Annotated in this window: 99 protein-coding genes and 1 pseudogene (2 of these 100 cut by a window edge); 44 read left to right on the forward strand and 56 right to left on the reverse strand. The window is 63.3% G+C overall.

Annotated features, from left to right (window positions below):
- The 7 genes from BUQ73_RS13930 to BUQ73_RS13960 form a co-directional block, all read left to right on the forward strand.
- Positions 1–566, forward strand: the 3' portion of a protein-coding gene (locus tag BUQ73_RS13930) for a PDR/VanB family oxidoreductase (RefSeq protein ID WP_079228450.1). It extends 403 nt beyond the left edge of the window; only the last 566 of its 969 coding nucleotides appear in the window; its start codon lies off the left edge, out of view; it ends in the stop codon at positions 564–566.
- Between the two features lie 17 nt (positions 567–583).
- Complete coding sequence (locus BUQ73_RS13935; RefSeq protein WP_027918846.1) at positions 584–1630, forward strand: heme-dependent oxidative N-demethylase family protein; 1047 nt, start codon at positions 584–586, stop codon at positions 1628–1630.
- A 73-nt stretch (positions 1631–1703) separates the two neighbouring features.
- A complete protein-coding gene (locus tag BUQ73_RS13940; protein WP_079228451.1) occupies positions 1704–2909 on the forward strand; it encodes an MFS transporter in 1206 nt (401 codons plus the stop codon).
- Between the two features lie 176 nt (positions 2910–3085).
- On the forward strand, positions 3086–3763 hold the full coding sequence (locus BUQ73_RS13945; RefSeq protein ID WP_079228452.1) for a histidine phosphatase family protein: 678 nt from the start codon (positions 3086–3088) through the stop codon (positions 3761–3763).
- Positions 3764–3765: 2 nt separating this feature from the next.
- Complete coding sequence (locus BUQ73_RS13950; protein WP_079228453.1) at positions 3766–4587, forward strand: phosphatase PAP2 family protein; 822 nt, start codon at positions 3766–3768, stop codon at positions 4585–4587.
- Positions 4588–4613: 26 nt separating this feature from the next.
- The gene (locus tag BUQ73_RS13955) at positions 4614–5276 is read left to right on the forward strand and encodes a class I SAM-dependent methyltransferase (protein ID WP_079228454.1); all 663 of its coding nucleotides are present in this window, start codon (positions 4614–4616) and stop codon (positions 5274–5276) included.
- Positions 5277–5456: 180 nt separating this feature from the next.
- On the forward strand, positions 5457–6341 hold the full coding sequence (locus BUQ73_RS13960) for a DMT family transporter (protein ID WP_079228455.1): 885 nt from the start codon (positions 5457–5459) through the stop codon (positions 6339–6341).
- Here BUQ73_RS13960 and BUQ73_RS13965 read toward each other — a convergent pair.
- Positions 6338–7216 (reverse strand): hypothetical protein, encoded by an 879-nt coding sequence (locus BUQ73_RS13965; protein WP_079228456.1) that lies wholly within the window; start codon positions 7214–7216, stop codon positions 6338–6340. The genes BUQ73_RS13960 and BUQ73_RS13965 overlap by 4 nt on opposite strands.
- 192 nt (positions 7217–7408) lie before the next feature.
- Between BUQ73_RS13965 and BUQ73_RS13970 the strand changes: the two genes are divergently transcribed.
- The 5 genes and pseudogenes from BUQ73_RS13970 to BUQ73_RS28990 all read left to right on the forward strand — a co-directional run.
- Positions 7409–8380, forward strand: coding sequence for an aliphatic sulfonate ABC transporter substrate-binding protein (locus tag BUQ73_RS13970; RefSeq protein ID WP_079228457.1), 972 nt, complete (start codon positions 7409–7411; stop codon positions 8378–8380).
- A gap of 16 nt (positions 8381–8396) precedes the next feature.
- Positions 8397–9761 (forward strand): LLM class flavin-dependent oxidoreductase, encoded by a 1365-nt coding sequence (locus tag BUQ73_RS13975; protein WP_079228458.1) that lies wholly within the window; start codon positions 8397–8399, stop codon positions 9759–9761.
- Positions 9762–9893: 132 nt separating this feature from the next.
- A complete protein-coding gene (locus BUQ73_RS13980) occupies positions 9894–10730 on the forward strand; it encodes a bifunctional allantoicase/(S)-ureidoglycine aminohydrolase (protein WP_027918838.1) in 837 nt (278 codons plus the stop codon).
- A gap of 91 nt (positions 10731–10821) precedes the next feature.
- Positions 10822–11421, forward strand: coding sequence for an START domain-containing protein (locus BUQ73_RS13985; RefSeq protein WP_079228459.1), 600 nt, complete (start codon positions 10822–10824; stop codon positions 11419–11421).
- 10 nt (positions 11422–11431) lie between these two features.
- A pseudogene (locus tag BUQ73_RS28990) lies at positions 11432–11518 on the forward strand (LysR family transcriptional regulator); the annotation flags it as partial.
- A gap of 35 nt (positions 11519–11553) precedes the next feature.
- On the opposite strand, the gene sodC reads toward BUQ73_RS28990, so the two are convergent.
- Positions 11554–12069 (reverse strand): superoxide dismutase family protein, encoded by a 516-nt coding sequence (sodC, locus tag BUQ73_RS13995; RefSeq protein WP_079228461.1) that lies wholly within the window; start codon positions 12067–12069, stop codon positions 11554–11556.
- Positions 12070–12196: 127 nt separating this feature from the next.
- Here sodC and BUQ73_RS14000 point away from each other — a divergent pair, with 127 nt between their 5' ends.
- The 4 genes from BUQ73_RS14000 (at position 12197) to BUQ73_RS14015 (ending at position 15754) form a co-directional block, all read left to right on the forward strand.
- Entirely contained in the window at positions 12197–13060 is an 864-nt protein-coding gene (locus tag BUQ73_RS14000; RefSeq protein WP_079228462.1) for a LysR substrate-binding domain-containing protein, read from the forward strand.
- Positions 13061–13159: 99 nt separating this feature from the next.
- Positions 13160–14077: an AEC family transporter gene (locus tag BUQ73_RS14005; RefSeq protein WP_079228463.1), complete on the forward strand. Its 918-nt coding sequence runs from the start codon at positions 13160–13162 to the stop codon at positions 14075–14077.
- A 48-nt stretch (positions 14078–14125) separates the two neighbouring features.
- Positions 14126–14737, forward strand: coding sequence for a cell wall hydrolase (locus BUQ73_RS14010; protein ID WP_079228464.1), 612 nt, complete (start codon positions 14126–14128; stop codon positions 14735–14737).
- A 165-nt stretch (positions 14738–14902) separates the two neighbouring features.
- Positions 14903–15754 carry a CAP domain-containing protein gene (locus tag BUQ73_RS14015; protein WP_079228465.1) on the forward strand — a complete coding sequence of 284 codons (852 nt, stop codon included), beginning with the start codon at positions 14903–14905 and terminating at the stop codon, positions 15752–15754.
- Positions 15755–15869: 115 nt separating this feature from the next.
- On the opposite strand, the gene BUQ73_RS14020 is transcribed toward BUQ73_RS14015, so the two are convergent.
- Positions 15870–16847 (reverse strand): GlxA family transcriptional regulator, encoded by a 978-nt coding sequence (locus BUQ73_RS14020; protein WP_079228466.1) that lies wholly within the window; start codon positions 16845–16847, stop codon positions 15870–15872.
- Between the two features lie 102 nt (positions 16848–16949).
- Between BUQ73_RS14020 and BUQ73_RS14025 the strand changes: the two genes are divergently transcribed.
- Positions 16950–17561 carry a LysE family translocator gene (locus tag BUQ73_RS14025; protein WP_079228467.1) on the forward strand — a complete coding sequence of 204 codons (612 nt, stop codon included), beginning with the start codon at positions 16950–16952 and terminating at the stop codon, positions 17559–17561.
- Positions 17562–17650: 89 nt separating this feature from the next.
- Here BUQ73_RS14025 and BUQ73_RS14030 read toward each other — a convergent pair whose 3' ends face one another.
- Positions 17651–18850 carry an MFS transporter gene (locus tag BUQ73_RS14030; RefSeq protein WP_079228468.1) on the reverse strand — a complete coding sequence of 400 codons (1200 nt, stop codon included), beginning with the start codon at positions 18848–18850 and terminating at the stop codon, positions 17651–17653.
- A 113-nt stretch (positions 18851–18963) separates the two neighbouring features.
- Positions 18964–19863, reverse strand: a complete 900-nt coding sequence (locus BUQ73_RS14035; RefSeq protein ID WP_079228469.1) for a LysR family transcriptional regulator — start codon at positions 19861–19863, stop codon at positions 18964–18966.
- A gap of 118 nt (positions 19864–19981) precedes the next feature.
- Here BUQ73_RS14035 and BUQ73_RS14040 point away from each other — a divergent pair, with 118 nt between their 5' ends.
- From BUQ73_RS14040 to BUQ73_RS14050, 3 genes are all read left to right on the forward strand, one after another.
- Complete coding sequence (locus tag BUQ73_RS14040) at positions 19982–20335, forward strand: cupin (RefSeq protein WP_079228470.1); 354 nt, start codon at positions 19982–19984, stop codon at positions 20333–20335.
- A gap of 217 nt (positions 20336–20552) precedes the next feature.
- Entirely contained in the window at positions 20553–22970 is a 2418-nt protein-coding gene (locus BUQ73_RS14045) for a glucose/quinate/shikimate family membrane-bound PQQ-dependent dehydrogenase (protein ID WP_060484456.1), read from the forward strand.
- 111 nt (positions 22971–23081) lie between these two features.
- Positions 23082–24350 carry a carbohydrate porin gene (locus tag BUQ73_RS14050; RefSeq protein WP_079228471.1) on the forward strand — a complete coding sequence of 423 codons (1269 nt, stop codon included), beginning with the start codon at positions 23082–23084 and terminating at the stop codon, positions 24348–24350.
- Between the two features lie 119 nt (positions 24351–24469).
- On the opposite strand, the gene argE is transcribed toward BUQ73_RS14050, so the two are convergent.
- Both argE and BUQ73_RS14060 read right to left on the reverse strand, forming a co-directional pair.
- Positions 24470–25630 carry an acetylornithine deacetylase gene (gene argE / locus BUQ73_RS14055; RefSeq protein ID WP_079228472.1) on the reverse strand — a complete coding sequence of 387 codons (1161 nt, stop codon included), beginning with the start codon at positions 25628–25630 and terminating at the stop codon, positions 24470–24472.
- The gene (locus tag BUQ73_RS14060; RefSeq protein WP_079228473.1) at positions 25623–26300 is read right to left on the reverse strand and encodes a DUF1028 domain-containing protein; all 678 of its coding nucleotides are present in this window, start codon (positions 26298–26300) and stop codon (positions 25623–25625) included. The genes argE and BUQ73_RS14060 overlap by 8 nt, the downstream gene beginning before the upstream one ends.
- A gap of 293 nt (positions 26301–26593) precedes the next feature.
- On the opposite strand from BUQ73_RS14060, the gene BUQ73_RS14065 reads away from it, so the two are divergent.
- Positions 26594–27913 (forward strand): flavin-containing monooxygenase, encoded by a 1320-nt coding sequence (locus BUQ73_RS14065; RefSeq protein WP_079228474.1) that lies wholly within the window; start codon positions 26594–26596, stop codon positions 27911–27913.
- On the forward strand, positions 27913–28329 hold the full coding sequence (locus BUQ73_RS14070) for a RidA family protein (protein ID WP_014590706.1): 417 nt from the start codon (positions 27913–27915) through the stop codon (positions 28327–28329). The genes BUQ73_RS14065 and BUQ73_RS14070 overlap by 1 nt, the downstream gene beginning before the upstream one ends.
- 139 nt (positions 28330–28468) lie before the next feature.
- On the opposite strand, the gene BUQ73_RS14075 is transcribed toward BUQ73_RS14070, so the two are convergent.
- From BUQ73_RS14075 to phnD, 5 genes are all read right to left on the reverse strand, one after another.
- Positions 28469–29374: a LysR family transcriptional regulator gene (locus BUQ73_RS14075; protein ID WP_079230557.1), complete on the reverse strand. Its 906-nt coding sequence runs from the start codon at positions 29372–29374 to the stop codon at positions 28469–28471.
- Between the two features lie 143 nt (positions 29375–29517).
- The gene (psrA, locus tag BUQ73_RS14080) at positions 29518–30600 is read right to left on the reverse strand and encodes an iron-containing alcohol dehydrogenase PsrA (protein WP_079228475.1); all 1083 of its coding nucleotides are present in this window, start codon (positions 30598–30600) and stop codon (positions 29518–29520) included.
- A gap of 22 nt (positions 30601–30622) precedes the next feature.
- Positions 30623–31441, reverse strand: coding sequence for a phosphonate ABC transporter, permease protein PhnE (phnE, locus tag BUQ73_RS14085; protein WP_079228476.1), 819 nt, complete (start codon positions 31439–31441; stop codon positions 30623–30625).
- A gap of 3 nt (positions 31442–31444) precedes the next feature.
- On the reverse strand, positions 31445–32239 hold the full coding sequence (gene phnC, locus BUQ73_RS14090) for a phosphonate ABC transporter ATP-binding protein (RefSeq protein WP_079228477.1): 795 nt from the start codon (positions 32237–32239) through the stop codon (positions 31445–31447).
- On the reverse strand, positions 32236–33102 hold the full coding sequence (phnD, locus tag BUQ73_RS14095) for a phosphonate ABC transporter substrate-binding protein (protein WP_079228478.1): 867 nt from the start codon (positions 33100–33102) through the stop codon (positions 32236–32238). The genes phnC and phnD overlap by 4 nt, the downstream gene beginning before the upstream one ends.
- Positions 33103–33213: 111 nt before the next feature.
- On the opposite strand from phnD, the gene BUQ73_RS14100 reads away from it, so the two are divergent.
- Positions 33214–34077: a LysR substrate-binding domain-containing protein gene (locus BUQ73_RS14100; RefSeq protein WP_079228479.1), complete on the forward strand. Its 864-nt coding sequence runs from the start codon at positions 33214–33216 to the stop codon at positions 34075–34077.
- Here BUQ73_RS14100 and BUQ73_RS14105 read toward each other — a convergent pair.
- The gene (locus BUQ73_RS14105; RefSeq protein ID WP_079228480.1) at positions 34071–34991 is read right to left on the reverse strand and encodes a LysR substrate-binding domain-containing protein; all 921 of its coding nucleotides are present in this window, start codon (positions 34989–34991) and stop codon (positions 34071–34073) included. The genes BUQ73_RS14100 and BUQ73_RS14105 overlap by 7 nt on opposite strands.
- A gap of 150 nt (positions 34992–35141) precedes the next feature.
- Here BUQ73_RS14105 and BUQ73_RS14110 point away from each other — a divergent pair, with 150 nt between their 5' ends.
- From BUQ73_RS14110 to BUQ73_RS14135, 6 genes are all read left to right on the forward strand, one after another.
- Positions 35142–35891, forward strand: coding sequence for an SDR family NAD(P)-dependent oxidoreductase (locus BUQ73_RS14110; protein ID WP_079228481.1), 750 nt, complete (start codon positions 35142–35144; stop codon positions 35889–35891).
- 76 nt (positions 35892–35967) lie between these two features.
- Entirely contained in the window at positions 35968–37266 is a 1299-nt protein-coding gene (locus BUQ73_RS14115) for an MFS transporter (protein WP_079228482.1), read from the forward strand.
- 20 nt (positions 37267–37286) lie between these two features.
- Complete coding sequence (locus BUQ73_RS14120; RefSeq protein WP_079228483.1) at positions 37287–38135, forward strand: transketolase; 849 nt, start codon at positions 37287–37289, stop codon at positions 38133–38135.
- A complete protein-coding gene (locus BUQ73_RS14125; protein WP_079228484.1) occupies positions 38132–39130 on the forward strand; it encodes a transketolase family protein in 999 nt (332 codons plus the stop codon). Before BUQ73_RS14120 ends, BUQ73_RS14125 begins: the two co-directional genes overlap by 4 nt.
- Before the next feature lie 131 nt (positions 39131–39261).
- Positions 39262–39648 (forward strand): VOC family protein, encoded by a 387-nt coding sequence (locus BUQ73_RS14130; RefSeq protein WP_027918732.1) that lies wholly within the window; start codon positions 39262–39264, stop codon positions 39646–39648.
- Positions 39649–39722: 74 nt separating this feature from the next.
- On the forward strand, positions 39723–40292 hold the full coding sequence (locus tag BUQ73_RS14135; protein ID WP_079228485.1) for a hypothetical protein: 570 nt from the start codon (positions 39723–39725) through the stop codon (positions 40290–40292).
- Between the two features lie 97 nt (positions 40293–40389).
- On the opposite strand, the gene BUQ73_RS14140 is transcribed toward BUQ73_RS14135, so the two are convergent.
- From BUQ73_RS14140 to BUQ73_RS14155, 4 genes are all read right to left on the reverse strand, one after another.
- Positions 40390–42063 (reverse strand): MFS transporter, encoded by a 1674-nt coding sequence (locus BUQ73_RS14140; protein ID WP_079228486.1) that lies wholly within the window; start codon positions 42061–42063, stop codon positions 40390–40392.
- 189 nt (positions 42064–42252) lie between these two features.
- On the reverse strand, positions 42253–43032 hold the full coding sequence (locus BUQ73_RS14145; protein ID WP_079228487.1) for an alpha/beta fold hydrolase: 780 nt from the start codon (positions 43030–43032) through the stop codon (positions 42253–42255).
- Positions 43029–43439 (reverse strand): VOC family protein, encoded by a 411-nt coding sequence (locus tag BUQ73_RS14150; protein WP_079228488.1) that lies wholly within the window; start codon positions 43437–43439, stop codon positions 43029–43031. Before BUQ73_RS14150 ends, BUQ73_RS14145 begins: the two co-directional genes overlap by 4 nt.
- A 75-nt stretch (positions 43440–43514) precedes the next feature.
- Positions 43515–44441 (reverse strand): alpha/beta fold hydrolase, encoded by a 927-nt coding sequence (locus BUQ73_RS14155; protein ID WP_079228489.1) that lies wholly within the window; start codon positions 44439–44441, stop codon positions 43515–43517.
- Between the two features lie 201 nt (positions 44442–44642).
- Here BUQ73_RS14155 and BUQ73_RS14160 point away from each other — a divergent pair, with 201 nt between their 5' ends.
- A complete protein-coding gene (locus BUQ73_RS14160) occupies positions 44643–49376 on the forward strand; it encodes a leucine-rich repeat domain-containing protein (protein ID WP_079228490.1) in 4734 nt (1577 codons plus the stop codon).
- On the opposite strand, the gene BUQ73_RS14165 is transcribed toward BUQ73_RS14160, so the two are convergent.
- Positions 49345–51831, reverse strand: coding sequence for a UvrD-helicase domain-containing protein (locus BUQ73_RS14165; RefSeq protein WP_079228491.1), 2487 nt, complete (start codon positions 51829–51831; stop codon positions 49345–49347). The genes BUQ73_RS14160 and BUQ73_RS14165 overlap by 32 nt on opposite strands.
- A 186-nt stretch (positions 51832–52017) precedes the next feature.
- Here BUQ73_RS14165 and BUQ73_RS14170 point away from each other — a divergent pair, with 186 nt between their 5' ends.
- Positions 52018–52716, forward strand: a complete 699-nt coding sequence (locus tag BUQ73_RS14170) for a pirin family protein (RefSeq protein ID WP_027918739.1) — start codon at positions 52018–52020, stop codon at positions 52714–52716.
- 138 nt (positions 52717–52854) lie between these two features.
- On the opposite strand, the gene pgm is transcribed toward BUQ73_RS14170, so the two are convergent.
- The 6 genes from pgm to BUQ73_RS14200 all read right to left on the reverse strand — a co-directional run bounded on the left by pgm (position 52855) and on the right by BUQ73_RS14200 (position 62734).
- Positions 52855–54492 (reverse strand): phosphoglucomutase (alpha-D-glucose-1,6-bisphosphate-dependent), encoded by a 1638-nt coding sequence (gene pgm / locus BUQ73_RS14175; RefSeq protein ID WP_079228492.1) that lies wholly within the window; start codon positions 54490–54492, stop codon positions 52855–52857.
- A gap of 86 nt (positions 54493–54578) precedes the next feature.
- The gene (locus tag BUQ73_RS14180) at positions 54579–56840 is read right to left on the reverse strand and encodes an ATP-dependent DNA helicase (RefSeq protein WP_079228493.1); all 2262 of its coding nucleotides are present in this window, start codon (positions 56838–56840) and stop codon (positions 54579–54581) included.
- Positions 56837–58486, reverse strand: a complete 1650-nt coding sequence (locus BUQ73_RS14185) for a VRR-NUC domain-containing protein (RefSeq protein WP_079228494.1) — start codon at positions 58484–58486, stop codon at positions 56837–56839. Before BUQ73_RS14185 ends, BUQ73_RS14180 begins: the two co-directional genes overlap by 4 nt.
- Positions 58487–58571: 85 nt before the next feature.
- On the reverse strand, positions 58572–59885 hold the full coding sequence (locus BUQ73_RS14190) for a PLP-dependent aminotransferase family protein (protein WP_079228495.1): 1314 nt from the start codon (positions 59883–59885) through the stop codon (positions 58572–58574).
- Entirely contained in the window at positions 59885–61249 is a 1365-nt protein-coding gene (locus BUQ73_RS14195; RefSeq protein ID WP_079228496.1) for a hypothetical protein, read from the reverse strand. Before BUQ73_RS14195 ends, BUQ73_RS14190 begins: the two co-directional genes overlap by 1 nt.
- A gap of 462 nt (positions 61250–61711) precedes the next feature.
- On the reverse strand, positions 61712–62734 hold the full coding sequence (locus BUQ73_RS14200; protein ID WP_079228497.1) for a zinc-dependent alcohol dehydrogenase family protein: 1023 nt from the start codon (positions 62732–62734) through the stop codon (positions 61712–61714).
- Positions 62735–62940: 206 nt separating this feature from the next.
- Between BUQ73_RS14200 and BUQ73_RS14205 the strand changes: the two genes are divergently transcribed.
- Complete coding sequence (locus BUQ73_RS14205; protein WP_060484950.1) at positions 62941–63855, forward strand: LysR family transcriptional regulator; 915 nt, start codon at positions 62941–62943, stop codon at positions 63853–63855.
- Between the two features lie 68 nt (positions 63856–63923).
- Here the strand turns inward: BUQ73_RS14205 and BUQ73_RS14210 are convergent, their stop codons facing one another.
- The 6 genes from BUQ73_RS14210 to BUQ73_RS14235 form a co-directional block, all read right to left on the reverse strand.
- Positions 63924–64697 (reverse strand): ABC transporter ATP-binding protein, encoded by a 774-nt coding sequence (locus BUQ73_RS14210; protein ID WP_079228498.1) that lies wholly within the window; start codon positions 64695–64697, stop codon positions 63924–63926.
- Between the two features lie 263 nt (positions 64698–64960).
- Positions 64961–66211, reverse strand: a complete 1251-nt coding sequence (locus BUQ73_RS14215) for an MFS transporter (RefSeq protein ID WP_079228499.1) — start codon at positions 66209–66211, stop codon at positions 64961–64963.
- Positions 66212–66241: 30 nt separating this feature from the next.
- Entirely contained in the window at positions 66242–67594 is a 1353-nt protein-coding gene (locus tag BUQ73_RS14220) for an outer membrane beta-barrel protein (RefSeq protein ID WP_079228500.1), read from the reverse strand.
- A 65-nt stretch (positions 67595–67659) separates the two neighbouring features.
- Entirely contained in the window at positions 67660–69288 is a 1629-nt protein-coding gene (locus BUQ73_RS14225; protein WP_079228501.1) for a bifunctional 3-(3-hydroxy-phenyl)propionate/3-hydroxycinnamic acid hydroxylase, read from the reverse strand.
- Between the two features lie 100 nt (positions 69289–69388).
- Positions 69389–70309 (reverse strand): VOC family protein, encoded by a 921-nt coding sequence (locus BUQ73_RS14230; RefSeq protein ID WP_079228502.1) that lies wholly within the window; start codon positions 70307–70309, stop codon positions 69389–69391.
- Between the two features lie 78 nt (positions 70310–70387).
- The gene (locus BUQ73_RS14235) at positions 70388–71221 is read right to left on the reverse strand and encodes a fumarylacetoacetate hydrolase family protein (protein WP_079228503.1); all 834 of its coding nucleotides are present in this window, start codon (positions 71219–71221) and stop codon (positions 70388–70390) included.
- A 171-nt stretch (positions 71222–71392) separates the two neighbouring features.
- Between BUQ73_RS14235 and BUQ73_RS14240 the strand changes: the two genes are divergently transcribed.
- On the forward strand, positions 71393–72097 hold the full coding sequence (locus BUQ73_RS14240; RefSeq protein WP_237772702.1) for a GntR family transcriptional regulator: 705 nt from the start codon (positions 71393–71395) through the stop codon (positions 72095–72097).
- A gap of 16 nt (positions 72098–72113) precedes the next feature.
- Here the strand turns inward: BUQ73_RS14240 and BUQ73_RS14245 are convergent, their stop codons facing one another.
- From BUQ73_RS14245 to BUQ73_RS14260, 4 genes are read right to left on the reverse strand one after another with little or no spacing between them, the layout of a single operon-like run.
- On the reverse strand, positions 72114–72755 hold the full coding sequence (locus tag BUQ73_RS14245) for a TetR family transcriptional regulator (RefSeq protein ID WP_079228504.1): 642 nt from the start codon (positions 72753–72755) through the stop codon (positions 72114–72116).
- 40 nt (positions 72756–72795) lie between these two features.
- The gene (locus tag BUQ73_RS14250) at positions 72796–74184 is read right to left on the reverse strand and encodes an efflux transporter outer membrane subunit (protein ID WP_079228505.1); all 1389 of its coding nucleotides are present in this window, start codon (positions 74182–74184) and stop codon (positions 72796–72798) included.
- Positions 74181–77321, reverse strand: coding sequence for an efflux RND transporter permease subunit (locus BUQ73_RS14255; RefSeq protein WP_079228506.1), 3141 nt, complete (start codon positions 77319–77321; stop codon positions 74181–74183). The genes BUQ73_RS14250 and BUQ73_RS14255 overlap by 4 nt, the downstream gene beginning before the upstream one ends.
- A gap of 39 nt (positions 77322–77360) precedes the next feature.
- Positions 77361–78488, reverse strand: a complete 1128-nt coding sequence (locus tag BUQ73_RS14260) for an efflux RND transporter periplasmic adaptor subunit (RefSeq protein WP_079228507.1) — start codon at positions 78486–78488, stop codon at positions 77361–77363.
- Between the two features lie 222 nt (positions 78489–78710).
- On the opposite strand from BUQ73_RS14260, the gene BUQ73_RS14265 reads away from it, so the two are divergent.
- Positions 78711–79475, forward strand: coding sequence for an IclR family transcriptional regulator (locus BUQ73_RS14265; RefSeq protein WP_079228508.1), 765 nt, complete (start codon positions 78711–78713; stop codon positions 79473–79475).
- On the opposite strand, the gene BUQ73_RS14270 is transcribed toward BUQ73_RS14265, so the two are convergent.
- On the reverse strand, positions 79472–80356 hold the full coding sequence (locus BUQ73_RS14270) for a LysR substrate-binding domain-containing protein (RefSeq protein ID WP_079228509.1): 885 nt from the start codon (positions 80354–80356) through the stop codon (positions 79472–79474). The two genes, BUQ73_RS14265 and BUQ73_RS14270, sit on opposite strands and share 4 nt — an antisense overlap.
- A 110-nt stretch (positions 80357–80466) precedes the next feature.
- Here BUQ73_RS14270 and BUQ73_RS14275 point away from each other — a divergent pair, with 110 nt between their 5' ends.
- Together BUQ73_RS14275 and BUQ73_RS14280 are read left to right on the forward strand one after the other, a co-directional pair.
- Positions 80467–81042, forward strand: coding sequence for a nuclear transport factor 2 family protein (locus BUQ73_RS14275; protein ID WP_079228510.1), 576 nt, complete (start codon positions 80467–80469; stop codon positions 81040–81042).
- Positions 81043–81090: 48 nt separating this feature from the next.
- Positions 81091–81969 (forward strand): alpha/beta hydrolase, encoded by an 879-nt coding sequence (locus BUQ73_RS14280; protein ID WP_079228511.1) that lies wholly within the window; start codon positions 81091–81093, stop codon positions 81967–81969.
- Positions 81970–82026: 57 nt separating this feature from the next.
- Here BUQ73_RS14280 and BUQ73_RS14285 read toward each other — a convergent pair whose 3' ends face one another.
- The 8 genes from BUQ73_RS14285 to BUQ73_RS14320 all read right to left on the reverse strand — a co-directional run bounded on the left by BUQ73_RS14285 (position 82027) and on the right by BUQ73_RS14320 (position 91119).
- Positions 82027–83388, reverse strand: a complete 1362-nt coding sequence (locus BUQ73_RS14285; protein WP_079228512.1) for an outer membrane beta-barrel protein — start codon at positions 83386–83388, stop codon at positions 82027–82029.
- A 93-nt stretch (positions 83389–83481) separates the two neighbouring features.
- A complete protein-coding gene (locus BUQ73_RS14290) occupies positions 83482–83859 on the reverse strand; it encodes a nuclear transport factor 2 family protein (RefSeq protein ID WP_079230559.1) in 378 nt (125 codons plus the stop codon).
- Complete coding sequence (locus BUQ73_RS14295; RefSeq protein WP_079228513.1) at positions 83849–84733, reverse strand: fumarylacetoacetate hydrolase family protein; 885 nt, start codon at positions 84731–84733, stop codon at positions 83849–83851. Before BUQ73_RS14295 ends, BUQ73_RS14290 begins: the two co-directional genes overlap by 11 nt.
- A 10-nt stretch (positions 84734–84743) precedes the next feature.
- Entirely contained in the window at positions 84744–85337 is a 594-nt protein-coding gene (locus BUQ73_RS14300; RefSeq protein WP_079228514.1) for a VOC family protein, read from the reverse strand.
- A 23-nt stretch (positions 85338–85360) separates the two neighbouring features.
- Entirely contained in the window at positions 85361–86596 is a 1236-nt protein-coding gene (locus BUQ73_RS14305; protein WP_079228515.1) for a 2-oxo acid dehydrogenase subunit E2, read from the reverse strand.
- A gap of 12 nt (positions 86597–86608) precedes the next feature.
- Positions 86609–89269, reverse strand: coding sequence for an alpha-ketoglutarate dehydrogenase (gene mdeB, locus BUQ73_RS14310; RefSeq protein ID WP_079230560.1), 2661 nt, complete (start codon positions 89267–89269; stop codon positions 86609–86611).
- Between the two features lie 102 nt (positions 89270–89371).
- Positions 89372–89878: a flavin reductase family protein gene (locus BUQ73_RS14315; RefSeq protein WP_079228516.1), complete on the reverse strand. Its 507-nt coding sequence runs from the start codon at positions 89876–89878 to the stop codon at positions 89372–89374.
- A 14-nt stretch (positions 89879–89892) separates the two neighbouring features.
- Positions 89893–91119 carry an acyl-CoA dehydrogenase family protein gene (locus BUQ73_RS14320; RefSeq protein ID WP_079228517.1) on the reverse strand — a complete coding sequence of 409 codons (1227 nt, stop codon included), beginning with the start codon at positions 91117–91119 and terminating at the stop codon, positions 89893–89895.
- 395 nt (positions 91120–91514) lie between these two features.
- Between BUQ73_RS14320 and BUQ73_RS14325 the strand changes: the two genes are divergently transcribed.
- Entirely contained in the window at positions 91515–92276 is a 762-nt protein-coding gene (locus tag BUQ73_RS14325; RefSeq protein WP_079228518.1) for a TetR/AcrR family transcriptional regulator, read from the forward strand.
- Between the two features lie 21 nt (positions 92277–92297).
- Here BUQ73_RS14325 and BUQ73_RS14330 read toward each other — a convergent pair whose 3' ends face one another.
- The 7 genes from BUQ73_RS14330 to BUQ73_RS14360 form a co-directional block, all read right to left on the reverse strand.
- Positions 92298–92960: a TetR/AcrR family transcriptional regulator gene (locus BUQ73_RS14330; RefSeq protein WP_079228519.1), complete on the reverse strand. Its 663-nt coding sequence runs from the start codon at positions 92958–92960 to the stop codon at positions 92298–92300.
- 79 nt (positions 92961–93039) lie between these two features.
- Entirely contained in the window at positions 93040–94206 is a 1167-nt protein-coding gene (locus tag BUQ73_RS14335; protein WP_079228520.1) for an OmpP1/FadL family transporter, read from the reverse strand.
- Positions 94207–94342: 136 nt separating this feature from the next.
- Positions 94343–95278: a 3-keto-5-aminohexanoate cleavage protein gene (locus BUQ73_RS14340; protein WP_079228521.1), complete on the reverse strand. Its 936-nt coding sequence runs from the start codon at positions 95276–95278 to the stop codon at positions 94343–94345.
- Positions 95279–95329: 51 nt separating this feature from the next.
- Positions 95330–96199 carry a fumarylacetoacetate hydrolase family protein gene (locus BUQ73_RS14345; protein WP_079228522.1) on the reverse strand — a complete coding sequence of 290 codons (870 nt, stop codon included), beginning with the start codon at positions 96197–96199 and terminating at the stop codon, positions 95330–95332.
- Positions 96200–96233: 34 nt separating this feature from the next.
- A complete protein-coding gene (locus BUQ73_RS14350; RefSeq protein ID WP_079228523.1) occupies positions 96234–97163 on the reverse strand; it encodes a VOC family protein in 930 nt (309 codons plus the stop codon).
- A 46-nt stretch (positions 97164–97209) separates the two neighbouring features.
- Complete coding sequence (locus BUQ73_RS14355; RefSeq protein ID WP_079228524.1) at positions 97210–97719, reverse strand: flavin reductase family protein; 510 nt, start codon at positions 97717–97719, stop codon at positions 97210–97212.
- Positions 97720–97759: 40 nt separating this feature from the next.
- Positions 97760–98980: an acyl-CoA dehydrogenase family protein gene (locus tag BUQ73_RS14360; protein WP_079228525.1), complete on the reverse strand. Its 1221-nt coding sequence runs from the start codon at positions 98978–98980 to the stop codon at positions 97760–97762.
- Positions 98981–99642: 662 nt separating this feature from the next.
- On the opposite strand from BUQ73_RS14360, the gene BUQ73_RS14370 reads away from it, so the two are divergent.
- From BUQ73_RS14370 to BUQ73_RS14380, 3 genes are all read left to right on the forward strand, one after another.
- On the forward strand, positions 99643–100167 hold the full coding sequence (locus BUQ73_RS14370) for an RNA polymerase sigma factor (RefSeq protein WP_079228526.1): 525 nt from the start codon (positions 99643–99645) through the stop codon (positions 100165–100167).
- Positions 100164–101009 (forward strand): FecR family protein, encoded by an 846-nt coding sequence (locus tag BUQ73_RS14375; protein WP_079228527.1) that lies wholly within the window; start codon positions 100164–100166, stop codon positions 101007–101009. Before BUQ73_RS14370 ends, BUQ73_RS14375 begins: the two co-directional genes overlap by 4 nt.
- A gap of 77 nt (positions 101010–101086) precedes the next feature.
- Positions 101087–103537 carry a TonB-dependent siderophore receptor gene (locus BUQ73_RS14380; protein WP_079228528.1) on the forward strand — a complete coding sequence of 817 codons (2451 nt, stop codon included), beginning with the start codon at positions 101087–101089 and terminating at the stop codon, positions 103535–103537.
- Positions 103538–103669: 132 nt separating this feature from the next.
- Here BUQ73_RS14380 and BUQ73_RS14385 read toward each other — a convergent pair whose 3' ends face one another.
- From BUQ73_RS14385 to BUQ73_RS14395, 3 genes are all read right to left on the reverse strand, one after another.
- Positions 103670–106105 (reverse strand): TonB-dependent receptor, encoded by a 2436-nt coding sequence (locus BUQ73_RS14385; protein WP_079228529.1) that lies wholly within the window; start codon positions 106103–106105, stop codon positions 103670–103672.
- Between the two features lie 86 nt (positions 106106–106191).
- A complete protein-coding gene (locus tag BUQ73_RS14390) occupies positions 106192–107154 on the reverse strand; it encodes a FecR domain-containing protein (protein ID WP_079228530.1) in 963 nt (320 codons plus the stop codon).
- Positions 107154–107660: a sigma-70 family RNA polymerase sigma factor gene (locus BUQ73_RS14395; RefSeq protein ID WP_079230561.1), complete on the reverse strand. Its 507-nt coding sequence runs from the start codon at positions 107658–107660 to the stop codon at positions 107154–107156. The genes BUQ73_RS14390 and BUQ73_RS14395 overlap by 1 nt, the downstream gene beginning before the upstream one ends.
- A gap of 259 nt (positions 107661–107919) precedes the next feature.
- Here BUQ73_RS14395 and BUQ73_RS14400 point away from each other — a divergent pair, with 259 nt between their 5' ends.
- The gene (locus BUQ73_RS14400) at positions 107920–108948 is read left to right on the forward strand and encodes an AraC family transcriptional regulator (RefSeq protein ID WP_079228531.1); all 1029 of its coding nucleotides are present in this window, start codon (positions 107920–107922) and stop codon (positions 108946–108948) included.
- Here BUQ73_RS14400 and BUQ73_RS14405 read toward each other — a convergent pair.
- The 3 genes from BUQ73_RS14405 to BUQ73_RS14415 are packed head-to-tail and all read right to left on the reverse strand — an operon-like array spanning position 108939 to position 111666.
- On the reverse strand, positions 108939–110018 hold the full coding sequence (locus tag BUQ73_RS14405) for a zinc-binding dehydrogenase (protein WP_079228532.1): 1080 nt from the start codon (positions 110016–110018) through the stop codon (positions 108939–108941). The genes BUQ73_RS14400 and BUQ73_RS14405 overlap by 10 nt on opposite strands.
- Before the next feature lie 52 nt (positions 110019–110070).
- Positions 110071–111093 carry an NAD-dependent epimerase/dehydratase family protein gene (locus BUQ73_RS14410; RefSeq protein ID WP_202818626.1) on the reverse strand — a complete coding sequence of 341 codons (1023 nt, stop codon included), beginning with the start codon at positions 111091–111093 and terminating at the stop codon, positions 110071–110073.
- 54 nt (positions 111094–111147) lie between these two features.
- Entirely contained in the window at positions 111148–111666 is a 519-nt protein-coding gene (locus BUQ73_RS14415) for a 2,4'-dihydroxyacetophenone dioxygenase family protein (protein ID WP_079228533.1), read from the reverse strand.
- A gap of 377 nt (positions 111667–112043) precedes the next feature.
- Between BUQ73_RS14415 and BUQ73_RS14420 the strand changes: the two genes are divergently transcribed.
- The 3 genes from BUQ73_RS14420 to BUQ73_RS14430 all read left to right on the forward strand — a co-directional run.
- Positions 112044–112856 carry a hypothetical protein gene (locus BUQ73_RS14420; RefSeq protein WP_079228534.1) on the forward strand — a complete coding sequence of 271 codons (813 nt, stop codon included), beginning with the start codon at positions 112044–112046 and terminating at the stop codon, positions 112854–112856.
- 73 nt (positions 112857–112929) lie between these two features.
- Positions 112930–114612: an aspartate-alanine antiporter gene (gene aspT, locus BUQ73_RS14425; protein ID WP_079228535.1), complete on the forward strand. Its 1683-nt coding sequence runs from the start codon at positions 112930–112932 to the stop codon at positions 114610–114612.
- Positions 114613–114822: 210 nt separating this feature from the next.
- Positions 114823–115343 carry the start of an OmpP1/FadL family transporter gene (locus BUQ73_RS14430; protein WP_079228536.1) on the forward strand. The gene runs 772 nt beyond the window's last position, so the window shows 521 of its 1293 coding nt (coding positions 1–521); the start codon lies at positions 114823–114825; its stop codon lies off the right edge, out of view.

Consider the following 115343-nt stretch of genomic DNA (forward strand, 5'->3'; position numbering starts at 1 on the left):
TGCAGCTCAAGCAGGCCACCTTCGAGCTGCACCTGGCCGTGCGCGGCCCCGAACACACCGCCCTGGGCCTGGAGCTGCAGGCACGTTACGGCGAGCGTGTGCACCTGTACGTGCAAGGCGTCGATGCGCGCATGGACATCCGCCACATCCTCGAAGACCGCCCGCTGGGCAGCCATGTGTATGTCTGCGGCCCGGACAGCATGATCGACGACACCCTCGACAGCGCCCACGCGCTGGGCTGGACCGACAGCCACATTCACTACGAACGCTTCGTCGAACAAGGTTCCAGCGGCCAGCCATTCAGCGTCACCCTGGCGCGCCAGGGCGTCACCCTCGAAGTGCCGGCCGAACAGTCGCTGCTCGAAGCCGCCGAGCAGGCAGGCTACAAGGTGCCTTACCTGTGCCGCGGCGGTGCCTGCGGCTACTGCGAGACCGAAGTACTGGACGTCGATGGCGAGCTCGACCATCGCGATGACTGGCTCAGCGAGGAAGACAAGCTGAGCAAGCGCAAATTCATGCCCTGCGTATCCCGCGCCAACTGCAGCCGCCTGGTCGTAGACCTCTGAGACAGGAAAACAACAACATGACCGTATTCAAGCCGATCGAGACCTACGCCGACGCAGGCCAGGGCCACACCTATAGCAACAGCCGCGAAGCCGTGCTGCGCCTGCCCTTCCCTTATCCGGAAGACCAGTACATGTACTCGATGAATGTCGAGCCACACGTGCCGTTCGGTACTGGCGCGCTGCGCGGGCAGTTCGACATCGACGAACACTACATCTCCGAGTGCCACCACCGTGCGCACACCCTCGACAGCCAGCCGGGCGTGCACTACGCCGCCCTGCCGCACATGATGGAAGCCCAGTGGGACCTGCTGGAGCTGCTGATGGAGTCGTATTCGCGCGACTACCCCGAGCACTTCACCCTGGAGAAGAACGGTAGCCAGTGGCACTGGATCAACCGCCCGCTGCAGATCGACCAGACCTTCACCTTCGGCGACGCCAGCACCCTGCCGATGGAGCCGATGGAGTACATCACCCGCCAGGCCCAGGGCGAGTTCATTCTTCTTGAGGAGCGTGACGACACCCTGGTGATGGGCGCGGGCATGGCCACCCAGCGTGCCGACTACTCGCTGCGTTTCAACCTCGGCATGAGCTTCATGGAGTTCCACGGCCCGGTACCCAAGCTGCATGAAATGGGCATCCTGCAGCGGGCGTTGAAGTTCCTCCTGCGCCTGCGCCCTGGCCACCCGGTGCGCCGCACCAACTGGTCGATCACCGTCAACCCGCGCCTGGAAACCTCTGCCGAAACCCTGCCCGACTGGGCCCCGGAGCGCACCACCGTGACCGCCGAAAACGCCGGCGAACTGGTCAACCTGCGCATCGAGCTGCAACCCCTGCACCGCTTGCCACGCAGCAACGCCGTACTGTTCCCGGTGCGCACCTACCTGGTCAGCCTGCAGGAACTGGCCGAATTCGCCCCGCAATGGGCCAAGCGCATGCACCGGGTTATCCGCGACCTGGACCAGCAACTGGTCGACTACAAGGGCTTCACCCGTTACCGCGATGCCATGGTCAGCTGGCTGTCGCAGTACGACGACGGCACCCCGGTCGACGAAAGCCAGCAGTAATCCGTACCCTGCGCGCGCCAACCAACGGCGCGCGTCTACCCAACGCTGTGCATGCCATTCAGGGGTTACCCCAATGAAAACAATAAAACACTGCTTGCCCGAGAGCTGGAGCCTGGTGTTCTCCGCCGCCGCGTCTGCCTACGGCGTCGGCCTGCTCGGGCTGTGGGCCTTGCCGTTCCTGATCAGCGCCATCATTCACGATTTGCAGCTCAACGAAGCCCAGGCCGGGCTGCTGATGTCGGCCGAGTTCGGCTTCACCATGCTCGCCTCGCTGCTGGTCGCCCCATTCATGGGCCGCGCACCACGGCGCACCCTGGCGCTGGCCGGCACCGTGCTGGCGGTTGCCGCCAACCTGCTCAGCGCCAATATCGACAGCATCTATGCACTGGCGGCGGTACGTTGCGTTGCCGGTATTGGCGCCGGCCTGGCGCTGGCCTGTGGCAATGCCGCCGTGTCCAGCGCCAGGCACCCCGACCGGGTCGCCGGGCATATGAACGTGCTGTCGGTGCTGCTGATGATCGTGGTGATGCTGGGTTACGCCAAGGTCATGGCCAGCCATGGCCTGCACGGTTTGTACTACGCGATGGCAGCGACCATGGCGGTGATGCTGCTGGCCATCCCGGCGATGGCGCAACGCGCGCCGCTTGCCGAGCCTTCATTGCAGGCGCCTGCCGGCAAACATGAGTCGGGCAATATCCTTCTGAGCCTGCCGGCCCTGTGCATGATGCTGGCGATGTTCGTGTTCCAGGCCCGCGACACCATGGGCTGGGCCTTCGTCGAACGGATCGGCACCATGGTCGGCTACAGCGGTGATGAACTGGGCGTGCTGTTGTCGTTCCAGTCGTTCGTCGGCCTGATCGGGCCGTTGATCGCAGCCATGGTCGGCAAGCGCTTCGGCATGAGCACGCCGGTGATCCTGGCGATCCTGCTGACCGGTGCAACCAGCCTCAGCTATGTGCTGGGCGAGCATTCCAAGACCTTGTACACCGCCGGGGTGATGACCATCTGCATCACCTATTTCTACGCGCTCAGCTACCTGACCGGCCTGGCCGCAGCGCTGGACCGCGAAGGCCGTGTGGTAGCGGCAGCCGGCAGCTTCCTCAGCCTCGGGCTGGCGGTGGGCCCGGCGATTTCCGGTGGGTTGATTTCGCTGGGTGGTTTCAGCCTGGCGGCCTGGGGCATTGGGGTAACGGTGGTGCTGACCTTGCTGCTGGTGGCGGTGCCGCTGGCCAGCATTCGGCGCGAGCAAGCACCCTTGCCGGTTGCCGCGACCGCCTGATCACGGTGGCAGCGAGCTTGTCGGGTCACCGCACCGCCGCCGAGTGTCCGACAGGGCACACCCTGTCGGACACTCGGCGGCGGCAGGCAGGGATAAGACAATTTTCACATCCGCTTCACTATCGGGCCACAAACCCGAGGATAAGGTGCTGCCAGCCTTGTCCCCGGAGTGGCCACATGCTGGAAAATGTAATTGCGACACACTCGCGCCTCCCGCGCCCGAAACGCCGGAAACTGCCTGCAGTCTGGCTGCTGGCCGTATTGCTGGCGGTGGCGGCACTCGGCCTCTGGCACGTGTTCAGTACGCATGTCACCAACCTGGGCAGCTCCCAATTGATGAGCGAGAATGGTGTCTACAGCGCATGGAACAGCGGCAATGTGATTGTCCTGGTCCGCCACGCCGAACGCTGCGACCGCTCCAACCATGCCTGCCTTGGCGACCCTGCCGGCATCACCGTGGACGGCAGCCAGGCCGCAGCCGCCGTCGGCGACGGCCTCCGTGGCCTGGGCCTGGCCAATGCCGATATCCTCAGCAGCCCGGAAGTCCGTACCCAGCAGACCGCTTCATTCGTCTTCGGCAAGGCCATCGAAACCCAGGAGTGGCTGGCGCGCTGTGACAGCACCTTTGCCAACGCTGCCCTGGCGCACAAGCGCGATGGTCACAACCTCGTGCTAGTCACCCACAGTGGCTGCATCGACCACCTCGAACGGCAACTGCGCGTAGCAGGCGGCGAACGCGTTGCCGGCTATGCCAGCGCACTGTTCATCAGCAAAGACAGCAACGGCAAGGCACACTTGCTCGGGCAACTCAACGCCAACCAATGGCAGACACTCAACAGCAGCACAGGGAAGTAAGCATGCCCGTTTCTTCACGCACCTCGTTCTACGTCAACAACCTGCTAGTGCCACTGTTGTTGGCAGCGATCGTGTTCCTGCTGTTCGACCTTACCGAACTGGACCGCTGGATCAGCAACCTGCTGCTCGACCCGGTCAGTGGGCAGTTCCCGCTGCTGCATGACCAGCTGTTCGAGAAAGTGACCCACAAATGGCCGCGCATCCTGCCGAACTGGACCGGCGAGGCGGCGATCATTGGCTCGCTGCTGTCGTTCATCTGGCCACGCCTGGCGAACCACCCCGACGCGCTGATCACCCGCGGCCTTAATGCCGCCAGAATCAGCCCTGTACTGCGTTTTACCAGCCGTCATCGCCGTGACTTCCTGTTCGTGGTGGTCGCATTTGCCCTGTGCACCACGGTCATTCACTACCTGAAAAGCCACACCAGTGTGTATTGCCCGGTGGAAACCACCCTCTATGGCGGCCCCGAAGCGCACGTGGAGTGGTACGAGAACTTCCGCTGGTTCAGCAAGGCGGGCGAAGGCCGTTGCTGGCCAGGTGGCCACGCCTCCAGCGGCTTCACCCTGATGGCGTTGTACTTCGTGGCGCTGCGCTACCGCTGGCAGCATGCGCGCAAACTGCTGGTGGCCGTCCTGCTGATCGGTTTCATCTACGGCACCACCCGTGTGCTGCAAGGTTGGCACTACATGTCGCATACCTTCTGGGCCGGGATCTTCGTGTGGCTGACCACCTGGGCTACCGCCCTGGGCTTCTACGGGCGCCAGGCGCTTCAGGCACCGGCACGTGTAAGCGCAGACAAGGCAGCGGTGAATGCCTATGCTTGAGCAGTCCCACTGCTCGGAACAGCAACATGGCCAACCCCGAAGACGCCCTGCTGCACAGCTGGCAGCACAACGCCCAGGCCTGGATAGACGCGGTGCGTGGCGGCGCCATCGAGAGCCGCCAGCAGGTCACCAACCAGGCAGTCCTGCTGGCGGTCCTGGGTCGCCAGCCTGAGCGGGTGCTGGACCTTGGCTGCGGCGAGGGCTGGTTGCTGCGGGCGCTGAGCGACCGCGGCATCGAGGTGACCGGCGTCGATGGCGACGCTGCGCTGGTCGAAGCTGCGCGAGCGGCAGGCTCACCTCAGGTGCACCTGGCCAGCTATGTGCAGCTGGCGGAAGGTAAGGTGAATATCGGCAGCGGCTATGACCTGATCTGCGCCAATTTCGCCCTGCTGCAACAAGACATCATCCCGTTGCTGGTGGCCATGAAGCGGCTGCTGCTACCTGGTGGCGCACTGCTGATCCAGACCTTGCACCCCTGGAGCGTGGCGGGTGGTGACTATCAGGACGGCTGGCGCGAAGAATCGTTTGCCGGGTTTGCCGGCAACTGGCGGCCGATGCCGTGGTACTTCCGGACCTTGGCCAGCTGGCTGAATGCCCTGGACATGGCAGGGTTCAGGTTGCTGAGCCTGCAGGAGCCGCAGCACCCACAGAGCCCGGTGCCGCAGTCGCTGCTGTTGATTGCTGGTTAGCCTGTTCCGGACTCTTCGCGGGTAAACCCGCTCCCACAGATCTTGCAGATCTCAAGTACAGCGAGCACCTGTGGGAGCAGGCTTGCCCGCGAAGAGGCCGGAACGCTAAACATCAATCTTGAAGTCCTTGGCAGCAACCCGCTAGCCTGCGCGTTCCCCTTACTGGATGGACCCTGCCCCATGCAGCCCCGCGATATCGCCGCCTACCTGTTCCTGGCCATCGCCTGGGGCTTTTCTTTCCTGGTGGTACTCAAGGTGGTGCACGCCTTCGGCTGGGTCGGTGCGGTCAGCTTGCGTGCCTTCATCGCCGGCGGCACCCTGGCAATTCTCGCCGCCCTGCTGGGCCGTGCCTTGCGCCTGCGTGCGCTGCTCAAGCCGCTGACGGTCGTCGGCGCCACCACTGTCGCCGGGCAACTGATTGGTCTGTCCTATGCCACCCCGCGCATCGGTACGGCGATGTCGGCCATTCTGATCGCCACCATTCCGCTGTTGTCGATGATCATCGGCCGCCTTTGGGGGCTGGAAAAGATCACCCGGCAGGGGCTGCTTGGGCTACTGCTGGGGGTGGCGGGCATCGTCCTGCTGATAGGCTTCCCGGCGCAGCCGGTCACCGACGAGTTCATCCACGGCTGCCTTGCCTCGGTGTTCGGCTGCCTGTGCGCGGCCTTCGGCAGCAACTACGCCAGCCTGCACCTGCGCGGGCAAGACCCTTGGACCGTCACCGGTGGTGCCTTCCTGGCCGGCGGCCTGCTGACCTTGCCTTTGCTGCTGGTGGTGCCGGTGCCGGCCCTGCCCCAGGCCAGCGACTGGCTGTACCTGTTGATCAGCGGCAGTGTGATGAGCGCTACCACCTACGTGCTGTACTTCGGCCTGGTGGCACGCATTGGCGCGACGCGCGCCATCAGCGTCGAGTTCGTCGTCACCCTGGTTGCCGTGCTGGTCGGCGCGCTGTTTCTCGGTGAAGCCCTGAGCCTGCTGCAGGCCGCGGGCGGCCTGGTGATCCTGCTCGGCTGCCTGTTGGTGCTGGGCCTGCTGCCGGGGCGCAAGCGCCGCCTGCCCAGTTAGCGCTGGGCGGTGGCCTCGTCGGCAGGCGGGGTCAGCTGCAGCACGCGATTGCGCCCGCCCTCGGCGAGCAGGTAGCCGCCTTTGCCATCCGCCACGATCGACTGCGGCGCCTTGAGGAAAGTCAGCACGGTGTGCTGATTACCCTCGGCGTCCACCCGCAGCAGGCGGGCGCGGTGGGTGTTGTCTTCGCTGATCCACAGGCCGCGCTGGTCGCACATCAGGAAGGTGGGATGGCGCAGGCCCTGAACCACCACCGGGTCTTTACCGTCGTCGGACAACGCACGCACGATGCCGGTGCCCTTCTCGGTGTACAGCAGGCGGCCGTCGGCGCAGCGGGTCAGGCCCTCGGTTTCGGTCAGCCCGGAGCGCAGCACGTCGAGCTGGCCGCTGGCCCAGTCATAGCGCATCAGGCGCCCATTGCCCTTGCGGTCTTCGATGGCATACAGATGATCGCCATCGTTCCACAGCCCCTGCACGCTGTCACCGTCGAACAGGTGGGTGAGCTGGCCATCGCGCGCGAGGCTCACCGGCGCGCGGCCGCCTTCCTGGCTGAACACCCAGCCACCTTGTGCCGCGACCATGCCGTCGGGCTTTGACAGGTTGTCGATCAGCACCACACGGTCGCCGCTGGCGGTAATCTTGAGAATGCTGCCTTTGCCGTCGTCCAGCTCGCGGCTGACCAGCAGGCTGCCGTCGGCCTGGGGCAGCAACGAGGCGGCCTTGGCCACGTCGCGGTACAGCACCTCGACACGCCAGCCGCTGGCAGCCTGCACCGGAAAGAACGACTGCCAGGCGAAAAAACCCAGGGTCGCGACCACCAGGCCGGTGGTGGCAGTCAGGGCGATACGGGTGCTGCGCCGGCGCAGGATGGGCATGTACGGGGCTCCTCGAGGTTGGGCCGAATCCTAGCAAGAGGATGTGAAAAATTCGTCAACAGGCGGCTTAAACACAAAAGGATATAAAAAGAACAAAACAATCTAACAAAATGGAATTAAAAAATTGAAAGCCAAACGCCACCTCCTTAGGCTGGGGACACCGTTTCCCACCCCGTTCAAGGAGCGACGCCCATGCCCTTCTCTTCCCTGCGCCGCCTGCTGGTAGGTGGCCTCCTGGCGACTGTCGCCAGCAGCCTGCTACCCTGGTCCAGTGCCTTTGCCGAAGACGCCAAGACCCTGCGCATCGGCTATCAGAAGTTCAACAGCATCAACATCCTCAAAGGCAGCGGCGAGCTGGAAAAAGCCCTGGCTCCTCAAGGCGTGAAAGTCAGCTGGCACGAATTTGCCGCCGGCCCGCAACTGCTCGAAGCGCTGAGTACCGGCGCCATCGACCTGGGCCACGCTGCCGACGCACCATCGGTTTTCGCCCAGGCCGCCGGCAAGCCGGTGGTGTACCTGGCCGCCGAACAACCCTACCCACGCGGCATCGGCCTGGTGGTGCGCGAACAAGACCACCTGACTTCAGTGCAAGACCTCAAAGGCAAGCGCGTGGCCACCGGCCGCGGCTGGAACGCCCAATACCTGCTGGCGGTGGCCCTGGAGCAAGCCGGCCTGAGCTATCAGGACATCACCCCGGCCTATGTCAACAACGCCGCCGATGCCGTCGCCGCCCTGCAATCAGGCAGCGTGCAGGCCGTGACCCTGTGGGACCCGTTCCTCGCTGCGGCCGAAAGCCAGCCGGGCCTGAAGAACCTGCGCGATGGCAGCGGCCTGTCCAACAACCGCACCTTCTACCTGTCCACTGCCGCCTTCGCCGACCAGCACCGCGACCTGCTCAAGACCTTCTTCGGTGAACTGGGCAAGGTCAGCCAGTGGGCCAACGCCAAGCCCGCGGAAGTCGCCGCGCTGCTGGCACCGCAACTGGGCATCAACGCCAACGTGCTGGAAGTGGCCAGCGAGCGGCGCAACTACAACGCCGTGGCCATCACCCCGCAGATTGTCGCCGAGCAGCAGAAACTGGCAGATACCTTCCAGGGCCTGGGCCTGATCCCGCACAAGGTGCAGGTGGCCGATGCGATCTACCCGGCTTCTGTATTGCCGTGACCATGGAGTGAAGGCAATGCCCCGCCACATCCGTTTCAACGCATTCAGCATGAACGCCGCCAGCCACCAGTCCCCGGGGCTGTGGCGCCACCCGCGCAACACCAGCGTGGCGTTCAACCGCCTGGACTACTGGACCGACCTCGCCCGCCTGCTGGAACGCGGGCTGTTCGATGCGCTGTTCATCGCCGACGTGCTGGGTATCTACGACGTCTACCAGGGTGGCCCGCAAGCCGCCCTGCGCGGCGGCGTGCAGGTACCGGTAAACGACCCCCTGCTGCTGGTGCCGGCGATGGCCGGGGTCACCGAGCACCTGGGGTTCGGCGTGACCTTTTCGCTGACCTACGAACACCCTTATCCATTCGCCCGGCGCATGTCCACGCTCGACCACCTGAGCAATGGCCGGGTCGGCTGGAACATCGTCACCGGCTACCTCGACAGCGCCGCGCGCAACCTGGGCCTGGCCCGCCAGCTGGGCCATGACCAGCGCTACGACCTGGCCGAGGAATACCTGGAAGTGCTGTACAAGCTCTGGGAACAGAGTTGGGAAGATGATGCCGTGCAGCTGGAGCGCGAAACCGGCCGTTACATCGAGCCGTCGAAAGTACACGCCATCCGCCATGCCGGCGAACACTTCCAGGTGCCTGGCATGCACCTGTGCCAGCCTTCGCCCCAGCGCACCCCGGTACTGTTCCAGGCCGGCGCCTCGGCGCGTGGCCAGCAGTTCGCCGCCCGGCATGCCGAATGCGTGTTCATCAGTGGCCCGACGCCCACGGTGCTACGCCGCTACGCCGACGGCATCCGCCAGGCCAGCGAGGTGGCCGGGCGAGGCCGTGACGAGGTGCTGATCTATGCCCAGGCGCTACTGATCGTCGCGCCGACCACGCAAGCGGCCCAGGCGCGCTTTGCCGAATACCGCCGCTACGTCGACCTGGACGCCGCCCTCGCCCTGCTTTCGGGCTGGACCGGCATCGACTTCGCCGGCCTCGACCCGGATGCACCCATCGAGTATGTCGAGAACGATGCTGGCCGTGCCGCCCTGGCCGCGTTCACCGCCGCCGACCCAAACCGCCGCTGGACCGTGCGCGAAGCCGCCGAGTTCGTCGGCCTGGGCGGGCGTGGCCCGGTGCTGGTCGGCTCGCCCAGTGAGGTTGCCGACCAGCTTGAACACTGGCTCGACCAGACCGGCATCGATGGTTTCAACCTCACCTACGCCGTGCAACCAGACGACCTGGCCAACGTCGTGGAGCTGCTGGTACCGGAACTGCAGCGCCGCGGCCGCTACCCACTGGCCTACACCGACGGCACCTTGCGGCACAAGCTGTTCGGCCAGGGCGACCGGCTGCCCGAGGCCCATGCAGGGCGCCAGGTTCGCATTCAGTAACTGAATGTCGAGTATTTCAACATTTAATTTGTGGATGAAGCGGGCTGCCCCATATGCTGTCCGCACATCCCCTGCACGCACCGGCCGGTGTGGTCCAAGGCACGGGGAGAGAACAACAAGTCGAGACCGCTCATGTCGAACCACTCCTACTTCGCCCCCCACGGTGGGCACCCAGCTCAGACCGAGCTGCTGACTGACCGTGCCATGTTCACCGAAGCCTATGCCGTCATCCCTAAAGGCGTTATGCGTGACATCGTCACCAGCCACCTGCCGTTCTGGGACAAGATGCGTATGTGGGTCATCGCCCGCCCGCTGACCGGTTTCGCCGAAACCTTCTCGCAGTACATCGTCGAAGTGGCCCCGGAAGGCGGCAGCGAGCGCCCTGAGCTGGACCCGAACGCCGAAGCCGTGGTGTTCATCGTCGAAGGCGAACTGGACATCACCGTCGAAGGCAAGCACCACACCCTGACCCCAGGCGGCTATGCCTTCCTGGCCCCGGGTGCCGAGTGGAGCCTGCGCAACAACAGCAAGGCCAACGTCACCTTCCACTGGCTGCGCAAGCACTACCAGAAAGTCGAAGGCCTGGCCGTACCTGAGTCGTTCGTCACCCACCGCGACAACGCCACCGTCATCGAGATGCCAGGCACCGAAGGCCGCTGGGTCACCACCCGCTTCGTCGACATGGCCGACATGCGTCACGACATGCACGTCAACATCGTCACCTTCCAGCCGGGCGGCGTGATTCCGTTCGCTGAAACCCACGTCATGGAACACGGCCTGTATGTGCTGGAAGGCAAGGCGGTGTACCGCCTGAACCAGGACTGGGTCGAAGTGGAAGCCGGCGACTTCATGTGGCTGCGCGCCTTCTGCCCGCAGGCCTGCTACGCCGGTGGCCCAGGCAAGTTCAGCTACCTGCTGTACAAGGACGTCAACCGTCACGTTCACCTGACCCTCAACCCACAGCGTTGAGTTCAGGCTGATGCCCGAAAGCCCGCCACCTGGCGGGCTTTCTGTTTGCCGCTCATACTGAACAGCCCTGCCCCGTCGCGCGGTACTCACCATGAACCGCTGCCTGATACTTGCCGTAATGCTTGTCTGCACCGCCAGCCTGGCTGCCGACGACTGGAAGATCGCCTACGATCGCGAAGGTATCCGTGTCTACCTGGCCGCGGCAGCTGGTTCGCCCTACCAGCAGTTCCGTGGCGTCAGCACCATGAAAGCCAGCGTGCGTACCCTCACCGACCTGCAGGAGAACCTGCGGGTCGCGTGCAAATGGCTGTACGCCTGCGAGCAGATGCGCTTGCTGGACGTGGATGGCGACAGCACCTGGGTTTACCTGACCACCAACCTGCCGTGGCCGACCCTGCCGCGCGACGTCATTCTCAAGGTCCGCACCGAGCGCCTGGATGACGGCACCCTGGTGCGGCACCTGAGCGCCGAGCCGGGCCGCTTGCCCGAAGAACCAGGGTTGATCCGTGTGCAGCACCTGTCGGGCGAATGGATCATGAAGCCGCTCGGCGAGCGGGAAACCGAGGTGACCTACCAGTTGCAGGCAGACCCTGCCGGGGACGTGCCGGGCTGGCTGGCCAACCGCTTCGTCGTCGACGCCCCGGTGGTGACGCTGCGTACATTGCGTGCGGTAGCCGAGCGCCAGCCCTGAGCAGCCCTACAGCAGTGTCACCCTGGCAGCCCTCGAGCTGGGCGTGACCCAGGCGGCGGTAAGCACGCAGATCAGGCAACTCGAGGGCAACCTCGGGGGGCCAGCTGCTCCACTGCCTGGCCCTGTCGCGCTTTACTGAACCACTCCGCAGGCCACACGGGCGCCGCCACCACCGAGCTTCTCGGGGTGGTCGCTGTGATTGTCGCCACCGGCATGCACCATCAGTGCATGGCCTTTGAAGTCCGTAGCCTTCAGGCGGGGAGCCAATACCGGGTAAGTGGCCTTGCCATCGGCACCGACATACAGTGCCGGCAAATCGCCGCGGTGGCCGCTGTCGTCGTAGGGGCCTTTGTGTGCGTTGGTGGAATCCGGGTCCCAGTGCCCACCCGCCGCGCCCGCCGGTACCGGCTTGCCGTTTTCCTCTGCCGCTGCACAAGAACCCTTCTGGTGAAGGTGGAAACCATGCACGCCCGGCGGCAGGTCCTTGAGGTCTGGGGTAAGCACGGTGCCGTATTTGTTCTGTTCGATGCTGATGGTACCGATCGACTTGCCCGGGCCATCCGCCCCGGCCAGCTTCAGTTCCACCGTCTGCGCGGCCTGGGCGAGACCGGCCGAGGCCAGCAAAGCGGTGAAGACTACTGCTTTCATGTCGTTTCTCCATGGCTTGGGATAGGCGGGTTTCGTACCCACGTGACTTTTGAGACTGCGCAGCTTGCCAGGCATTCCATCCAGCCACAGACTGAAACACTTAACTTGCCGCCCGGAGCCCGTTCGCGTGTCCCTCAAAGCCCTGCGCACCCTGGTGACCATCGCCCGTCACGGCACGTTCGCCCGTGCCGCCGACCTACTCAGCCTTACCCCTTCAGCCGTGAGCCTGCACATCAAGACCCTTGAAGACGAACTGAAGGTCGCGCTGTTCGACCGCAGCCGCCGTCAGGTGGCGCTGACCGAGGCCGGGCAACTGGCAGTGGCGCGGGCCGAGCACATCCTGGCCGCCTACGACGAACTGGCCGATGCCATGGCCAGCGGCCCGAGCCTGCGTGGCCGCTTGCGCCTGGGGGCGATTCACACCGTGCTGGCCCGACGCCTGCCCAAGGCCCTGGTATGGATCAAGGCGCATCACCCGGAACTGCACATCAGCGTCAACTCTGGGATGTCTGCCGAGCTTGCACGGCGCGTCGAAGATGGCGAGCTGGATGCGGCGATCACCACGGAACCGGTCAGCCCCTACCCACAGAGCCTGGGCTTCACGCCCCTGTTCGAAGACCGCTTCTGGGCCATCGCCAGCCCCGACCTGGCAGGCCAGAGCCTGCCGCAGCTGCTGGCCAGCCAGCCATTCCTGCGCTTCGACAAGCGTGCCTGGGCCGGGCGGCAGATCGAGCAGGAACTACGCCGCCAGCATCTGCAGGTCAGCGAACAGATGGAGCTGGACAGCCAGGAGGCGCTGGCACGCATGGCGGTGATGGGCTTGGGGGTGGCGGTCATTCCCATGGCCGATGACGACCTGCAGCGCCTGCCAGCGGCGACCTGCCTGCCATTTGGCGAGCCGCAACTGGTGCGGCGGGTGGTGTTGCTGGAACATGAAAAGAGCCAGCGGCGGCACCTGACTGCTGTCTTGAAGACCGCCATGGAGGCCTGAACGTACAGTTTTTCTCAACAGTCACTGCAGAAATCAACGTTTTTCCCAACCAGTCAGCCACGCTAACCTGTGCCCGTACCCGACCACGGAATCACACCCATGCTCCACCTGTTGCTGACCACCCTGGTACCCATCATCCTGCTGATCGCCCTGGGCACCTTCCTGCGCATCCGTGGTTTTCTCGCCGAGTCGTTCTGGCCTGGTGCCGAACGCCTGAGTTACTACGTGCTGCTGCCCTCGTTGTTCCTGCATGGCCTGGCCACGGCCAACCTCGATGGCGTGCCGGTACTGGGCATGGTCGGCGTATTGATGCTTTCGACCTTGCTGGGTGCCGTACTGCTGGTGCTCTACCAGGGTGCGGTGAACCACGAGGGCGCCGACTTCACCTCGGTGTTCCAGGGCGGCGTGCGCTTCAACAACTACATCGGCGCCACCCTCGCCGCCGGCATCTACGGCAGCGCCGGGATTGCCCTGGCAGCCGTGGCCAACGCCGCCATCGTGCCCTTGGTCAATCTGCTTTGCGTGCTGGTGTTCGCCCGCTTCAGTGCTCGCCACAGCTCGCCGGCGACCGTGTTGCGGGCCATCTTTGCCAACCCGCTGATTGTCGGCTGCGCCGGTGGCCTGTTGCTGCGGGTCACTGGCCTGGGGCTGCCGGCGGGCCTGGAGCCAACGGTCAAAGCGTTGGGCCAGGCCGCCCTGCCCCTGGGCCTGCTGTGCGTGGGTGCCGCCCTCGGCGGCGCCAGGCTCGGCCAGCAAGTGCGGCCACTGCTGGCGGCATCGGCCTTCAAGTTCCTGGTCATGCCACTGACCACCTGGGGCCTGTGTCGCCTGCTTGGGCTGGGAGGCCAGGCGGCGGTAGTGGCAGTGCTGTTCCAGGCCCTGCCGACCGCTTCGTCGTCTTACGTGATGGCGCGGCAGATGGGCGGCAACGCGCCGCTGATGGCCACCATCATCGCCCTGCAGACCGTGTTGGCCGCCGTGACCTTGCCTTTGGTGCTAATGCTTGCGCTGAAGTGAAGCCGCTTGGCTAGACTGTGATTCAGCCCACACTTCGGAAACTCGACCATGCGCCTCTCGTGGATGGTGATCGCCTTGACCTCGACCCTGCTTGCAGGCCCGTTGCATGCCGCCGACAGCGCAAAGGCCGCAGTGGCCGAAGACAAGGCAGAAAAGCTGGAGAAAAAGGTGGTGGAAGATGCCCCACCGCCGAAAAAAACCGAAACCATCACCTCAGGCGAGGTGCAGGCGGTGGACCCGGCAGGCCAGGCGCCGATGGACGACAGCATCACCTGCCTGGCTCGTACCATCTATTGGGAAGCCAAGGGCGCCGATGCCCAGGACATGACCGCGGTGGCCAGCGTGGTGCTCAACCGGCTAGGCCACGATGGCTTCCCCGACACCATTTGCGGCGTGGTCAAGCAGGGTGTGGAGACCAAGGCCTGCCAGTTCTCCTGGTGGTGTGACGGGCGCTCCGACCAGGTCGAGGAAGCGCAGCGCTACGACGTGGCCAAGGAAATCGCGCGCAAGGCATTGAACCAGCAGCTCAAGGACCCGACCGGGGGCGCGCTGTATTTCCATGACCGCAACGTGCACCCGGACTGGGCCAAGGCGTATCGCAAGACGGCCGAAACCCGGCACTTTCTGTTCTACAAGCCGAACCAGGCACTGGCGCGTTGACACGCCACCGCACTTTTCTGGCATTCACCGGTCTACTCCCTCTTTTGCCGCCAGCAAGTCATTGCTGGCATTTCCTTTGCTTTGCACGAGACTGGGCCAAAAGCCTTGCGCTTGTGTAGGATGAGCAGCGCATACCAAGACGCTGCCAGTCACAGGGAGATCCACATGCGCGTCGTGTCAACCGTTGCCGCCTTGTCGCTGGGCCTGGTCATGTCAACCGGAGCCCTGGCCGTCACCGGCGAAGAGGCGCAGCTGATCGATTCGATCAATACCTACCGCAGCCAGGCCCAGCGCTGCGGCGACGAGGTGTCGGTGGAACTGCCGCCGCTCAACAGCGATACGCGCCTGGCACTGTCGCCGGAAGGTACACGCGACCTGCAGCAGGCCATGAGCCGTGCGGCCTACCCGATGGTCAACGTCCAGGCCATCAGTTTGTCTGGCCCGCGTGATGCTAACGCGGCCATGAATGCCATCAAAGAAAGCTTCTGCCAGGTGGTGCTCGACCCGCAGTTCGTCGATATCGGCGTCAGCCAGGAAGGCCGCGACTGGCGCATCGTGCTTGCCCGGCCCCTGCTCAGCGGGCGCCTGGGCGACTGGCAGGCCGAAGGGCAGAAGCTGCTGCAGGCCATCAACAGTGCGCGCAAGGCCCCCCACCAGTGCGGTGGCCAACCATTCCCCGCGGCGCCGGCGTTGAGCTGGAGCACCGCACTGGCGGGCGTGGCGGCGAATCATACGCGGGCGATGGCCAACCAGAACTTCTTCGACCATATCGACAAGGACGGGCGCACGCCGGGCGACCGGGCAGAGCTGGCTGGTTATCTGTATCGGCAGATTGGCGAAAACATCGCCGCCGGCCGTGACACGGCACAGAAGGTGGTGGATGGCTGGCTGGACAGCCCCGGGCACTGCGCCACCCTGATGAACGCAGATTTCCGCGAGATGGGCGCGGCCTATGCGGTGGACCCGAAGAGCGATGCGGGCATCTACTGGACCGGCCTGTTCGGCACGCCACAATGACCCTGTAGGAGCGGCCTTGCGTCGCGAAAGGGCCGCGTAGCGGCCCCAGCGCTATCAGTTGTGACGCTGAAGCCCTGGGGCCGCTACGCGCCCCTTTCGCGACACAAGGCCGCTCCTACAGAGTGTGCGAAGTACTTTTGCGCAACGCCAGCGCCGTGCAGCCAAACCGCCGGCGTACACACTTGCCCAGGTAACTGGCATCCCCCAACCCAACCTCATCGGCGATCTGCGCCAGGCTGTGGCTGGAGTTGAGCAATCGCCAGCGCGCCTGCTGCAGGCGCATTTCCAGCCACCAGGCCTTGGCGCTCATGCCGTGGCTGGCCTGAAACTGACGATCCAGCTGACGCCGGCTGATGCCCAGCTCCGCAGCCAGCTGTTCGATCGACCACTGTGCCCCCAGGTGATGGCGCATCAGCGCCAGCGCACGCTGCACCTGGCGCCCCTGCCCCGCAACAGTTTCCAGCGAACGCAGGGCATGGCGACTGTCACGCGATTCGTCCACCAGCATGTCGGCCAGGCCCTTGAGCGCCCTGGCGCGCCCGCAGGTGCGCGCCAGCAGTTCCACCGCCAGGTCAATGGCTGCCGTGCCGCCGGCGCAGGTGATGCGTGCGCCATCAATGCAGTACAACTGCTCGTGCAGCACTTGCAGGTGCGGGAAGGATGCCCGGAACTCTGCCTCATGGCGCCAGTGCACCACGACCTTGTGGCCGTCCAGCAGCCCGCAGGCGGCCAGCAGGAAGGCGGCGTTGTCGATGGCGACCAGTTTCACCCCCGCCTTGGCCGCACGCTTGAGCATGCGCTTGTAATGGGGCGCCAATGCAGCGGTGGCTTCGGCATTGCGGCTGCCGAACAGCACCAGGTAGTCGTAGTCACCCCATTGCAGCTGTTCGGTAATGGCCTGCACCTGCATCACCGCGCCACTGCTCGACGGTACCGGCTCGCCGCTGAGGCTGGCCAGGGTCCAGCTGCAGTAGCGCTGCTGGCTGTAGTCCTCGTCGTCGGCGCTGAAGCGCAGCTTGTCGAGAAACGCGCCGAACGGCAGCAAGGCGAAATCCGGCAACGGCAGGATCAGCAGGCGGATATCAGGGGTCATTCGAAACAAGTCCAGAAAACACCATTGAATGTCCAGATCATACCCTTCACTTGCAACGTCGTCGCATAGACTGGCCGCTCGTGAATACCGAAGGCACACATCATGGCTCTGGATACCTGGTTCATCTACCTGCTGGCGAGCATCGGCCTGTCGTTGACCCCGGGCCCAAACAGCCTGCTCGCGCTGACCCACGGCGCACTGTATGGCGCGCGCCGCACGCTGTTCACCATCGTCGGCGGGGTGTTCGGCTTCAGTGCCCTGATTGCCCTGGCGATGTTTGGGCTGACGGCGCTGCTGCAAACGTCAGCCTCGGTGCTGACCGTGCTGAAGTGGGTGGGCGGAGCATACCTGGTGTGGCTGGGCATTCAGCTCTGGCGCAGCCCTGCCCTGCATCTGGAAGTGACCGAGCGCGCTGCCCGCCTGAGCAACCTGGGGATGTTCCGCCAGGGCCTGCTGTCTGCCTTCGCCAACCCCAAGGTACTGCTGTTCTACGGTGCCTTCCTGCCGCAGTTCATCGATCCTCAGCGTGGGCTTTTGCTGCAGTTCGTGATCATGGCTGCGACCTTTGCCAGCGTGGAATGCGTGGTCGAATATGTGCTGGCGCGCCTGGCGTTTCGTATCCGGCCATGGCTGGCCAAGGGCGGCAAAGGATTCAATCGTTGCTGCGGCAGCCTGTTCGCTTTGATTGGCGTGGCCTTGCCCTTGGGCCGGTGATGCTTGCAGGCCCCATCGCTGGCAAGCCAGCTGCCGCTTTCCTGTGGGAGCCGGCTTGCCGGCGAAAGGGGCGCGAAGCGCCCCCCCTCTCAGGCGCGCCGCGACACCAACAGGAAGACCACCAGCGCCATGCCCGGCAATGCTGCCCCCACTAGCGCCACCCCCTGCCAGCCCAGCTGGGCAAATACCGCACTGGCCACCGCCGACCCCGCTGCCCCGCCCAGGAAGATGCTGGTCATGTACAGCGCATTCAGCCGCCCGCGGCTGGCCGGGTCCAGTGCATACACTTCTCGCTGGCCGATGACCATATTCATCTGCACCGCAAAGTCCAGCAGCACGCCGGTCAGCCCCAGGCCGATCACGCTGTAGCCGGGCGTGGTCAACCCCATCAGCAGTGCCACCGGCGCCAACACCAGCGCCAGCAACGAACCGGCACGGGCATGACCGGCGTCGGCCAGGCGGCCCGCCATGGGCGCGGCGATGGCACCCACCGCGCCGACTAGGGCAAACAAGGCGATCTGGCTTTGCGACAAGCCATGCTCGGTGGCCAAGGCCAGCGGCACCGCGGTCCAGTAAAGGCTGAAAGCCGCGAACATCAATGCCTGGTACAGCGAGCGCTGACGCAGCACCGGGTACTGGCGCAGCAGCGCAACCAACGACAGCATCAGCCCGGCATAACTCGCCTTGTGCTCAGGCACCCGGCGCGGCAGCGTCAACGCCAGCAACAGGATGATTGCCAGCATCAACCCGGCCGCGCCGATGAACACCGTGCGCCAGCCAAAGTGGTCGGCGACCAGGCTCGACAACGGCCGCGCAAGCAGAATGCCCAGCAACAGGCCACCCATGATGTTGCCGACCACCCGCCCGCGCTGTTGCTCGGGCGCAAGGTGCGCGGCCAATGGAATGAGCATCTGCACGGCCACCGAGCTGAAACCGATCAGCAAGGCATAGCCCAGGAACAGTTGCCCCTGGCCGCTGCTGCTGGTCCCCGCCAGCAACAGGCTGACGCAGGCCAGCACGGCGGTGATGATCATCAAGCGGCGGTTCTCCACCAGGTCGGCCAGCGGCACCAACAGCAGCAAGCCCAGCGCGTAGCCTAGCTGGGTCAGCGACACGATCAGGCTGGCACGCTCGGTGGACAGGCCCAGGTCCGGGGCGATCAGCCCGACGATGGGCTGCGCATAATAGATATTGGCGACAATCGCGCCACAGCAGAACGCCAGCAGCGCGACCAGGGCACGGCTGAGGCCGGCATGGGCTGGCTGGGCAGCGGCAAGGGAGGAATTCATGCGAGGTACCTCGGCATCGGGTTGGTGTATGCCGGGCACCTTACCGGGCGCCTGCCGGTGAGAGAATCCGGCCCTGGCGCAACGGGGCTTTGCGCCAGGCGCAACGGCAGGGATCAGGGCTTGAGCAGGCCTTCGCAAAAACCGATGAAGGCGTTGACCCGCCGTGAGCCACGGTGGTTCGGCAAGTACAAGGCATTGATGCTGTCATTGGCAGTGCCAGGGCTGACTTGCCAGTCCGCGAACAGCCGCTGCAGCCGCCCGGCGGCGATATCTTCATGCACCAGCCAGTCGGCCAGCAAGGCAATACCGCTGCCGGCCAGCGCCGTTTCACGCAACAGGTCGGCGTTGGCGCTGCGCAGCGGCCCGCTCACTTCCAGTTCCAGCGCCTCATCTGCGCGTTGCAGGCGCCAGGCGCGCGCCTTCTGCCCGTAGCGAAAACGCAGGCAGGCATGCTGCAGCAACTGCTCGGGGTGCAGCAGCGCGTCACGCCGGGCCAGGTAATCCGGGCTTGCCACCAGCCAACGCTGGAAGCGGCCGAGTTGCCGGCACACCAGTTCGTCGTTCGGTTGCGGGTCGCCCAGGCGAATGGACAGATCATAGCGGCCATCGAGCAGGTCATCGAGCCGATCGCTCATGTCGATGTCCAGCTCCAATGAGGGGTGCCTTGCCAGGAATGCCCCCAGGTGCGGCGCGATCACACGGCGGCCGAACTCCACCGGGAGGCACAAGCGCAGCACGCCGACCGGCTCATCACCACGGTCGGCGACGCTGGCATCGGCTTCTTCCAGCGCGTCGAAGATGTCCCTTGCCCGCGCATAATAACGTGCACCCGCTTCGGTCAGGCTGACCTGGCGCGTGGAGCGATTGAGCAAGGTGCTGCCGAGTTCCGCCTCCAGTGCATCGACCAGGCGCGTCACCGACGACGTGGCCACGCCGAGCCTGCGCGCCGCCGCGGAAAAGCCCTGGGCATCGACTGTCGCGGTGAACATCTTCATCGCCAGGAGCTTGTCCATAGCTACTCCAATTTTCAGATCTCGGAACACTCCTACAATCCACAAGGCCGGTCAAGAAGCGCACAGCAGAGCGATCAGGTCCATAGTGGAAGCACCTCCACCCGCGCGAGAACTGCCCATGACCATCAGCAATCTGCTCCATGCCCTGCCCCATTGCGACCCTGCCGCTGGCGAGCGGGTCGATGAACTTCTGCAGCGCCCTGGCTTACGTGTCGAACGTATCGTTTCCTGCGGCCAGGCGAGCCCGCCCGGCTACTGGTACGACCAGGCCGAAGGCGAATGGATCATGTTGCTGACCGGCAGCGCCGGGCTCCGTCTTGAACATGAGGACTACACCCGCCTGCTGGTGCCTGGCGATTGCCTGGACATTTCGGCGCATTGCCGGCACCGCGTGGAATGGACAGCCCAGGGGCAGCCGACCATCTGGCTTGCAGTGTTTTATGGCATCGACACACCGTGGCCGAGCCATTGAACACCCTTCGTTCATGCTACAAAAGTCTAAGCCGTAACATTCACATGCTGCTTAAACACCGTGTTTACTGCATTTTTTGGCGCGTGATCTAAACTTTTAGCCACATCTTCGCAAGTTCAGCCCTGCGACAATCAGTCCCATAAAATTATGTACTAACTTGTTAATTAGCAAGCTAAGGGCTTAAACTGCGCACATTCCACCTGCTGAGATCCCTGGCATGAACGAAACACCGCGCGCCTCTGGCGCCACAAACATCATCCTGGTCGGCTTGGGCGTTATCGTCGCCCTGCTCGGCCTCCTCCTGGCTGCTGGCGGCGTCAAGCTCGCCGGCCTGGGCGGTTCCTGGTACTTCCTGATCGGCGGCCTGGCCATGGCCATCGCCGGTATTCTCATCGCCCGTCGCAAGCAGGCCGGCGCCTGGCTGTACGCGGCGTTTCTGGTCGGTACCGCGATCTGGGCACTGATCGACGCTGGCCTGGTGTTCTGGCCGCTGTTCTCGCGCCTGTTCATGTTCGCCGCGATCGGCATGGTGGTGGCGCTGGTCTACCCGATGCTGGCCCGCGCCAACGGCGCCAGCGCCGGCCGTGGTGCCTACGGCATCGCCGGCGTGCTGGCCGTGGTGCTGGTGATCGCCGCTGGCAACATGTTCGTCGCTCACCCAAGCGTTGCCCCTACCGGCAAAGGCCCAGGCATGACCCCGGTGGAAACCGGCAAGGAGCAGAAAGACTGGGCCCACTACGGCAACACCGAAGGTGGCAGCCGCTTCGCCGCGCTGGACCAGATCAACCGCGACAACGTCAACAAGCTCAAGGTGGCCTGGACCTACCACACCGGTGACGTCGCCATCAGTGACGGCAACGGTGCCGAAGACCAGCTGACCCCGCTTCAGATCGGCAACAAGGTGTTCATCTGCACCCCGCACAACAACCTGATCGCCCTCGACGCCGACACCGGCAAAGAGCTGTGGAAGAACGCGATCAACGCCCAGTCCAAGGTCTGGCAGCGTTGCCGTGGCATGGCCTACTTCGACGCCACCGCCGCGATCGCCCAACCGACCCAGCCGAACAGCTCGCCGATCACCGGCGGTAGCGTCGCGGCAGGTGCCAACTGCCAGCGTCGCCTGCTGACCAACACCATCGACGGCCGCCTGATTGCCGTCGACGCCGACAACGGCGAGTTCTGCCAGGGCTTCGGCAACAACGGCCAGGTCAACCTGATGGCAGGCCTGGGTGACGTGCCGGACTCCTACTACCAGCTGTCTTCCGCACCGTTGATGGCCGGTACCACCGTGGTGGTTGGCGGCCGCGTCGCCGACAACGTCCAGACCGACATGCCTGGCGGCGTGATCCGTGGTTTCGACGTGATCACCGGTGAAATGCGCTGGGCCTTCGACCCAGGCAACCCGGAAGACCGCAAGGCGCCAGAAGGTGACAGCACCTACGTGCGCAGCACTCCGAACAGCTGGGCACCGATGTCGTACGACCCGGCGATGAACACCGTGTTCCTGCCAATGGGCTCGTCGTCCACCGACATCTATGGCGTTGAACGCAACAAGCTGGACCACACCTACGGCGCTTCCGTACTGGCCCTGGATGCCACCACCGGCAACCAGAAGTGGGTCTTCCAGACCGTGCACAACGACCTCTGGGACTTCGACCTGCCAATGCAGCCAAGCCTGATCGACTTCACCAAGGACGACGGCAAGTCCGTGCCTGCGGTGGTGATCGGCACCAAGGCCGGGCAGATCTATGTGCTCGACCGTGCCACCGGCAAACCGCTGACCCAGGTCGACGAAGTACCAGTCAAGCCAAGCAACATCCCCAACGAGCCTTACTCCCCGACCCAGCCCAAATCGGTAGGCATGCCGCAGATCGGCGCGCAGACCCTGAGCGAATCGGACATGTGGGGTGCCACTCCGTATGACCAGCTGCTGTGCCGTATCGACTTCAAGAAGATGCGCTACGACGGCCTGTACACCGCGCCAGGTACCGACCTGTCGCTGAGCTTCCCAGGTTCGCTGGGTGGCATGAACTGGGGCAGCATCTCCACCGACCCGGTGCATGGTTTCATCTTCGTCAACGACATGCGCCTGGGCCTGTGGATCCAGATGATCCCGTCGCAGAACAAGGGTGACGCCGCATCCGGCGGTGAAGCGCTGAACACCGGCATGGGCGCCGTGCCGCTCAAGGGCACCCCGTACGCGGTGAACAAGAACCGCTTCCTGTCGGTTGCCGGCATTCCGTGCCAGGCCCCGCCATTCGGTACCCTGACCGCCATCGACATGAAGTCGCGCCAGATCGCCTGGCAGGTACCGGTCGGCACCGTGGAAGACACCGGCCCCCTGGGCATCCGCATGCACCTGCCAATCAAGATCGGCCTGCCGACCCTCGGCGGCACCCTGTCGACCCAAGGCGGCCTGGTGTTCATCGCCGGCACCCAGGACTTCTACCTGCGCGCCTACGACAGCAGCAACGGTAACGAAATCTGGAAAGCCCGCCTGCCTGTGGGCAGCCAGGGCGGCCCGATGACCTACGTTTCGCCGAAAACCGGCAAGCAATACGTAGTGATCACCGCTGGCGGTGCGCGCCAGTCGACTGATCGTGGCGACTATGTGATTTCTTACGCACTGCCGTAAGAGCGCGTCGCTGCATTCGCGGGCTAGCCCGCTCCCACAGGTTCTCTGCTGATCCTTGTGAGAGCGGGCTTGTTCGCGAATGGCCCCCCGAAAACAACACGAGACACAGCAATGCCATCCGCTATCCGCATTACTCCAACCCTGCTACTGGCCCTGGCCAGCACCTCTGCCCTGGCCGACGCCGACCTGTTGAACCGCAGCACCATGACCGGTGACTGGGGCGGGCTGCGTCACCAGCTCGAGGAAGACGGCGTCAAGATCACCGGCGACTACAGCGGCGAAACCGCCTACAACGCCCACGGCGGCTTGCACCGTTCGGCGCGCTACTCACAGAACATCAAGCTCGGCGCACAGTTCGACCTGTCGAAACTGTACGGCCTGGAAAACGGCGGCAAGGTCCAGTTGACCATCAACGACCGCCGCGGCAACAGCGCCTCGGAAGATCTGGTCGGCAACCGCCTGCCGATTCAGGAAAACTACGGCGGCCTGTACACCCGCCTGACCGAACTGAGCTACGAGCGCACCCTGTTCTCCCCGGCACTCAATGTCAAGCTCGGCTACATGGCCATGGGCAACGACCTCGGCGGCCTGGACAGCGGCATCCTGTGCAACTTCATGAACGCCGGTTTCTGCGGCCACCCGCTGAACATGTCTGGCGGCAGCGGCTGGACCAACTACCCCAACGCCCACCTCGGCGTGCGCGTGAAGTACGACCTGTCGCCTTCCTGGCAGCTGCGCGTGGCGGCGTTCAACGTCGACCCGGAAAGCAACGGCAACTCCAGCCGCGCTTGGCACCTGGGGCCCAAGCACACCACCGGTACCGTGGTGCCCGTAGAGCTGGTTTACAAGCTGCAGGGCGAACTGCCGGGTGAGTACAAGCTGGGTTACTACTACGACAGCTCCGACGTGAAGCGCGTCGACAGCAACAAGGAAGTGGCCGGTCGCGGTGGCCACTACCTGCTGGTCGACCAGGCAGTATGGAACGACGCCGGCTCGCCGGGCCGCAGCCTGCACGCCTTCGGCCAGTACTCGGCATCGAGCGAGGCCGCCTCGCCGTTCACCAAGTGGTATGGCGCTGGTGTGGTGCTGTACAAGCCGTTCGAAGGCCGCCCGCGCGATACCGTGGCCCTGGGCTATGGCCGCGCCGTGCCGAACCCGCGTAGCCGTGATGTGCTGGAAGACGCTGCATTCAATGCCGGGCAGCAGTTCCCCAACATCGACAATGCCGAGCAACTGATCGAACTGAGCTATGGCTATCAGGCCACGCCGTGGCTGAACCTGCGCCCGGATGTACAGTACATCATCGAGCCAGGTGCGTTCTCTGGGAAGAGCATCGACAACGCGCTGGTGGTTGGCCTGCAGGTCAAGGCGACCTTCTAAGCCATCAGGGCCGCGCTGCGGCCCATCGCCGGCAAGCCGGCTCCCACAGGTACAGCGCTGCCCGTACGGGTTGTGATATCACTGTGGGAGCGGGTTTACCCGCGAAAGGGCCAACCGGGTCAAACCTGCCTGAGGTAGTCCACCAACCTCAGCAACATCGCATCACAGCCCAGCAACTGCTCGACGCTGACGAATTCATCAGGCTTGTGCCCCTGGTCCATGCTGCCTGGCCCACACACCACGGTCGCAATACCAGCCTGGTCAAACAAGCCACCTTCGGTGCCAAACGCAACGGTGCCGAAGTCATCCGAGCCGCTGAGCATTGCCACCAGCCGTGCGGCCTCACTGTCGGCTGACGTGGCCAGCCCAGGGTATGCACTCAGTGGTTGCAGGCGAATGGCACTGGCAGCGTTCACCTTGCGCATGCGTGGCAGCAACTCAGCCTCGGCGTAGGTCTGCAACTGGTCGGCCACCGCCTGTGCTTCATACCCTGGCAAGGCACGCACCTCGAAATCGAACGCACACTCTTCCGGCACGATGTTCAGTGCCCTGCCCCCTTTGATCACCCCGGTCTGCACCGTGGAGAACGGCGGGTCGAACCGCGCGTCGTGATGTTCCGGCAAGGCCAGGGCATCACCAATCTCGCCCAGCTTGCCGATCAGCTTCGCTGCGTACTCGATGGCATTCACCCCGTAAGGTGCGTATGCCGAGTGGCACGCCGCACCGTGAACCTCGCAACGCATCGCCAGCTTGCCCTTGTGGCCAAGTACCGGTTTGAGTTCGGTGGGCTCACCGATCAGGCACAGGCGTGGCTTGTGCGGGCGGTTTTCCAGTGCGGCCAGCATCGAGCGCACACCCAGGCAGCCGACTTCCTCGTCATAGGAGAACGCCAGGTGCACCGGCATGCGCAGCGGTTGCGCGAGGAACGCTGGCACCGCAGCCAGCACCGATGCGATGAAACCCTTCATGTCAGCCGTGCCGCGGCCATACAGGCGCCCGTCGCGCTCGGTCAGGGCGAAGGGCGGCAGCGTCCAGGCCTGGCCTTCCACCGGCACCACATCGGTATGCCCGGACAGCACCACACCGCCGACATCCTTGGGGCCGATCGTGGCGAACAAGTTGGCCTTGGTGCCCTCAGGGTTGTGGAACAGTTCGCACTCCACACCCAGATCGGCCAGGTAGTCGCGGATGAAACCGATCAGCTCGAGGTTGGAGTCGCGGCTGACCGTAGCAAAGCCGATCAGCCGCTCCAGCAGGGCGCGGCTGCTGAATTCACTCATCGCCCGGCACCCCGTAGCTCGGCGCGGCGGTCGGGTCGAGGGCGCGGGTGACATAGTCCTGCATCTGCGGGCGGTACGCCTGCCACAGGCCATCGAGAACACCGATCGGGTCTTGCTCGGCCCAGTCCACACGCAGGTCCACCAGCGGCCAGGTCAGCTCGCCGGCGATCTTCAGCGCCGCCGAGTGCACAGGGCCCGCTTCGCCACCGGCCGCCATCGCCGCATGCATAGCCGCCAGCAGGCGGTCAGCCAGATGCCCGCCGGCCTGTTCGAAGGCCTGCACCATGGCCTCGATCACCTGCAGCGAGGACAGCAAGTTACCAGCGGCCGCGCACTGCTCACCTGCTACAGCGTTGTGTACGCCCAGCGCTTCCTTGCCGGTGAACAGCGCCACCTGGCCCTGGCTATCAATGACCGTGACCTGGCGATACTCGCTCCAGCCATTGGCGCTGAGCACCCGGTCCAGCGCGGCAGCGGGCGGCAGCTGGCCTTGCTCCAGGGCATCGAGGATCTGCGGGCCGAGCGCCGGCAAGGTGATGTTCTGGGTGGAAACCGCGCCGACGCCAGCGCGTACCCACGGGCAGCGGGCGCCCACGGCGATGCTTGACGAGCTGATGGCGATACCGACCTGGCCGGTTTCCTGGCAGCGACCGATGATGGAGAAGGTCATGGTGGAACTCCTGTTGTTCTGTGCGATGCCCAGCATTCTGGGCGGAACCTTCAGGGCCACGAAACCAACATTTTCCTGTGCCTTGAACAGGAAAAAACTAAGGCCGGCCAATACCGCCCGAAAACCGCTGCAAAGCCCAGCCAAGCCCCGGCAAATCGGGGCCTTCGCCGTTTTATCGGCAAGCCCCAGCTAAATACTATTTTCGCGATTTTCCAGGCATCCCTAGTCTGGCCCCAGGCAACGGCGGTCCACCAAACCGACCTGACAAAAACCGCCTGACAAAGGGCTCGGACATGACACTGAACAACATCGAAATCGACACCCTCGTGGTTGGCGCCGGCCAGGCCGGCGTGGCCATGAGCGAACACCTGAACAAGCTTGGCGTGCCGCACCTGGTGCTGGAGCGCAAGCGCATCGCCGAGGCCTGGCGCACTGGCCGCTGGGATTCGCTGGTGGCCAACGGCCCGGTCTGGCACGACCGCTTCCCGGGGCTGGAATTCAACCTCGACGCCGACGCCTTCGCTGGCAAGGACCAGGTCGCCGATTACTTCGAGCAATACGTACGCAAGTACAATCTGCCGGTACGTACCGGCATCGAAGTGAAGAAGGTGGTACGCAATGCCGACCGCCCCGGCTTCACCATCGAAACCAACGAAGGTGTGATCCGCGCCAACCGCGTGGTGGCTGCCACTGGCCCGTTCCAGAAACCGGTCATCCCGGCCATCGCGCCGAAAGACACCAATCTCCACCAGATCCACTCCGCCGCCTACTACAACCCCGAGCAACTGCCTGAAGGCGCCGTACTCGTTGTCGGCGCCGGCTCTTCCGGTGTGCAGATCGCCGAAGAACTGATGCGCGCCGGGCGCCAGGTGTACCTGTCGGTCGGCGCCCACGATCGCCCACCACGGGCCTACCGCAACCGCGACTTCTGCTGGTGGCTGGGCGTGCTCGGCGAGTGGGATGCGGAAATCGCCAAGCCTGGCCGCGAGCACGTGACCATCGCCGTCAGCGGTGCCCGAGGCGGCCACACCGTGGACTTCCGCGCCCTCGCCCATCAGGGCATGACCCTGGTCGGCCTGACCCAATCGTTCGACAACGGTGTGGCGCGCTTCCAGGACAACCTGGTCGAGAACATCAACCGCGGCGACGAAAACTACCTGGCCCTGCTGGATGCCGCCGATGCCTATATCGAGCGCAACGGCCTGGACCTGCCGGAAGAGCCCGAAGCGCGCAAGCGCCTGGCCGACCCGGCGTGCATGACCCACCCCCTGCAGCAACTGGACCTGGCCCAGGCCGGCGTCACCAGCATCATCTGGGCCACCGGCTACGGCGTGGACTTCAGCTGGCTGCAGGTCGACACCTTCGACGCCAACGGCAAACCCCAGCACCAGCGCGGCGTAGCCCGCGAGCCGGGCGTGTACTTCCTCGGCCTGCCTTGGCTGTCGCGCCGTGGCTCGTCGTTCATCTGGGGCGTGTGGCACGACGCCAAGCACGTCGCCGGCCACATCGCCACGCAGCGCACCTACCTGGCCTACCGCGACCGCGACCAGCGCGAAGCGGATGACCAACAAGACAACTCGATCAGCAACGTCAGCACCCTCGGAGCCCACTGATGCCTACCCATACTCGCATCCGCATGTTCAACACCAAGGAAACCTACCCCAACCAGACCCTGGACAACGACCTGTGCCAGGCCGTACGGGCCGGTAACACCATCTATGTGCGCGGCCAGGTCGGCACCGACTTCGAAGGCAAGCTGGTGGGCCTGGGTGACCCTCGGGCGCAAACCGAGCAGGCGATGAAGAACGTCAAGCAACTGCTCGAAGAGGCGGGTTCGGACCTGTCGCACATCGTCAAGACCACCACCTACATCACCGACCCGCGCTTCCGCGAGCCGGTGTACAAGGAAGTCGGCAAGTGGCTGAAGGGCGTGTTCCCGATTTCCACCGGGCTGGTGGTGGCAGGGTTGGCCCAGGCCGAGTGGCTGATGGAAATCGATGTGATTGCGGTGGTGCCGGATCAGCAGTGATCCTGTGAAACTGCTGGGGGCGCTCTGCGCCCCTTTCCGACCGGTCCGGCGCCCCGGCAAGGCCGCTCCTACAGGAAATGCGTGATCCCTGTAGGAGCGGCCTTGTGTCGCGAATGGGCCGCAAAGCGGCCCCCAGTTCTCAGAACTTGGCCAGTTCTTCGCGGCAAAACTCGACAAACAACTGCGCCGGCTTGGTCAACTGCACCCGCTTCAAATGCGCCGCTGCCAACCCCGACAATGCCACCGGCTCGGCGATATCGATCATCACCAGCTTCTGCCCGTCATAGGTGCATTCCGAGTGCGGTCGGGTCACCAGCAACGAAAACCCGAAGCCCTGCCCCACCATCCCGCGCACCATCTCGATCGACGGCGAACTGAAGACGATGTTCGGCGTCAGGCCCATTTCATTGAACAGGCTGACGAAATAGGTCCGGCTCGGCGCCACGTCCAGCAAGATCATCGGCTCCGGGCACAAGTCGCGCAGCGACACCTGCGCCTGGGCGGCAAAGCGGTGTTTCTCGGGCAGAAGCACATAAGGCTTCTGCGGCGGCATCAAGGGTTCCGCTTCGATGGTGCCGTCCAGGTCATGGTCATAGAGAAACGCCAGGTCGAAGGTGCCGGCAGTCAGCCCTTGGATCAGGTCCTGCTGCTCACCGTCGCGCAGGCGGATGTCCACCCCCGGGTAGCGTTCGCGAAAGCCGGCGATCAGCCGCGGCAGATACAGCGGCGCCACGGTTTCGAAGCAACCGATGTCGATATGCCCGGCAACGGTGTCGTTGTCGGCCAGGGCGTTCTGCTCGAACTCGTGCGCCATCTGCAGCAGCGACTTGGTCTTGGCGTAGAAGCGCTTGCCACTGGGCGTCAGCGAAACGCCCTGGGCGTGGTGGCGGATGAACAGTTGCACACCAAAGCTTTCCTCCAGGCTCTTGATCGCCGTAGAGATCGACGGCTGGGCGATGTAAAGCTGTCGCGAGGCCTCGGCGACACTGCCGGCCTCGACGGTGGTGACAAAGTATTTGAGTTGTCGCAGGGTGTAGGAAGCCACAGGCACCTCGTTGGCGCCATTCGCAGGCGCCTTGGAATTTTCCTGTCACTTTACCTTGTGGCCTGTTTCAACGGGCCGCTGGCTGATGAAGGATTTGCCTAAGGCTTGAGCATAATTTTTGTGTCGTCGCCGACAGGGCCTGCTCAGGCACCGACAAAGTTGACGCCGCGCGCGCCCTTCAGCGCCTGCGCCACCAGTAACTCGGCCTCTGCCGCCTCCACGCCGTAATCGGCAAACTCGGTCCGCACCCCCAGCCCCTGCAGGAACCCTCGCAACCGCGCCTGGGCTGCACCAAGATCCCTCCCGAACACCCGCTGCAACACCCGATCCCGCCCGGCATCCCGCCCCCAGGCCAGCCCCAGCACATGCGGCAAGGTAAACGAACAGGCAATCCCGTGCGGCACGCCATGGCGCAAGGTCATCGGATAAGAAATCGAATGTGCCAGCGCTGTGCGCGTATTGGAAAACGCCAACCCCGCTTTCAGCGCCGCCAGCGCCATCCGTTCGCGCATCTGCAGATTGCCCAGGTCGGCACACAGCGATGGCAGGCAGTCGAGCACCTCGCCAATCGCCGACTCGGCCAACGTGTCGGATATCGGGTTGGCATTGCGGTTCCAGATTGCCTCCAGTGCGTGGGACAGCGCATCAAGCCCACTGGCCAAGGTCACCCCCGCCGGCGCGCTGAGCATCAACTGCGGGTCGACGATCGCCAGCGACGGCCAGGTGCAGCCCAGGTGCAGGGAATACTTGCGCTGGCTGGCCTCGTCCCAGATCGTCGCCCAAGGCGTGACCTCGCTGCCAGTGCCCGCCGTGGTCGGTACAGCGATCAGGCGCTTGCTGCGCGCCGGGGTGAACGCCCGGCCACTGGCCAGCAGCTCGAGCAGCTCATCGAAGCGGCCACTGGCAGTGCCAACCACCAGCGCCTTGGCGGTGTCGATGGCACTGCCGCCTCCCAGTGCCAGCACCGTGTGGCAATCGCCATGCTCGCCCCAGAAGCCCTCGTGCACCGTGCGCAGCCAGGCAACGTCCGGGTTGGGCTGTACGTTGTCGATCACCTGCACCAGGCGCTCGCCCAGCAGGCTGCGGACCCGCTCGACCAGGCCAAGCGCACGGGCTTCGGGGAAGGTGACCAGCACCACTCGCTCGTCATGGGTAAGTTCGCCAAGGCGATCGAGGCTGCCGGCACCAAAGTGAATGGCCACCGGGTTGTGAAATTGTGTAGGCATGTCAAGTCCTCGGGCCTGCGCGTCAGTGCCGGCCGTTATCCTGGATGGCCTTGCGCAAACGGCCGGAGAGCAGATCGGCAGCCACCACCATGAAGGTAATGACGATGATGCAAGTGGCGGTTTCCGGGTACTTGAACAGCTTCAGGCTGCTGACCAGCTCGAAGCCCAGGCCGCCCGCACCCACCATGCCCAGCACCGTGGCCGAACGCAGGTTGACCTCGAAGCGGTACAGGATCACCGCGATCCACGCCGTGACCACCTGTGGCAACACGCCGAACACGATCACCTGCAACGGTCGTGCCCCCGTGGCACGCAGGGCTTCGAGCGGGCCTTGATCAATCTCCTCGATGCTCTCGGCAAAGAACTTGCCGAGCATGCCCACACCGTGCACAGCCAGCGCCAGTACGCCGGGGAACGGCCCCAGGCCCACCGCCGAGACGAACACCAGAGCCAGGATCAGCTCATTGATACTACGTATTACGTTTAGCAGCTGCCGGGTACCTTGATACACCCAGCGATTGCTGTGCAGGTTACGCGCAGCCAGCAGCGCCAGGGGGATAGCGAAGATAACACCAAGCAATGTGCCCCAGATGGCGATCTGTACCGTTTCCAGGGCCGGCGCCAACAGCTTGGGCAAGATGCTCAGGTCCGGCGGCAACGAACGGCTGATGAAGTCGCCAATCTGCGGCAAGCCTGCCGCCAGTTCGCCCAGGCTCAGTTGCGCACCGTTGGCGCTCCAGTGCAGCAGCACGATGATCGCCAGCAGCAGCGCGGCGCTGCCCGCCCAGCCGCGCAAGCGCTGGGGCGTGTTGACCATCCAGCGGTAATCTTGGGTTCGCATGGTTCAGGCTCCCATTCGCTTGGCCGGGCCGAGTTGTGCCAGCACCGGCGCTTCATGCGGCGACGCAGCATCAAACTGCGGGTAGATACGTTGCAGCGCCGCCTCGTCCAGGCCGCTGGCGTCGCCGTCATATACCAGGCGGCCATGGGCCAGGCCGACGATGCGGTCACCAAACTCGCGGGCAAAGTCCACCTGGTGCAGGTTACACACCACGGTGATGCCCAGCTCGCGGCTGGCATCACGCAGGTACTGCATCACCAGGCGCGCAGTCTTCGGGTCAAGGCTGGCCACCGGCTCATCGGCCAGAATCACCTGCGGCTGCTGGGCCAGCGCGCGAGCAATGCCCACCCGCTGCATCTGCCCGCCAGACAACGCATCGGTGCGCGACTCGGCCTTGTGCGCCAGCTCCACCCGGCGCAGGCACTGGCGAGCCAGTTCCACATCGGCGCGGCGGAACAGCTGCAGCAGCGAGGCCAGGGTCGACATGGCGCCGAGCCGGCCGGTCAGTACGTTCTTCAGCACCGACAAACGTGGCACCACATTGTGATGCTGGAAGATCATCGCCACCCGGCGGCGCAGTTCACGCTCACCTCGCGGCAGCATGGCGTCGATACCTGCCACCTGCAGTTCGCCACTGTCGGCGCGGGCCAGGCGGTTCATGCAGCGCAGCAGGGTCGACTTGCCGGCACCGGACTGGCCCAGCACCACGACAAATTCGCCAGCACCGATCGACAGGTCGATGCCGCGCAGCACCGGGTTGTCGCCGTAATGCTTGGTCAGTTGGCTGACGCGGATCATTTCATGCCCCCCAGGTCCAGTTCGAGCACCTGAGCGGTTTCGCGTACCACGTCATAGGCGGCATCGTTGGTGGGCTGGAAGCCGTTGAGCAGGCCCTGGTCGGTCCACTCGACGTTCTTCACCTGAGCCATGGCTGCGGCCAGTTTCTGTTTCAGTGCAGGGTCAAGGTCCTTGCGCCAGGCCATGGGCGACTCGGGGATGTCCGGGGAGCTCCAGACGATCCGCAGGTCATCCTTGCCCACCTCCCCGGCGGCGATGGCCGAAGCGAGAATGCGGTCTGCCACCGCCGCACCGTCAACCTTGCCATTGGCCACAGCCAGGATACTGGCATCGTGCGAGCCCGAGAAAATCACCCGCGAGAACAGCTGATCGGGCTTGAAACCGGCCTTTTCCACACCGGCTTTCGGGAACAGGTGGCCGGAAGCTGAGCTCGGGTCGACGAAGGCGAACGTGTGCCCCTTGAAGTCCGCCAGCGACTGAATCGGGCTGCTGTTGCGCACCACGATCACGCTGCGGTAGGCGCTTTTGCCGGTCTTCTGGGTTTCTGCCACGGCAAAGGCTTCGGCGCCTGCCACCTTGCTTGCCAACACGTAGGAAAACGGCCCGAGGTAAGCGACATCCAGCTTGCCGGCCCGCAGGGCTTCGATCACGCCGTTGTAGTCTGTGGCCACGAACGGCTCCACCGGCATGCCCAGGTGTTGCTGAAGCTGGTCGAGCACCTGCTTGCTGCCTTCGATCATGGCCTGGGAATCTTCCGATGGGATCAGGCCGATACGCACCGTTTCAACGGCCTGTGCAAAGGGGCTGGCCAGCAGGGGCAGCGCGACACCAGCAGCGCAGAGCAGTTTTGTTATCAGGTTCATGGCATTTCCAGCGAGTGGTTGGGAATGCGTCCTACCCTAGGCCGGTAATGTGAACGTCATGCCATCGATTCAATATGGGTTTTCAGGCAAAACCATTGAAAGGATCTATGGATGTCCAACAGCAAACTGCGTGCCTTCCTCGCCGTGGCCCGGCATGGCAGTTTCAGCGCCGGAGCCCGTGCACTGGGCCTCAGCCAACCGACCCTGACCACCCAGGTGCAGGCACTTGAGCGCCAGCACAACCTGGAACTGTTCCATCGCCGTGGCCGGCGTATCGAACTGACCGGTGTGGGGCGCCAGCTGTTGCCGATTGCCCAGCAACTGCTGACGCTGGAAGCCGAAGCCAGCGGGCTGTTGCGTGATTCCGGCACGCTCAGCCGGGGCCAGCTGCAACTAGGTGCCGTGGGACCATTCCATGTGATCGAGATGGTCGATGCCTATCGCCGCGCCTACCCGCAGATCGAACTGTCGATCCGCATCGGCAACTCGGCCTCGGTACTGGCAGACCTGGAAAACTACGTGATCGACGTCGGCGTGCTGGCCGGGCTGCATGAGGACCCGGCGTTTCAGGCGCAACTGTACGCACGCCACCCGGTAATCCTGTTCGCCCATGTCGAGCACCCCTTGGCTCGCCACGACTGCGTGCGCCTCGAGGCCTTGCAGGGCCAGGCCATGTTGCGCCGGGAACAGGGTTCGACCACACGGGCGGCCTTCGAACGGGTGCTGGCCAAACGCGAGGTCAGCCCGCGCATGCTGATGGAAATCGGTAGCCGTGAGGCGCTGCGTGAGGCGGTGGCACGGGGCATCGGGCTAGGTGTGGTGTCCGAAGCGGAGTTCGTGCCGGGGCCACAACTCAAGGCGATCCGCATCGAGGGCGACCCGGTTCACACTGAAACCTACCTGTACTGCCTTGCGGAGCGGCGCAGCAGCCAGGTCATCGACAGCTTCCTGGCTGTGGCGACGGGCAATCAATAGCTGAAGTCATGCCCCAGCTGCCCCTGCATCCACTCCAGAAACCGCCGCACCCTGGGCAACTCGGCATGCCCCCGCGGAAACACCATGTGATGGGCACTCACCGGGCTCGCCTGCTCGTTGCCGAACACCGGCAGCAGTTGCCCGCGCGCCACGTAGTCCTGCGCCAGCAACGAACTTTCCAGGATGAACCCGTAGCCATGGCTGGCCGCCTCCAGGCTCATGTACGAGCGGTCGAAGCTCAGCGCGAACGGTGCCTGGGGCAATGACACGCCCTGTTGGGCGAACCACTGCGGCCATTGCACCAGTGCCGACTCGGACAGGATCAGGTTCTGCCCCAGCAGATCGCCAGGCTGGTGGATCGGCTGACGCGCCAGCAGCGTCGGCGACGCCAGTACCGTGGCGCGCTCATGGCGGATGGTGCGCACTTCCAGGCTCGGCCAGTTGGGGTAGCCATGGCGGATATCGACGTCGATCTGATGACGGCCAAAGTGCAGCGCCTCGTACGAACACGACAGGTTGATCTGGATATCCGGGTGGCTGGCGCGAAACTGCTCAAGCCGTGGCAGCAGCCAGAGCAGGCCGAAGCTCGGCGAGGCGTGCAGGCGCAGGCAATCGAAACCCACCGCGCTGCCAGCGCGCTCGGTGGCCGTGGCCAGGCTTTGCAGGATGCCAGACACCTCGCGCAGGTACTGGTCCCCCGCCGCCGTCAGGGTGACTCCTTTGGCCGTGCGCAGGAACAACGGCCGGCCGATCAGCGCCTCCAGATTGGCGATCTGGTGGCTCACCGCCGAGGGCGTCAGGTTGAGCTGTTCGGCGGCGCGGGCGACGTTGCCAAAGCGTGCGGCCTGCTCGAAGGCCTGAATCGCTTTCAGCGGTGGCAGTTGCAGGGGCTTCTTGCCCGGGTCGTGATTCATCGCATTCCCTTGGTGTCACGGGCCTCGAACGTGATCACGCCCCTGCCCTGTACTGAATTTTTTTCAGCATAGGCTGAAGCGCACTGCGTTGCCCAGCCCTCGTGCGGATACCAAGCTGTGCCCACAACAACAAACATCCGGAGTACACCCATGCTGCTCGAAGGTAAATTCGCAATCGTCACCGGTGCCGCCTCTGCCCGCGGTATCGGCCGCGCCACCGCCCAGGCCTTTGCCGCCCAGGGCGCCAAGGTGGCTATCCTCGACCTCGACCTGCAAGCCGCCCGCGAAGCTGCCGCGCAACTGGGCGCAGGCCACCTGGGCCTTGCCGCCAACGTCGCCGACGAAGCCCAGGTGCGCGACGCGGTGGCCGAGGTGCTGGCGCTCTTCGGCCGCATCGACGTGCTGGTCAACAACGCCGGCATCACTCAACCGGTGAAAACCCTGGAAATCACCGGCAAGGACTATGACCGCATCCTCGACGTCAACCTGCGCGGCACGCTGTTGATGTCCCAGGCCGTGATCCCGTCCATGCGCGCGCAACGCTCGGGCAGCATCATCTGCATGTCGTCGGTGTCGGCACAGCGTGGCGGCGGCATCTTCGGAGGCCCGCACTACAGTGCCGCCAAGGCCGGCGTGCTGGGCCTGGGCAAGGCAATGGCCCGCGAGCTCGGCCCGGACAACGTACGGGTCAACGCCATCACCCCAGGCCTGATCCATACCGACATCACTGGCGGCCTGATGCAGGACGAGCGCCGCCACGCCATCATTGAAGGCATCCCCCTGGGCCGCCTGGGCGAAGCCCGCGACGTGGCCAACGCCGCACTGTTCCTGGCCAGCGACCTTTCCAGCTATCTCACCGGCATCACCCTGGACGTCAACGGCGGCATGCTGATCCACTGATGTACCCAGGCACTCTGTTTCGCATCTGAGCCCCGCCACGGCGGGGCAATCGATAACAACAAGAGATCAGATCGACATGACCACCCTAGCCCTCGACGCGGCCACGGCCGCGCGCAGCAATGCCTACCGCAAGACAGCCTGGCGGCTGATGCCCTTTCTCATGCTGTGCTACCTGTGCGCCTACCTCGACCGGGTCAACGTAGGGTTCGCCAAGCTGCAGATGATGGATGACCTGGCTCTGTCCGAAGCGGTCTACGGCCTGGGCGCCGGGATGTTCTTCATCGGCTACTTCCTCTGCGAAGTGCCGAGCAACATCATCCTGCACAAGGTCGGCGCGCGGCGCTGGATCGCCCGCATCATGATCACCTGGGGCCTGATCTCGGCCCTGTTCGCCTTCGTCGAGACGGCCTGGCAGTTCTATGTGCTGCGCTTCTTCCTCGGCGTCGCCGAGGCTGGCCTGGCACCGGGCCTGCTGCTGTACCTGACCTACTGGTTCCCGTCCTACCGGCGGGCCAAGATGACCGCGTTGTGGTTCATCGCCATCCCGCTCTCGGGCATGGTCGGCGGGCCGCTGTCGGGCTGGATCATGGAGCGTTTCGCCGGTGTGCATGGCTGGGCCGGCTGGCAGTGGATGTTCGTCCTGGAGGCCGTTCCAACCGTGCTTGTGGGTGTCCTGGTGCTGAGCTACCTCAAGGACGGTGTCGAACAGGCCCATTGGCTCAACGCTGAAGAAAAGGCGCTGCTGCGCAAGGAGCTGGCCGAAGACGAGCAACACAAGGTGCAGCATGGTTCGGTGGCTGACTTCATCCGCGACCGCCGCCTGTGGCTGTTGGCCGGTATCTACTTCTGCGTGGTCATGGGCCAGTACGCGATCACCTTCTGGCTGCCGACCCTGGTGCGCAACGCCGGCGTTGCCGACCCGCTGCACATCGGCCTGCTGACCAGCCTGCCCTACCTCTGTGCCATTGGCGCCATGCTGCTGGCCGGACGCAGTGGCGACCGCCACCGCGAGCGGCGCTGGCACCTGGCGATCCCGATGTTGGCCGGCGCCCTGGGCCTGACCCTGGCCGCCGTGTTTGCCAGCCACCTGAGCCTGTCGATCCTGAGCCTGTGCCTGGCGGCATCCGGCATCCTCTCGGCCTCTTCACTGTTCTGGATGCTGCCGACCACATTGCTCGGAGGTGTTTCGGCCGCCGCCGGCATCGCCGCAGTCAACAGCTTCGCCAACCTCGCCGGGTTTTGCTCACCGTTCCTGATCGGCTGGGTCACCAGCACCCTGGGCAACAACGCCGTCGGCATGTACCTGATCACCGCCGTGCTGATCTTCGGCGCCGGGCTGGTGTTCCGCGTACCGGCGAGCCTGGTCAACCGTTAATTCCCGCAAAGGAGTCACCCATGAACACCGTACCCGCTACTCCGGGTGCGCGGCCCTTGGCTGCGCGCGCCCACAACATCCGCCGCAACGCCCTGCGCATGGGCCAGGTCCAGGGCCAGGGCTACATCGGCCAGGCCCTGGGCGCTGCCGACCTGCTGGCCGTGGCCTACTTCCACGCCCTGCGCCTGGACCCGACCAACCCCGGATGGGAACAGCGCGACCGCTTCTACCTGTCCATCGGCCATTACGCCATCGCCCTGTACGCCGCGCTGATCGAGGCCGAGGTGATCGCTGAAGACGAACTGGAAACCTACGGTTGCGACGACAGCCGCCTGCCGATGTCCGGCATGGCCGCCTACACCCCCGGCATGGAAATCACCGGTGGCTCGCTCGGCCACGGCCTCGGCATCGCCGTTGGCGCCTGCCTGGGCCTCAAGCGCAAGGGCTCGGCCAGCTGGGTGTACAACTTGCTGTCCGACGGCGAACTGAACGAAGGCTCGACCTGGGAAGCGGCGATGTCTGCCAGCCACTGGCAGCTGGACAACCTGATCGCGATCATCGACGTCAACAACCAGCAGGCCGATGGCCACTCCAGCGAGATCCTCGCGTTCGAGCCGATCGTCGACCGTTGGCAGGCGTTTGGCTGGCATGTGCAGCGGGTTGACGGCAACGACCTCGACGCCCTGGTCCGCGCCTTCGACCAGGCCCGCGCACACACTGGCGCGCAGCCACGGGTGATCGTCTGCGACACGCGCATGGGCAAGGGCGTGCCCTTCCTAGAGAACCGCGACAAGACCCATTTCATCCGTGTCGACGAACACGAATGGGACCTCGCCCTGCAAGCACTGGACGCCGGGAGCCACGCATGAACAACCAGACCGCACCTGCCAAACGCCTGACCACCTCGGCGATGATCGCCTCGATCGCCGCCGAGGGCCAACCGACACGCCCGGCGCCCTTCGGCCATGCCCTGACCGCGCTGGCCGAGCAGCGCCAGGACATCGTCGGCCTGAGTGCCGACCTGTCCAAGTACACTGACCTGCATATATTCGCCAAAGCCCACCCACAACGGTTCTACCAGATGGGCATGGCCGAACAGTTGCTGATGAGCGCCGCAGCCGGCATGGCCCGCGAAGGCTTCACCCCGTTCGCCACCACCTATGCGGTGTTCGCTTCGCGGCGCGCTTATGACTTCATCTGCATGGCCATCGCCGAGGAAAACCTCAACGTCAAGATCGTCTGCGCCCTGCCTGGATTGACCACCGGCTACGGCCCCAGTCACCAGGCCACCGACGACCTGGCGATCATGCGCGCCATGCCTAACCTGATGATTGTCGACCCTTGCGATGCCTTGGAGATCGAGCAGGCAGTACCAGCTATCGCCGCTCACCAGGGCCCGGTGTACATGCGCCTGCTGCGCGGCAATGTGCCCTTGGTGCTGGACCGCTACGACTACCGCTTCCAGCTTGGCAACGCCCAGGTGGTACGCGGCGGCCGTGACGTGCTGGTGATTGCCAGCGGGCTGATGACCATGCGCGCGCTGGAGGCCGCCGAACAGCTGCACAAGGATGGCGTGGATGTGTCGGTGCTGCATGTGCCGACCATCAAGCCGCTGGACGAAGCGACAATCCTGGCCGAGGCACGCAAGCCAGGGCGGCTGGTAGTGACGGCAGAGAACCATTCCATCGTCGGCGGGTTGGGTGAAGCGGTGGCCGGCGTGCTGCTGCGCAATGGCGTGACCCCGACCTTCCGCCAGATTGCGCTGCCGGATGCGTTCCTCGATGCCGGCGCGTTGCCGACCTTGCATGATCGCTATGGCATCTCCACCGAGGCGGTGGCGCGGCAAATCAAAGGCTGGTTGTAACCTGAAGTGGCCCAATCGCTGCCTGGCCGGCGATTGGGCCATTTCAGGCAACACAAGGCTGTACCTTGCTGGTGAATTGGACCAGAGCGTCTTTACTGGTAGGTATCGACCCGCAGGTACGGTGTGCGCCTATGAAGATCGTTGTCACCAGCATTCTCGTCGACGACCAGGCCAAGGCTCTGGCTTTCTACCATTACGTCCTCGGCTTCGAGCCCAAGCACGACATCCCCATGGGCCAGCATCGCTGGCTGACACTGACCTCACCCAACGACCCCAATGGTGTCGAGCTGCTGCTGGAGCCCGATGCGCACCCGGCAGCGAAAATCTACAAGCAAGCGCTGAAGCAGGACGGCATTCCGGCCACTTCCTTCGGCGTGCGCGATATCCAGGCCGAGTACACTCGCCTGTGCAAGGCCGGCGTGAAATTCATCAAGGAGCCCACCGACCTGGGCCCGGTCACCGTCGCGGTGTTCGACGACACCTGCGGCAACCTGATACAGATCGCCCAGAAGCACTGAGCGGCGCCCATGGCAGCCGGTGCTGCCATTGGCTACATTGCAGCTGTACCCGTGCGCCACAATAAGGAAAACAGATGCGCCACGAATTCAGCGAAGTGCTCAATGACCTGGTCGACTACTTCCTGCTGGGCGATATCCAGCTGCTCGATCGTTTCAAACACGAAAACCACCTGTCCGACGACCTGGCCCGCGAGTTCACCAGCAACGACAGCGGTGACAAGGCCGTGGCTGAAGGTGTGGTGATACCACTGGCGGGGGTCGACAACCTGCCCTACCACATCCTGTTCACCCTCGATGGCTACACACCGGCCCTGCTCGAACCCGGCAGCCGCCTCAAGCACCGGCGCAACGGCTATGTGCTGCAGGTCGAGAACCGTGCGGTGATGCTGTACACCTGGCGTGTCCTGCAGCACTTCACCAACAAGACGCTGGGTGACCTGATGGCGCGCTATCAGGTGCCAGGGCGGCCGATCATAGAGCTGGACAATGGCTGGTATGACGTCGAGGTGCTGGCCGGGGCGCTGATCAGGGACGGCTTGTACGAACCTGCTTTCGAGTTCGTGCTGAAGAAACGCTGGAGCCGGGGTGAAGCCAAAGAGGTGGATACCGGGTATGCCTACACTCTGCGAGGGTACTTCGACTGATTTTTCCTGCACCGGCCTCTTCGCGGCTAAAGCCGCTCCTACAGAGCCTGCGCTGCGCCTGTAGGAGCGGCTTCAGCCGCGAAGGGGCCGGACCTGCCTATGTAATTTCCCGATCCTTGGTTTCCGGCAGGAAGCAGATCCCGAGCACCGCCGTCATCACCGCAATCACGATCGGGTACCACAGCCCGTAATAGATATCCCCGGTCGCCGCTACCATGGCGAACGCCACCGTCGGCAGGAAGCCGCCGAACCAGCCGTTGCCGATGTGGTACGGCAGCGACATCGAGGTGTAGCGGATGCGTGCCGGGAACAGCTCCACCAGCCAGGCGGCGATCGGCCCGTAAACCATGGTCACGTAGATCACCAGAATGGTCAGCAGCAACAGCACCATCGGGTAGTGGATTTTCGCCGGATCGGCCTTTTCCGGGTAACCCGCCTCTTTCAAGGCGCCACCCATGGTCGCGGTAAAGGCATCGCTCTGGGTCTTCAGGTCGGCGGCCGCCAGGCTGCTGCCGTCGAAGCTCGGGATCACCCGTTCCCCGATGCGAACCTGCGCCACGCTGCCGGGCTCTGCTGCCTGGTTGGTGTAGGGAATCGCACGCTTGGCCAGCAGGCTCTTGGCGATATCGCAGGAGCTGGTGAATTTGGCCTTGCCCACTGGGTCGAACTGGAACGCGCACTGGCCAGGGTCGGCGACTACCACCACCGGGTTCTGCTCCTGGGCGACGAACACGTCCGGGTTGCCGTACTCGGTCAGCGCCTTGAAGATCGGGAAGTAGGTCAGCGCAGCGATGATGCAGCCGGCCATGACGATCTTCTTGCGGCCGATGCGGTCCGACAGGCTGCCGAATATGACGAAGAACGGTGTACCGATCAGCAGGGAACCGGCGATCAGCAGGTTGGCGGTCTGCGGGTCGATCTTGAGCATCTGCAGCAGGAAGAACAGCGCATAGAACTGCCCGGTGTACCACACCACCGCCTGCCCGGCAGTGCCACCAAGCAGCGACATGATCACCACCTTGAGGTTGTCCCAGCGGGCGAACGACTCGGTCAGCGGCGCCTTGGACGCCTTGCCCTCGGCCTTCATCTTCATGAACACCGGCGACTCGTTGAGCTGCATGCGGATGTACACCGAAATCGCCAGCAGCAGGATCGACAACAGGAACGGCACCCGCCAGCCCCAGGCCTCGAACACCTCGGTGCCCATGGCGGTGCGGCAGGCCAGGATCACCAGCAGCGAGAGGAACAGGCCGAGGGTGGCGGTGGTCTGGATCCACGACGTGAAGAAGCCACGCCGGCCCTTGGGCGCATGCTCGGCCACGTAAGTGGCCGCACCACCGTATTCGCCGCCCAGCGCCAGGCCCTGGAGCAGGCGCAGGGTGATCAGGATGATCGGTGCCGCCACGCCAATCGCCGCGTAACTGGGCAACAGCCCTACCACCGCGGTTGACAGGCCCATGATGACGATGGTGATGAGGAAGGTGTGCTTGCGCCCGATCATGTCGCCCAAGCGGCCGAACACGATGGCGCCGAACGGGCGCACGGCAAAGCCGGCGGCAAAGGCCAGCAAGGCGAAGATGAACGAAGTGGTTTCATTGACGCCGGCGAAGAAGTGCTTGGCGATGATCGCTGCCAGCGAGCCGTAAAGGTAGAAGTCGTACCATTCGAACACGGTACCCAGCGAGGAAGCGAAGATGACCTTGCGCTCCTCCTTGGTAATGCCCCGTTGGGGCGCGCTACTGCCCGTGGACGCGCTGTCGAGAACCGCCATGGGATGCCTCCGTCTTGTCGTTATCGAAGGCCGGAGTACCTCACACCCATTTCACCGTCGCACCCAGGCCCAAGGGCTAGCATTGGTTGCGCGAAGCACGACGAGGTCAGCTGCCTCGGATCGCAGCAAGGTAACTGAAGCATAATCGGCTTTACGGCAATATCCACTTGCCAGCATCGCCAGTTGCCATCACCCCAGAAACCGTTGCACCTCGGCCAGCACGACTTCGGCCTGTTCCCGATGCGGAACATGCCCACAGCCCGGCAACAGGCGCATCACACTCGGCCCCTCGGTCAAGGCGGTGAAGCGCCGAGGGTGGGCCACCGAGCCGAATTCGTCCTGTTCGCCATGCAGGCTGAGCATCGGGCAGCGTACGCCTGGCAGCACTGGATCGAGGCTCCAGTCGGCGAACGCCTCGGACAACCAGGTGTCCACCCAGGCCCGCAACACCCATTGGGCCTTGTCACCGTGGTAGCGCGACAGCCGCTGCAATTGCCCAGGTACCGCGAACTGCTGGTCGGCGTCACGGATGCCCTGCAAAGTCAGGTCTTCGGCGAAGGCCTGGGCCGACTCGATGATCAGCGCCTGGCAATGCTGCGCATGGGTAGCCGCACAGGCAACCGCCATGCCGCCACCGACGCTGTGGCCAAAGACAATGAAGTCGGCGATGCCCAACTGCTGACGTAGTGCGGCAAAGCCCTGCACTGCCTCTTCCTCGACAAACCCCCGGGCCAGCTTGCCTGAGCGAGCAGACGAGCGCCCGAAACCCAGGCGATCATAGGCAATTACCCGATGCCCGGTGGCAGCCGCCAGCTGCTCGGGGAAATCGCGCCACAAGGCGACGCAACCCAGCGAGTCATGCAGCAGAATGATCGGCACGCCCTGCACGGCCTGCGGTACCCAGTCCTGGGCGAACAGCGCGCCGTGCTGCGTGTTGATCCAATGTTCGGCCACGTTGATGTCGTTCATGCGCAGGGCCCCTTGAGCTCGACCTGATTGCCATCTGGGTCGAAGCAGTACATCGACGGCCCCTCGCCTTCGGCGCCATAGCGTTGCTCCGCTGGCTCCACCGTCACCCCGGCCGCTTGCAGGTAGGCTGTCAATGCCGGCTCGTCGAACGGGTCGATGCGCAGGCAGAAGTGGTGCAGGTTGCGCCCCTCCGGACCCGGCGCCGCACCGCCCGGGCGCCCCAGCGGCCCGTCGAGGGTGACCAGATCGATCATCGTCGTGCCCGTGGCCAGGTGAACCATGCCCAGGTCTTCACGTTCGCGGCTGACCGTGCAGCCCAGCAGGTCACGGTAAAAGGCCACGCTGCGCGGCAGATCACTGACCCGCAGCACCAGGTGGTCGATGTGCTTGATGATGAACGGTCGCATGCCAGGTCTCCTTGTGGCGCGTGCGCGATGGCGTTCGCCACCATAGCCCAGGAACCTGCTGACTGACTATGCTCCTTACTCGTTCACCAACCGCTGCAGCTGGCCGCCATCGTGCCTGGCCAGAATGCGCAGCAGTGCGTCGACCAGTGCCCGGTCCGGTGCCTCAAGGTGAAAATGGTGCCCGCCTGGGTGCCAGGAAACCTTGGCCTGGCCCGGCAATGCTGCTTTGCGTTTATCGAAGCCCTGCCCGGTGAAGGCGCCTTGCCTGCCCAACATCAGGTACAAAGGACAACGGATTTCCCGGAGCAGGTCACAGGCCTCGCGCTCGGTCAGCGGCATCGGTTCAGGCAGTACCAGGCGCGGGTCGTGGCGCCAACTATAACCCTCGGCCAGTTGCAGCAGGTCTCGCTGGGCGAGCACGCGAGCGGCATCCTCCGACAACTCGCCATCCAGGCGACGGCGCCGTTGCTGCATGGCCGTTTCGAGGTCGTCGAAGCGGCTGCTGTCCTGCTCGCCAAAACCCTGCAACTGGATGCGTTGGAGCATGCGCTTGAGCCGATAGGCGCGGGCCAGGTGTTGCACCCGGCTGTCTTCACTGACAGTGAATGGTGCGCCCATGCCGTCGATGAAGATCATGCTGGCAATGCTGCTGGTCATGGCCGCCAGCAACGAAGCGATGCCACTGCCCATGCCGTGGGCCAGCACATGGAATTGCGCCAGGCCCAGGCTGTCGGTGACCGCCAGCATATCCTCGGCGTGTTCCCAAAGGTAATAACCACTGTCATGGCGACGATGGTCGGAGCGCCCGTGGCCCACCAGGTCGGGCGCAACCACGAAGCAGCCGTCGAGCAACGGTGCAAGCCGTTCGTATGAGGCGGCATTGTCCAACCAGCCGTGCAGGGCCAGCACTGGAATGCCGTCCTCCGGCCCCCAGGTGCGCACGGCAATCTCGATACCATCAAGGTCTAGCAGGCGATCTTTGGCACTGGACTGCGAACGCATGAACACTCTCCCTGGCTGGCGCCTGGCGCCTGCGCGTCAAACCTGCCGCTACCATGGCCCAGTTCACCTGCCTGCGCTGCCCCCTCAACGACAAACACATGTGCAACACCGCCCTCTCACGTCGTCGGGTACTAGATATGAACTGCACATCACGGCCGCACACTCGGTTTCATAGCGCCCTTGACCACAAGGAGCGCCCGCATGACAACCTCACTCCCATTCCATCACACACAAATAGTCAACACGCTGCCTACCTGGAGCAAAGACCTGCACCCTGCACATGCCAGCAGGATCCTGCACAGCCTGCGCAAGGAATACCTGGATGCGGATGGCAAGCCCTACGATTGGTACACCGACGCGCCCGACCTCGATCAATTGGCTCTGCGCCGGGCCATCAAGCTGCGTGATGCCAGCCGCCTGAGCCTGCACAATGCCCTGGTCGGGCTCAAAGGCATCACCGAATTCTGTAAACCATTGCTGCAGGCAAGGCTTGGCACGCACATCCCGGTCGACCAGGCACAGTACGTCTACCAGGCTACCCGGGTTTCCCTGCCCGGCTTCAACCCGGGGACACCGCCGGTTCCTGGGGAGCTGCGACCTGTGGTACCAGACGGTGCGCCGCAGCCGCGCAGCCTGCTCGAGGCTGCCCTGCACAATTTCGAGGGAGAAAACGACACTACGCGGCATAGCCACTTGCAGGTCGCAATCGATGATAGTTCATCGATTCCGGGCTTGAGCCTCGATGCCTTCATCAAGCACTGCAGGGCACTGGACCTCGGTCAGCACTATCAGAGCCACCTGGCATCAGTCTTCGAGGGCGAGCAAGCAGGCGCCATCAAGGCGCATGCAATCAAGGCAAGGCAAGACGAATTGCGCGTACAGACGCGCATAGCAAGGCTGCGCAATCAACTGTCGCCCAGCGGGATTGCCGCGTTGCATACGCTTTGCGCGAACATCGGGCATCCGAGCTATGCCGATAAGCCCTTGCATTGTTGGCGGATCAGCCTGTTCGGGATCGCGCTTCACGAATGGATGGTGATCGGCCCGGATGCACCAAACACTGTCAATCCAGTCATCCTGTATCTGCCCGGCAGCGACACCCCCCTGCAGGAATTCGAATCGGCGCAGCAGGCTTATTCCCACCTCAGCCAACGCCTGCTGGATAACGATTTCTTCAACTTGACCAGTGCGCAAGCTCCCCACGCGCTGCAGCCCTCCTTGACTATCAAGTTGCGCCGCGCCCTTTATATAACCGACGAGCAGCCCAGAGCAGCCCGGGCAAAACCACACCTGGAACTGTCCAGAACGTTGCTACCCGCACAGCCCTGGGTTGCCCTTGAAACTTTGCATGTACAAAGGCTCAAGGCCGACGCCCGTGTGCTCGTTGTACCCACCGCCGACGTCGATGCCACAGCTCGGCTTGAACGCCTCGAGCACTGGCTGGACATCGGCCTGACCGTGCTCAACGTCGCCGCCATGTTCATCCCTGGACTCAACCCCATCATGATGACCATTGGCGCGGCGCAGATCATGGGCAGCGTGTTCCACGGCATCGAGGCCTGGGAGGAAGGCGACAACGCGGAGGCCTTGGCGCAGCTGGAATCGATTCTGCTCAATGTCGGTACGGTTGCCGTGATCGGTGGTAGCGCTGTAGCTCTCAAAGCCTCCGGATTCGTCGACGAGATGCAGAGCATCATCAAGGACGGCAAAAAGTACCTCTGGAGTGCCCGGAGTGAAGGCTACGCAAGCTCACACGTGCTGCCAGAGACCATGGCGCCCGATGAGCGGGGGCTGTACACCCTGGATGAACGCCACTACGCCCGCATGGATACCAGCTTGTACGAAATGCAAGCCTCGGCGGACGGGCAATGGCGCGTGGCCCATCCGCAAGATGCATCGGCTTATCCACCACGCGCATCGAATTACGGTGAGGGTGCCTGGCGGATGGAGCATGAACAACCGCTCGATTGGGATGAAGCACAGCTAGTGCGCAGGCTTGGCCCAATCAGCGAAGGTTTGCAGGATGCTGATATGATCAACGCGATGCGTGCCACAGGCACCGAGGCAGACGTGCTGCGACGCATCCATATTGCCGAGCAACGGCCGCCATCTCTGTTCGCCGATGCGCTGGATCGACTTCACTGTGATGCCGTGGCCGAAGACATCATTCTGCGTATTCTAGACGGGCGCCCCCTCGTTGCTTACAAGAACTATGTCTTGGCGGCGCTGCCAGAGTTGCCCGGGTGGCCAGTGCACTACGCCATCAAGGCTTTCAATGGGCCGGAGCCCTGGGGGGCCTTTACGCTTTACGGCGGCAGCGGTGCGATAACCGATACCGTAATAGAGGTCACAATCACAGACCTCGAAGCCGGCAAACTGGGCGATATAGTAGCCGATGCGCTTGACGAGCAGGCGGCCGACCAGTTGTTACCAATGGGTACTTCTCCTGCACTGCGCGCGCAGGTGCTTAATGGCCGGCTGGCAGACCACTTGATGGGTAACCGCGCTTCGCTTTTCGAAAGCCTTTACCTGTCGCGGCGGTTACCACTGAGCAGCGAGGCACAAACCTTGGGGCGTCAGTTCCCAGGCTTGCCACGCCGGGCATTGGAAGCGCTCACCGAGCATGCAACCCCCAGCGAACGCCAACGTATGTCTGCGGGCCGTGTTCCCTTGCGCGTGGCCGAGGAGGCCAGGCTGCTGCAGGCGGATGTGCGCCTGGACAGGGCCTTGCTGGGCATGAACCACCCCACCCTCGTCACTGCTGACACCCAGAAACTGATAGAGGCCCTGCAGGCCGAGCACCCTGGCGCGACCAACAGCGAGCTGTTCGACATCGCCTGCGCAGACCGGCCACATGCTGCCACCCTGATCGGGCAACAACCCATCAAACCAAGCGTCCGCTCACCCGCTCGAACCAGCGACGGCCGCGTGGGCTACCCCCTGAGCGGCAGAAACCAAAGTTCCAGCTGGTGGCGCGCACGCAACCGCAACGTCGAAGATCGTCGCCTGCAGGAGCTGTATCCAAGGCTGACGATGGAACAACGCGGGGAAATGCTTGAAACCCTACGTGCCAGAAGTCGAGATGTCGGTGCTCAGATCGATTTGCTTTCAATGGAGCGGGCTGGCCTGGCCGAGCGCCTTGAAAACTGGGTATCGCAAGCCAATGACGAACAGCGAGCAGATCGCCAACGGTTCAGCCAGCAGATCAAAGAAGCCTGGCGCCAGGATGAGGGTGCCACGCTTACACTTGAAGAGATGAATATCACCACATTACCGCCACTACTGGCGCGCTTTGACCACATAACACATCTGGAAATCGACAACCTTGGTCTGCAGCAGATCCCGGCAGATTTCCTTCCATGCTTTCCCAATTTAAAAAGTTTGAGAATTGCCAGAAACCCTCAGTTGGCAGCTGACTCGCTGTTCGATGCCTTAGCCAGCTTCCCCAAACTTGAAACACTGGAATTGCCCGCCAACGGCTTTGGAGAACTGAGCGAAACAGCGCGTGCAAACCTCGGGAATCTACGAGGATTACGCACCCTGAACTTAAGGGGCAATCCTCTCGTCCGGTCACCCAACCTTGCCCAAATGAACTTCCTGAAAAGGCTCGACCTGAGTGATTGCGGATTGACTGAGTGGCCCGAGGGATTGACGGCCTTGATGTCTTGGTACGATTTCGAACTGCTTGAGGTGGACCTAAGCGCCAATCAGATAGGCGAAGTGCCAGCACTTGAGGATGTTCTCGCCACACCTTTCACCGAGAGCCTCCTGCACCGTCAGGACATGGAGTGGCTATTTGGAGGCAATCCAATTGACGAAAACGCGGCCCTGCAACTGAAGAATGCCGGCGTGGGCATTGACATCAACCGCTTGCTGATCAACACCAGCCCAGCACGCCGAGCCCTGTGGAGCAAGTTGTTTGGCGGCAGTGAAAACCTCTCCCTGAAGCAGGCCGTCGAAAGCCTGAGCGTATTGCCCGAGTCAGCAACCGAACACGTCTGGGGCGTACTCGAAGGTGCCGGTCTAGACCGTGACTTGCTGACATACCTGAATGATTTGAGTGACGGGTTCCAAGCCTTTGACCATAACGCGGCTGCCGACTGCCTCAGTACCCTGCACGTAGAGGCCGATACGTACGCACTGATGATCAGCACTGAAACAACCACAGACCAGCTCTACCTGCGCTTTCGTCAACTGTATCGCCGGGCGCTGGTCAACAGACGGGCAGAACGCATCGCGGGCCGACGCTATACCCGGCAGACCGAACTGCTCGAAAGGCAGCGGCGTAACCTCGGTAACGACAACGCGCCGCCCCTTGATGACGTGGATGACATCGATGATGACGTCCTGCTGCGCGATAACTCACATCACCACGACATGCGCCTTGCGCTGCGCACGTCCCTGCACACTGCGCTTGATTTCCCCGAGCCTGGACCGGACCTGGACTATGAACCACCTGTGTCCTTGAGCACGGAACAGAACGTGACAGAGCGGGTAAAGGCTGCTGACCTACAGGCCCAGCCACGACGGGACTGGGTGGCCGAACACACCCTCTGGAAGCATTACGTGACGAAGCGTCTCGCCACAAGCCTCAATGAGCGATGGGGGATGGTTACAGACTATCTGGACAGCGCGCTGGACGCGCAAACCGCGCCAGCGCTTCCGCAAGACCCTGACGTGTTGGAGGCCCTTGGCAGGGCAATCCGCGCAGAGCCTGCTCCACGCGTGGATGAACAGGGAAATGTCCTGCCTGCCCCGGCCTCACCCTTCACAGGCACACATTCACCTTTTGATGAGCAGGGGCAGCTGCAACCCTTTACAGTTAAAGAGTGGGGATACAACTTCGCCTATCAGAATGCCGGGACACTCTATATTGCAGACGAACTGGCCCTCAGCAAGCGCACTATTGTGGCCTGTGATCCCGACCAGCCTTGACCTGCTCGCCACGCTGTTCTCTCAAGTCTTCAAAGAACGGCTGACGGCCATCCACCTGGCTTGAAGCGCGGGGCAGCCTGGCTGCCTCCGCATTAGCCACTTCCACATGCCAGTAGCAGTGCCTGACCGCACGCGTTACCGCAACATAGGCCAGGCGCTGCACTTCTTCCTTCTGTGCCGTGTCGAACGCCTGCGCGTCGCCCGCACGGCCCAAGCCAGCTTGGCGGTACACCTGGTTCTTGTAAGGCGAGCTGGTCAGGTACTGGCAATCGCCCAGCATGAACACCGCATCCGCCTGCAAGCCTTTGGCGCTGTGGTAGGTCAGCTGACGCAGGCGACGCTGCTCGGCCGGCAGCAACTTCTCGGCCTGCAACACGCCATGGAGGTGCTCATTCATCAGGGCTTTGTCGCTGCTCTTGCGGTACAACAGCATCACCGATTCACCGCGCTGGTAGTGCTCGACCAGCGTTGCCCCCAACGCGGCTTCATCGCGCTCGAACACCTTCACCGGCGAGCCCGGCAACACGGCGGCAGGCCCGCTGGCTCGCGCTCTCTTGCCCGCAATGGCAGGCGTGCCTTTGACCAGGTGCTCGGCCGCATCGATGACCAGTTGCTGGCACCGGTAGTTGTCCACCAGCATCACCCGGGTGTTGGCCGGCGATGGGAAGGCCTTGGAGAACTCCATGAAGTACTTTGGCGAACTGCCGCGCCAGCCGTAGATCGACTGCCAGTCATCGCCCACGCACATCAGCGAGGAATGCTGGGCATTGCGCCCGGTATGCATGGCCGGGCCACGGCGGCGGATTTCCACGAGGCAGGCACGCAGCCAGCTGACGATCTGCGGCGAGACGTCCTGGAATTCGTCGATCATCAGATGCGCCAGCGGCCGCAGCAACGGGTCGGGCAGCAGCTGCAGGTTCTCCGGGTTGTTCTCACCGAACAGGGCGAACATACGGTTGTAGCTCATCACCGGCGGCGACTGGTCCAGCAGGTGCGCCTCCAGGGCTTTCCAGTACAGGGCCAACGCTTCGAAGAACAGCGCGTCGGTATCGCCTGACGGGAAGCTCATGGCCGCCACGGCCGGGTTCACCTCCAGGCCAAGGTTTTCGATGAAGTTGGCGGCGCCGACGAAGGCGTCGAGCAGCGGCGCGGGGGCCAGCTCGCCTTTGACCTTGTACTCGAAACCGGGCCCGGCCACGGCATCACCGGCCAGCGATGCGGCCAGGCGCTTGGCCATGGCGTAGTTGTCGAGCCAGATCAGCGGCTTGTCGCAGAACGCCTGCAACAAGGTGCGCTTGACCGCCCACTCGGCACGCACCGCCAGCTTGGCGCCGGGCCGTTGATACTGAGCACTTTCCGCCGGGTCGAAGCCCAGCACCACCCAGGCATCGAGGCCTTCCAGGCGCCCATGCACATGGAAGCGGCTGCCACGGATCTCGACGGTTTCGCGGCAAGGCTCGATACCCTTGATCGGCCAGGCGCCGGCGGCGAACCACAGGTCTTCGATCACATCGCACAGTTCTTCGTCACGCTGGGCGGCCAGCTGGGTGACCTGCACCCGCTTCTGCACATCCGGGTGACCCGGGTCCAGCGGCTTGAGCTGCAGGGCCTCGCGACGCAGGATGGCGACGATCTCGGCAAAGCGCGGGCTTTCACCGAGCAACTGGCCGTAGCACTGGTTGAGCTGTTGGCGCTGGGCATCGTTCAGGCGCAGGTCGAACGGGTTGCTTTCCCCTTCGGCCTCTTGGCCGGCCGGCATCTCGTTGCCCAGGGCCTCGAACGCACGCACCTGGCCGAAGCCAGGCAAGCTGCGCACCAGTGGCAAGATCCGTGAATGGAAGGTACGCACCAGCTCGCGAGCCTTGGCCGGTTGCAGGTCGAGCTGCCAGAGGGTGAACACCTGCACCAGGCGCTTGATGAAATCCTTGCGCGACTCGCGGGTGAAGGTGACCACGGTCATCGCGTCCAGCTCGTAGCCCAGGTAGTGACGCAACAGCAAAATGCGCAGCACCAGCGAGGTCGACTTGCCCGCCCCGGCGCCGGCCACCACGCAGGTGGACGGTGTGTCACTGAAGATCAGCTTCCACTGCGCAGCGCTGGGTTGGGCCTCTGTGGGCAAGCGCTGGGCAACGTCGGCCTTGAAGCGTTTTTTGAGCTCCGCGGTCAGGGGCAGGCGCCAGTCATCGAAAAGGTTGTCGTCCTGTTCGGGCACCGCGGCGGTATCCGGCCGTGAATCGCGGATCACCAGAACCTGACGACCTGCTTCATAACCCTGCGCGTGGCCAAGGCTCCAGGATTCGCGATGTTGCGCCTGCAGGCGGGTCAGGCCACGGCCCAACAGGCGTGCAGCCAGGCGGCGGAACCAAGGCAGTTGGGCTGGCGGGGTCAGTTCGGCAGGGGCCTGGGGTTGCTCGTGGGCCACGGTCACTCCGTTGAATATCAGATCAGCGGCCATGTTCGCCGCATCCACCAAAAATCGCCAGCGAATGCTTGCAGATCAGTGGATTAGGCGATGAATCGCATAATCCACATCGCCACTATAAATCGATAAAGCTGATTATAATCAGCCGATATTTACGCTTATTTTCGATCTATTTTTGGCGCATCATGGCTTCATTCCACTGATTCAAGGAGCACGACCATGCTGCAACTGCGCCCGTTCGAAGGCCTTGGCCACGCCAACCACGGCTGGCTCGACGCCCATCACCACTTCTCGTTTGCCGAATACTACGACCCGGCGCGCATGCACTGGGGCAACCTGCGGGTCTGGAACGACGACCTGATCGCTGCCGGCAGCGGCTTCCCGCCGCACCCGCACCGCGACATGGAAATCATCACCTATGTGCGTGAAGGCGCCATTACCCACCAGGACAGCCTGGGCAACAAGGGCCGTACCGAGGCTGGCGACGTGCAGGTGATGAGTGCCGGTAGCGGCATCGTGCACAGCGAGTACAACCTGGAAGAGGTCGATACCCGCATCTTCCAGATCTGGATTGTGCCGGAGAAGGTTGGCGATGCACCGTCCTGGGGGACCCGCCCGTTCCCGAAAGGCGAGCGCGGTGAAGGCTTCGTGACCCTGGCCAGCGGCCGCGCGGGTGACGAGGACAGCTTGCAGATCCGTACCGATGCACGGCTGGTGGCCGCGACGTTGCGCGCTGGCGAAACCGCCGAATACCGCTTCGATGCCGGGCGCCGGGGTTACCTGGTGCCGGCCAAGGGGCTGGTGGAAGTCAATGGGCTGCGTGCCAAGGGCCGGGATGGGGTGGCGATCGAGCAGGAGGAAGTGCTCAAGGTCACCGCTATCGAGGACAGCGAAATCGTCCTGGTCGATGTTGCATAAGTGAGGGTGGGCTGCTCTACAGCCCATTCGCGGGCAAGCCCGCTCCCACAGGTTCAGCGCAAGACTTGAGAATTGCGCAAAATCTGTGGGAGCGGGCTTGCCCGCGAATGGGCCGCTTAGCGGCCCCGATCAGACCAATCAGGCAATCGCCGCATCCACCAGCACCTGCGCCTCTTCCACCAGGCGCTTGAGGTGCGCTTCGTCGACAAAGCTCTCGGCGTAGATCTTGTAGATGTCTTCAGTGCCCGATGGTCGCGCGGCAAACCAGCCATTGGCCGTCATCACCTTCAAACCACCAATCGCCTGGCCATTGCCCGGCGCATGGCTGAGGATCTGCACGATTGGCTCACCCGCCAGTTCGGTCGACTTCACCTGCTCAGGTGCCAGCTTGCTCAACGCCGCCTTCTGCCGTGCATCGGCCTTGGCCTCGACACGGGTGGCGAACGGCTTGCCCAGCGCTGCAGTCAGGTCGTTGTACGCCTGGCTCGGGTTGCGCCCGGTACGGGCAGTCATCTCGGCCGCCAACAGCGCCGGAATCAGGCCATCCTTGTCGGTCGCCCAGACCGTGCCGTCCTTGCGCAGGAACGACGCACCAGCACTCTCTTCACCGCCAAAGCCGAGGGTTCCGTCGAACAGGCCCTGGGCAAAGAACTTGAAGCCCACCGGCACTTCGTACAGCTCACGGCCCAGGCGCTCGGTGACGCGGTCGATCAAGCCGCTGGATACCACGGTCTTGCCCACCGCGGCGTCACTGCGCCATTGCGGGCGGTTGCGATACAGGTAATCGATGGCCACCGCCAGGTAGTTGTTCGGCTGCAGCAAGCCGTCAGCGGTGACGATGCCGTGGCGGTCGTGGTCCGGGTCGCAGGCAAAGGCAACGTCAAAACGCTCGCGCAGGCCGATCAGGCCTTGCATGGCGTAAGGCGAGGATGGGTCCATGCGGATCTGGCCGTCCCAGTCCACGCACATGAAGCGGAAGGTCGGGTCGACTTCGGTGTTCACCACTTCCAGATTCAGCTGGTAGCGCTCGGCGATCGCCGACCAGTAGCGCACCCCTGCCCCGCCCAGCGGGTCGACGCCCAGGCGCAGGTTGGCGCCACGAATGACGTCGAAGTCGATGACGTTTTCCAAATCAGCCACGTAGTGCGTCACATAGTCATGACGCTGGGTGGTGGCGGCCTGCAGCGCCTGGGCATGGTCCATGCGCTTGACCCCGACAAGGCCTGCGGCCAGCAGTTCGTTGGCCTTGGCCTCGATCCACTTGGTCACGTCACTGTCGGCCGGGCCGCCGTTGGGCGGGTTGTACTTGAAGCCACCGCTCTGTGGCGGGTTGTGCGACGGGGTGATGACGATGCCATCGGCCAGGCCCTGGCTGCGGCCACGGTTGTAGCAGAGGATGGCATGCGACACCGCTGGCGTCGGGGTGTATTCATCGTCCTTGGACAGCATCACCTGCACGCCATTGGCGGCCAGCACTTCCAGCGCACTGGCCGCGGCCGGCGCGGACAGCGCGTGGGTGTCGGCGCCGATGAACAGCGGGCCGTCGATGGCCTTTTCCTGGCGGTACAGGCAGATGGCCTGGGTGATCGCCAGCACATGGTGCTCGTTGAAGCTCAGGTCGAACGAGCTGCCCCGGTGCCCCGAGGTGCCGAAGGCCACGCGCTGGGCCGCCACGGCGGCGTCAGGGCGGCCGGTGTAGTAAGCGGTGAGCAGGCGGGGGATATCGACCAGCACGCTGGCCGGAGCCGGCTTGCCTGCCAAAGGACTGAGCGTCATGCAAAAACCTCGAGTTCAACAGATGTTGGTGTTGGAACACGCAGTGTACTGGGAGTTGCAATGCCGTGCGATGGGGCCGCCCAGGATTATTTAACGGCCACCTGCCACCATGCCGGGAACATCTGCTGTACCCGCTGTTCGGCGAATCGTTCGTCGATCAGCACCAGCACACCGCGGTCCTGGTCGCCCCGGATGACCCGCCCGGCGGCCTGGATCACCTTGCGCACGCCGGGGTACAGGTAGGCATAGTCGAAACCGGCGCCAAACTGCCGGCCCAGGCGCTGCTTGAACTGTTCGTTGACCGGGTTGACCTGGGGCAGGCCAAGGGTGGCGACGAAGGCCCCGATCAGGCGGGTTCCAGGCAAGTCGACGCCTTCACCGAACGCCCCGCCGAGCACGGCAAAGCCTACCCCCTGCCCGTTTGCCACGAAGCGATCGAGAAAGGCCTGGCGCGCGGCTTCATCCATGCCCGGTGCCTGGGCCCACAGCGGGATGCCGGGGTGACGCTCGGCAAGCAGGCTGGCCACCTGCTGCAGGTACTCGAAACTGCTGAAGAACGCCAGATAGTTGCCTGGCTGGCGCTGATACTGGTCGGCAATCAGCTCGGTAATCGGCGCCAGTGAAGCCTGGCGTTCGCGATAGCGGGTCGAGACCTGGCTGGCGATACGCACTTCGAGCTGCTCGGCGCGGAACGGTGCTGCCACCTCCAGCCAGGCGGTGTCGGCCGGCATGCCGAGCAGGTCGGTATAAAAGTGCCGTGGGCTCAAGGTGGCGGAAAACAGCGTCACACTGCGCGCCGCCTGCATGCGTGGGGCGAGCAGCCGGGCCGGGGTGACGTTACGCAGGCACAGGCTGGCCAGCTGCCGCTTGCGCGGGCCTTCGCGCAGGCTGATGTCGAACAGGAAATGCTCGTCGAACAGCTCGGCCACCCGGCTGAACTGCAGCGCCTGGTAGAAGAACTGCAACATCTGGGCATCGATCTCGGCGGGTTTTTCGTTCATGCGCTCCTGGATCAGCCCGATGCACTGCTGCAGGGCCCGCAGAAAGGCCTCCGGCAATTGTTCACTGGCCTGGTACGGAGCCTGCTGCGCCTTGTACAGCGCATTCCACTGCCGATTCAGCCTGTCCAGGGCGCTGCCGAGCCCCTGCGGCTTGCTTTGACGCAAGGCGAGCAACTGGCCCTGGTCGAGGGTGGCGCTATACATGCCGCGGCCGCGCTCGACCAGGTTGTGCGCCTCGTCCACCAATACCGCGACCCGCCACTGGTTGAGCTGGGTCAGGCTGAACAGCAAGGCGTGGGCATCGAAGTAGTAGTTGTAGTCGGCCACCAGCACGTCCACCCAGCGGGCCATTTCCTGGCCGAGGTAATACGGACAAACCTGGTGCGCCAAGGCCACCTCGCGCAAGCCGGCGCGGTCGAGCATGGGCCGCATGGCCGCTGCCTCGCGTGCAGCGGGCAGGCGGTCGTAGAAGCCTTGGGCCAGCGGGCAAGACTCGCCATGGCAGGCTTTGTCCGGGTATTCGCAGGCCTTGTCCCGGGCGATCAGCTCAAGGGTGCGCAACGCTGGCTGCGGCGTGCCCGCGCTGATCTGGCCCAGCGCGTCCAGCGCCAACGCCCGGCCCGGGGTCTTGGCCGTGAGGAAAAACACCTTGTCCAGCTGCTGCGGGACCATGGCCTTGAGCAGCGGGAACAAGGTGCCGAGGGTCTTGCCGATACCCGTACTGGCCTGGGCCATCAGGCAGCGCCCGGTACTGACGGCCTTGTACAAGGTTTCCGCCAGTTGCCGCTGGCCCTGGCGGAACTGGGGGTAAGGAAAGCCCAAGGCCTGCAAACCCTGGTCGCGTTCGGCAAGACGCTGTTGCTGAGCCACGGCCCAAGCGAGAAAACGCTGGCACTGCATTTCGAAGAAGCCCTGCAACGCATCGGCGCGGTAGTGCTCGCTGATCAGCGTCTGGCTGTCGTTGTCGACATCCAGATAGACCAACGCCACCTCGATGGCCGGCAACTGCCGCGCCTGGCACAGCAGCCAGGCATAGACCTTGGCCTGAGCCCAGTGCAACTGGCGATGATTGGCCGGCTGCCGCGCCAGGTCGCCGCGGTAGGTCTTGATCTCTTCCAGTCGATTGGCGACCGGGTCGTAGCCATCGGCGCGCCCGCGTACCAGCAAGCCTTGGTACTCGCCCTCTAGGGCGACCTCCGCCTCATAGCCTGCGGCGCGCCGGGCGACCACCCGACGATGCCCTTCGATACCTTCCTGAGCCGTGGGTGATGGGGTGAAGCGCAGGTCCAGGTCACCGACCTTGGCGCTGAACTCGCACAGTGCCCGCACCGCCACGCGATAACTCACGCTGGCTCGCTCCAGCGCACGTGGCAAACCGCCACCGGCAAGCCGTGCTCGGCGCAGAACTCCAGCCAGCGCAGTTGATTGTCCTGCAAGCGATCACCGGGGCCCTTGACCTCGACCATTCGATAGCGCTGCTGCTCCGGCCAGAACTGGATCAGGTCTGGCATGCCGGCGCGGTTGTTGCGGATGTCCTGCAACAGGCGCAGGAAACACTGTTTCAAGTGCGCGGCGGGCAGGCACGTCAACGCCTGATCGAGCAACGTTTCGCTGAGCATGGGCCAGAACACGAACGGTGACTGCAGGCCTTGCTTGGTCGCGTAGGAGTCGAGGATGGCCTGGCGATGGGAACCATCATCCAGGCGGCCCAGGCACGCAGCGAACTGTACCGCGCGCCGTTGCTGGAAATCGCTGTCATGCAAGTCCTGAGGCGCCGCCTGGAACGGGTTGAAGAAAGCCCCCGGCACCGGGGCGAAGATCGCCTCCCAGCACAACAGACCGAACAGGCTGTTGAACAGTGTGTTCTCCACGTAGTGTGCCTGCCCACCGGTTTGCCCCAGGTACTGCCGCACCGCTTCCTCGACACCCAGCGCTGCCTGCTCGCGCGGTAACTCCAACTCGATCAGTTCAGGCACAGCCGGGCGCCGGCGTGGCTGTGCGGGGCCGCCGAGCTTGCGTGCCAGCCGCGGCAACATGCGTTCCAAGGCCTGCACTTCCAAGGTGTTGGCCGGTTCGGCAGCCAGCTGCCGGGCCAATGCGTGGGCCTGCTCCCAGCGCTCGCTGCGCTCGAACACACGAACCTGGCGAATACGCGCTTGCGCGTGGCTGCTACGGGCATACACCGCCAGCGCCTGGTCCCAGTCTCCGAGGCGCTCGCACTGCTGGCCCACGGCAAACAGCAGCCGGCCGTGGCGCCGCGCCAGCCACGGGTTGTCGATAGTCAGACTGGCCAGTGTCGCCAGGATCGATGCCGGCTCCTCACCCAGTTCCAGACGTTCGCCGCACTGGTGCAGCGCCATGGCCTGATCGACCTCGCTGCGCTGCTGCAGGGCGCGTGAGTCGAGGCTGAACGGTACCTGCTCGAAACGCAGCAGGCCCAGGTCGGCCAGCACGAAGTCCGACCAGTCCTGATAGAGGTTGCCGAAAAACAACAAACGCATGCGATCACACAGCGGCTGCAGGCACCACTGCACGATACTTACCGGGGCCTGGGCAAACCACTCGTGCAAGGGCCTGGGAGCCAGCGACAGTGGCCGCAACTGCTCCAACAGGTCGCCCTTTGCCGCGCTTGGGCGGGCCAACTGCCCGGCGAAGCCAAGGGCCAGTTCGTCCTTGCGCAACAGTGCGAACAGTTGCTCGAGGCTCAGGACCTCCGGCTCGCGCACCCAGCCCAGCGCCAACAGTGGCTGCAAGGCGGCCGCAGTGTCACCGATTTCGGCATAGTCCAGGCGGTCGCAGCGAAACAGCTCACCCTTGCGCATCACCATGCGCACCATCAGCGCCTGGGCCGGCTGCGCCAGCGCGGCAAACGCCTGGACAAACGCCAGTTCCTGCTCATCAAGCAGGTCGGCATAACGTGACTCGACCCAGCGCAACACTTGGCGGAAATTGTGCAGGTAATACAGCGGGTCATCGACGGAGTGGGCAATCACGAGGCGGGATCGGGCAGCAAGAGTGAGTACTGTTTATACATACAGATTGCGCACGCAAGCAAGCACCATGGTTCATTCCGCCGGGCTACCGACGAATGGCGTCAAACGCCAAGGCCCGCCCCAGGCGTTCCAGCGCCTCGACCAGCGCCTTGGGCTGCTCGCCCAGCCAGGTCAGCGCCAGGAACTGCCGATAACGCCCATCCAGACCGAACTGCTCACCCGCCAGCACCTGCAATGCCGAGTCCGCAGTCGCTGCCACGGCCTGAGCGCTTACCATCATAGGAGGCAGGCGCACCCACAAGGCATACCCGCCCTCAGGCATGTCGAAGGCCACCTGTGCGCCCAACACCGTACACAGCTGCTGGCACAGTTGCTCCATCCGCCCGTGCAGCACGACTCGCATCCGGGCCAGGTGCTCATCGATTTCGCCCGTGGTGATCATCTGCGCCAGCGCCTGCTGTCTCAGCGGGGCAAGCTGAAAGGCACGCTGGGCGAACGCTTCTGCCAAGGCATCAGGACGCCCCAGCAGGTAGGCATAAGGTGCCTCGGCCCCCACGGTCGCCTCCAGCGAACCCAATATCAACAGCCAGCGCGGGTCCACCCAGTCGCGCAACCGTGAGCGCTGTGGCATGGAAAAGCACAGTTCGCTGTCCAGATCGTTTTCCAGCAACCAGACCGGGTGCACTGCCAATAAATCAGCGATCTGCTGCTGTTCGCGCTGGGGCATCAGGCGCCCCGCCGGGATACCCAGGCACGAAGGCATGATCACCATGCGCACCGGCTCACAGCCGAGCAGCCTGGACAGGTTGCCTATATCAGGGCTGCCACCGGCATCCAGCGGGACTTCAAGGACCCGCATGTCGCAGCGTTGCAGGGCCCGCAGGATACGCCAACAGCACGGTGAGGCGACCAGCACGGTACTGCCATGCAGCGCCAGTGCCTGCAACAGCGTTTCCAGCAGCGCCTGCACATCAGGGCCCAGGTGCACATCCTCGGGCCGCCAGTATTGACGGGATGAGCGCGTATAGCGCTCGGCCAGGGCGTCACGCAGCCGTGGCCCGCCCAGCACGCGCGTGGGCCGCGCACGCAGCCGCCCCAGGCGCCGCTCATGGGCGAACAACGCGCGCTCCAGCAACGGCTGCGCGGGCAGCCCATGGCCTTCATCAGCCCTGCCGGCCTTCAGGCTGACCTGGGCGAAATAGCCAGACTTTGGTACCGACTGCACACGCCCTTCTTGCTCAAGCAGGCTGTAGGCCGCCTGCACCGTCGCCAACGAAACTCGCAAGCGCCTGGACAACGCCCTCAGCGACGGCAGGCGCGGCTGCCCGCCTCGCTCGGCCTCATCGATCAGCGCGACCAGGTAACGGTACACCGCCTGGTAGGCAAACTCGCGCCCCATCAGGATGAAGCCTTGCGCATCACGGAGCGCAAAAACCGCAGTTGCACATCACGCCGCGCCAGGTTGGTCAGCAATTGACGGACACCCGGCCCCAGCCGCCCCTTGTAGACCATGCGCAACTGCGCCAGCGGCAGGCCGCTGGTATTCACGACCCAGTCCTTGACGGCATCAGGGCAGGTTTTGCCTTGCAGGGCCCGATGCAGATACGGCAAGGCCACCAGCATGTCGGCATGGCGGGATTGCAGGAACCGCTCCAGCCCCGCACCCTGGTTGGCAAACGGCCGGTACAACAAACAGGCGAGCTGGGTCTGCTCAAGCCCATAGGCCTTGGCGAAGCGTGCCTGCTGAGGCGCCTGAAGATTGCCAGATGCATCCTGGCCGACCAGGTGCAATGCTTGCCGGGGGGCGGCAGGCGCCTTGCAGCGCCCGCTTGTCTCGTGCAACTGCGCCAGCGCCAGAGGGTCGACAAATGCCCCCAGCGGTGCGCCTTCGCCCACCGGCTCTAAGCCCCAGCCCATCATCAAGTCGAGTTCACCTTCACTGAGCAACTGGGCCAGAAGATCGTCAATCACGATGACCCGCAACGGCAATGGCCTTTGCTGGGTGCTGACCGGCGCGCCAATTACCCCGCCCGGTGAACTTGCGATGGCATGCAACTGGCCCAGCCACCTGGCCAGGCTGTCTACGCATTGATGCAACGAGCCAGCACTGGCAGCACCTGCCTGGCGCAGGGTCCGCCGGGCCCAGGCAGCAAAACGCCGCCGCTGGCTGGCAGGTATGGCGGTAACCAGCGCATCGGCGCCCGGGTGCGCGGCCAGCGCCAGGCGCATGGCATCGGCCAGTTCCAGATGCGTGCGACTGCCCAGCAGTGCTTCGGGGCGTGCATCGACGAGGTGGCCGAACATCAGCAAGGCTTGGCGTGACAGCGGCAAATGCCGGTCCGTGGTGTCAGCCTGGCGACAGAAAGGCACCAATGCGGCCCCCTCGACCATTTGCAACTGCACACGCGGATCATCGTGCATGAACAAGGTGTTGAAGGTGCGCTCATGCTGCTCCAGCAATGCGCCGCTGGTAGCCGGCACACAGGTGACCAGTACCCGCAACTTGAAGGTGACCGGTGCGCGCAAGGCGATGCTCAGCTGGGCGGCACGCAACACGGCCAATAGCCGGGCACTACGGCGGTCTCCCCCCTGAACCACAAGCAACTTGAAAGTACCGATGTATTCCGGCCCGCCAGCGGCCACCAGCAAACGCTGGATCAGCAACTGCAGCGAAGCGCGTTGCTCTTTGGACATATGTTTCAGCAGGCGCTCCAGCACCTGCTGATAGATAAAGTGCATAGCCTGGTCGTGAACAATACTCACGGCGTCACCTCACAACTTCATTCAACACAAAAGCACGCCACCTGAAAATTCAGCGCAGCGGATTTAACTTGAAGAAATTTCCTACAATTAAACAGGAAGCTTTGAAGTTGCAGTACGCTGTCGCCACACCATTGAAAGATATGAGCCCAACCAGGAGCTCTGTACCGCCTTGAACCGCGCACTGCCGTGCCTACTCGTCTTCACTGCACGCTCCTTGCGCCAACTATCAATGCGCCATTATCGAGCGTTGAATAGGGATTAAAAGATACAGATCCCAATGAAAAAACCATTCAGAAATCAGCAAGTACTGAATGTGCAACGTAGAAAAGCCGGCTAAAAACCCGTCCATAACCCCTTGGCAACATCAACTTACAAAGTTAACAACTTCAATCTCATGAAATATAGCCGCGCAAAATGCAAAAAACCGGGCATAAGCCCGGTTTTTCTTTGCCAGTTATGCCGTCAGCGCGACGTCATATCGAGCACTACCCGCCCGCCACAGGGGCATTCGTCCATGTAGCGATGGGCCTCGACCACATCAGCGAACGGATACACCTTGATGATCTGTGGCGTCAGCAACTGATCGGCGGTGAACTGGTTGATATCGCGCAAGGCCCGTTGCAATGCCACCTGGTCCTGGCTGATGCCCAGCTCCGGCTTGCCAGTGAAGTTGCCGATACAGTGCACGTAGAACTGGATATTCTTCTGGAACGCTGCACAGGCCGGGAACGGTGTCTGGTTGCCCCCCTGCAGGCCATACAACACCAGGCTGCCACGCGGCGCCAGCACATCACCAAGCAGTGACATCTGCGGCCCGCCCATGCCATCGAGGACCATGTCGACGCCGCGGCCATCGGTGTACTTGCCCACCTGCATGAGCAGGTCCTGCTCTTCGGTGACGATCACCTTGTCGGCGCCAAGGCCCAGCAGGTATTCACGCTGCTCGGGCTCCTTGGTAGCGGCGAACACCTTGAGGCCGAGCGCCTTGCCCAGTTGCACGAAAGCCGGCCCGGCACAATGGCTGGCATCGGTGACCAGCGCGGTCTGCCCGGCCTTGGCACGCGCCAGGTCGACGTAGGCGAAATAGGCGATCAGCAGCGGCGTGTAATGCACGCTGGCCTCGATCGGCGTGAGAATTTCCGGATAGCGGGTGATGGCGGTGCGTGGCAGAACGATGACATCGCCATACACCGGGTGATCGTTGGCACTGGTGGCCGGGAAACTGGCGACCCGGTCGCCCACTGCGATATCTTCGACGCCTTCGCCGACCGCCGTCACCACACCGGCCATCTCGTGGCCGATCCCCGCAGGCAGCCGCGCTTGAGATGGCGCCAGGTTCTGCCGCCAGAGCACGTCATACCAGCTTACGCCGATCGCCTCGACGCGGATCTGCACCTCGCCGACGGCAGGTGACGGTTCGGCCTGCTCCTCGCAACGGAGCACATCGGCAGCGCCGAACTTGTGGAAACGGATCATGCGGGACATCGCATACCTCGCCTGTGTGAATCTCGTATTACCACGGACTTTATCCGGGCTTTTGCCGTTAGACCATCAGTGGCTATTAATAGTCGACATGCCTGTCATCGATTGGGCACCTGACTTTCCTGTGCATTGGCCCCCGGAAAACGGTGCAGGGTAACAGCCTTTGGCCTTAAGATTCACCCCTGCCCCACTTTAGGCGAAGCGCACCGATGAATCGAAACGACCTGCGTCGCGTAGACCTCAACCTGCTGATCGTGTTCGAAACGCTCATGCATGAGCGTAGCGTGACCCGTGCCGCCGAGAAGCTGTTCCTCGGCCAGCCGGCGATCAGCGCGGCCCTGTCACGCCTGCGCAACCTGTTCGATGACCCGCTGTTCGTGCGTACCGGCCGCAGCATGGAGCCGTCTGCACGGGCTCACGAAATCTTCGCCCTGCTGTCGCCGGCGCTGGATTCGATCTCCACCGCAGTCAGCCGCGCCGCCGAGTTCGACCCGGCAACCAGCAACGCAGTGTTCCGCATCGGCCTGTCGGACGACGCCGAATTCGCTCTGCTACCGCAACTGCTCAAGCGCATTCGCGCCGAAGCCCCCGGCATTGTCCTGGTAGTGCGCCGGGTCAATTACCTGCTGATGCCGAACCTGCTGGCCTCGGGCGAGATTTCCGTTGGTGTCAGCTACACCAGCGAACTGCCGGCCAACGCCAAGCGCAAGGTGCTGCGGCGCAGCAAGCCCAAATTGCTGCGCGCCGACAGCGTGCCGGGCAGCATCACCCTCGACGACTTCTGCGCACGGCCACATGCGCTGGTGTCGTTTGCCGGTGACCTGTCAGGCTTCATCGATGAAGCGCTGGAAGAAATCGGCCGCAAGCGCCATGTGGTGCTGGCGGTGCCCCAGTTCAATGGCTTGGGAAGCTTGCTGGCAGGGACCGATATCGTCGCCACGGTGCCGGACTACACGGCCGATGCCTTGACTGCAGCCGGCGGGCTGCGCGCGGAAGATTTGCCCATGGAAGTGCGTACGTTCGAACTGCACATGGCCTGGCGCGGGGCGCAGGACAATGACCCCGCGGAACGCTGGCTGCGGTCACGAATACAGATGTTCTTCGGCGATCCCGATAGCCTCTGAGAAGGCCGCTTCGCCCACAGCTGCCTTCATAAGTTTGACTCCATTGGGTTATCAAAGGTGGGCGAACTTTACGCATGCCAGCAACGGTACCAGCCCCCCTGCTCGCTGATGCGCAATTCACGCTGGTATAGAGCGGAAAGCAAAGCACTGTCGAGCACTTCGCGTTTGGGGCCATCGGCGACGATACGGCCTCGGTCCAACAGAATCACCCGCTCGATCTCCGGGATGATCTCGTCGATATGATGGGTGGTGATGATCATCGCCCGGTCTCTGCCACAGAAAGTGCGCAGCAGGTCCAGCATCCCCAGGCTCGCACCCATGTCCAACCCGTTGGCCGGCTCGTCGAGGATCAGTGCGCCAGGCTGGTGGACCAGCGCGCGGGCCAGCAGCAGGCGGCGCTTCTGGCCGGTGGAGAGACGTTGGAACATCGTGCGCTCGTGGTCGGCCATTTCCACCACGGCGAGCAGCCTGCGTGCCTGTTCCAACTGCTTTTCGCTTGGCTGCAAGTGGTCATGGCAGCCGATGGCGCCAAAAAACCCGGATACCACCACGTCCAGCGCCTGAGTGAATGGGGTGTAGTCTTCTTGCAAGTCCTGCGAAATGAACCCGATGCGGCTGCGCAGCGCCCATAGGTTGACGGTCTCGTCGCCAAACAGCTTCAGATGGCTGCCAGCACGATCGACGGGGTAGAGCTCACGGCTGATCAGTTTGAGCAAGATACTCTTGCCGGCACCGTTGGGGCCGAGGATCGCCACCTTTTCACCCTCGGCGATACGCAGGGAGAACTCTTCCAATACAGGTGTCTGCTGCTGAAAGACAGTAATGTTGTGAAATTCGATCATGGCTCACTCTTCGGTGGAAAAATGGGTAGCGGAGTCATCGCCGGAAGGGCCGGATCGCAAACCACTTGCCAACCGCGCCAATGAAGTTCGGACGGCGTCGGCTTGTAACCGACGCCGCCGAGCTCCGCGTGGGGGAAACGGCGCCACAGGGCACGGGTAGTGCCTGCGACGGCATGCGCATCCTGCGCATGACGACAACCCAGCCCGGTGATGAGCCTGACGGGATCATGCCGGCCTCCGGCCGGCAAATACTTGCAACTACCTCAGGCGGCATCACCCGTCTGGCTGTCAGCCGCAGCGCGACGTACCGGGGCGGTTTCACCCAGCGCACTGGCGACCAGCAGGCCGAGTATCGCCCCGCCCAGCGCCAGATAAAGGGTGTACTGGATGCCATGGTGCTGGGCGATGAATCCGGCCAGGGCCGGTGCCACGCCGCCGCCGAACACCTCACCTATTCCTACGACCAGGCCGGTGGCGGTAGACACCAGTGGCAATGGTACCGACTCGCTGGTGATCGGCCCGACGGTCATGCAGATCATGCTGAAGTTGAAAAAGGTGGTCAGGAACAGCAGCACGAAAAGGGTCAACGGTTCTGCGCCAGTGCGCACCAGCAAGGCGATACACAGGCCGGTGGCGATGAAACTGCCCAACACCACGGGCTTGCGCCCAACCCTGTCGGACAGGCCAGGCAGCAGCAACTGGCCAATGAACCCGCCCAGGCCGATGGCGGACATGACGAAGCCCATCTGCTGCAAGGACAGGTGCAGGTAGTCGGTCAGGTAGTTGGGCATCATCACACTGAGCACGAACAGGCTGGTGAGCATGCAGAACATGCCCAGGATGTTCAGAGGCACGTTGCGGTAGCGCAGCGCATCCAGCCAGCGGCCCTGAGCCTGGTCTTGCAGCTGGGCAGTCGCGGCCACTGGACGGGTTTCCCGCAAGTGGCGGAACATCAACCAGGCCAGAAGGAAGCCCGGTAGCGAAACCACCACGAATACCCAGCGCCAGGAAGGCAGAATCAACAGCAGCTGGGTCGCGAGGATCGGCGCCAGCCCGAGCCCGAGTATCGGGAAGAACGCCTGCTGGATACCGATGTTCAACCCGCGCCGGGCCGGGTGCGATGATTCTGCGGTGGTGGCGATGGCGGTCGGGGTGAACGCCCCTTCGCTAACCCCCATCACCGCGCGGATCAGCAGCAGCGCGGCGATGCCATTGGCCAGCCCGGAAAGGCCGGCCAGCAGGGAAAACAGCAGCACTGCGGGGATCAGCACCTTGCGCCGGCCAATGCGGTCGGACAGCCGCCCCATGTAGATCGATGAAATGCCCCAGGCGATGGCCAACACTGCCGAGATATTGCCCAGGTCCTGATAATCCAGCTTCAAGTCGGCCATCATCACCGGGAAGAGCGGCAAGATGATGAAGCGATCCAGGCCCACCAGGCCGAAGCCCAGGGCGAGCATGGCGACGGCGGCGTACTCGTAACGCGCATTCCATTTCTTGTCATTGTCGTGCATGGCAGGGGTACTCGTGGCTGTGGCGGGCGGTCAGAAGTAGAACAGCGCTTCGATCATGGTGGTCAGTTGTGTGCGGTCGCGGCCATTACCGTAGGGGCGGTCACGGTCACGGGCGTCGAACCAGTCGTAACGCAGTTCCGGACGCAACGAGAGGTTGCTGCTGACGTCCCAGCGCAGCCCGGTGGTAAGCGCATTGAAGTCACCGCGGCTGGTACTGGTGGGAAACAGGATGAAACCGTCCGGGTCGCTGAAATGCTCACCGCGCACCGAAAACGACAGGTCTGGGCGGTACTGATAGGTCACCACGGCGTTCGCCCCCCACCAGTGAGCCCCGTCGAAGCCCGGCCCGGTCACCACGTCCACGGTCGTGGGCTTGCCATCACCCGCCTGACGGCCATACACCAGCTCGGCGCCCAGCGACCAATGCTCGTCGAACCTGTGCCAGCCATTGAGCGAGTGCTGCTGCTTGAGCTGGCCGCTGTCGGCGATCAAGCGCGAGGTCGGGGCCTGCACATCGCTGACACTGTCGTTCTGTTCATCGCCGACGATGAATTCATAGTCCAGCCAGGTGTCCATGTCCGGCGTGCGCCAGCGCAGTGCGCCGTTCAACGACTTGCCGTCATTGTTGTCGCGCAGGTTGTTCCAGCCCTGCACCACGCCCAGTTCCAGGCCGAGAATGCCAGGGTTGCCGTCAAGCAACCGGGTGCCAACCAGTACACCGGAAACCGTTCCCGGCTCGCTGACGAACGCATAGGTCTTGCTGGCGAAGGGGTTGCGGGCCTGGCGAATGTTCGGCGGGATCTCATAGCCCAATGCCGGCCCGAACACCCCGGCCATGAAGTTCAAGCCCGGCCCATAGGGCACGTAGGCCATGGCGGCGATGTTGGGGATGGCCAAGAAGCGCTGCTTGTCCCGCTGCGCCTTGTCGTTGTCCTCCTCGTTCATGTTCCAGTGCATGTCCCAGCCAAAGGTTCGAGCGAACTGTGCGTTACGCCCGTAGTTGGCCTCGAAGGTGAAACCGAAGGCGAACGCTTCAGGCTTGGGGCCCGGCAGCGGGGTGATACGCGGCACGAAGGTGCCCTTCAAGGCCTTGTCGACGAACAGGTGCAGGCTGCCCCACTCCAGCCCCTCGTCAGACATGCCGGTGAGCGGCAGGTTGCTCAGGCCATCGTCGCGTTCGTCATGGGTTGAGCGGTTGTTGCGCACGTAAGCGATGTCCAGCAGGTTGGATACGGTGATGCCATAGTCACGTTCCAGGGTGCCCCCGAAAAACGTCTTGAATAACTTGCCCTCACCCGGGGCTGGTGCCTCGGCAGCATGGCCTTCCACGATCGCCAGGGCGGCCAGAACCGCACCAAGCGTTTTCACCTTGATGTTGTGCATCGATCTGTCTCTTGTTGTTGTTTTCAGAACGGAGCCGCAGGGGGTGCCCCTGCGGCGTGGGCGAGCTACACCTGTGTTGCGAGCGGCTGGTTGTGCTGCAGTGTTTCGCCTCGAGCCTGCTGCACACCGAGGTCGCGGCCCAATGCATCCAGCAGTTGCGGCAGTTCGCCCGGTTCGCTCACCCCGCCGTAGACGTAGAAGTCCGGACGCACCAGCACGGCCTGCAACCCGGCCTCGGCGAGGAAGCGGTGATACTTGCCGGACAGGTCACGGGAAGTACCCGGCGTGCCGTCGAGGCTCAGGCGCACGCTTTTCACCTGCAGATGTTCGAGCAGGGCCTGGTGTGCCAGGCTCAAGCCGGCCAATGGATCGTCGCCGATACTCAGCAAATGGAAGCCGCGACCGAACACATCGTCATAACGCTGGGTGCGCCCGTCATGCTCGATCTCGCCATGTACCCCGAGCGAGCCGGCAGGCCCCAATGTGCTGCCGGTAAGCGGATTCTTGTACACCGCACCATCGACCAGGCCCGGGAAAGGTGGCAGCGGCGGCACTTCGCCGGCCAGGAAGGCTGCGTCGCGTTCGGCGGCCTTTTGCGGGTCGGCGACGCAGACCACCTTGCCCATTTCCACCGAGGCATCGATCACTGCGCGGATCTGCGGTTTGCGTTCCAGGGTGTAGCTGTCGAGCAGGGTATCGGCGCATAGACCCTTGAAGACCAGGTCCAGCCGCCACGACAGGTTCCAGGCATCACGAATCCCGGAGCACATCCCCTGCCCCATGAATGGCGGCATCAGATGCGCGGCGTCACCGGCCAGCAGCACACGGCCATGGCGCCATGTGTGGGCGATGCGCGAGCGGAACTGATAGACGGCATGGCGCACGAGAGTCGCTGTATCCGGAGTGACCCACGGCGACAGCAGCTCCCAGACCTTGTCCAGGTTCTGCAGGTCCTCGATGCGCTCATGGGGCAGGCGCATGAACTCCCAGCGGCGATAGCCTGGCCCGCCAGGGACCATGGTGGTCGGCCGCGCCGGGTTGCACCACTGGCCGATGTCTGGCACATCAAGCTCTACGCCTGGTTTGGGTTGCAGGTCGACCACCAGCCAGTCTTCCTCGAAGCCCAGGTCCTGCCAGTCGATGCCGCACTGACGCCGGATCAGGCTGTTGGCGCCATCAGCACCGATGACGTAGCGTGCCTTCACCTGCCGCTGTTCGTCAGGTTGCGCCTGCTCTTCGCGCTGGGTGCGCTGCATGTGCAGTGCGCAACCGTCGGCGTCCTGGCTCAGCGCCAGGACTTCCCAGCCCTGGTGCACCTCGACGTTGCCAATGGCTTTGGCAGTGCGGTCGAGGATGGCCTCCAGGCCAGGTTGGTTGAACAAGTAACCGAAGGGGCCGTCACTGATCGATTCGGCGGACCAGTCGATTTCCACCAGCACCTTCCAGTCGGCGTTGAACCACTGGTAGCAGGCCGAGGGCTGAGAAATTGCTTGCAGTGCCTGTTCCAGCCCCATCATGCGCAAGACACGGCGGATCTCATGGTCGTGGAACACCGCACGCGGCAGTGGATAGAGGGATTGCCAACGCTCGTACACAGCCACGTCATAGCCCATGCGCCCGAGAAGGATGGCGAGGGTCTGCCCGACAGGGCCGTAACCGACGATGGCTACATCATGGATCTTGTTTTCGTTCATCTGTGCTGACCTGAAACCGGGTGGGTTTGGGCAAGCCGCTCCCCTCCTCCCTGCCTGGCAGGAAAGTTCGGGGCCAGTTGCGGCCTGCGTCGCTGAGGCGTTAACCCTTGACGGGTGTGTTGTCCGTCTCGGTGTTGAGGACGAAGTACTCGGGGACATTCGGGCCCCACAAGTACAGCGAGTTTTCTGGCGGGAAATCACCGGCCGGCCATTGGCTGCCTGCGTCTATGAAGTCCATGTCTGCCGAGTACTCGCAGAACGATCCCCAAGGATCACGGACGTAATGGAAGTAGTTGGACCCCAGGCAATGCCGCCCGGTCCCCCAGCCGTCGCGGTAACCTGCATTGGCCATCTGCTCGGCACCGTTGCCCACGTCATCGACGCTGTCGACTTCCCAGGCGGCGTGATGGAAGCCTTTGGCGCTGCTCTTGCAAAAGGCCACCAGATGGTGGTCGCAGCCGTGAGGAGCGTGGGTGAAGGCAATGATGTCCTGGGAATGGTCGGACAGGCGAAGCCCCAGCGCGCGACCATAAAAGTCGACAGCGCGGGCCACGTCGGGGCTGAAAAGCAGCACATGCGAAAGGCGCCGTGGGCGCACCTGCGCCACGGCGTCACGGGTGCCGGCGCCGCGCACGGCCGTTTGGCGCAGTGCGGCCGCATGTTTGCTGTCAGGCATATGCTTGGCGCCTGTTTTTACCTGCAGCAGGTTGCCATCCGGGTCACGGAACCAGAACCCTTCGCCATCCCCTTCCTCAAATCGGGCACCAGCAGCCTCAGCTTGCTCGCGTAAGGCAACATAGTCCTCGGCGAAGCAGTTGAAGGTCAGGTAAGCCAGGCACTTGTTCTGCCCTTGCAACACCCTTGCCCAGCGGTGACCATCGGCGGCGGTCAAATCCAGGCCGCCTTGGGTTTGGCCAACACCCAGGCCGAAGTTGGCGAAAAATGCCTGCGCGTCGGACAGTGAAGGCACGAACAGCGCGTAATGATCGATCGAATGCACACCACGGGTCGTGATAGTCATGATCGCCTCCAGTTTTTGTTCTTTTGTCGAAGCCTCGGAGCGAGAGGCTTCGATCTGGCCGGGAATGCCCGGAATCAATCAGGCTTCGTCGACGACTGGATTGACCAGGGTACCGATGCCTTCGATGGACACTTCAACCACGTCACCTGCTTTCAGGTAGACCTTTGGGTCCATCCCGAAACCAACGCCTGCCGGGGTGCCACTGACGATTACATCACCAGCCTCCAGTGTGACTGCCTCACTGAGCGTGGAGATGATGGTGGCCACGTCGAACAGCATGTCATCGGTGTTGGCCGACTGCACCACCTTGCCATTGACCCTGGTCTGCAGCAGCAGGCCCTTGCCTCCAGCCGGCAGCTCGTCCGCCGTCACCAGGTCCGGGCCGAACGCGCCGGTGTCGTCGAAGTTCTTGCCCACGGTCCATTGCGGCGACTTGAACTGGTACTCGCGCACCGAACCTTCGTTGAACAGCGCGTAACCGGCAACGTGCTGCAACGCCTGCTCCTTGCTGATGTGCCGCCCGCCGCTCTTGAGCACCACCGCCATTTCGCCCTCGTAGTCCAGGGTGTCGGAAATGCGCGGGCGGATCAGCGGTTTATTGTGGGCCGTGAGGCTGCTGTTGAAGCGCGGGAACAGCGTGGGGTAATCCGGCTGGGCGTAAGGCGATTCCTTGGTGTGGTCGGCGTAGTTCAAGCCCACGCAGATGATCTTGCTCGGCCGGCTCATCAGCGGCAGGTAATCCTGTTCGCCAATCTCGACCAGCGCACCCTGCGCCTGGGCACCGTATGCCGTGAGGTCGACACCGCGTGCCAGCAACGATTCCAGCGACTCCTCGCCAAGCACCCGGACACCTTCGGCAGTACGAACGCCCAACACAGGGCGGCCTTGATGGGAGAAACGAACATAACGCATGGAGCACACCTCTTGTTTTGATTCGTAGAAGCCGTCGGCAGAGCGGCATGTTTCAAAGCTAATCCCGATAAAATATGCAGTCAACTAAAAAATATATTTTCTATGAATTATCTATGAATACACCGTCTGTGTATGATCTGCTTCATCAGCCCTCATCCGTGGTACTGCCCCATGAATCAAGCCGAACGCTGGGCTACTCAGCCCGTAGCCTCGGAAAAACGCACCATGGCCTCGCAACTGGAGGCCCGCGTGCGTGAAGACATCATCAATGGCCGCCTGGCACCCGGCAGCCGCCTTCGCCTCAAGGAGCTGGCCGAGCATTACGATGCCGGGGTCATTCCGTTGCGCGAAGCGCTGTCACGGCTGGCCACCAGCGGCTTCGTCGCCTCTGAAGACCAGAAGGGTTTCAGTGTCGGCCGCATCTCGGCAGATGAGTTGCTGGACATCACCAGGACGCGACTGCTGATCGAATGCCAGGCCTTGGCCGAGTCCATTGGCCAGGGCGACCTGGAATGGGAGAGCCAGCTGATCGCCGCCCATCACCGCCTCGATCGCCTGCCTGTTACAGAAGGGCCCGAGCGCCTGATGAAGCCTGAGTGGGAAAACGCCCACGAAGCCTTTCACCAGGCCTTGATCGCCAACTGTCGCTCCCCCTGGCTGCTGCGTCTGTCGCACCTGCTACGCGACCAGACGGCGCGCTACCGCATGCTGTCTGTCCATTACCAGGGCGACACCGAACGTGATGTGCCCCATGAACATCGGGCATTGCTCGAAGCCGCACTGGCACGCGACGTCGACAAGGCATGCGCCTTGCTGGCCAGCCACTATGAGACCACCACGCGCAACGTGCTGGCTCATGAGGCTCTCAAGCGCTGAAACGCCTGCATGGCATTCAACAGGTCAATCGCCCCTCCTGTCCCGCCACCGGCAATGGGCTTAGCAAGGCCAGGACGAAACGCTCCACGTCCTGGCCAATCTGGTGCTGCTCGCCCGGCCCGCACAGCAGCAATGCCTGGCTGAGCGCCCCGAACAGATAGGTGCCGATCACCCTGGCCGTGGCATTGCCGTCGCAACGGGCAGGGTCGCCCGCCCATGCCTGTTCGAGGACCAGGGCAACGTAGCGCTCGATGCGCCGTTGCATACCCTTCAGACGCTGCAGTACACGCTCGCTCACACTTCGCAGCTCGCGCACCTGCAACAGGATGGCCGCGCTTCTTCTCAACTGCGGCTCAAGCAGGGTTCGCTGGATACCCTGGCCGAGCACCCCGGCCATTTCCTGAATGCTCGGCACTGGCTGCAAAAGCGCATTGTCGACAGGCAACTGGTCCCAGGGAAACCAGGTACGGTCTATCACGGCATCGAGCAAATCAGGCTTGCCTTGGAAATGCCAGTAGATCGAACCGCGGGTCAGGCCGGCGACACCGGCGATGTCCTCCAGCCTGGCCACGGCATAGCCGCGGTCGCTGAACACGCGCTCGGCGGCATCGAGCAGCCGCTGACGCGTGCGCTCGACCTCAGTCTTGCAGCGCCTCATCGCTTGACCCTCCGTATCCGTCCGCCGAGATCAGGGCGCATCACTCACGTCCTCCACCCAGCGCCTTGTACAGCGCGATCAGGTTCTGGCTACGCTCCAGGTGGGTGCTTACCAGCTCTTGCTGCGAAGCGAAGAGGTTGCGCTGGGCATCCAGGCTGTTGAGGTAGGTGTCCACGCCCGTCTGGAATCGCTGCTCGGCCAGTGCGTAGCTGCGGCTATTGGCCTTCACCAGCAGCTCCTGGGCCGTGGCCTGCTTGCCCAGTTCGTCGCGCGCGACCAGGCCGTCGGACACCTCCTGGAATGCCACCTGGATGGCCTTCTGGTAGTTGGCAACCTCGATCGAGGACTGCACCTTGGCTACGTCGAGATTGGCCTGGTTGCGGCCCCAGTTGAAAATCGGCACATTGATCGACGGCACGAAACTCCAAGCCCCCTGCCCGCCCGAAAACAGATCGCCCAGTTGCCTGCTGGCCGAGCCCGCCGAAGCGGTCAGGCTGATGCTCGGGAAGAATGCTGCACGGGCGGCGCCGATGTTTGCATTGGCGGCCTTGAGCGCGTGTTCGGCAGCGAGTATGTCCGGGCGCTGGGTCAGTATCTGCGATGGCAGCCCTGCAGGCAGGGCCTCGCCCAGCTCTAACGCCTCAGGCCCGACCGCGGCCATTCGCTCGGGGGCCAGCGGCTTGCCCACCAGCAGCACCAGCGCATTGCGGTCCTGCTCCATCAGCCGCTGGTACTTGGCCTGGCTGGCCTGGGCCAAGCGCACGGTGCTTTGCGCCTGGCTCAGGTCCAGCTCTGTGGCAACGTCCTCCTCGTAGCTGCTACGAGTGGTCAGGTAACTTTGCTGCTGGCTCTCCAGGGTCTGCTTGCTCAACGCCAGCAACTGCATGTCCGCCTGCAACTGGTAGTAGGCGTTTGCAACCTCCGCAACCAGTGCAATCTGGGCACTGCGCTGCGCCTCGACGGTCTGCAAGTAAAGCTCCAGCGCCTGCTCATCAAGGCTGCGCACACGGCCGAAGAAATCCAGCTCGTAGGAAGCGAAGCCAACACCTGCGTCATACCGGTGGCTGGTGCCCGTGCGTCCGTCGCTGGACACGTCCGCTGGCGTGCGCTGGCTGCTGCCGGACACCGTGGCATTGATCGACGGCAACAAGTCGGCACGCCGTATACGGTACTGCGCCTGGGCCTTCTCGATATTGAGCAGCGACACGCGCAGGTCGCGGTTGTGCGCCAGCGCGTCTGCGATCAGGGCCTTGAGCTGCGGGTCTTCGAAGAACGTCCTCCACGGCAGGAGCGGCTGCGTACTTGCCTGCGCGTCAACCCAGTCATTGGCCACTGGCGCTACTGGCCGGTGGTATTGCGGGATCAGCGAGCAACCGCTGACCAGGCTCACGGCCAGTGCCAGGGCGGTCTTCAGTTTGCCGTGTCTCATGCGCGCTCTCCTTGAGCCTCGGTATTGGCCTGCTGCGCCTTGCGGCTGAACAGGCGGGTGATGACCAGGAAGAACAACGGCACGAAGAACACCGCCAGGAAGGTCGCGGTGAGCATGCCACCGACCACGCCGGTACCGATGGAGTGCTGGCTGCCCGACCCAGGCCCGCTGGAGATTGCCAGCGGCAGCACGCCGAGGACAAAGGCCAAAGACGTCATGATGATCGGGCGCAGCCGCTGGCGCGCCGCCTCCGCTGCCGCCTGCATCAGGGGCATGCCCTGCTCGTGCAACGCCTTGGCGAACTCGACGATCAGGATGGCGTTCTTCGCCGACAAGCCCACGGTGGTCAGTAAGCCAACCTGGAAGAACACGTCGTTGGCCAGGCCACGCCCAAGGGTGGCCAGCACCGCACCGATCACCCCCAGCGGCACCACCAGGATGACGGCCAGCGGCACCGACCAGCTCTCGTAGAGTGCGGCCAGGCACAGGAACACGATCAGCACCGAGATCGCATAAAGCGCTGGCGCCTGCGAGCCGGACAGACGTTCTTCATAGGAAATACCGGTGTACTGCAGGCCAACTCCCTCGGGCAGCTTGGCGATGATGCGCGCAACGGCCTGCATGGCATCCCCCGAGCTGTAGCCCGGCGCAGGCTCACCCTGAATCTCCACCGCCGGCACACCATTGAAGCGCTCAAGCTTTGGCGAACCGTAGGTCCAGTAACCGTGGGCAAAGGAAGAGAACTTGACCATTTCTCCCTTCGCATTGCGCACGTACCACTTGCTGAAATCTTCAGGCGATATCCGCGAGCTGATTTCGCCCTGCACGTACACTTTCTTGACCCGCCCGCGATCGATGAAGTCGTTGATATACGATGCCCCCCATGCGCTGCTCATCGTGTTGTTGATGTCGCTGATGCTCACCTGCAGCGCACGGGCCTTTTCTTTATCGATGACAATCTGATACTGCGGCTCATCGTTCATGCCATTGGGGCGGACGTTGGCCAGCACCGGGTCGGCCGCAGCCAACTGCAGAAACTGGTCGCGGGCGGCAATCAACTTCTCATGCCCCAGGCCCACACGGTCCTGCAGATAGAAATCGAAGCCCATGGCATTGCCCAGTTCCAGGATCGCCGGCGGGACAATGGCGATCACGGTGCCATCCTTGATCTGCGAGGTTCGCGCCTGCAGGCGCTGGGCCAGTGCAAAAATGGTGGTGTCATCGGTGCCCACGCGTTCCTCCCACGGTTTGAGCCCGATGAACAGCATTCCCGAACTTTGGCCCCGGCCGGCGAAGTTGAAGCCGTTCACCGTGTACGCGGAGTCGATCAGCCCACCTTCTTCCTCAAGCAGGTAGTCACGGACCTCGTTGAGCACCACTTGCGTGCGTGCAGCACTGGTGTTGGTCGGCATCTGGACCTGAACGAACATCGTGCCCTGGTCCTCACCGGGCAAAAATGCCGTCGGGATCTTGGGGAACAACCAGCCGAGCGCCACCACGATCAGCGCGTAAACGCCCAGGAACAACGCCTTGCGCTTGGCAATGCCCACCACACCAGCCTTGTAGCGATCGGCGCTGCGGTCGAAGGTCCGGTTGAACCAGCCGAAGAACCCCTTCTTCTCATGATGATCATGGCCGATGGGCTTGAGCAATGTCGCGCACAGCGCCGGGGTGAAGATCATGGCCACCACCACCGACAACGCCATGGCCGAAACGATGGTGATGGAAAACTGGCGGTAGATGATGCCGGTGGCACCACCAAAGAACGCCATCGGGACGAACACCGCCGACAGCACCATGGCGATACCTACCAGCGCACCCTGGATCTGCCCCATCGATTTGCGGGTGGCCTCCTTGGGCGAAAGTCTGTCTTCCACCATCACCCGTTCGACGTTCTCCACCACCACGATGGCGTCATCCACCAACAGGCCGATAGCCAGCACCATGCCGAACATGGTGAGGATATTGATGGTGAAGCCGAACGCCGCCAGTACCCCGAAAGTGCCCAGCAGCACCACGGGTACGGCCAGCGTTGGGATCAGCGTCGCACGCAGGTTCTGCATGAACAGGTACATCACCAGGAACACCAGCACGATGCCTTCGAACAGGGTCTTCACCACTTCGTGTATGGAGGCACCGACCGCAGGCGAAGTGTCGTAGGGGTAGACCACCTTCAAGCCCGCAGGCAGGAAGGGCTCAAGCTCACCCACTGTGTCACGCACCCGCTGCACGGTATCCAGCAGGTTGGCACCGCTGGCCAGGCGCAGCGCGATGGCAGCAGCAGGCTTGCCGTTGTAGGTGCCGGAAATGGAAAAGTCTTCAGCCCCCAGTGCCACCGTAGCGACATCCTTGAGGCGTACTTGCGAGCCGTCCGGATTGACCTTGAGCAGGATGTCGAGAAACTGGTCGGCACTGGTCATGCGGGTCATGCCCAACACCGTGGCGTTGAGTTGCACACCTTTATGCGTCGGCAAGCCACCAAGGGCACCGGAGGAGACCTGGACGTTCTCCGACTTCACCGCCTCGATGACATCCTGAGGCGTCAGTTGGTAACCGAGCAGTTTCTGCGGGTCCATCCAGATACGCATCGCATACTGCGCCGCCAGCATCTGGAAGTCGCCCACGCCTTTCACGCGGGTAATCGGGTCCTTGAGGTTGGACGCGATGTAGTTGCCGATGTCGAAATCATCCATCTTGCCGTCTTCGGAATACAGCCCGACGATCAGCATGAAGTTGATCTGGTACTTGGCGACCCGCAGCCCTTGGCGCTGCACTTCTTCAGGCAGCAATGGGGTGGCCAGCTGCAGCTTGTTCTGCACCTGCACCTGGGCGATGTCCGGGTCGGTACCCTGGTCGAAGGTGACGATGATGGTCATGCTGCCATCGCTGTTGCTCTCCGACGAGATATAGCGAAGGCCGTCGAGGTTGTTCAGCTGTTGCTCGATCACTTGCACCACGGTGTCCTGCACGGTCTGTGCCGAAGCACCGGGGTAGGTGACGGTGATACTCACCGCCGGGGCGGCGATGTTGGGGTATTGGTTGACCGGCAGCTTGAGGATGCTGAAGCTGCCCGCGAGCATGATCACGATAGCGATCACCCAGGCGAAGATCGGCCGGTTGATGAAAAACGATGCCATTTGTATGTACCGGAAAGAGGCGGCTATGCCGGGGCAGTTCTATTGCTGCGAGCTTGCCAGGGATTGCAGAGGCGCGACGTTGCTGGCGGCCACAGGCTCGAGCACGATGCCTGGGCGAACACGCTGGACGCCTTCGGTGACGACCCGCTCGCCGGCACGCAGGCCAGACTCCACGAGCCATTGGTTGCCAACCGTGCGTGTGGTGCGAATGTGCCGAAGCTCGGCCTTGTCGCCCTCGCCCACGATCCACGCGGTAGCCTCGCCTTTAAGGTCACGTGTCACGCCTTGTTGCGGCACCAGGACCGCCTTGTGGCGTACCCCTTCGGCCAGCGCGCCATGGACGAACATCCCAGGCATCAGGATGCCGTCCGGATTGGGAAACTGCGCCCGTAGCGTCACCGCGCCCGTACTGGGGTCAACCGTCACCTCGGAGAACTTCAGCGCCCCGGGGTGGGCGTAGGGCGTACCGTCTTCCAACGTCAGGTCGACCTTCACCTCGCCTGGTCCCACCATGGCCAGGTGCCCGGCGTCCAGCTCGCGGCGCAGCCGCAACAGGTCGGTGGAGGCTTGGGTGACGTCCACGTAGATCGGGTCCAGCTGGTTGATGGTGGCCAGTTCCTGACTCTGCTGGGCACTGACCAGGGCACCTTCGGTGACGTTCGAGCGGCTGATGCGGCCGTTGATCGGCGACAGCACACGGGTGTACTCCAGGTTGATGTGCGCGGTCTTCAGTTCGGCTTCGGCCTGCTTCCAGTTGGCCTGGGCATCGTCGAGCTGCTGGCGGCTGATGGCCTTGGTCTCGAGCAGGCGCTGGTAGCGCTGGGCCAGGTTGCGGGCGGTATCGCGGCTGGCCTCGGCCTTGTCGAACGCGGCCTGATACAACGCCGGTTCGATCTGGTACAGCTGTTGCCCTTTTCGAACCACGGCGCCTTCGGTGAACAGGCGCTTCTGCACGATTCCGCTGACCTGCGGACGCACTTCAGCCACCCGGTAGGCCGAGGTTCGCCCAGGCAGGTCGCTGCTGAGCAACACATCCTGCTCCTTGAGCTCGACCACGCCCACTTCGGGGGCCGAGGTATCTATCGTCTGCTGCGGCTTTTCACAAGCGCACAGCACGAGTGTCATCGACAGCAACGCGCCGAAGTTCTGCATGATTCTGATATTCATCGTTTCTCCTTGGGCAAGGCACCGGGGCGGTCACTTGCCCGAGGACACCCTCGGGAAGCAATATTTAACCACCATGCAGTACCGTGTACCGCATTATGATACACACATGTTTTTGAAGAAAACCAGCTTCGAAATATCCAGCCGCTGTCGATGAGGCGATGAACCTGTACACTCGGGCCGGCCGCCAAGGTGCAGCCGGCCCGTCGGTTTTCGAGGAATGAAATGAGCGTTGAGAAAGAAAAGGCAGCAGAAGAGCTGCGCAGTGGTGGCATTCAGGTCATTGCCCGGGCCAGCGCCATCATGCGTGCCCTGGGCGCGCAACCGCAGGGCTTGAGCCTGGCGGCCATCGCCCAGGCCGTCGGCCTGCCACGCTCTACCGTGCAACGCATCATTGCTGCGCTGGAGGTGGAGAAGCTGGTGGAGGCCCTGCCCGGCAGCGGCTATCGCCTGGGGCCGGCCTTGGGCGAGCTGATTCATCAGGCCCATGGCGACATCATTTCCATCGCCAGGCAGTCACTGGAAGAACTTGGCGAAGCGCTTGGCGAGACCGTGGTGCTGTCGTGCATCCGTGGCCAGCAGACCCACGCGATCTTCCGGGTGATTGGTGAAAACGAGCTGCGGGTGGTGATTCCGCTGGGCCGCTCGATGCCCATGCACGCCACGGCGGATGGCAAGGTGTTGCTGTCGACCTTGACGGACGACAGCATCGTGCAGTGGCTGACACCCGCGCCACAAAAACTTACCGCCAATACCCTGGAGCTGCCTGCGTTGCTTGAACAGATCACGAAGATCCGCGGCACAGGCATCGCCCTGGACAACGAGGAGCATACCCCTGGCGTCAGCGCCATCAGCGTTCTGCTTCCGACACTGATGGGGCCTCATGCGGTGTCGGTGGTCGCGCCTACCGCACGCTTCGTCACCCGCAAGGACGAATTCCGCCAGGCCCTTGAAGCCGTGCGCGACGCCATTGGCCAGTCGCGCGCCTAAGCCTGCGCTTGGCGTGCCACCTGCAAAAATGCTCGCACGGCACCGTTCACCTCGTCATTGCGACTGACCAGCAGCAGGTCTGCTTGCTGCTCGATGCCGTCGAGCTGGCGATAAGCGACGCCCGGTATGTTCACCTGCAGCAGCGGTTCCGGCACCAGCGCCACACCCAGGCCGGCGGCCACCAGCGCCAGCAGGCTGAGGGTGCTGCCGGTGCGGTGCACCTTGGGCTCGCGCCCAAGTGCCTGGCGCAAGCCACGCAGCATGTTCTCGTCGGCGCCATGGGCGGCATACACGATCAGTGACGCTTCACCCAGCATGGAAACCTGCAGAGGGTTGGCGTCGACCAGAGGATGGCTGTCGGGCATCGCCACCAGCAACGGCCAGGTCCCGATTCGCTCGAAGCACAGCAAAGCGTCAACGATCTGGCCGCCATGGCTGGGGGCGTAACCGACATCCAGCTCCCCGGCCTGAATCGCTTCAACCTGCTGCTGCGGCGCCAGTTCACGCAGCACCAGTTCGGCCTGCGGATAGGCCGCATGAAACGCTCGCACGGCGACCATCAGCCGCCCGCTGAAAACCGCATTACCGGCAAAGCCGATGCGCACCGTACCCATCTCGCCGCGCATGGCCCGCTGTACCGTCTGCTGGGCATGCGCAGCCTGCGCCAGGGTGCGCTGCGCTTCTGCGCAAAACAGCGTGCCGGCCTCCGTCAACTCGACCCGGCGGCTGGTGCGCACGAACAGCGGGCCACCGAGTTCCTCCTCCAGTGCCCGTATCTGCATGCTCAACGCCGACTGCACGATATGCAGGCGCTTGGCCGCACGGCCAAAATGCGCCTCTTCAGCCACGGCCAAGAAATAACGCAGGTGACGCAGCTCCATCTTCAACTCCGTTCATTTTTTATGATCAATCGTTCAGATCAATCTATTTGAGTTTACTTCAGAACGGGAAGAAGCTTGGGCTGATTGTCTATCCCCATGAGTACTGCACCATGAACAGCTACCTGCACGACCGCCTACAGATTACCGACCTCATCACCGGCTGGATCCACCGGGACCTCGGCCAATGGGAGCAACTGGCCACGCTGTTCCACCCCGACGGCGTGATCGAAATCACCTGGTACGAAGGCCCGTTCACAGGGTTCATCGAGGGCTCCCGGCGCATGGGCGCCTCCGACCTGCGCACCAAGCACCTGATCGGTACGCCCGTGGTACAGATCAACGGCGACCGTGCCATCGTCGAGACCAATGCGGTGATCGTCGCCGAAAATGTGCGCCTGGACCTGGGCTGCAGCGTACACAACCGCTTTTATGACCTCGCCGAAAAGCGCGATGGCCAGTGGAAACTGCTCAAACGCCAGAGCATCTATGACATGGGCGGATTCACCTTCCCCTGCGGGCCGGTGGCCATCGATGCGCAGGTGCTGGCGCGCTACCCGCGCGAGTATGCGCCCTTGGCCTACCTGCTGGAGAAAAGCGGTTTCCCGCTGAACCGCACATTCGCCACCCGCGGTAGCAAGCTGGAAAGCGCCATTCGCGAGAACGCACAGGCCTGGCTCGCCGACTGACACCCGATTACAGCGCCACACACAAGAACAACAAGAGGAGCAAAACCGATGTGCAAACAGGAATACGTTTTCCGCGGCCTGGGCGTCTCGCTGTCGGGGCGCGGCCGCGTGCCCGAAATCGAGAGCGTGGAGCCGCTGCCACTGATTGTGGCCATCCATGGCGGCACCTACAGCTCCCGTTACTTCGACGTGCCGGGCCATTCGTTGCTGGACCGGGCACAGGCACAAGGGCTACCCATCTTTGCCATCGACCGCCCGGGTTACGGCATCAGCGCAGCCTACGCCGAGAACGCACCAAGCATCCTCGACAACGCAGAGATCCTCGACTCCGCCATCCAGGACCTTTGGCACAACTACCCACACAACGCCAGCGGTATCGTCCTGATCGGCCATTCCATCGGCGCGGCCATCAGCATCGCCATTGCTGCGCGCCAGCCTTCCTGGCCGCTGCTGGGCATCGCGCTTTCTGGCGTCGGGCTCGACCCGGTACCCGCCTCCAAAGACAAGTGGAACAGTGTGCCTGCGCAACAAGCTCTGGTCAGTGTGCCGCCCCAGGCAATGGATGGCTTTTTCTTCGGGCCGCAGGCCACCTACGACCATACCATCATGCCCCAGGCCAGCCATGCCGCGTGCGCCCCTGCCCCGCGCAGTGAGCTTGTGGACATCGGCATGCAGTGGCCCAGGCAGGTCGGGCGCCTCGCAGCGCAGGTGAAGGTGCCCGTGCATTATCGGCAACCGGAGTTCGAGCAGTTGTGGCCCGTCGATGAAGCTACTGTGCAGCGTTTTGCCCAAGCCTTTGTCAATTGCCCGGCCATGGACGCCGCCCTGTTCCGGGACGCCGGCCATTGCATCGACTTTCACCGCATGGGCGAAGCGTTCCAGTTCCAGCAACTGGCTTTTGCCAGGCGCTGCGCCGCCAGCGCCTGAACTGCGCGAGCAACCTGGCCCTGGCAGTGCGCACTGCCAGGGCTTTTTTCATTGGGTTCAGAAATACAGCAACGCTTCCACCATCGCAGTCAGCTGCGTGCGGTCTCGTCCATTGCCGAATGGGCGGTCATGTTCGCGGGCATCGAACCAGTCATAGCGCAATTCTGGGCGTAGCGAGAGGTGCGTGCTGACGTCGTAGCGAAAACCCGTGGTGATTGCATTGAAGTCCCCGCGCGCAGTGGTTGTGGGGAACAGCGTGAAGCCGTCCGGGTCGCTGAAGTGCTCGCCGCGCACCGAGAAGGACAAGTCCGGCCGCACCTGATAGGTAAGCACCGCATTGGCGCCCCACCAATGCGCACCGTCGAAGCCTGGCCCGGTGACGATGTCGACGGTGCTCGGTTTGCCATCGCCATCCTGGCGGCCGTAAACCAGTTCCGCGCCCATCGACCAGCGCTCGTCAAAGCGGTGCCAGCCGTTCAGCGAATGCTGTTGCCTGAGCTGGCCGTCCGGGGAGATCAGCCGTGATGTCGGCGCTTGCACGTCCTTGACGCTGTGGTTCTCCTGGTTGCCGACCATGAACTCATAGTCGACCCAGGTCTGCATGTCCGCCGTGCGCCAGCGCAGTGCGCCGAACAGCGCTTTGTCGTCATTGTTGTCACGCAGGTTGCTCCAGCCTTGGGCCACGCCCAGTTCCACCCCCAACAGCCCATGCGGGCTGTCAACCAGCCGGCTGCTGATCATGACGCCGCTGACAGTCACCAGGTTGCTGACGAAGGCGTAGGTACGGCTGGCGAAGGGGTTGCGGGCCAGGCGAATATTTGGCGGGATCTCGTAGCCGAAAGCCGGGCCGAAGATACCCGCCATCAGCGTGAACCCGGGTCCGTACGGCAGATAGGCGGTGGCGGCAAGGTTGGGCGTGGAAACGAAGTTCTGCCTGTCCCGCCGGGCTTTTTCAGTGTCATCGTCACCTGGCGAATTGACACCCCAATGCATGTCCCAGCCAAAGGCCCTGGAAAACTGCGCGTTGCGCCCGTACAAGGTCTCGAAAGTGAAACCGAAATCCGCCGTGTCCGGTGCGGGGCCGGGCAAGGGGGTGATGCGCGGAATGAGGTTGGCCTTGAGCGGCTTGTCGACGAACAGATGCAGGCTGCCCAACTCGAAGCCCTCATCAGAGAAACCACTAATGGGCAGGTTGCTCAGCCCGTCGCGGCGCTCATCCTGGGTTGAGCGGTTGTTTCGCGAATAGCCGATGTCGAGCAGGAAAGAGGTGCTGATACCGTAGTCGCGTTGCAGGCTGTCGCCAAACAGGCTGCGGAACATGGTGCCCTCGGCGGGCTCGTCGACCGGCTCGGCATGGCAATCGATAATCGCAAAGGCGGCCAGCACCGCACCCAGCGCTTTCACCCGGATGTTATTCATGGATAGGGACTCTTGTTGTTGTTTTGTGTCGTTATCGTGGGGGCCGGCGTCCCTGCCGACGCAGGCCGGGACCGGCCTGCGTACTTGCATGGATCAGGTGTTGGTGGCGTGGAAAGCACACTGGCGCCAAGCGCCCTCGCTGCGAATCCATACCTGGGTGGCGTAGGCTCTCATCAGCCGCTGCTCGCCGCTCTCGCGCAAGACGATGGCCTGCTCCAGGCGGCCACTGGCGATGGCCGTGTCGCCGTGCACACGCACACGCATGTCCGCGCGCTCGACGCTGAGAAAGTCGATGTGCCCGGAGACCATTGCCAGGTACTGTGCCTTGTCGTCGACCTTGCCGGTGGCATGGACGTGCACCAGGCGATCGTCCATCAACGCCGCCAGGGCTTGTACATCACGCTGCACCAGCGCGCGGCAGCGCTCACTCTCCAGGTGCAGGATGTGCTGCGCGATCGTTTCAGGCTGCATGGCCATCGCCCCCCGGTTGCTCTGCTCGGACGACGTTTTCGATGCTCCCCAGACCGTCGATCTCCACCCTTACCCGATCACCCTCGCGCAACCAGCGCGGTGGCTTGAAACCAATGCCAACCCCACCCGGCGTGCCGGTGTAGATCACGTCGCCCGGCTCGAGGGTCATCACTTTTGAAAGGTGTTCGACTTGCTGGTAACAATCGAAGATCAGTTCACGGGTATTGGAGCCCTGGCGCTGCTCACCGTTGACGAAGCAGCGGATGCCAAGCTCATGGGGGTTGCCCACTTCGTCCGGGGTGACCAGCCACGGCCCAAAAGGCGCGTGCCCGTCAAAGGCTTTGCCCAGCACGAATTGCGAAGTGCGCAATTGCCAGTCGCGCACGCTCACGTCGTTACCCACGCAATAACCGAAGATCACTTCTGGGGCCTGTTCGCGGCTGACGTGACGGCAGCGTTTGCCGATCACGAATACCATTTCCGCCTCGTAGTCCAACTGCGCCGACACCAGCGGCAGGTCGATGGCGGCATAGGGCCCGTTGGCTGACGTGTTCATCTTGGCGAACCACAGTTGGTCAGCCGGTGTGGCCATGCCGGACTCGGCGACATGGTCGGCATAGTTCAAGCCGATACCGAGGATTTTCCCCGGCTGCGGCACTGGCGCCATGAGCGTCACTTCGTCCAGCGCAAAGTCCGCAGGCTGGAGCTGCGCCAGGCGCCGCAGCGGCTCTTGCCAGAGCTGCCACTCGGCGATCAACCCGACCATTTCACGCGGTGCGGCGGACAGGTGATCGGCGATGCGGACCACGCCCCCCTCCACGACGATACCGACACCCTGCAGGCCGCCAGGCGTCTTGAACGTGCACAGTTTCATAGGTCTCTCCTCATCCAAGCAGGGTACGGGTACCGGTACCGGCGGTACCCAGGCGGCACAATTCGGTTTCGCTGGCACCGCCAAGCCATAGCTCGACCATGGCATCGGGGTCGAACTCCAGGCCAATGGGGTCATTGGCGAAGGTGTCGCTATGGAAGAACGCTGCGGCGTCGGCGGCCTCGCTGAAGTTGTCCACTTGCAGCTCGATGTCATTGCCTTCCGGGTCGCGGAAGTACAGCGAGGTAGTGGGGCCGTGATTGATGCACCAGTAGGGTCTGATACCCTCCTCCTTCAGGCGCAGGTACGTGCGTAACAAGTCGTCGATATGCGCGTAGCTGTAGGCGATGTGGTGCACCCCGGTCACCTCGTCGCACTTGGGTGGCAAGTGCGGCATGTTGAAGAAGGCCAGGCGATGGTGTTCGTCGTCGTAGGTAATGAAGGTGAGGATCTCGTCCTCGAACACCAGTTCGGCCTGAAACAGCTTGCGGTACCAGTCGACCATTGCCTTGCGGTCGGCACAGCGGAACACCAGGTGCGCCATTTTCATCGGCACCACGCGCTCGCCTTCGGCGATCACCGCGCTGCGGGTTGGGGAAACGCTCATTTCGATTCTCCTGATTGTTGTTGTCAGACCAGCACCCGGCGGAAGTCGCCGAGCAGCGTCGCCAGGTAGGCAAGGAAGCGTCCAGCCTCGGCACCGTCCACTGCGCGGTGATCCCAGGACAGCGACAGCGGCAGTTGCAGGCGCGGCTGGAAGGCATTGCCGTCCCAGCGCGGTTGCAACTCGGCGCGACCGACGCCGAGGATCGCCACCTCGGGTGCATTGATGATCGGGGTGAAATGGCCCCCGCCAATGCCGCCCAGGGACGAGATGGAGAAGCAACCGCCCTGCATCTGTGCCGGAGAAAGCTTGCCGGCCCGCGCCAGCTGCGAAAGCTCAGCCATTTCCGCAGCCAGCGCTGCGATGCCCTTGCGGTCGGCATCGCGGATCACCGGCACCACCAGACCATTGGGCGTGTCGGCGGCGAAGCCGATGTTGAAGTAGTGCTTCTGCACCACCTCGTCGCCCTCAAGGCTCACGTTGAACTGCGGGAAGCGCTGCAGTGCCGCCACGCAGGCCTTGATCAGGAACGCCAGCAAGGTGACCTTGGCTTGCCCGTCTCGCACTTCCTGGTTGAGCTGCACGCGCAACGCTTCGAGCTCGCTGACATCGGCCTGGCTGTGGTTGGTGACGTGGGGAATACGCACCCAGTTGCGGTGCAAGTTGGCCGCCGAGAGGCGCTTGATACGCGACAACGAACGGCGCTCGACCGGGCCGAACTGGCTGAAGTCCACTTCCGGCCAGGGCAGCAGGCCCAGCCCGTCGCCAACGCTGGCAGTTGGCCGTTCGCGCTGTGCCTTGACGAAGGCCAGCACGTCCTCGCGCAGCAGCCGGCCGTTGGGGCCGGTGGCCGATACCTGTTCGAGTTCGACGGCCAGTTCACGTGCCAGCTTGCGCACAGCCGGACCGGCCAGCGCCAGTTGTGGCTTCCTTGCGCTTTCAGCGGCAGGTGCCGGTAAGGCAGCAGGCGTAGCGGCCACCGGCTCAAGGCTCACCAGCGGCGCGGCCTCGTCGGGCGCAGCATGCACTCCAGCCGGCTCGATATCGGCGATTACACTGCCGCGCGAGACCTTGTCACCTGGCTTTATCAGCACCTGGCGAATGATGCACTGCAAGGTGCTGGGCACATCCATCACCGCCTTGTCGGACTCGAGCACGATCAGCGGCTGCTCCACGGCGACCACGTCTCCGGCCTTGATCAAAACCTCCACCACGGGCAGGTCCTTGAAGTCGCCGATATCCGGAACCATCAGTTGTTGCATGGCATTCACTCCTCAACGGTTCCACGGGGCGGCGCTGCTGCCATCGATGGCATAACGCGCGCGGGCCTGGGCATGCTTGTCACGGTCAACGCCGGCCAGCGCCGCCAGCGCGATGTGCTGGCGGTCCATTTCGAAGAAGCGGCGTAATGCCGGGCGGGTGTCGCTGCGGCCGAAACCGTCGGTGCCCAGCGCGGTATAGGGCGCCTGCAGGTAGGGGGCGATCAGTTGCGCATAACCGCGCACATAGTCGCTGGCCGCGACCACCGGGGTGCTGCCGGGCAGGCAGGCCTGCAGGTGGCTGACACCCATGACTTCAGCGCCGAACAATTGCTGGCGCTCGACCTCGCGGGCCTCGCGGGCCAGTTCCGAGAAGCTGGTGACGCTCCAGATCTCGCTGGTCACGCCCCAGTCCTCGGCCAGCAACTCGGCGGCTGCGATCACTTCGCGCAAGATGGCCCCCGAGCCAAGCAGGCGCACGGCGGGCGTGCCCTCACCGCGCGTGCCGAACAAACGCATGCCCTTGATCACGTCGTCGTACTGGGCAGCGTCCAGTGGCGCCTGTGGGTAGTTCTCGTTGGTCACGGTCAGGTAGTAGAACTCGTCATGCTGTGCTTCGAGCATGCGCCGGCTGCCGTGGTCGATGATCACCGCCACTTCGGCGGCGAAGGCCGGGTCGTAGGCGCGGCAGTTCGGCACGGTGGCGGCGACCAGCTGGCTGCTACCGTCCTGATGCTGCAAACCTTCGCCAGCCAAGGTGGTACGCCCTGCCGTAGCACCGATCAGGAAGCCACGGGCACGCTGGTCGGCGGCGGCCCAGATCAGGTCACCGATACGCTGGAAGCCGAACATCGAGTAATAGATGTAGAACGGCAGCATGGGCACACCGTTGACGCTGTAGGAGGTCGCCGCCGCCACCCAGGACGAGATCGCACCGGCTTCGGTGATACCCTCCTCCAGCAACTGCCCATCCTGGGACTCCTTGTAGTAGAGCATCGCCCCGGCGTCCTCCGGCTCGTACAGCTGCCCGACCGGCGAGTAGATGCCGACCTGGCGGAACAGGTTGGCCATGCCGAAGGTGCGCGCTTCATCGGCGACGATAGGCACGATGCGCGGGCCCAGTTGTTTGTCCTTCAGCAGGTTGGTGAACAGCCTTACGACGGCCGTGGTCGTCGATGCTTCACGGTCATCAGGGGCAAGCGCGAACTGCGCGTAACTGGCCAGCACCGGCACCTGCAGAACTTCGGCCGTGCTGCTGCGGCGCGGCATATAGCCACCCAGTTCGGCGCGTCGAGCGTGCAGGTAGCGCATTTCGGCACTGTCTTCAACGGGTTTGTAGAAGCGCATTTCCTCCAGCGCCTGGTCATCCATCGGCAGTGCGAAGCGGTCGCGAAATGCTCTGAGTGCCTCGACGTCGAGCTTTTTCTGCATGTGCGACGTGTTACGTGATTCGCCGGCCTGGCCCATGCCATAGCCTTTCTTGGTCTTGGCCAGGATCACCGTTGGCCTGCCCTTGTGGGCCTTGGCAGCAGCGAAGGCGGCATGCAACTTTTTGAAGTCATGGCCACCGCGGCGCAGGCCGTCGATTTCGGCCGGGCTCATGTGCGCCACCAGTGCCTGCAGTTCCGGGTCAAGGTCGAAGAAATGCGCGCGGTTGTAAGCGCCGTCGTTGGCACCCAGAGTCTGGTACTGGCCGTCGACGGTGTGGGCGAAACGGCGCAGCAACACATGGTTGCGATCACGGGCGAACAGCGCGTCCCAGTCCGAGCCCCAGACCACCTTGATCACGTTCCAGCCGGCGCCGCTGAACAGCGACTCCAGTTCCTGGATGATCTGCCCGTTGCCACGCACCGGGCCGTCCAGGCGCTGCAGGTTGCAGTTGATAACGAACGTCAGGTTGTCGAGTTTTTCGCGGGCAGCCAGGGACAATGCCGCGATCGACTCCGGCTCGTCCATCTCGCCGTCGCCGAATACGCCCCAGACGTGGCGCTGCGCGGTATCGGCCAGGTTGCGGTGCTGCAGGTAGCGCAGGAAGCGCGCCTGGTAGATCGAGCTGATCGGGCCGATGCCCATGGAGCCGGTCGGGAACTGCCAGAAGTCCGGCATCAACCAGGGGTGCGGGTAAGAGCACAAACCGCCGCCATCGACTTCCTGGCGGTAGCGTTGCAGTTGTTCTTCGCTCATGCGCCCTTCAAGAAAGGCCCGGGCATATACGCCAGGTGCCGAATGGGGCTGGAAATACACCAGGTCGCCTTTGCCCTGCTCACTGTCGGCGCGGAAGAAATGGTTGAAGCCGACTTCGAAGATCTCCGCTGCCGAGGCATAACTGGCGATATGCCCGCCCAGTTCGCCGTAGGCCTTGTTCGCGCGCGCCACCATGGCCAGGGCATTCCAACGGATGATTGAAGTGATGCGCTCCTCCATGGCCAGGTCGCCGGGAAATACCGGCTGGTCATCCAGGGCGATGCTGTTCTGGTACAGCGAGTAAGGGTGGGCGCACGGGTGTACGCCAAGGTGGCTGGCGTGCTCTGCCAGGCGCTGCAGAAGGAAGTCCACGCGCTCGCCGCCAGCGCTGCGCGCTACGGCTTCCAGGGCGTCGAGCCATTCATGGGTTTCCTGGCGGTCGCTGTCGTGCTCGGTGCGATCGCGCGGTATATCGGTGATCTTGGCGGTCATGGCATAAGGCTCAATCAGGTTTTTCAGGCGCAAGCCGCCCATGGCTGCCCGGTAAGGGGCAGTCCCCGGGGGCGCTTGCGCACGATCAGGTTCTTGGCTGGCTTACCAACCGTCGCGGCAACCGCTCCACTCCACGCCCGGCGCGCGGGCGTGCACTTGGTGATAACGGCCGCTGTAGAACAGCAGCGGCTTGCGTTGCTCACCGATGCGCAGGTGCTCGACTTCGCCGATGTACAACAGGTGGTCGCCGGCCGGGTGCACGTCCACCGTGCGTGCCACCAGTTGCACCAGGCTGCCGTCGAGCAAGGGCGTCTGCTCGTGGAAGCAGTACGGCAGCGCCAGGCCTTCCTCTGGCCGCCCACCGAAGTGGGCGCTCAGCGGGCGCTGGGTTTCGGCCAGGAAGTTGACGCCGTAGCACACCCCTTCCTTCACCCACTGGTTGAAGCGCGAGGCATTGCGCACCGAGATGAGGATCAGCGGTGGCTCCAGCGATACCGACATGAAGGCATTGGCGGTCATGCCTGCAGGCTCGCCGTCGGCCACGAAGGTGACCACGGTGACGCCGGTGGCGAACTGGCCCATTACCGTGCGCAGAAGTTTGGGGTCCATGGGGTTGCCCTCTGTCAGATCAGTGCGGTGACCGTGTTTTCGACGCCCAGCAGAGCCTTGCCGTAGAGCTCCAGGCCTATCGCTGGCAACGCCACGGCATGCCGCGCGGCCGTGTTGGAATCGCGCCACCAGCGCTGCATCGGGCTGCTCTCGGCGAAGCTGCCGGCGCCGTGGGCGGACAACAGAATGTTGATGGCATCGGTAATGTGCGTATTGACCAGGCCGACATCGGCACGGATACGCGCACGGGTCACGTTGTCTAGCTTGATGCCTTGGCGGGCCGCCTCGTCCAGCTCGTCGGCAGCACGCATGGCGCGCAACTGGGCGCTGTCGATCTTCAGCGCCGCTTCGGCGACCTGGGTCTGGAACACCACCGAGTCGGTCTGCTTTTCGAACGAGGTATAGGCCACTGCGCGGCGCGGGGCATTGGCGATCACGTACTTCAGCGCGGCGCGTCCCAGGCCAAGCTGCGGGCCATTGAGAATCAGCGCGGCAAACGGCACGAATAGCGGCCGATAGCTGGCTTCGTCCTTGAACGGGGTGGCGTATTCACCCTCGATGGCTGCGCCCATGTTCAGCAGGCGGTGGTCGGGGACGAATACTTCCTCGGCGACGATGCAGTTGCTGCCGGACGCGCGCATGCCGGCGGTGAACCAGGTGTCTTCGATGCGGTACTGCGCCTTGGGGATCAGCGCCAGATACTGGGCCACCAGGGCGCCGTTGGCGTCGCGTTCCTCGGCGCCGATCGCGGCCCAGTCAGCATGCAGGCTGCCGGATGAGGAATACCACTTGCCGGAAATCACCAGGCCGCCCTCCACCCTTCGCGTGGTCGGCGAGGTGTTGAACACACCGGCCACACGGGCCTCGGGGTTGTTGCCAAAGACCTCTTGCTGCGCACGCTCATCGAATAGGCCGGTGAACCAGGCGCAGACATTGCTGAGCGCCACCACCCACGCCGTGCCACCGCATGCCTCTGCCAGCGCGGCCGACACCTCCAGATGCGAACGCAATGTGCCTTCATGGCCACCGAACCGCTTGGGCACCATTAACCGGAACAAGCCGGCATCACGGATGGCCTGGATGTTTTCCTCGGCAGCGCGGCGGTTCGTCTCGGATTCGGCGGCGTTTTTACTTAGCAGGGGTTGCAGCGCGGTGGCGCGCTCGACCAGCTCCTGCAAAGAAGGCCCCTTGTCGGCCAGCGGCAACACGTCTGCGTCAAACGTTTTAATCGCTTCTTTCATGGCTTCTACCTTTAACAATGACTAAAATGTCATTTATTTATTCTGGGCGAACGTATCCACACACCTGCATCGGCGGAGCGTGCGGACTAATACTCGGGAGTACCTGCGAATGCGCTTATTTCAGACGGGCAGAAGCTTGCGGCGCGGCGGCGGTGGCAGCGGGCGGGATACGCGGGGGGTCAGGGATTGAACGAGCATTTTTCGTCTCCTGTTGTTTTTATGACGAAACTGCCAGCGTGACTCAGCATTAGATAGAACATACCTGTCATTCCGACATTGGTTAGAATGTAGGACAAGGCAGTGGCTTGTTCAATAGCTTTTATCAAATAAATTTATCCATGCGATGAGATGCATAGTTTTTAACAATGACAATTTGTCACTCTACGAGATCACCCATGCCCAGCCATGACTCGATCGCCCCTGCCGGGCGAACCAGCAGCGACCACCGCCCACGCATGGCGGAAAAGAAGCGTCTGATGATGCGCACACGCTTGCTCGACTCGGCCATGCGCGTATTTGCCGAAGCCGCCGGTGCCACGCCAGTGATCGACGATGTGATCCGCGAGGCCAAGGTGTCCCGTGGCACGTTCTACCGTTACTTCGACTCGCTGGACCAAGTGCTGATCGCGCTTGGCCAGGAGCTGAGCAACCAGATGACCACCGACATCCTGCCGCTCTACGACATTCTCGAAGATCCATGGAAGCGCGTTTCGGTGGGTTTTCGGGTGTTCCTGGTGCGTGCCCTGCTGGACCGCAAGTGGGCTGGTTTCGTGACCCGTGTGGATGTCTGGCCGCACCATGCGCTGGTGGCCGAGTACATGGGCCGTGACCTGGAAAGTGGCCGCGCCACCGGGCAACTGGCCTTCGCACGCCTGGACGCCGCCACCGACTTTTTGATGGGCGCATCCGCGCATGCAATCCAGGCCATTTTGCAAGGCGTGGACAACGTCAATGACTACATGGACGCCTGTGTGCACATGGCGTTGATCAGCCTGGGCGTCGACCCTGCGACCTGCCAGCGCGGCGTGGACTTTTCGCTGAACTACCTGCAGGACTGGGGCTCCGGCGCGCTGGAGTTGCCGCGACCGGTGTGGGCGTTGAACCTCAACTCCCGTGAGGGCCGGGAGTTTCTCGCCTACCGTCGCCCAGCTGGCTGACACGCCGCTGGGCAGGCACGATCAGGCCGGCTGATTACCGTACGTATCCAGGTCGATGCTGATGATCCGCTCGGCCTCCTGGTGGTCCACACCCAGGCCGCTGAGCACGAAATGCACCATGCTTTCCACCGCCGAGGACGGGCGGGCGCCTTCCAGTACCTTGCGCAACAGGTAGAGCATGCCGCCGATGATGCAATCGACCGTGGAGACGATGTCGACCACCTGAAAAACGCCTTCGTCATTACCGACCTGGATATCCCGGGCCAACGGATTGCCCATGGTTTCGATCATGTCATTGATGCTGTACACCGAATGCACCAGGAACCAGCCCCAGACCGGGTCGGTCAAGCCGCGGTAAACGGTGCGACGGATATTGATCCCTACCCGCTCGGCGATGCCCGCAGTCGGGCTGGCAGCGGCATCCAGCGCTTCGATCATCTGCAAGGCATCGTCGATGAACACCGCGCGCGCCACTTCTTCCTTGCTCGAGAAGTAGTTGTAGAACGAGCCGAACGACAGCTCGGCCTCTTCGGTAATGTCGTTGATGGCAGTGGCTTCGATGCCCTTGCGCCCCATCACTGAACGCGCAGCACGCAACAGCTTGCTGCGGGTACGCTGGCGCGCTTTTTCATTGACCCTTGGCTTGCGTGGCTCGGCGGCCTTGGGGCTGTTGTCTTCATTCATGGTGACGATCGGCTGGCACTGATGAGGGTGCGGACCATGATACCCGACTCGCCCCGCAGCGCCAGCCAACCGCACCCGCTCAATAGCGCATGCCGAGCCCCAGCAGCACCGAGGAATAATGCGCGCCGATGTTGGTACCGGTACTTGGGCCTTTGCCGCGCAGCGTCTCGGGGAACTCGAACTCGTAGCCCAGCGACAGGTCGGTAGTCGGCGACAGGTGATAGGTAAAGCCGGCCGACACCGAATTGTTCAGAATGCCCGGTGAGAAGTAGTTGGCATTGGTGTGTTGCGCATCCACTGCCGCCGTGGCGTGCTTGTAACCGGCACGCAACGTCCACGCCTTGCTCGCATTCCACGACGTCCCGACCCGCCAGACGTCCTGGCTGTTCATGCCCGCGCCATCGGGGTTGTTGAAGAAGCCAACCTCGGCCCATTCGATGCGCAGGTAGTCCGCCGCGACGGTCAGCGCCGGCGTCAGGCGCACGGCAATACCGACCCCGTACTGCTCCGGCAAATCCAGATGGCCGCCGGAGATCGCCAGCAGGTCATCCTTGTAGCCATCGGCTTCACTGAAACGCATCTTCGGTGAGTACGCCGCACCCAGGCTGAACCGCGAATCGATTTTCCACAACGCCCCTGCCCGCCAGCCCAGGCCGGTACTGGTGGCTATGCCATGGGTCGGCGAAACGCCAAGGCTGCCGTCCGCCTGCGGCACCACCAGGCCACGGGCCTGCACCTGCTGCACACCGAGCAGTGCCGACAGCCCCAGCGACAAGTCCGGGGTGACCTTGTAGGCCAGCGTGGGGGCGAAATTCACGTAGGCGATCTTGGTCTTCACCGCTGGGAAACCCATGCCAGGCACAGCCGCATGACTGTAGTCGGAACCTGAGCCAATCGAGTACACCGACAGACCCAGCGCGGTTCGTTCATCGAGCTGATAACTGATACCGCCACTTGGAATCGGCGCCCGCACCTTGAAGTCATCGCGGTTGTTTTCGTTACCGAAACTTGAGCGGAAACTGCCGAAGAACAGCTGCAGGCCACCGTCGATGCGGTTGCCCAGTTCGCTCATGCCGGCGGGGTTGTCACTGGCAATGGCCGCAGACTGTGGGAAGGCCAGCGAGGCGCCGCCCATCTGCGCCGACTCGATGCTGCTGGAGGTGGGAATATTGAAGTTCATGGCCTTGGCCAACGGGCACGCGAAGAGAAACAGCACGCCACAGGCCTGCATCGCTTTAATGTTCATGTTTACGCCTGCACAGTTTATTTATTGTTTTTGGAACTGATGACTCGAAGCGTTTGCAGCAAATCGCGGCCAGCCGCACCCGCCGCCACAACAGCGGGCGCTGCCGGATTACAAACTTGTGAAGGTGAAGTGATGATCAGAAGGCGACGTTGTCACGCCCTTTCAACTGCATGAGCGCGCGCGCTTCATCAGGCGTTGCCACGGCAAAACCCAGCGACTCGATCAGCGCCTTGATGGCCCGCACCTGTTCGGCGTTGCTCTGCGCCAGGCGCCCCTTGCCCAGCCACAGGTTGTCCTCCAGCCCCACGCGCACATGGCCGCCCAGCAACAACGACTGCATGGCGATACGCGGCTGCATCGCCCCCACACCCAGCACCGACCAGTGATAGCGGTCGCCAAACAGCCGGTCAGCTGTACGCTTCATATGCGCCACGTCTTCCGGGTGGGTACCGATACCACCGCGAATGCCGAATACCGACTGGATAAACAGCGGGTCTTGCAATAGCAATCGGTCGCGGAAGTGGGCTGCGGTATACAGATGGCCAATGTCGTAACACTCGATTTCGAAGCGCGTGTGGTTTTCGCCGCAGGCCGCCAAGATCTGCGCGATGTCCTTGAAGGTGTTGCGGAAGATCCGCTCTTCACTGGCCTGCAAATAAGGCCGCTCCCAGTCATGCTGGAATTCGCTGTAGCGCTGCAGCAATTCGTACATGCCAAAGTTCATCGATCCCATGTTCAGCGAGGCGATCTCCGGGCTGAACTGCAAGGCCGGTGCGATGCGCTCTTCCACCGACATGGTCGGTGCGCCCCCGGTGGTGAGGTTGACCACCACATCGGACTCGCGCTTGATCTGCGGCAGGAACTGCTCGAACAGGCGTGGGTCCTGACTGGGCATGCCGCTCTGCGGATCGCGGGCATGCAGGTGCACCACTGCAGCCCCCGCCTCGGCCGCCTCGATCGCGGAGCGGGCAATCTGCTCAGGTGTGATGGGTAGATGCGGCGACATCGACGGCGTGTGGATCGAGCCGGTGATGGCGCAGGTGATAATCACTTTCGAAGCGTTTGCAGCCATGTCAGTTTCCTTCCATAGGGCGGCCTCGCAGGGCAAAGCCGCCGGGCCTGGTTAGCGAGGTTCGTCGACGATGGTGTTTTCGATGTAGCCCAGGCCCGAGATCTCCACCCGCACCACATCACCGGCCTTGAGGAACACCGGCGGTTGCATGCCGATGCCGACGCCTGCCGGCGTGCCGGTAATGAGGATGTCGCCAGGCTCCAGGGTCATCACCTCGCTGAGGTAGGCGATCTGTTGCGCGATGCTGTAGGTCATCAGCGCGGTGGAGGACTTCTGGCGTTGCTCGCCATTCACGCTCAGGCTGACGGTCAGCTGCTGCGGGTCGGCAATTTCATCCGCAGTGGTAATCCATGGCCCGATCGGCCCGTGGGTATCGAACGACTTGCCAAGGGTCCAGGTCGGGCTCTTGGCCTGCCAGTCGCGGGCGCTGACGTCATTGGCCACAAAGTAGCCGGCCACGTGCTGCAGCGCGTCGCGCGCGTCGATGCGCCGGCCGCCCTTGCCAATCACCACGCCCAGCTCCGCTTCGTAGTCCAGGCGCTCGCAAACAGCAGGATGATGCACGTCGTCGTAAGGGCCGGTGATGCAGGTGATCTGCTTGCTGAACCACACCTGCGACGCCGGGATTGGCACGTTGAGGCGTCGTGCTTCGGCTTCGTGATCCTTGTAGTTCATGCCCAACGCCATGAACTTGCCGGGGCGCAGAATGGGCGCTTGCAGCCGCACATGCTCCAGCGCCACGCTGTTTTCAGCGGTGGCCTGCAGAGTGCGAGCGTCAGCCAGGGCATCGGTGCGAGCCAGCAAGGCCGCGACGTCCACCGGTGCCGATGTCGGCAGCAGGTGGTCGAGGTTGATCACGCGGTTGCCCTGGACCAGGCCAACGGAAGTCTTGCCGTGATGGGTATAGCGAGCCAATTTCATAAGTGTTCCTTTTGCAGGGGAAGAAGGAGCGTGATCAACCGAGAAAGTCCGGCGACAAGGGTGGCGCCCACTGCGCCAGGGCATCGGGGCTGAGCGGTTCGTGGCCCACAGTCATGCTGTCGTTGACCAGGTCGCCATCGGTCCAGTGCTCGACCTTGTTGCCGAACGGGTCGAGCCAGTAGTCGAAGACCTGGCTGCCCTGCACGTGGCGGCCGATTCCCCAAGAATGGCGGCGGCCTTGCTGCTGGAGAAAATGGCTGCCGCTGGCCAGGTCGTCCCAGTCGAGCACCTCGAAGGCACAGTGATCGAAGCCGGCTTGCTCGGCCCCCAGGTTGAGCAAGGCCACCGTGTGGTGGTCGGTGTAGGTCTCGCCCAGCCCGCAGTGCATGAATGCGGCCACGGTGTTGTCCTGCTGGCCGGCGAAGTAGCTGTCGGAAACCCGCAGTCCCAGCACGTCGTGGTAAAAGGCGAACATGGCCGGATAATCGACGGTCTTGAGCACCACGTGACCCAGGCGCATTACCCGCGAAGGCTGCAGTGTGACCCTGTTGGTGGTGCCCAGACGCTGGCGCCGTTCGGCCGTGTTGAGGGTCAAGGCCGGCCTTACCGGCTCGGCCTCGACACAATCGCCGCCATACAGCAGGTCGACGCGTAGCCCATCCGGGTCGTGCAGAGTGACCACCCAGCCCGCACCCAGCTCATCGTTGGCCAGCACTTCGCTGCCAAACCGTGCGGCAATAGCCTGCAAGGCCTGCAGGCTATCGAGCCGGTAGCCGGCGCCCAGGGCTCTGGCAGGGCCTTGCTCGGCGATGTAGGCAGGATAACCTCCTTGATAGGCAGCCATCTGCAAGGTGGTGGCCGTGCGGGCGTGGTGGCGCAGGCCGAAGTCGCGCAGGAAGTTGGCCTGAACATCCAGGTCCGGCACCTGATAACGCACGTAAGCGATGTCGCGTACAGCAATCATGCTGCACTCCTCTTGTCATTGTTGTGGGGACGGTGACGCCGCGTGGTTAGCCGCGGTCGAACCAGCAGGTGGACGGGTCCAGCGCATGCAGCTGTTTGTAGGTGCCCGAGAAGAACAGCAACGGTCGCCCGTCCGACTCCTCGATGGCCTCGACATCGGCGGTGTAGATCAGATGGTCGCCACCCGGGTGCACCGCGTTGACACGCACGGCCAGTTGCACCAGTGCACCGCCCAATACCGGCGACTCACCCAGCTGGCGAAAGTCGGCGCTCAGGGTTGCCTGCGGGCGACCACCGAAGTGACTGCTCAGCGCTTCATCCTCCTCACGCAGGAAATTGATGCCAAAGGCATCGCCCGGCCTGACACTGGCGGCGAAGCGCGCCGGATTGCGCACCGCGATCAGGACCATGGGTGGGTCCACCGACAGTGACATGAAGGCATTGGCGGTCATGCCGCTGGGTTGTCCCTCATGGTTGAAAGTCACCACCGTCACGCCGGTGGCGAATTTACCCATCACGCGGCGAAAGGCCCGCGCGTCCAGCTGTTTGCTCTGCATGCTCGGCACTCCTCGAACGAACGCATTGCGGCTATGCCACTCAGATGAAAGGCGTACCTGGCGTGTTTCCGCAGAGAATCCGGCCGTAGGTTTCGAAGTTGGTGTTGGGGCTGACGATGCCGTGCAGCGAGGCTATGCGCGCGTCCTGCCAGATGCGCGTCATGGGGTTGCCGACCGAGGCCAGCGAGCCCCCGGACGCGGACGCCAGCAGGTCGACGGCTTCCCAGATCAGTTTCTCGGCATAGCCCACGTCGCGGCGCACCTTGGCCCGCTCCTCGAAGGCCATGTAGGTGCCGGAGGCCGCACTGGCGTCGATGGCGTCGGCATGGCGCTCGAGAATCACCCGCGCGGCGTCGATCTTGGCCGATGCCTCGCCGACCTGCAGATGGGTAACCGGTGCCTCGGCCTGCTTCGCGTACCAGGAGTACTGAATGCCACGCCGTGGCAGCGATTCGAGAAAGGTTTCCAGCGCCGCCACCCCAAGGCCCAGGGCTGGGAACGCCAGGATGATCGCCAGCATCGGCATGCAGGCACTCTGGTACAGCGACTCCTCGGCCAGGTGAATGGCCAGGTAGCGGCCCTCGATGGCCTCGGTAACCGACGCGATGCGTGACTGCGGCACGAACACCTGGCTCGCCGTCACGGTACAGCTGCCGCTGCCGCTGATACCGATGACGTTCCAGTCATCGAGGACCTGCAGTTGCTCGACCGGGATCAGCGCCACGCCCTGGTCCACCACCTTGCCGGCTTCGTCAACCAGCGGGATCCCGAGCATGTCCCAGGTCGCGTGCCTGACACCGGAGTTGAAGCCCCACATGCCCTCCTCGATCAGGAAGCCGCCATCCACCTTACGCACAACGGCCTTGCGCGGCGAAAGCACACCGGTCACCCGAGCAGGCTTCGCGCCAGCGAACACCTCCTTGGCGGCGTCCTCGCCGAAGAAGGCAGCAGCACACCAAGTAGTGACGTTGGTCAGGGCGGCGACCCAGGCCACGGAAGCGTCAGCACGCCCCAGTTCGGCGACCACGTTGAGGAACGTGCGCACCGACACCTGGCTGCCACCATAACGACGGGGCGTGGTCATGCTCAGCAGGCCACCGGCTTCAAGATCGGCAATGGTTTCGGCCGGCAAGTGGCCGAGCCGCGAAGTGTCCTTGCTGCGGGCCTTGAGGGCAGGTAGCAAGGCGCGAGCGTGGTCGAGCAGCGCGGCGGCCGTCGCGGCGCCGGACAAAGTCGGTTCGGAGGGAAGAACTGCGGTCATAGCGTCACCTTTTTTCATGTTGTTGTTATCAGCCCCAAGGTCTGCCGGTGTCAGCCGACTCGGGTGTTATTGATATATTCATCATTTTTGATAACTTCATCAATAGTTGTTTTTAGAACACCTTTTCCGGCACGCACCGCCGTGCACATTCAAACGGTTCTAACGGGCCTGACCCACAACTAGAGGAATCGCAATGCCTGCCTTCCAATTTCCAACGCCAGGGCTTTGAATTCAGTCATGTTTTTTTAACGCTTTTTTGGCAATTGCTTCCTTAAGGTGGTGCTCGGTCATTCCAGGTAGCTCAAGATGCAATCGCCCTCTCCTGATCAATCACACGACACTGTCATTAGCGAAGCCGCCAGCTAGTGCCTGCGCCTGCACGATGAGGCGTGCAGCAGCGAAGACCATGCAGCCTTCGAGCGTTGGCTGCAGGCAGATCCGCTGCATGCCTTTGAATACGGCAAGATGCTGGAAATCTGGGACCTCAGCGACAAGCTGGCCAACCACCCGGTCAGCGCACAGAAACTCCTTACCGACCCCGCCCCTCGCGAGGACGGCACGGTCGAGATGTAACGCCCACGCCGCTATTAGTATTTATTCGCTATTTATTCTCATTTACACTGGGTCGGATTTCTTAAAACCAAGAATCCCCTGGGTGCATCGTGTCGCTCGATCCTGCCAAACCGACGTTGCTGTCCTCATTGGTTCGTCACTACGACGAGTTGGTGGATTACATTCGTCGCCGCTTTGGTGACAGGAGCTCGGCGCGTGATGTGGTCCATGACGTGTGCCTGCAGTTGCTTGAGCGCAATGAGAAGGAAGAGGTTCGCACTCCCCTCGCCCTGTTGCGCAAGATCTCTCACGACACCGCCGTAAGCCACTACCGCAGTGACCGTCGCCGAGCCACCTGGGTGGAGTCATACGCCGACCTTCCTGATCTAGCCTGCCCAGCAGTCACGCCCGCGGGCAGGTATGATGCCGAGCGAGAGTTCCAGCTGCTCGTAGACGCTATTGCCGCGCTTCCTCCTCGCTGCCAGGCCGTTTTTGTCATGCACAAAATTCACGAAATCCCTCAAGCGGAAGTAGCCAATCGGCTTGGCATATCCATCAAGACGGTGGAAAAACACCTACGCCTGGGGCTGGCGGCTTGCAGAGAGCTGCTGGGGCGCGGAGAGGCTCATCGATGACTCATCCCTCCCCTGCCAAAGCACAGCAACCACCCGTGGAGGACGCGTTGGAACGGCATCGTGAGGCGTTGAAAAAGCACTTTCCTGTACCGCCCAGACCAAAACCGCGCAAACCGGCAAAGGCCGTGGGTGCTGCGCTGATGGTTGCGGTATCCATTGGCGCCTTGGCCTGGCTGAACCCCGCGTACAAAACCGAGCATTTTGTAACTGCCATTGGTGAGCGACGCACTGTCGTGCTCGACGATGGCAGCGAGCTTCTGCTGGACAGTGGAAGTGATGTCGATGTGCGCTGGCATTTGCGCAGCCGGAATGTCGACTTGCGCACCGGGCAGGCAATTTTTGATGTGTCCTCGGCGGTATACCGTCCCTTCGTGGTAATCGCGGGCTCCACCAGCGTCCGCGTGCTGGGCACTGTCTTCAATGTGCGGCGGCTGGAGAATGACAACGTCCGCGTGACGTTGGCGCGCGGGCGTATCGAGGTGGGCGAGACAACCGCACAGGAAGCGACCCTCGTCCTGTTACCTGGACAGCAGGTCGACTCGATTCGCGGGCACCTGATGCCGGTCACCACAGTGGACACCCATAAAGCGATGGCCTGGAAGGATGACCGCATCGTGTTTGAAAAAACACCGCTGGACGAGGCCATCGCGCTTTTACGTCTTTACCACAAAGCGCCCATACGCTTGAGCGACCCAAGCCTTGCAGGGTTAACGGTGACGGGGGTCTTCGATGCGCGCAATGTAGATGTCCTACTCGATCTGCTGCCCAGCATCCTGCCCGTCTCCGTGACACGGCAAGAAGACAGCAGCGTCCAGATTCAACGCAGCGTCGCAAAAAAATAATGTGCGAATGCAGGTAGGGTTTTTCAGTTCCCGTGGCGGCTATCCAGGAAAAGCCAACCTACAAAGGAATTTGAAACGTGCATTCCCTCCTTCGGAGCAGCCCTATACGCCTGCCATTGCTTGCCAGCAGCCTGCTTATCGCCGTCTCGGCTCAGGCCCAGGAAACGCTGGATGTGGATCTTCCCGCCGCTCCGTTAGACCAGGCCATCAATGCCCTCGCCCATCAGTCATCGGTGCAGATCATCTTTGCAGGTGACCTCGGTGAAGGCCGAGCAGCCCCCGCATTGAAGGGGCGTTTCACGCCAGAAGAAGCACTCAAACGGCTGCTCAAGGACAGCGGTCTGCAAGTGCAGGCCAAGGATGAGAACACGTTCATCATCGTTCCGAGCCACCCTGCCCAAGGCACCTTCGCTCCCACTTCCCAGGCCAGGAGCGAGCCCGTGGAAATGGCGCAGATGGAAATCACCGCCTCTCGAACAAGTAGCGAGCTGGTCTCCGCGACGCGGCAGTCCACCGTTATCGAGCACGAACAACTGGAAGAGCTCCGCCAAGGTTCGGACAGCCTCGCCACGGTACTGGCAAAGGCCATTCCGGGGATGTCCGACTCAAGCCGCACCATCACCGAGTACGGTCAAACCTTGCGCGGGCGTAGCATGCTGGTGATGGTCGACGGTGTTCCGCTCAATACCAACCGTGACTCGTCGCGCAACCTGGCCAACATCGACCCGGCCTTGATCGAACGTGTCGAAGTCATACGTGGCAGCAGCGCCATTTATGGCAGTGGCGCCACTGGCGGCATCATCTCCATCACCACCCGCCCTGCCGGCGGCGAGAATCGTGCGGTCACCAGCCTGACGGCAACATCCCCGCTTACCCGGCTGGGTGGCGATGGGTTGGGCGGCCAATTCCAGCAGTACCTCACGGGTTCTCAGGGAGCCGTGGACTACGCGTTCGACTTCGGCACCCGCCACATCGGCGCATCGTACGATGCCCATGGCGACCGCATTGCGCCAGAGCCTAGCCAGGGAGACCTGTTCGATTCGAACACCTACAACATCGGCGGCAAGCTCGGGCTGCACATCGACGACAATCAACGCATTCAGCTTGCGGTCAGCCACTATGACGCACGTCAGGACACGGACTACGCCACGGATCCCAGTGTGGCCAAGCTTGCGGCGGGCTCAGTTCCAGCCAACGCGATCAAGGGCCTGGATCTTGATGAGCAAAACCGCATTCGCAACACGTTGGTGAACCTGGAGTACGAGAACCTGGACATCCTGGGCAGCAGGCTTTCCGCTCAGGTGTATTACCGCGACTACTTCACCCGTTTTACGCCGTTTGATGCGCGCGCAGTTGCAACACGGGGCGGCAACGTCGATCAGGTGATGCAGAACAGCGAAGTCTTCGGCAGCCGCCTGACCATGCGCACGCCGCTTGGTGACAGCGGCAATACCGAACTGGTCTGGGGTGGCGATTACAACCAGGAGCGCAGCGACATGCCGCTGGACGTCTTCGACCCTGCGACCTACGACGCCAGCGGTGGCCTGGTCTTCGACAAGACCGGGACGCTGACCTACATGCCACCACTCAAAACGCGCAGCGCTGGTGCATTCGCGCAGTTGCAGCATCGCTTCGATGAGCACTGGTCGATCGACGGAGGGCTGCGGTACGAGTACTCCACTGCCGAGTTCGATGACTTCGTTCCCCTGTCTGAGTCAAAGGCTGCCCCCCCTGTTGCCGTGAAGGGCGGCGACATCAACTACGATGCGGTGCTGTCCAATTTGGGCATTGTCTACTCCCCCGTCGCCGGCCAAGAAATCTACGCATCGTTCAGCCAAGGCTTCCAGCTGCCTGACGTGGGCATTCAATTACGAAATGCGCGGCGAGGTTTTGACCTGAGCGCCTCGAATCTGGAGCCGGTCAAAACCAACAATTATGAGCTTGGCTGGCGGGGCTCGTTGGGGGGTAACACGCTCGGTACCGTGGCTCTGTTCTACACCACTTCCAAGCTTGGAGATGTTCAAAGCTTCAACAACGGCTTGATCCTTACCCGCACCAAAGAGCGTGTCTACGGCGTTGAAGCCAGCGCGGACTGGCTTGCTGACGATGAGGTGTGGGGTGCTGGTGGTAGCGCGACATGGATGCAGGGGCGGGAAAAACCGGACGGAAAAGACTGGCAAGACATGACCGGGTATCGCGTCCCGCCGCTGAAATTGACCGCATACGTCCAGTACAAACCGACCTTCGACTGGAGCAACCGGTTACAGGCTACGTTCTTCGACTCCAAAGATTATCGGCTCGATGGCGTGGATAGCTTTGGCCGCCATCAGGTAAGCACGTATACGACAGTGGACCTGATCAGCCAGTACCGCGTCACCCCGGATGACCTGGTAAGTGTTGGCATCCAGAACCTGTTCAACCGGGACTACTACCCGCTCTACAGCCAGCTGCTGCGCAATAACAACAACACCAGCCATCTACCAGCCCCAGGCACCGTGCTGACTGCCACCTATTCGCACACTTGGTGAGATGTGCGCAACCACCAGGCCAACTATGGGCCTGGTGGTCAAGGCATCTACTTGAAACAGCAGATCGAGCATCAAGATCACGCCCTTTGAAACTGCTGCCGCGGGCATCTTGCGACACCCGCCACGTCTTCTTCAGAAGTCCACACTGGCCGACACTCGCAATACCCGCGGCGTCCCCTGTGTCAGGTAATTGTTCGAAGTCGAAGCCGAAGCCCAATAGGCCTTGTTCGCAACGTTCTCGACATTGGCCCGCAGGGTCACTTGCTTGTCATCCACGTTGAAACGGTAACGCCCGCCCAGGTCAACCCGGGTCCAGGCCGGGATATTCAGGCTGTTGCTGGTGTTGACATACTGCCCGCCTGTGCGCAGCACGCGGGCACTGAGCGCGGCGCCTTGGATGCCAGGTACGTCCCAATCTGCACCGAGGTTGTACTGGAAGCGCGGCACCCCGGGTGCTCGGTTACCGTCGTTGCTACCATTGGCAGTGTTTTTCAACTCAGTGTGCATGAACACCGCGCCAGTCAGCAGACGCAAGCCCGCCACCGGCTCGCCGAACAGGTTCAGCTCGACCCCTTTGTTGATCTGCTCGCCATCCATGCTGAAGGTGTCTTTGTCGGCACCTGGGGCGCGGAAAGTGGTGCTGCTTGGCTGCTCGATGCGGTACACGCCGAAGGTCGCACCGAAGCTGTTCCAATCCAGCTTGACCCCGGCCTCCACTTGCTTGCTGCGCTTGGGCGGGAACACTTCGTTGGCGTTGCTCACACTCGACGGTGCGGTCGGGCCCTGAGCCAGGCCTTCGATGCGGTTTGCATAAAACGACACGTGCTCCCAAGGCTTGAGTACCAGGCCATACACTGGCGTTGTCACCGACTCCTCGTAATTGGCGTTACGCACACCCGTGGCAGTGGCCCATCCATCCACTTCGATTGTTTGCCTGCGCACGCCCACGGTCAGCAGCAACCGATCATCGAACAGGCCCAGGGTATCGGACACGGCTGCGCTCTTGATGCGGTTTTTGCCGACAATGCGCGGGTCGTGCAGGTCGCTGCCGGTGTAGGTGTTGGTTGGCCGCGGTACCTTGACCGGGTTGTAGAGATTGCTGTCATAGCGGTTGGCAGAGGTTACCGCCGCGTAGGCCGAGCGCTGCTCGCCCCACATGCCTGAGAGGCCGAAGTTGACCCGGTGACTGACCGGCCCCGTGGCGAAGTGGCCATTGATCCCGGCCATGGCGCTCTTGTTGTCCTCATCGTGCGGCGGGTACAGGTAACCGCCGCGCGCCGTACCGTTTTCATCACTGACGTAAAGCGAGGAATACTCGCCATTCTCGCGCGTGTGCTTGGCACCGGCTCCGGCGTACAACGTCCAGTTGTCGTCCAGGTCGTACTCGCCGTTGACCATGCCATAGGTGTCCTCGAGCTGCGACCATGTCCAGTCCTGGGTGTAGTTGTCGCGCGCCGAGGGAGCGTGAGGCACCTTGTTACCGGTCGGGTAGATCACCGCACGCCCCTGGTTGATGCGCTCCTTCTGATACCCGAAGTCGGTAGCCAGTCGCAGGCGCTCGCCGCGGTAGTCCAGAGCCACGGCCACCAGCGTGGAATGCTGCGCCTCTTCGTGCACGCCGGTGCCACCGTCGTGCTGGGCCAGGTTGATGCGTGCTCCGAAGCGGTTGTCCTCGCCGAAGCGCTTGCCCAGATCAAGGTGCCCACCGACATTGGCACCGGTGGCGTAGTCGAGGGTGACGTGGCGGGTCGGGGTGTCTTCGGCGCGCTTGGGTACCAGGTTGACTGCGCCGCCGATGCCGCTGCCCTGGGGGGCGACACCGTTTAGGAAGGCATTGGGCCCCTTGAACACTTCGACCCGCTCCAAGGCTTCGGTGGTGATGATTTGCCGTGGCAGCACGCCATACAGGCCGTTGTAGCTGATGTCATCGGTGTTCAGCGGCAGACCGCGGATGGTGAACACCTGCGAGAAATTGCCGAAGCCCGCCGACTGACGCACGGCGGCATCGTTCAGCAGCACGTCGCCCAGCGTACGCGCCTGTTGGTCGGCAATGGTCTTGGCAGTGAAGCTTGTGACGCTGAACGGTACGTCACTGATCGCCTGGTCACCGAGCACACCCAGGCGCGCGCTGCGAGCCACCTGGCCGCCTTGCCAGGTGTCGCCGCTGGCAGCCAAGTCGCTGCTGATGGTGGTTGCGCCGAGCTCCAGGGCGTTACCCAGTTCCACGCTCGGTGCCAGGGTGTAGCCGCCGCTGTCGGTGGCTATCAGGCTGTAGCCGCTACCGGCGAGCAAGCGGGCGAACCCTTCCTGTACGCTGTAGCTGCCTTGCAGCCCTTCGCTCTGCTGGCCCTTGAGCAGCAGCGGGTCGAACGACAACGGTACGCCACTGGTGGCGGCAAAACGCGCGAGCACATCAGCCAGCGGCCCAGCGCCAATGTTGTAGCTGTGTGGGCTGTTGCTGGCCATGGCATCGGCGGCCATCAGCGCCGCAGACGGGGCGTAGGTGCCGATGGCCATGGCCAGGCTCAGGACCTTGAGGCAGAAGCGAGGGCTGGAGCGAGACATCATGCGCTGTTCCTGTGGGTGCAGAAATGGGAGTTCTGCATTGCTCACCGGATGACGTCGGAAAAGGTATCAGGCGATTTGAAAAATATTCAGACACGTGGTTCAACGGTCACCCAGTAACGGGTCAGGCCATTGACTGCCACCGGCAGGGTGTCGCCGAGCAGGCGCAGGCTGGCATCGCTATCGGTCAGTGGGAATGCGCCAGACACCTTGAGCTCAGCCACGGCCGGGTGGCAGCGCAGCACCCCTGGGCGATAACGGCCAAGCTCCTGCAACAGGTCGGCCAGGCGCATGTCGCGGGCCAACAGCATGCCGCGCTCCCAGGCCAGGTCGCCGACATCAAGCGGGATGGCCGGCTGCACCCGGGCGGCGTCGAAGGTGCTGCGCTCGCCGGCCCGCAGCAGTTGGTCGGTGCCATGCTGCGGCTGGACAGCCACGGCACCATCGAGCACAGCGACTTGGGTCGATGGGCCTGCCAGCCGCACACTGAAGCGCGTCCCCACGGCCTGGACCTTGCCATGCAGGGTGCGCACCCGCAATGGCCGCGCTGGCGTGGCGGGGTCGGCCGCGCTGGTGACGAGTATTTCGCCCGCAAGCAGGTCGATGCACCGTTGCCGCGCGTCGAAACGGATATCGACGGCGCTGTCGGTGTTCAGCAGTACCCGGCTGCCATCGGCCAGGGTCAGGGGACGCTGCTCGCCAACCGCCGTGTGGGCATCCGCTGTCCATTGCTGCCAGGGTGTTTCGCGCAATGCCAGCCAGGCTGCAGGTGCCGCCAGCAGCATCAGGCCCAAGCGCTGCACGGCCTGGCGGCGGCTCACCGCGCCGTTGCGGCTCAGCCGGCGCAGGGTCTCGCCGGTGACCGGTACCGGCAAGCGCCGCAAATCGCCCAGGAGCATCTCAGCGCGTTGCCAGGCCTGCGCGTGCTGAGCGCTGCGCTGGCACCAGGCCTGGACGGCGCGGTAGTCATCCTCGGTGGCGCTACCCGATTGCAACTGCACCAGCCAGTCGGCGGCTTCGCCAAGGATGGACGGGTCAATTCGGGAATTCATCAATCCAGGCTCAGGCAGGCAAGGAAGGCAGTGCGCATATCGCGCTTGATGGTGACCAGTGACACCTGCAATTGCTCGGCGATCTGCACGTAAGTCAGGCCATCGAGCTGAGATAGCAGGAACACCTGACGGACCCTTGCCGGCATTTCGCGCAGCATGGCATCCACCCGGTAGAGCGTTTCAAGGATCAGCCAGCGGGTTTCTGGTGACGGCGCTTCTGGCGCAGGTAGATGGGCAATGGCTTGCAGGTAGGCCCGCTCGACATCCTGACGCCGCCAACGGTCGACCAGCAGGCCCTTGGCGATATGGGTCAGCAAAGCCCGCGGTTCGCTGCCAAAGCCAGCTTCGGCATGGCGGCCTAGCAGGCGCACGAAAGTATCATGGGCAACGTCGGCGGCATCGCAGGCATTGCCCAGCTTGCGCCCCAGCCAACCCAGCAGCCAGCCATTGTGCTCGGTGTACAACGTCTGGACTTGCAGGTTGAGATTGGTTTCGAAGGGCGGCATCGCGATCTTGTTGAAAAAGTGCAATTAAGAATTGATCGCATTCTAATCATGGCTCGAACGCGCTGGCAATACACATCGCACGCTGCGATTCAGGTTGCACGAAATCACATCACTGCTCTCCAAAGCACTGTCAAAATGGTGAAGGCCAGCAGGCCTTTTGTCATTTGCCGTCAGCCGTCGATTTTTTCTGGCGCAGGGGGTAAAAACTGTCTTCCTTGTCAAACCCGTTCGATCCTGTTCAGCAAAAAGACCAATAATCATGACAGCATTGATCAAGACCACTTCACTGACCGGCTTCGCCGAGCTGGTGAGAGACCTGGGCGGCGACCCCGACCGCCTGCTGCGCCAGATGCAGATAGACCCGAAACTGCTCGATAACACCGGCGCCGTCATCCCCTACCGGTCCATGATCAATCTGCTGGAACGCTGCGCAGAGCAACTTGACTGTGCGGACTTCGGCCTGCGCCTGGCCGAACGGCAGAGCCTGATGATTCTCGGGCCATTGGCAGTAGTGGGCCAGAACGCACGTAACGTAGCCGAAGGCATTGCCGCCATCACACGCTTCCTGCATACCTACAGCCCGGGCGTACTGGTGTATCTGGACAACGACAGCGCCCCCGGCCGCGCGCATTTGGTCTACGAAATGCGCCTGCAGCCGGCGCCGCGCCAGACACAGATCATCGAGCTGTCGCTAGGGGTGATGTTCAAGGCGTTGCAGATGCTTCATGGCCCGGGTTTCCGGCCCCATTCGGTACTTTCGCGCAGCGAGGCGCGCCTGCCGCAAAACCGTTACCAACGCTTCTTTGGCGCCCGCACCTACTTTGGCCAGGCACAGAATGCTCTGGTGCTGTTGCCCGAACACCTGGAAAAACCGATCGACCAGCACAACCGGCAGCTGCATGACACGATGATGGAGTACGTCAGCAGCCTGGGCGCCAGCAACCCGTTGCAGGTGCACAGCCAGGTGGAAGTGGCTATCCGCCGCCTGCTGCCGACCCATCGCTGCGCGCTGCCGCTGATCGCCGAGCAGCTCGGGATGCGCGAACGCTCACTGCAGCGGCGCCTGGCCGAGCACGGCCAAGTGTTCGAACACATGGTCGAGCGCGTGCGTCGCGAGCTGGCCGAGCTGTACCTGGCCGAAGCGCAGATGCCCATGGCGCAAATTGCCGGGCTGCTCGGCTATCTCGAACAAAGCTCGTTCAATCGTGCTTGCCGGCGCTGGTATGGTTTGTCGCCGCGGGAGCGGCGCGTACAACTACGCGCTACCCCGCTGCAGGTTCAAGGGTAGGTGATGATGATCTTGGCCTGCTGATCCGGCTGGGCCAACGCTGCAAATGCCTCGCCCACGCCGTCCAGGGTAATGCGGCCGGTGATCATCGGTGCCGCATCCAGCTGGCCGTCGGCCAAGGCAAGCAAGGTCTGGGCGAACTCCTCGTAGGTGTAGCCGAACGAGAAATGTACGTTCATCTCCTTGCCGATGGCGATCAGCGGCTCGATCCGATCACTCTCCATGCACACCCCCACCACGATCAACCTTGAGCGCGGTGGTGCATGCTGGATCACTTGCTGGATCAGCCCCGGCACGCCGACGCATTCGAACACTACGCATGGCTTGGGTTGCGGGCCCAAGCCCAGCAATGCCATAGGCCCATCCATGTCGTAGCCCTGCGGCGCGGCGACCTCCAGCCACGAACTGTAGGGCGACTGTTCGGCGGGGTTGACCACGATATCGGCGCCCATCTTCTCCGCCAGCGCGCGGCGCCCGGCGCTGAAGTCCGCCGCCACCACCGGGCCAATGCCACGGGACTTGAGGATGGCAATCATCGCCAGGCCGATCGGGCCGCAACCAATCACTACCGGCACTTCGCTGCCGTCCAGGCGCGCGCGGTTCGCCGCATGGGCGGCCACCGTCAGGGGCTCGGTCAAGGCCGCGATTTCGGCCGGCAGGTCACCGGGCACCGCCATCAGCATCTGCTCGGCAAGCACCATCTGTTCGCCGTAGCCACCGGGATACTGGTTGGAGAAGCCGATGTGGTGGAAGGCTTGGGGGCTGATCACGAACGGCAGCGCGCATACCCGAGTGCCCACCTTGAGCTGCTTGTCGCTGCCAGGGCCGTGGTCGAGAACCTCGGCGCAGTACTCGTGGCCGAACACTACGCCCTGGCGATCGTCGAAGGCGATCGGGATGTTGCCGCGCTTGAAATTGGCCAGCACCCGTTTGCAGTGGTGGAACATGTGCAGGTCCGAACCGCAGATGCCGCAGGCCAGTGTCTTGACCAGTACCTCGCCTGGGCCGGGCTCGGGGTTGGGCAACTGTTCGACTTGCAGTTGGTTGTCGCGCATGACGACGGCTTTCATGGTTGTCTCCTTGTTCAGGCGCGGGCTGCGCGTGCATGTGCCCGCGGCAATGTCAGTTCAGCTGGCCGACTTCCCGCAGCCAGGCTTCAGAACGGCGCAGGCCCTCCTGCAGGCTGACCTTAGGGGCATAGCCCAACAGCGCCCTGGCTTTTTCGATGGAGATACCCCCGGTCCGGGAGAACATGTACATGGCATCCGGGCTGACCTCGTTGGGCCGACCGAGCAGCCGGTTGGCGTACCAGACGCCGCGGGTGAGCAGCGTCGCCAACGGCAGCGGCAGGCTGCGCGGGCTGCCGGAGCGCCCCGCCCACTGCCAGTGGTTGCTGAAGAACTCCAGGCAACTGACCGATTCCGCCGCGCTGATATGGAAGATCTGCCCTTTGGCCTGGTCCAGGCCTGCGGCCAGCATCACGCCGTCGAGCAGGTCGTCGATGTACACTGGGGTCCAGCGGCCAGCGCCGCCGTTGGGCAGAATCAGCGCCCCGGCCTTGGCCATCTTCAAAGGCTCGGTGAGCCAGGCGCGCGAGCCCGGGCCATAGACGTCCCCGGGCCTTACGATGGTGCATTCGAGCTCGCCGGCCGCATGGGCGGCAAGCACCAGGTGCTCGCTGGCACCCTTGGCCACGCCATAGCGGTATTGCTCGCCGATGACCACGTCACAGCGCTCGTCGGCCTGTTCCGGGTATTGCCAACCCAGGGCCGCGATCGAAGAGAACTGCACGAAGCGTTTAGCCCCGCTGGCGATGGCGACGTCCAGGCAGTTGCGCACGCCACGCACCGAGACATCGCGGTAGAGCGTCCAGGGTGCCGCAAGCGAGACCACCGCCGCGGTATTGATGAACAGTTCGCAGCCTCGGGCCGCCTCGGCCCACTGCCCCGGCTGGCCAAGGTCGCCGGCAACGACACCATTGGCCGGGTCGGCGCGCAAGTCCATGCCGCGCACTTCGGCGCCCAATGCCCGGTAGCGCCGGGCAAGGGCCTGGCCGATGAACCCGCAGGCACCAGTAATGAAGACCGAACCTGGCAGCTGGGGGGTTTGCCCCTGTGCCCCGGTCGGCATTGCAGGATGGCTCATCGAGCACGCTCCAGAAAGGCCTGTGAAAGATGGGCACTGGAGTGCCCGCAGGGATCAGCCGACGGTGTAGCCGGCGTGGCCAGGGCGGATGTAGCGCGCAGGCTCCAGGCCGCGCTCCTGCACCAGGCGGTCGATGACCTGCATGATGTCGCTGGCATCCATCACGTTGACGAAGTTGCCTGCCTGGTCGAAGTTGATGTTCGCGCCCTGCACCACCATCAGGGTCTCGGTGGTTTCGCTATTGTCTGCAGGCACGCTGAAGGTATGGATCGAGCCGCCCGGTTCGTACAGGTAGCAGCCGGCGGTCTGCGGTTGCTCAGGGTACTCCACATAGTTCCAGCGCCCGGTCAGGGTGAACAGGTGAACGGGGCCTGTGTGGTAGTGGCACGGCAGGCAGACGCCGGGCTCGAAGATCACGCGCAGGGTCCAGATCCCCAGGTTCGGGTCCAGATACAAAGGCTGTACGTGGACGCCCGGAAAATAAGGCGCGAGGGCATTCTCATAGATCGGCAACTCATGTGTGTTGAGGGTGAGCAGTTCCTTGTGCTCGAACACGGGAGTGGGCATTGGCATTGTTATTCTCCTCAGGCGGCGATGGGGCAGGAATACGGTGTGTCCTGTCGCCATGTTGCGGCCGCGCCATCCCGAGAAGATTGTCACTTGCGGTCATTCGTTTGTCATTTGACGCCAGGCTGGAATCACGCAAACACCGGCTCCGTGAGTGCACCCTCGGAGCCCGGCCCGAAGGTGCACTACCCTCCTCAGCGGGTTCGAGCGCCTGCTCACCATGTTCTCCAGGTCTTCATCTGCGGCACTAGCAAATTCCAACGCGCACTGGGCGGCAATTGAAATTGCCATTTGCCAGCCCTCACCGTGCAAGCAGTCGCCGTCTACACTAGCGCTGGGGCAATGCCTGCGAACTTCCAATTGCCTCTCAACAGGAAGAGCTTATGCAAAAAGTCCATTGCACATGCGGGATCTCGCTGGTCATCGCTGTTGGCGCGGGAAGTGCCCAGGCTGAAGACTCCGCAGAACTGGCCAAGGCTGCCCTCAACCCGGTGGCTGCCATGTACAGCCTGCCCGTGCAGTACAACTGGGATCAGAAGATCGGCTCCACCGGTGATGGTATGCACAGCGTGACCAACATCCAGCCAGTGCTGCCATTCACGCTGAACGAGGACTGGAACCTCATTTCACGCACCATCTTGCCTGTCATCGACCAGCACGGCCTGGCCCCCAACGGCGCAGCCGACAAATCAGGCGCAGGTGACATTACGCAAAGCTTCTTCTTTTCCCCCAGCAAACCCACCGACAGCGGATGGATCCTCGGTGCAGGTCCAGCCTTGTTGATTCCGACCGCCAGCGACGAACTGCTCGGGAATGAACAGTGGGGCCTGGGCCCGACTGCGGTAGCGCTCAAGCAGTCAAATGGTTGGACCCGAGGCATACTCGCCAACCATATCTGGGGGCTTGACGGCAGCCCACCGGATGGCAAGGAAAAGGTCAATCAGACATTCCTGCAGCCCTTCCTGTCGTACACCACCAAGTCGCTCACCACCTACGGCATCAACACGGAATCGACCTATGACTGGCAAGCGCGTGAATGGTCGGTCCCCGTCAACCTGACCGTTACCCAACTGCTCAAGATAAAAGGCCAACCCCTGACAATCCAGGCAGGCCCGAGGTACTGGCTGGACAGATCAGGCGATGGCCCCCAAGGCTGGGGCTTTCGCGCAGCAGTGACATTGCTGTTTCCTCGCTGACTGAATTGCCCATCTACCGATTGCACGCATACTTGTCCAGCTATGGCGGATTGCCGTTCGCGAGGGTGCCAAGATGATCGACAGGGTCCTGAACGCACTACGTGACAACCCTGAAATTGCAGTGTTTCTCGCCATCGCCCTGGGCATCCTGCTTGGCCGCCTGAAACTGGGCAGTTTCCACCTGGGTTCGGTCGCTGGCGCGCTACTGATGGGGTTGCTGATCGGCCAGATCGGCCTGCAGGTGCCCCACGAACTGAAATCCGTATTCTTCGCCTTGTTCATCTACGCGGTGGGATTCAAAAGCGGCCCGGAGTTCTTCGGCAGCCTCAACCGCGGCACGTTAAAACTGGTCATGCTTTCGCTGGTGCTATGCGGTACCGCCCTGGCCGTGATCCTGGCGATGAATGCACTGTACGGTTTCGATGCAGGCTTTACCGCAGGCCTGGGCGCCGGCGCGCTGACCGACACGGCGATCATGGGCACGGCCAGCAGCGCCATCGCCCAGCTGCCGCTGGACACTGCGGCCAAGGCCGAGCTCAACAGCCACATGGCGGTGGCCTATGCAATCACCTACGTGTTCGGCACCGTCGGGCTGATCGTCTTTGTCGGCAGCCTGGCGCCACGCCTGCTCGGCGTGGACTTGCGCAGCAGCGCCCAGGAACTGGAGCGCGAACTGGGCATCGAGCGCAACGAAGACGCCATCAGCATTCCCTATACACGCATTGTCGTGCGCGCCCACCGGCTTACCGCTGCTCAAGCACCCGGCCTGAGCATTGCCGATGTAGAAGCACTGCACCCGGCCCTGAGCATCGAGCGCATCACCCGTGCCGGGCAGCACCTGGAGCGCGACCCGGCATTGCTGCTCGAACGTGACGACATCCTGGGCATTTACGCCCTGCGCGATGCCGTGAGTGACCTGCATGACTGGATTGGCCCGGAGGTGGATCACCCGCCAAGCCTGTCGTTCCCCACTCGCAGCGCCGACATCGTGCTGACCAATCGCCGACTTGCCGGCCGCAGCCTGCACCAGGTCAAGGCGGCACTTACCGGCACCGAGCGGATGGGGTGCTTCCTGACAGGCATCACTCGCCAAGGCCTGCCCTTGCCCCTGTTGCCCAATACCACGCTGCGCCGTGGCGACGTCATCAGCCTCACCGGGCGTGCCAGCAGTGTCGAGGCACTGGCCGCGCAGCTTGGACGCATCCGTCACCCCAGCTACCGCAGCGATATCGCCATCCATGCGCTGGGCCTGGTGGTCGGTTCATTGGTCGGGCTGCTGTCTACCCATATCGGCATGATCCCGGTGGAACTCGGTATCGGCGGGGGTGTGCTGCTGGCCGGGCTGCTGATCGGTTGGTACAACTCGCGACACCCCGAACTCGGCGCCCTGCCACCTGCGGCGCAGTGGGCATTTTCCGAGTTCGGCCTCACCGCCTTCGGCGCGGTGGTGGGTTTGCTGGCGGGGCCTGCGGCGCTTACGGCGGTCAAGGAACAAGGCATGGCGCTGCTGCTGGCAGGGGCACTGGTGACCCTCATTCCACCGTTGGTCACGCTATACTTCGGCCGCTATGTGTTGCGCCTGCATCCGATGATCCTGTTAGGCGCCCTGGCCGGTGCGCAGACCGAGGCGGCATCGATGAACAAGATCATCGAGCAGTCAGGGAGCAATACCCCTGTGATCGGCTTTACCGTCTGCTATGCCATCTCCAACGTACTGCTCGCAGTGTGCGGGCCGATCATCATTGCCTTTGCCTGATGCATCGACTTGCTCGCCTGAAGGTGTCGTCTAAAGTACTAACTCACAGCCCAGGCACCTGCTTCTCATTCAAAAAGTGATGTAGCCGTGTAAGAGAGCAGCCAGCGCCAAGTGCCTGATTTCAACATGGCTACCCTGCTTCTGCTACACCTCAACGTTCGCTGGCAGTTGCCTTGAAAGGTACAGCGCTTCAGTCACAAGGAGCGTCTGATGGAATCGTTGTTCAGTCTGCGCCGCTCGGCGGCCTTGTTGTTCTGCACTTCATGCTTGTACGGCAACGCGGCCTGGGCCGGTGGCATTCTCATCTATGAGGCCGGCCAGGAAGGCAACGGCCTGGCCAATGCCGGCTCGGCTGCACTGGCTAACGACCCTAGCGTCCTCATGAGCAACCCGGCCGGCATCACCCGGCTCAAAGGCACCCAGATAAGCGCCAACGCCCAGGTGATCCTTGGCGACATACGCTTTTCCCGCGACAGCGGCAACCAGTTCGATGGCAACGAAGGCGGCAACGCCCTGCAGTACCTGCCCGGTACCAGCCTGTTCATCAGCCACCAGATCGACGAACGCTCGGCCATCGGCTTTGGCATGTACGGCAACTTTGGCCTGGCCCTGGACTACGACGATGACTGGGCTGGCCGCTATTTCACCCAGGAAGCCGCGGTGATCGGCGTGTCGATGCAGCCGACCTTGGCCTACAAGTTCACCGATGACCTGTCGATCGGTGTCGGGCC

Source organism: Pseudomonas putida (assembly GCF_002025705.1).
Classification (GTDB): Bacteria; Pseudomonadota; Gammaproteobacteria; order Pseudomonadales; family Pseudomonadaceae; genus Aquipseudomonas; species Aquipseudomonas putida_J.

What these genes read in the sequence shown, in the direction of transcription:
- BUQ73_RS13985 (WP_079228459.1), top strand. Translation starts at nt 10,822, where the DNA reads ATGAACCGCTGCCTGATACTTGCCGTAATGCTTGTCTGCACCGCCAGC.
- psrA (WP_079228475.1), bottom strand. Translation starts at nt 30,600, where the DNA reads ATGCCTACACAATTTCACAACCCGGTGGCCATTCACTTTGGTGCCGGC.
- phnC (WP_079228477.1), bottom strand. Translation starts at nt 32,239, where the DNA reads ATGATCCGCGTCAGCCAACTGACCAAGCATTACGGCGACAACCCGGTG.
- mdeB (WP_079230560.1), bottom strand. Translation starts at nt 89,269, where the DNA reads ATGACCGCCAAGATCACCGATATACCGCGCGATCGCACCGAGCACGAC.
- BUQ73_RS14295 (WP_079228513.1), bottom strand. Translation starts at nt 84,733, where the DNA reads ATGAAACTGTGCACGTTCAAGACGCCTGGCGGCCTGCAGGGTGTCGGT.
- BUQ73_RS14115 (WP_079228482.1), top strand. Translation starts at nt 35,968, where the DNA reads ATGACCACCCTAGCCCTCGACGCGGCCACGGCCGCGCGCAGCAATGCC.
- BUQ73_RS14205 (WP_060484950.1), top strand. Translation starts at nt 62,941, where the DNA reads ATGAATCGAAACGACCTGCGTCGCGTAGACCTCAACCTGCTGATCGTG.
- BUQ73_RS13940 (WP_079228451.1), top strand. Translation starts at nt 1,704, where the DNA reads ATGAAAACAATAAAACACTGCTTGCCCGAGAGCTGGAGCCTGGTGTTC.
- BUQ73_RS14400 (WP_079228531.1), top strand. Translation starts at nt 107,920, where the DNA reads ATGACAGCATTGATCAAGACCACTTCACTGACCGGCTTCGCCGAGCTG.
- BUQ73_RS14250 (WP_079228505.1), bottom strand. Translation starts at nt 74,184, where the DNA reads ATGAGACACGGCAAACTGAAGACCGCCCTGGCACTGGCCGTGAGCCTG.
- BUQ73_RS13935 (WP_027918846.1), top strand. Translation starts at nt 584, where the DNA reads ATGACCGTATTCAAGCCGATCGAGACCTACGCCGACGCAGGCCAGGGC.
- BUQ73_RS14240 (WP_237772702.1), top strand. Translation starts at nt 71,393, where the DNA reads ATGAATCAAGCCGAACGCTGGGCTACTCAGCCCGTAGCCTCGGAAAAA.
- BUQ73_RS14385 (WP_079228529.1), bottom strand. Translation starts at nt 106,105, where the DNA reads ATGATGTCTCGCTCCAGCCCTCGCTTCTGCCTCAAGGTCCTGAGCCTG.
- BUQ73_RS13955 (WP_079228454.1), top strand. Translation starts at nt 4,614, where the DNA reads ATGGCCAACCCCGAAGACGCCCTGCTGCACAGCTGGCAGCACAACGCC.
- BUQ73_RS14420 (WP_079228534.1), top strand. Translation starts at nt 112,044, where the DNA reads ATGCAAAAAGTCCATTGCACATGCGGGATCTCGCTGGTCATCGCTGTT.
- pgm (WP_079228492.1), bottom strand. Translation starts at nt 54,492, where the DNA reads ATGACGCTCAGTCCTTTGGCAGGCAAGCCGGCTCCGGCCAGCGTGCTG.
- argE (WP_079228472.1), bottom strand. Translation starts at nt 25,630, where the DNA reads ATGAGTGAATTCAGCAGCCGCGCCCTGCTGGAGCGGCTGATCGGCTTT.
- BUQ73_RS14255 (WP_079228506.1), bottom strand. Translation starts at nt 77,321, where the DNA reads ATGGCATCGTTTTTCATCAACCGGCCGATCTTCGCCTGGGTGATCGCT.
- BUQ73_RS13980 (WP_027918838.1), top strand. Translation starts at nt 9,894, where the DNA reads ATGTCGAACCACTCCTACTTCGCCCCCCACGGTGGGCACCCAGCTCAG.
- BUQ73_RS13975 (WP_079228458.1), top strand. Translation starts at nt 8,397, where the DNA reads ATGCCCCGCCACATCCGTTTCAACGCATTCAGCATGAACGCCGCCAGC.
- BUQ73_RS14375 (WP_079228527.1), top strand. Translation starts at nt 100,164, where the DNA reads ATGACTCATCCCTCCCCTGCCAAAGCACAGCAACCACCCGTGGAGGAC.
- BUQ73_RS14405 (WP_079228532.1), bottom strand. Translation starts at nt 110,018, where the DNA reads ATGAAAGCCGTCGTCATGCGCGACAACCAACTGCAAGTCGAACAGTTG.
- BUQ73_RS14225 (WP_079228501.1), bottom strand. Translation starts at nt 69,288, where the DNA reads ATGAACGAAAACAAGATCCATGATGTAGCCATCGTCGGTTACGGCCCT.
- BUQ73_RS14280 (WP_079228511.1), top strand. Translation starts at nt 81,091, where the DNA reads ATGTGCAAACAGGAATACGTTTTCCGCGGCCTGGGCGTCTCGCTGTCG.
- BUQ73_RS13970 (WP_079228457.1), top strand. Translation starts at nt 7,409, where the DNA reads ATGCCCTTCTCTTCCCTGCGCCGCCTGCTGGTAGGTGGCCTCCTGGCG.
- BUQ73_RS14155 (WP_079228489.1), bottom strand. Translation starts at nt 44,441, where the DNA reads ATGCGTTCGCAGTCCAGTGCCAAAGATCGCCTGCTAGACCTTGATGGT.
- BUQ73_RS14410 (WP_202818626.1), bottom strand. Translation starts at nt 111,093, where the DNA reads ATGAGCCATCCTGCAATGCCGACCGGGGCACAGGGGCAAACCCCCCAG.
- BUQ73_RS14335 (WP_079228520.1), bottom strand. Translation starts at nt 94,206, where the DNA reads ATGAACATTAAAGCGATGCAGGCCTGTGGCGTGCTGTTTCTCTTCGCG.
- BUQ73_RS14355 (WP_079228524.1), bottom strand. Translation starts at nt 97,719, where the DNA reads ATGCAGAGCAAACAGCTGGACGCGCGGGCCTTTCGCCGCGTGATGGGT.
- BUQ73_RS14050 (WP_079228471.1), top strand. Translation starts at nt 23,082, where the DNA reads ATGCCATCCGCTATCCGCATTACTCCAACCCTGCTACTGGCCCTGGCC.
- BUQ73_RS14020 (WP_079228466.1), bottom strand. Translation starts at nt 16,847, where the DNA reads ATGACCCCTGATATCCGCCTGCTGATCCTGCCGTTGCCGGATTTCGCC.
- phnE (WP_079228476.1), bottom strand. Translation starts at nt 31,441, where the DNA reads ATGCGAACCCAAGATTACCGCTGGATGGTCAACACGCCCCAGCGCTTG.
- BUQ73_RS14415 (WP_079228533.1), bottom strand. Translation starts at nt 111,666, where the DNA reads ATGCCAATGCCCACTCCCGTGTTCGAGCACAAGGAACTGCTCACCCTC.
- BUQ73_RS14070 (WP_014590706.1), top strand. Translation starts at nt 27,913, where the DNA reads ATGCCTACCCATACTCGCATCCGCATGTTCAACACCAAGGAAACCTAC.
- BUQ73_RS14320 (WP_079228517.1), bottom strand. Translation starts at nt 91,119, where the DNA reads ATGAAAGAAGCGATTAAAACGTTTGACGCAGACGTGTTGCCGCTGGCC.
- BUQ73_RS13945 (WP_079228452.1), top strand. Translation starts at nt 3,086, where the DNA reads ATGCTGGAAAATGTAATTGCGACACACTCGCGCCTCCCGCGCCCGAAA.
- BUQ73_RS14165 (WP_079228491.1), bottom strand. Translation starts at nt 51,831, where the DNA reads ATGGCCGCTGATCTGATATTCAACGGAGTGACCGTGGCCCACGAGCAA.
- BUQ73_RS14260 (WP_079228507.1), bottom strand. Translation starts at nt 78,488, where the DNA reads ATGAATATCAGAATCATGCAGAACTTCGGCGCGTTGCTGTCGATGACA.
- BUQ73_RS14105 (WP_079228480.1), bottom strand. Translation starts at nt 34,991, where the DNA reads ATGAATCACGACCCGGGCAAGAAGCCCCTGCAACTGCCACCGCTGAAA.
- aspT (WP_079228535.1), top strand. Translation starts at nt 112,930, where the DNA reads ATGATCGACAGGGTCCTGAACGCACTACGTGACAACCCTGAAATTGCA.
- BUQ73_RS14315 (WP_079228516.1), bottom strand. Translation starts at nt 89,878, where the DNA reads ATGGACCCCAAACTTCTGCGCACGGTAATGGGCCAGTTCGCCACCGGC.
- BUQ73_RS14150 (WP_079228488.1), bottom strand. Translation starts at nt 43,439, where the DNA reads ATGCGACCGTTCATCATCAAGCACATCGACCACCTGGTGCTGCGGGTC.
- BUQ73_RS14060 (WP_079228473.1), bottom strand. Translation starts at nt 26,300, where the DNA reads ATGACCTTCTCCATCATCGGTCGCTGCCAGGAAACCGGCCAGGTCGGT.
- BUQ73_RS14045 (WP_060484456.1), top strand. Translation starts at nt 20,553, where the DNA reads ATGAACGAAACACCGCGCGCCTCTGGCGCCACAAACATCATCCTGGTC.
- BUQ73_RS14345 (WP_079228522.1), bottom strand. Translation starts at nt 96,199, where the DNA reads ATGAAATTGGCTCGCTATACCCATCACGGCAAGACTTCCGTTGGCCTG.
- sodC (WP_079228461.1), bottom strand. Translation starts at nt 12,069, where the DNA reads ATGAAAGCAGTAGTCTTCACCGCTTTGCTGGCCTCGGCCGGTCTCGCC.
- BUQ73_RS14160 (WP_079228490.1), top strand. Translation starts at nt 44,643, where the DNA reads ATGACAACCTCACTCCCATTCCATCACACACAAATAGTCAACACGCTG.
- BUQ73_RS14245 (WP_079228504.1), bottom strand. Translation starts at nt 72,755, where the DNA reads ATGAGGCGCTGCAAGACTGAGGTCGAGCGCACGCGTCAGCGGCTGCTC.
- BUQ73_RS14140 (WP_079228486.1), bottom strand. Translation starts at nt 42,063, where the DNA reads ATGGCGGTTCTCGACAGCGCGTCCACGGGCAGTAGCGCGCCCCAACGG.
- BUQ73_RS14125 (WP_079228484.1), top strand. Translation starts at nt 38,132, where the DNA reads ATGAACAACCAGACCGCACCTGCCAAACGCCTGACCACCTCGGCGATG.
- BUQ73_RS14110 (WP_079228481.1), top strand. Translation starts at nt 35,142, where the DNA reads ATGCTGCTCGAAGGTAAATTCGCAATCGTCACCGGTGCCGCCTCTGCC.
- BUQ73_RS14215 (WP_079228499.1), bottom strand. Translation starts at nt 66,211, where the DNA reads ATGCACGACAATGACAAGAAATGGAATGCGCGTTACGAGTACGCCGCC.
- BUQ73_RS14030 (WP_079228468.1), bottom strand. Translation starts at nt 18,850, where the DNA reads ATGAATTCCTCCCTTGCCGCTGCCCAGCCAGCCCATGCCGGCCTCAGC.
- BUQ73_RS14350 (WP_079228523.1), bottom strand. Translation starts at nt 97,163, where the DNA reads ATGATTGCTGTACGCGACATCGCTTACGTGCGTTATCAGGTGCCGGAC.
- BUQ73_RS14025 (WP_079228467.1), top strand. Translation starts at nt 16,950, where the DNA reads ATGGCTCTGGATACCTGGTTCATCTACCTGCTGGCGAGCATCGGCCTG.
- BUQ73_RS14325 (WP_079228518.1), top strand. Translation starts at nt 91,515, where the DNA reads ATGCCCAGCCATGACTCGATCGCCCCTGCCGGGCGAACCAGCAGCGAC.
- BUQ73_RS13950 (WP_079228453.1), top strand. Translation starts at nt 3,766, where the DNA reads ATGCCCGTTTCTTCACGCACCTCGTTCTACGTCAACAACCTGCTAGTG.
- phnD (WP_079228478.1), bottom strand. Translation starts at nt 33,102, where the DNA reads ATGAACCTGATAACAAAACTGCTCTGCGCTGCTGGTGTCGCGCTGCCC.
- BUQ73_RS13960 (WP_079228455.1), top strand. Translation starts at nt 5,457, where the DNA reads ATGCAGCCCCGCGATATCGCCGCCTACCTGTTCCTGGCCATCGCCTGG.
- BUQ73_RS14065 (WP_079228474.1), top strand. Translation starts at nt 26,594, where the DNA reads ATGACACTGAACAACATCGAAATCGACACCCTCGTGGTTGGCGCCGGC.
- BUQ73_RS14285 (WP_079228512.1), bottom strand. Translation starts at nt 83,388, where the DNA reads ATGAATAACATCCGGGTGAAAGCGCTGGGTGCGGTGCTGGCCGCCTTT.
- BUQ73_RS14135 (WP_079228485.1), top strand. Translation starts at nt 39,723, where the DNA reads ATGCGCCACGAATTCAGCGAAGTGCTCAATGACCTGGTCGACTACTTC.
- BUQ73_RS14010 (WP_079228464.1), top strand. Translation starts at nt 14,126, where the DNA reads ATGCGCCTCTCGTGGATGGTGATCGCCTTGACCTCGACCCTGCTTGCA.
- BUQ73_RS14395 (WP_079230561.1), bottom strand. Translation starts at nt 107,660, where the DNA reads ATGCCGCCCTTCGAAACCAATCTCAACCTGCAAGTCCAGACGTTGTAC.
- BUQ73_RS14290 (WP_079230559.1), bottom strand. Translation starts at nt 83,859, where the DNA reads ATGCAGCCTGAAACGATCGCGCAGCACATCCTGCACCTGGAGAGTGAG.
- BUQ73_RS14145 (WP_079228487.1), bottom strand. Translation starts at nt 43,032, where the DNA reads ATGAACGACATCAACGTGGCCGAACATTGGATCAACACGCAGCACGGC.
- BUQ73_RS14300 (WP_079228514.1), bottom strand. Translation starts at nt 85,337, where the DNA reads ATGAGCGTTTCCCCAACCCGCAGCGCGGTGATCGCCGAAGGCGAGCGC.
- BUQ73_RS14120 (WP_079228483.1), top strand. Translation starts at nt 37,287, where the DNA reads ATGAACACCGTACCCGCTACTCCGGGTGCGCGGCCCTTGGCTGCGCGC.
- BUQ73_RS14035 (WP_079228469.1), bottom strand. Translation starts at nt 19,863, where the DNA reads ATGGACAAGCTCCTGGCGATGAAGATGTTCACCGCGACAGTCGATGCC.
- BUQ73_RS14330 (WP_079228519.1), bottom strand. Translation starts at nt 92,960, where the DNA reads ATGAATGAAGACAACAGCCCCAAGGCCGCCGAGCCACGCAAGCCAAGG.
- BUQ73_RS14305 (WP_079228515.1), bottom strand. Translation starts at nt 86,596, where the DNA reads ATGCAACAACTGATGGTTCCGGATATCGGCGACTTCAAGGACCTGCCC.
- BUQ73_RS14265 (WP_079228508.1), top strand. Translation starts at nt 78,711, where the DNA reads ATGAGCGTTGAGAAAGAAAAGGCAGCAGAAGAGCTGCGCAGTGGTGGC.
- BUQ73_RS14235 (WP_079228503.1), bottom strand. Translation starts at nt 71,221, where the DNA reads ATGCGTTATGTTCGTTTCTCCCATCAAGGCCGCCCTGTGTTGGGCGTT.
- BUQ73_RS14005 (WP_079228463.1), top strand. Translation starts at nt 13,160, where the DNA reads ATGCTCCACCTGTTGCTGACCACCCTGGTACCCATCATCCTGCTGATC.
- BUQ73_RS14230 (WP_079228502.1), bottom strand. Translation starts at nt 70,309, where the DNA reads ATGACTATCACGACCCGTGGTGTGCATTCGATCGATCATTACGCGCTG.
- BUQ73_RS14200 (WP_079228497.1), bottom strand. Translation starts at nt 62,734, where the DNA reads ATGTCCCGCATGATCCGTTTCCACAAGTTCGGCGCTGCCGATGTGCTC.
- BUQ73_RS14210 (WP_079228498.1), bottom strand. Translation starts at nt 64,697, where the DNA reads ATGATCGAATTTCACAACATTACTGTCTTTCAGCAGCAGACACCTGTA.
- BUQ73_RS14170 (WP_027918739.1), top strand. Translation starts at nt 52,018, where the DNA reads ATGCTGCAACTGCGCCCGTTCGAAGGCCTTGGCCACGCCAACCACGGC.
- BUQ73_RS14100 (WP_079228479.1), top strand. Translation starts at nt 33,214, where the DNA reads ATGTCCAACAGCAAACTGCGTGCCTTCCTCGCCGTGGCCCGGCATGGC.
- BUQ73_RS13965 (WP_079228456.1), bottom strand. Translation starts at nt 7,216, where the DNA reads ATGCCCATCCTGCGCCGGCGCAGCACCCGTATCGCCCTGACTGCCACC.
- BUQ73_RS14390 (WP_079228530.1), bottom strand. Translation starts at nt 107,154, where the DNA reads ATGAATTCCCGAATTGACCCGTCCATCCTTGGCGAAGCCGCCGACTGG.
- BUQ73_RS14190 (WP_079228495.1), bottom strand. Translation starts at nt 59,885, where the DNA reads ATGGGGCGCGAGTTTGCCTACCAGGCGGTGTACCGTTACCTGGTCGCG.
- BUQ73_RS14275 (WP_079228510.1), top strand. Translation starts at nt 80,467, where the DNA reads ATGAACAGCTACCTGCACGACCGCCTACAGATTACCGACCTCATCACC.
- BUQ73_RS14360 (WP_079228525.1), bottom strand. Translation starts at nt 98,980, where the DNA reads ATGACCGCAGTTCTTCCCTCCGAACCGACTTTGTCCGGCGCCGCGACG.
- BUQ73_RS14340 (WP_079228521.1), bottom strand. Translation starts at nt 95,278, where the DNA reads ATGGCTGCAAACGCTTCGAAAGTGATTATCACCTGCGCCATCACCGGC.
- BUQ73_RS14040 (WP_079228470.1), top strand. Translation starts at nt 19,982, where the DNA reads ATGACCATCAGCAATCTGCTCCATGCCCTGCCCCATTGCGACCCTGCC.
- BUQ73_RS14015 (WP_079228465.1), top strand. Translation starts at nt 14,903, where the DNA reads ATGCGCGTCGTGTCAACCGTTGCCGCCTTGTCGCTGGGCCTGGTCATG.
- BUQ73_RS14220 (WP_079228500.1), bottom strand. Translation starts at nt 67,594, where the DNA reads ATGCACAACATCAAGGTGAAAACGCTTGGTGCGGTTCTGGCCGCCCTG.
- BUQ73_RS14130 (WP_027918732.1), top strand. Translation starts at nt 39,262, where the DNA reads ATGAAGATCGTTGTCACCAGCATTCTCGTCGACGACCAGGCCAAGGCT.
- BUQ73_RS14270 (WP_079228509.1), bottom strand. Translation starts at nt 80,356, where the DNA reads ATGGAGCTGCGTCACCTGCGTTATTTCTTGGCCGTGGCTGAAGAGGCG.